A 98,710-nucleotide genomic window follows, 5' to 3' on the forward strand; every position below is an offset into this window, starting at 1 on the left:
TGAAATCAGCCTTCTCAACCTGTATTTTCAGTGTTGATGTTGTAGCACCCTTTGCCCATGTGTCGGTCGGCTCGATTTTTTTCCAACCGTTTGTGTTGTCATTTTTTATGTACCACTGATAGGTTGCGGTTGCGCATCTTGTATGAACTTTAAATACAGCCTCTTCACCGTAATCCGCATAAACATCTTTCGGCTGACGCGAAAGATAAGGTGTTGCTTCCGGCTCTACACCATACCACGTTTCATATTGTGTATTTCCTGCTGCATCGGTCACATCGCAACGATACCACATGTTTTGTTCAAACTCGTCAGCATCAACAATGATCCTTACTTCGCTTCCCATCACGTTGTATTTATGATCATTTACTATCTTTGTGTATTCATTGCCATTTTCGAACTTATACCATTCATATGTATAGGGAGGTGTACCTCCTTTTACATGCATACGCATTGTGACAGTTTCACCTAAATTTTTTATGCCACCATACTGGAAGGTAAGCTTCATCGGAACCTTGAAGCCATAATTGCCCAAACTTTGTACTCTTGCCGTTAAACTTACCCCAAGAGTATCAACCACCCACTTATCATATGGGATTTCCTTCGGCTCTTCTATTAAAATTCCGCAGTAATTGCCCTGCTTTGCTTCGTCAAGGTTTTTATTGAACATTATAATTCCCGTAACAACGCCATAAACCTCAACGCTCTGTGATGGCATATGCATTGATACCGTTTCACCGATTCTTACAGCACCCTTTTCAACTCTGCCGGCAAAAGTATATCCATTACCTTCCTTAGTAAAGCTTTCAGGCTTGAAGATGAATACCTTTTCGGGGATTGTCAAAGATTCTGATTTCACTTCCTGACCAAGAGCATCTGTAATCTTGCAGTAGAACTGACTTGTTGTTGCATTGTCAATATCAAAAACAAGAGAAAGTGTATTGGTTTTAGCACCCTTTACATAATCGGATTCGGTAAATTCAGTAAATCCGTTATATCTGCCTCTTGTACCCCAAGAATATGTATATGGTGTTTTTCCACCTGATGCTTTGACTGTATATGTAAGCGTTTCTCCTTCATCGGCAGAATCAATCCTTTCAGGCTGAACCGTTATTTCAAAAGGCTCATACATATCAGGAGTTTCTTCCTTGGTTTCTGCCTTTGGTTCTTCGGGAACTTCAGGAAGAATTTCGGCACCCTTTGGAATTTCAAATAGGGGTTCTTCTGTTTTTGGTTCCTCGTTCTTAGGTTCTTCTGTCTTTGGCTCTTCGGAGGTTGTTCCCATACTGAACTTAACACGCTTTGTTTCGTCCATCATTCTTGTAATGATTGCCGCAACCTCACATCTTTTGATGTTATCCTCCGGATTGCAGTTGTGCTTTGCATCCACACCTGTCAGAATTCCCGCACGATAGAGCTTGTATATACTGATTGAACTCTCGTGAACCATAGGAACATCGGGAATAGAGCCGTCAGGAACATTGTTTATACCAATAAGAGCCTCATCGGGAATGGCATTTGCGAATATTTCCATATATCCTGCTCTTGTAGCCTTTTCATCAATGTTACTAACCTTATAGAAAAAGTTTTCTGTTATTATTCCGTGGTCTTTGGCATAATCAACATAAATTTGATACCAAGGATTTCCGCCGGGCACAAGATATACGCTTCCGTCTTTGTAAAGCTGATACATACAAGCCGCAATCTTGATTGCTTCAGCATATGTAAGATTATCATCGGGAGCGAAGGTTGTTTCGTTTTTTCCGTTGATAATACCAAGTCTTACCGCATTATCCACATCTTCGTAATACCAACTGTCAGGTTTTACATCGGTAAATTTAGAATAGTGCTCCGCATTTACAACCGATGCAAAACTCATAACCATCGTTAAGAATAAAATAAATGATAAAATTCTTTTCATAATTACCCTCCAAATTAAAAACTTCCGCCTCGTCCGCCGTGCGTTCTGCCGGAAGATGATGTATGTGTGCCCGAACTTGATTTCGTTTTTTCGGTTTTCGTAATCCTTGAATACAGAAACAAATCTCTTGAAGTCGTCAGATTCATAATGCCGGGCTTTATATAATTTGCCGCATAATCGTTTTCTACCGCCGTTTTCATTTTCTTAAGCTTCTTTTTCATCATTATTTGCTTCCGCGCATTTTTTGCAGCAAATTCCGCCGCCAAGCTCATCTGAATATACGGAGCAGTCCTCGCAGACCATATCCCCGCAAACTTCACAACGGTTCAGGTTCAATCGCACTTCGTTGTTTGCACGTTCATACGCCAGCCTATGTTCATTAGCATAAATTATTGCGCGGGCTTCTTTTTCGTCATTTGACAAAAAAGTTTTCTGTGCAAAGGCGCTGTTAAAATCATAGGCTTGTGCAGGAATAGGTTTCCCGCAACAGTCGCAGTAGAATGTAAACCTAAACTGCTTCATTGATGATTCGTCTGTGTATTTTTTTGTTATTGGACTAAGCATCGCACTACCTCCTTTGCTTATCTTTTGGTAAATTGCTTTTTTAGCAATTTACTAAATTACAAAAAAGTCTACTTATGGAAGTGAGCTGCGCGAACGACAGTCACAATAGTGACTTTTTTATAATATAATTTTACTTAAAAAACATTATTATGTATATTAGCCTTAGGGCTACTTTTAGTGATACAGAGGGTGGACCTAGGGTCACCATGGTCAATTTTACGCAAAAAAACCGTCCATTTTTCAATGGACGGCAAATTTTGTTTAGTTTAGATATATTTTTTTAATTTGGCATAGAGTTCAAATCGGTTTGTCACATTCAACTTTGTAAAAATGGAACTTGTATGCTTTTTGATAGTGCTCTCGGTTACAAACAACTCTTCTGCAATTTCTTTTCGTTGTTTGTTTGCAAGCAGTTTTATCAATACCTCTTTTTCTCTTTCGCTAATCTTAGTCATAATTTTCTCACAGGCCAATATGTGGTCAATATCTTTTTCACTAAAGAGTGCTGAGCTATCATCATCAGACTGAATTGTTCCTGACAAATATTCTTCTGCTTTCTTTGAAGTGTTTGCAATTATGATGCTTCCGTTTTCACCCCGGATGCCGTACTCTTGCAGGATACCATACAAAAGCAAAACGAAAAGCTCAGAAATCAAATAGGACACCGTTAAAAATTCAAATCCACGAGTAAAGAACTGTTCTGCAAACCATATTATAATACTGCACAGCACCGCACACAATAAGAAGGTTGTGTGGAGTGTAGATGTAATTTTCTTTTTAACCGCAGAGTGTATAATTACAATCAGCATTAAAGCAAAGTACGAAAGCAGATATATGTAGTAGAGTAAGTGCAAAGGGCCGTAATCACGAATAAGCCTTGTTACTCCATCTACAATCTCAATTGATACATTTTTATAATACCAAGGCAAAAGTCCCGGTGTAAGTGTTACAAAAAGCACTGCCAAGCTGACAACAGAAAGTGTAGGCAAAATCCACTTTTTGTAATTTAGATTACACAAATCAAATATCATTTTAAGCATTAACAACGGCAGAAAAACCTGCCCTAAATACGCTACCCTGTTACCATTAAGGGCAAAGGAAAGGCTTGGTGCAACCGAAATCAGAAACTGTCCCAGGTTACACACGAACACCGATATAAATAAAAGCAATAAACATATATCTTTTTTTCTATCAACTGCGAGGCACACACCAATCAAAAACAGCGATATGACGCAGAGGATTCCATAAGCTATACTCATTTCAAATTCCTCCATCATATATTTGTATTGTCAGATAAGTCTATTTCTATTCCGTTTCTTTGACAGAAGGAGTAGAACTTGCCGAGCAGAGCAAGCTGTGGCTTTCTGTTTTCACGTTCCCATCTGCTTACTGTTGCAAAGGAAATACCCATTTGACGTGCGAGCTCCTCCTGGCTGAGCTGCAGATGCATACGAACAAACTTTATCTGATCCTGAAAGTCCATTGTCTTAACTTTTAATACACCTATATTTTCCACAACAGCACCCACCTGAATAATTTTCATAATATATCACATTATAGCATAATTTATCATATTTTTCAATAATTTTAAAAAATTTCATCACTTGAGCGCGGTGAGATAAGAAAACAATGCCGACAAAAAGCCTGTTTCGGACATATTCTTTGTTGAAATCCTCGCGAATCCGGTAAAGGATTCGACTGCGGTTTCGCCTTGAATCTGTCTCAAAACAGGCATTTTTCGGTTCGTAGAAGTTTTTACTATATATTTTTTGATAATTTTGTTGTCGGGGTGAGTGCGAATACTTTACGTATTTAAACGAGACACGGCGGCAAAAGTGCAAAAAATATGACGTAAAAACCTTTGTTTTCTTTTCTCACCGCGCTCTTTGCACTATGATTTTTTGCAAAACATAGATAATTGATAAATATGAAGTTCAGATATGTTAAAATTTTTCAAGCGGAGTTCATCATCGACTTGGTTGTAAAATGACGGTACTTTTTCCTTTATTAAATCTTCTATTACAGAAGCAATAATAATTCTGACTTTTTCAATACTACTTGCATAAAAATCAGAATATCAGAACATCTCCTGATATTACAAAAAGAGAGCTAACTGACATCTAAATCAGTTAGCTCTTAATTTTTAGTAGTTAATGTTACCAAATCGTTGCCATTTTCATTTGAAAATGCCCGAAAACGGCGTGGTTATGCGGTTTTCGCTCCGCAATTCGTCATTCCCACTCGTTGCAGGTACTTGCATCTTAAACAATTTTGTTTAGAAGATATTGCGCCTGCTATTCTGATTATTTTGATTACCCATATTGTCTTAGCTGTACGATGGATGCTTATCAAAATCTTATCAGCGGTGATAAATCACCATGGGACGGTCATAACAGTTGTTTCGGGTGGTTGTCACCCCAACAATGATATTATACGCAAAATCGGCCGAAAAATCAAGATGCTGCGGTGATCTTGCATAACAAAACACGGCGATACCTTTTCAGTACCACCGTGTTCGCTTATAGCCGTCGATTGATCGGCGGCTCTATTTTAGTTTGATAGCAAACTCTTGCTTATCTTCCGTTAATCTGATAGCGATTGTATGTCTGCTTTCCAATCAAAGCAAAAACGGCGGCCAAAACAGCGTACACAACTGGAGCATACTGATATGCCGCCAAAGTGCTGCCACCAACAGAAATCGCAGAATAGCGAAATGCACCATTGAGCGAAACCAGATTGCTCGGCAACAGATACCATATTTCTGAAAGCAATTTCAGATTGGCAGGCATTTCCATAATAAACATCGTCACAAGCATAACACCCGTTATCGTTCCGATTGTAGCAACGCTGTTCTTTGTTAATTCGGACAACATCATAGTAAACAGGCTCACCAATGCAGCTCCGGCAAATGACAACGCAACCAAAATCAAAGCAGCCTGTCCAACCGTAAGGTTGAACGGACGTAGCAAGATAAATTGTAAAATGGTATTATACCCATCAAATCCATATAGGAAAGCGACTACCCCAAACATCAGCAGAGAGAGAAGCAGCGTAAAGCCGATACCAACAGTCAAACCCGCAAGGATTTTTGCGGCATATAATTTTTTCTTGCCCAAACGGGTACATAGAATTATCTGATCTGTTTTGCGGGTATGTTCCACGGTGAATACTGTGGAAAGACAGATTGCGATAAACATGATTTCCATACAGGCAATAAACTTCATCATATCCGCAATTTGCCTCCAGCCATCATAATATCCATGATAGACAATCGATTTGTCAAATGCAATACTTTCGGTTAGCCCTGACGTGGTACTTGCTTCTAACTGTGCATTTAGACGTTCATAAAACGCTTCACTGTCACATTCTAATATTTCTACACTTGCCTGTGTCCTCAATGTTGTGCCAATGAAATTATACACGTCCAAGTATGGCAATGCCCCTTTATAATTTCCATTAAAAATGAAATCCTCATACGCAAGGCGCATTTCATCAATCAGTGCTTGGTCTATTACTCTGCCGGAAATTTGCTCGGCAGATTCCCTTTCTGCCCGGTTTGCTTCATATCCATTTAGGGAACTGACAGAGTATTCTCTGTTTACTGGCAGAACGGCGCTTACAATGCCCCAAATGAGAAGCCCTATAAGCAGAACGCCTCCTGTGATCCAGACGATTTTCCTGCTGATAATTTTCCTTAATTCAAACTTATACAGCGCAAACATACTCACTCCTCCTCAAATTCGGCAAGGTAAAATTCCTCTAAATTTCCAATTTCATCAGCGGAGCCATTGTAAATGATTTGCCCTGCTTTCATCATAAGCACAGTATCTGCGATATGCTCAACATCCGAAACGATATGAGTGGATAAGAGAACAATGCTGTCCTTTCCCAAATCCTTTATCAAATTGCGGAAACGCACACGCTCTTTGGGATCTAAGCCTGCAGTCGGCTCATCTAAAATGATGATCTTCGGGTCATTTAGAAGTGCCTGTGCAATACCAAGTCTTTGTTTCATACCGCCAGAATAGGTTGCAATTTTCTTTTTTCTCACATCGGAAAGGCTCACTAATTCCAGAAGCTCTTTTGATTTCCTTTTGGCTTCATGTTTTGTCAATCCTTTTAGCGATGCCATATACATCAAAAAATCCCAACCGCTGAAATCGGGATAATAACCGAAGTCCTGCGGAAGATAGCCAAGCTCTGCTCTGTATTCCTCGGAAGATACATCTAACCCATCAAAAGTTACTGTACCTCCTGTTGGTTTCAAAATCCCGCAAAGCATACGCATAAAAGTTGTTTTTCCTGCGCCGTTTGCTCCAAGCAATCCATAGACACCATTTGTCAGTTGCAGGGTTATTCTGTCAACGGCAATTTTGTTTTCATACTGTTTTGTCAGCCTGTCAATGCAAAGTTCCATAGGAATCCCTCCGTTTTCTTGAATGTCTGATAAAGTTCTTTCGCCGTGAACATCATCAAGAGCAAGGCGATTACAGCCCACCAGACAAAATAATTTGTTTGGAATATGAAGTTAGCTACATATCGAAGTGTCACATTTGCCATACTTACGCAAACGGCTACTGCCATACAGCTGTAAATGGCTTCCTTATTCCGAAAACGGCGAACAATATACAAGCTGATACTTGTTGTCAGTAAATAAGGCACAAACAAATATACTCCTGTTTGCACAAAGGAGATACTATTTGCGATATGGCAGATTGGGGTTATGATACAGAAAATCCCAAAATTAAAAACACCCAAGATAATCAACCTTGCCAGCACAATACTTTTTAGCGAAAAGCGGGAAGCCATTTCCAATTCATTCATTCCATACAGCGTAGATTTTGCACTCTCTGTAATAAGAAGCAAGGCAAGGAATGGGGTAAAAGCAGATACGATCCATACCGTGTTCTCGCTTGCGGAAGAAGCTCCCCACATCGCAGGTAAAACGATCAGTAAGGACAACAGCCATACGCTTTTCTTAATGAAAGGGATTTGACTGATTATAAATGCTTTGGTGCTGATGTGCGGTCTGGGCAGAGCACGAACAAACTGTGCCTTGTCCCTCGGCGCAGGTGCATCAAAAGCCTTTGCAATTTGCTTTTTCAATCCTCTATTCATACGAAAATCCTCCTCTCTGCAACTCTGTTTTGAGATATTTCAATATCCTTGAGGTTTTGCGATATATAGCAAAACGAGAAAGCCCGGTGATCTTACATATGGAAGCGATTGGAAGCTCATTTGCATACCTCAACAGTAATATTTCCTGTTCGTCCTGCGGAAGTTTAGAAATCAGTTCTTTCAATGCAATGCTGTTCATCCATTCTTCCGTCGGGTCATAACTCGGATCATCAGTTGTTTCGCTTATGTTTTCTTTGCTGTTTTTGCGATATTCCTCGATACATAAGTTGCGGGCAATCGTATAAAGGTAAGGAAGTTCTTTACTGCTATCAAGACTTAAATTTTTGCTGAAATAACGCAAAAATGTTTCTTGTGTAATATCTTCTGCTGTTTGACAATGGCGGACTCTGAAATAGCAGTAACGGTATATTTTGTCATACTGTTCACTTAAGTCCATAGCGTTCAAAACCTCCTTTCACTATGTATAACGGTTTCTGCACATCAAATGTGCGGCTATTTCAAAAAATTTATTTGAAAGAGTTGAAGAAATTTTGTAGTAATATTATACCATGCCATTTTAATATTTTCGTGAACAAAATTACCGCCCGCAGGATTTCTCCCACGGGCGGCGTGTGGTCAGCTATCCAAAGGCTTGTATTCGGTTATGGTTTTCAAATAGGTTTCAGGATCGCCGTCCAGTATCAGCTCGGCATACGCTACCGGGTCATTGTAGATCAGATAGTCCAGCTCTGACCGCTGATACATATTGTCGGCTACTTCGTTCTCCACAGCGATTGTGTCAATGGCGATCATGCTACCATCATCGAATTTCAGTTCCACGCAGGCGGTATCCATATTGAACGCACAGGATAAGATTCTCATTTTTCTTGTCTCCTCAATCTTTCGGTGTTCTTCTTTGCCAGTTCGCTTGCAGCTTTGCGGCGGGTTTCGTCATAGGGTGCAGTCAGCTTGAAACCGAAACGCCCCTTGCTGACTTCAAAGGTCAGACAGCCGTTTCCATCATCGTCGATTAATCGGCACTCGGAGGGATATCGCCCGGCGTACTCGGTGAGCCTGTTTTTGAGTGCGGTATTGTAGGTGCAGACCTCGATCATGCTGTCTGCTTCGTTAAAATAGATGTTGGTTGCTTTCTGTTTCTTGGAAAGACCTGTTTTCATAAAACCTCCTGTTTTTCACGAATTTTTCTCAGCTCATCACCTGTAAAAGTGGTCTGATTTTTGAATGGGGAGCGCCCAAACGATGTGCGGGTACGATTTGAACGCTCCCATTTGAAAATTTGCGTTTTTTCCAGTTCTACACGGGAATCAGCGGGCATCGTCTCTGTTGCGGTTTTTGCCACGGCTTCCGCTAAAGAAATGCCACAGATTATTGCGAGAAATCACATCCTCATAGGTGCGAAGTCTGCTGCGGAGACGGTCATTTTCCTTCTCCAGATCCGCTGTGTGGAGCTTGCCACGGACGGATTTGTATTGAGCAAGTTCTGACTTGACTGCCGATAGTTCCGTTACCAGCGATTCAATTTTCGCTTTCAGATCGGCAATGGTTTTCTTGGCATCCTTCAAGAGCTTTTTCAGCTTGCTTTCCTGCTTCTCCTGCACCACAAATTTCTGCGCCGCTGTGACGAGGTTTTGGAAGTCCTCTTTGTCAACTGCCACCTTGGAAGTCAGCGGCAAAGGCTTTGCTTCGATCTGCTCCACGGCTTGAACGGAAACCTGTTGCTGCTGAACTCGCTCGATGCTCTGCTCCAGTTCGGCAAGTTCTTCTTTGCGTTTCTCTCGCTTAAATTCCAGAACACTCAGATGCTCCTTGTGTTCGCCTTTCTGCTCCCACTCAATGCCGTGTTCCAACATGATTTCTGCAAGGGCTTCTTTTTCTTTCTGCACCCACAAGTCACGCTCGGTCAGAGATCGTCCCTCGCCGGTGATTCCTTGATCGGCAAGAGCTTGTTTCAGCGATACACGGGTGGAGAGTCCTCGCTTGCTCCCGGTGGTAAAGGGAATGAAGTCGATGTGTAGATGGGGCGTGGCTTCATCCATGTGGAGGTGGGCAGAGTACACATGGAGCTGCGGATTGCGTTCAAGAAAGCTGCGGTAGAACTTGTCCAAGATGGTCTTTGCAAGCTCTGTATTCTCTCCGGCGGCTCCCATATCGTCTTTGTTTCCCACTTGAAAAATCACTTCATAGAAAGTTTTTTCCTGTTTGCCGTCACGGATTTTTTCGTAGTAGTTTTCGATGCAGCGGTCTTTGCGTTTTTGCTTTGCGTTAAATTCTGCGAGAGCTGCATCGAATAGTTGATGGTACGCTTCTTCGATGGGAGTGTAGCAGTATTCGATATTCAGATGGGTACGAGTCGGGTCAACATTTTCTGCAAGGTAGGTGCGGCGGTTGTGAGCAACAACACCGTCACCGGACATTGCGCTGATTGTTCGTTTTATAGGCGTCACCTCCTAAATAGCGGTTGTTTGATTGAAATTCCTTTCGCCGCCGCAGCGGCGGGTTTTGTTACTTTTGCCAAAAGTAACGCAAAAGCACTTTTGACAGCGGAGCCATCAAAAGAGCATTGCGCTCTCCGAGGGGGTATGCGGCTTCTGCGGAAGCCTCTGCCGTCTTTTTCGGCTTGTAGGTAGCACCCACATCCTCAAATACGGCGTGATCGTCAGCCTTTCCGCAACCGAATTTGCTTCAATGCCGCCGCCCACAGGCAGAGAAGATTTTGAAAATCCTCTCTGCCATCCATCTCAAAATCTGCGGATTTTTCGATGGGGACGGGAGATGCGGTGGGGTCTGTGTCAGCCAATGCTTTGCCTTGTCTGCCATTCACAGGAGCGTGGCACGCTCCTGTCATAGCTCCCAAGGAGAAGTAGTCCAGCGGTAGCTTTGCGGCACTCCACGGCGGTCAAGATATTCTTGCCTTGCCTGTTCCCGCTGTTCCTCGGTTGGGGCTGTCTTGTATTGAGAGTAGAGCTGTCTGTTGAGCAGGGCATCCAGTTTTTGCTCCAAGCCCTGCCGGATTACTTCGTCGAAATCGTCCTCGCCGTTCAGATGGTAAAGCACCAGATTGACGAACAGCTCATAGGGTATCTGTACGTTTTTCATTCGATTCTTTCCCTTCCTTTCCGTGACGGTTGTGACGATTGTGACGGTATTTTTGATACCGCCCCTGCTGTCATTTTAATCGTCACAACCGTCACCAATCGTCACACGGTCTTTCTTGCCAAGCTGATGAAGCTGCCGTTACGTGTACGTTTTACGGCGTATTCAATGCCGTGTTCATTCAGCAAATCTCCCGCTTTGACGTTGAGCCTGCGGGTCAGAATGTTGGGCTGTATATCCTCTTGTAAGAGAGATACAAGCTCCGTAGCGCTGCCGTTCCATACCGGGTTATCCTCGGTAATTACAGCGGCGATCTTGTCAAGCAGAGGGTCGGGAGGTTTCTTCCAAAGCTCCGTTTCCGCATGATCGAGCTGCCATATCAGTTTCTCGGTATCCCTTGTCAGGTGGAGCTTCTGGTCGGGTTGATCTCTGCCGACAATTTCAAGGGTGGCGCTCAGATCGGTGCGTTTTTCCTTTTGCAGAAGGAACGCTCCGTCTGCGCAGCCGAGCAATCCTGTTGTGCCGGAAATCATTTCAAATTTATCGCCGGCCTGTTGCTTTCGTGTGTGATGCACCAGGAGCAAACACACGCCGTTCTTGTCGGCAAACTGTTTCATTCTGCCTACGATGTCATAATCGTTGGCGTAGCTGTAAGCATCGGTGCTGACCTCTCGGACTTTCTGCAGGGTATCAATGATAATGAGCCGGGTGTCGGGATGGTCACGGATAAATTTTTCAAGCTGTTCATCAAGCCCTGCGCCGAGCTGCTTTGCATATACGGCGAAGTGTAAGCTGTCCGTACCCTCCACATCGAACATACGGGACATACGCTCCTGTAATCTCTGGTAATCGTCCTCCAGGGCAAGGTATAAAACCGTGCCTTGGTGGACATCATAATCCCAGAGCTTTTGTCCGGTGCTGATGTGGTAGGCAAGCTGTGCCATAAAGAACGACTTGCCAACCTTGGGCGCTCCTGCGAACAGGTAGGTGCCGGAGTAGAGCAGACCGTCTATGACGGGCGGTCTGCTTTGGAAAACTGTTTCGTACAGGTCATTCATGGAAACCGTATGCAGATATGCCGGGTCGTTCATTCTCTGCATCTGACGGTAAATTTCTTCAAGATTTTCCGAAGAATTTTCGTCGGGGTAATTGATTTCCGTGTCTTCGGTTGTTATAATATTGGTGTTACATAGTTGAATTGACTGCCTTTCATCTGCGCCAACAGATGAGCTGAGGGCAGTCTTTTCTTTTGCATCAATCATTCGCATCCTCTCCTTTCAGTCCCTGCATGGTGATGGCAATGAGGTCGATGGTACTGAGCAGTTCGTCGGGTACGCTGTCCCCGGCGGCAATGCGTTCAAGCTCTGCGAGGATCGCCGCCATTTGGGTTTTGAGTGCCTTGTGTACTCTCGGATTCGGCTGTACCACCACTTCACGCCCCATGCACTTGCGGTAGCAGTATTCCTGTTTGGGAAGTCCCGACAGGGCTACGGCTCTGTTCAGTTCTTCCTGTTCTTCCGGTGATACTCGGAAGCCTACCGTAATGCTGCGAAAACGGTTGTGTCTGTCTACGTTCTTTGCTGACATCAATATCACGCTCCTTTGTTAAGTTCGTCAAGTTTGCTTGCCATTTCTTTCTGCTTGGAGGGAAAAAGGTGAGCATATCGGTAGGTGATCTCAATGCTTTCGTGTCCCACTCTGTCGGCAATGGCTACTGCCGAGAAACCCATGTCGATCAGCAAACTGATGTGGCTGTGCCTCAAATCGTGGATTCTGATACGCTTGACCCCTGCGGCTTCTGCCCCTCTGTCCATTTCTCTGTGCAGATAGCTCTTGTTGATGGTAAAGATACGGTCTTTCTTTTTCAGCCCGTATTGCATCCCGAAGAACTCCTGCATTTCCTCACAGAGAAAATCCGGCATTTGGATGGTGCGGTTGCTTTTCTTGGTCTTGGGGGAGGTTATCACATCCTTTCCTTTCAATCTCTGATAGGTCTTGCTGATTTTTACTGTCCCACGCTCAAAATCGAAATCTGCCGGGGTCAGAGCCAACAGCTCGCCCTCACGGATGCCCGTCCAGTAGAGCATCTGAAATGCGTAGTAGGAAATGGGTTTGTCCATCATTTCTTCCGCAAACTTCTGATATTCTTCTTTTGTCCAGAACAGCATCTCTTTTCGTTCTTCGCTGCCCATGTTTCCGGCTTTTGCTGCCGGGTTGGAGCGCAGATCGTAAAATCGTACTGCGTGGTTGAAAATGGCGGAGAGCTGATTGTGCAGCGTTTTGAGGTAGCTTTGGGAATAGGGCTTGTGCTTTTCGTCACGGTAGGCAAGCAGCTCGTTCTGCCACGCAATCACATCCTTGGTGGTGATCTCGTTGATCTTGCGCTTGCCGAAGTACGGGACGATCTTGGTCTGGATGATATGCTCTTTGGTCTGCCATGTGCTTTCTTTCAGCCTTGCTTTGAGATCGGTGGTGTAAATCTCTACAAAGGCTTCAAAGCTCATATCCAGGTCTCCTGCGCTCTGCTGCTGGAACTTCTGCTCCCATTCCAGAGCTTCACGGCGGGTATCAAACCCTCGCTTGCATTTCTGCTTTCGTGCGCCCGTCCAGTCTGTGTACTGTGTGACCACATACCATGTTCCGCTTTCTTTGTTCTTATAAGCCGGCATTTTCTTCGCTCCTTTCTGCTCCATAGAGCCTTTCATTGAAATACTGACGGTTTACTCGTCCTGCAACGGTGATATAGCCTTTCGCTTCCAACTCTCGGTTGAGCTTACGCATGAGCTTGTATGCGTGGGATTCCGAAATCTCCAGCACCCTTGCAACTTCGTCCACTCTGATGAATTTCTTTTCCATTCAATTCCTCCTTTTTTGATTTTTGGGTATAATATTCCTTGTTTAGTGTCGGAATACTTTCTGGCCGCCATCCGATTTGCCCGGGCGGATAAACCTTCAACGACATGTTGTTAGGGGTTTGTCTCTCTAACTTAAACATATCTGTTTAGGTTTACAGCATCATTATACTAAACAAATTCCGTTATGTCAAGAGGTTTTCGAGAAAATATTAAATAATTTTGTTTAAGCTATCTTGACAGGCACTAAACATTTATGTTATAATGATGACAACAATCCGAAAGGGAGAGAAAACTATGGCAATCGGTGAAAGAATCCGTTTTATACGCAATCTGCGTGGCATGACGCAGAAGTGGCTCGGTCAAGCCGTGGGATTTCCCCAAAAGACCGCTGATATTCGTATGGCTCAGTATGAGTCCGGCTCCAGAACACCCAAGGAAGATTTGGTAAAAGCTCTTGCGAATGTTCTGGAGGTTTCTCCTTTGGCTCTGAACATCCCCGACATCGACAGCAATCTCGGCTTTATCCATACTCTTTTCGCTATCGAGGATATTCATGGTGTGAGAGCTGAAAAGCAGGGAGACGAGGTACATATCGTCTTTGATGGCAGCAAGCGCACAATGGACGAGTCCATTTTCAAAATGCTTACCGCATGGGCTGACCAAGCCGAAAAGCTGAAAAACGGAGAAATCAGCAAAGATCAGTATGACCGTTGGCGTTATACATTCCCGGCAGAGGACACCACTCAGATTTGGGCGAAAGTGCCTTCACAGGAACTCAGCGATATGTTGATCGCTGCGCTGAAAGAGGAAGAAAAATAAACCCTCTACTTACCATCTTTTTCAGCCCCTTTTTTCAACCCTTTTTCGGCATTTTCTTGATTATTTACAAAAAGTTCACAAGTGTAGCCGAAAATGAACGACAAAAAGCCCGTACTGACATCCGATCAGTACGGGCTTAAATGTTAATATGGGTATTTTGTGAGGTGATTGAAATTATTCTTTACTCACAAGCCACTCGCAACGCAGAATAATCGCATTGGAGGGCATTCTTATCAAAACCTTATCAGAAGAAGTGGTCGAAGTCCGAAAAGCCTTGATATTACTGGGTTTTTCGGCTTTTTCAAATTATTCCCACTCGATAGTGCCGGTGGGCTTGGGGGTGAGGTCGAGGAGGACGCGGTTGATGCCCTCTACTTCGGAGGTGATGCGTGCGGTTATCTTGTGGAGAACGGGGTAGGGGATTTCTTCGATGGTGGCGGTCATGGCATCCTTGGTGTTTACGGCGCGGATGATGGCGGGCCAGCCTTCGTAACGGCTTTCGTTACGTACGCCTACGCTCTTGATGTCGGGAATGGCAACGAAGTACTGCCATACCTTTTCGGCAAGTCCGCAGTTGTCGAATTCCTCACGCAGAATTGCGTCTGCTTCGCGGAGCGCTTCGAGACGGTCGCGGGTGATTGCTCCCAGACATCTTACGCCCAGACCGGGGCCGGGGAACGGCTGGCGGTAAACCATTGCGTGGGGGAGGCCCAGAGCTTCGCCCACAACTCTTACCTCGTCCTTGAACAGGAGCTTAATCGGCTCAACAAGCTGGAATTTCAGGTCTTCAGGCAGACCGCCTACGTTGTGGTGGGATTTTACTGCCTTTTTGCCCTCAGCCTGCTTGATGCTTTCCAGAATGTCGGGATAAATGGTGCCTTGCGCCAAGAAAGTGACATCCTCCAGTTTTCTCGCCTCGTCGGCAAATACGTTTATAAATTCGCCGCCGATGATTTTTCTTTTCTTTTCGGGGTCGGCAACACCAGCCAGCAGGTTCAGGAAGCGGTCGGTGGCATCAACATAGATGAGGTTGGCATCCAGTTCGTCCTTGAACAGCTTTATAACATTCTCGGACTCATTTTTTCTCATGAGACCGTGGTTAACGTGTACGCAGACAAGCTGTTTGCCGATAGCCTTTATAAGCAGTGCGGCAACAACCGAGCTGTCAACACCTCCGGAAAGCGCCAAAAGAACCTTTTTGTCGCCCACCTGCTCTCTGACAAGTGCAATCTGCTCAGCAATAAATGCATCGGCAAGCTCTTTGGTGGTTATGCGAGCCATAGAATCGGGTCTTACATTAGTATTCATAAATTTCTCCGTTTCTCCGGCGATATGCCGGATTTTATCATCAGAATAGTATTTCGGTTTTAAAGCAGTGTTTTTCGCTGCTCTTCGGGGGTGAGAGGATGAATGTCGGATGGTGCAATGTCAAATACCGTCTTGCAGCCCTTTTGTCCCCGGTTGTTGAGACGTACCGCCGCTCTTGCGTATGCGGTAAGCACACCGGAGGTGAATTCCGGGTTGGAATCAAGTTTCAGACTGAATTCGATAAGATGTGAATTCTCGTTATCAAATCCTGTTTTACCGCTTCGGATGACCTTTCCGCCGTGGGGGATTCCGCTGTGGCTGCGCTTTAATTCCTCTTCGGTTATAAAGGTTACGGTGGTGTCGTAATCGGCAAAATAGTTGGGCATTGTTTTTATTGTGTTTTCGATATATTCAAGGTCGGCACCCTCCTCGGCAACCACAAAGCACTCGCGTGTGTGCTTCTGACGTGTGGTGAGCTGAGGATTCTTTCCGCTTCTTACCGCTTCCAGCGCTTCGGGAACGGGCACGGTGTACTGTCTGGCATCCTTAACACCGTCAATACGGCGAATGGCATCCGAATGTCCCTGGCTGACGCCCTTGCCCCAGAAGGTGTAATCCTGTCCGTCGGGAAGTACCGCCTGGGAAATCAGGCGGTTGAGAGAGAAGAGACCGGGATCCCAACCTACCGATATTATTGCTATTTTTCCGCTTTCCTGCGCTGTTTTATCAACATTCGCAAAGTGCTCGGGGATTTTGGCATGTGTGTCAAAGCTGTCGATGACGTTGAAATATTTCGCAAGCTCGGGAGTTTGCTCGGGGAGGTCTGTGGCACTTCCGCCGCAGATGATAGCAACGTCAATATCATCTTTCATTTTGTATGCATCGCTCATGGAAAAGACGGGAACACCGCTTTTGGTCTTGACAGAGGAGGGGTCGCGGCGTGTGAAAACGCCCACCAGCTTCATGTCACTGCACTTAGAAACGGCACATTCCGCACCTTTGCCCAGATTACCGTAGCCTGCTATGGCAACTCTGATGATGCTGTTGTTCATAAAATCACCTTCAATGATAAAATAGATAATAAATTATAACACAATTTCGCGAAATATACAATAGAATTTTTGAAAAAATATTGTGCAGAATAAAACTTTGTTTTTTATTGTTGCATTACACACTTAAACTTTTTTGAGATATATTTAAAACAGGTATTGATTTATTCTCATTTTTGGAATATAATATAAAGGATATGACTAAATCTTGATTGAAGGATACATACATGGTTTATAACAACATTCTGGAAGCTATGGGTAATACACCCATAATAAAGCTTCAGCGTCTGTGCCCAAAGAACGGTGCGGATATACTTGTAAAATTCGAGGGACTTAATGTGGGCGGTTCAATAAAGACCCGTACCGCGTATAATATGATATGCGATGCCGAGGCAAAGGGACTTATCGGACCCGATACTGTAATTGTGGAGCCTACCAGCGGAAATCAGGGTATAGGTCTTGCTCTTGTGGGCGCGGTACGCGGATATAAGACAAAAATAATTATGCCGGACTCGGTCAGCGAGGAAAGACGTAAGCTGGTTCAGCATTACGGCGCAGAGGTAATTCTGGTGCACGATGCGGGAAATATCGGATTGTGCATTGAAGAATGTCTTAACCTTGCACTTAAAATGAAAGCGGAGGACAAGAATGTTTTTGTTCCCCAGCAGTTTGAAAATCCCGCCAACCCCGCGGTACAGCGGGAACGCACTGCTCAGGAGATACTTGAGCAGGTGAAAATGCCCATTCATGGCTTTTGCTCGGGCATCGGCACAGGCGGAACAATTACGGGAATAGGGGAGATGCTTAAGGCTCATAATCCCGATATGACGATATGGGCGGTAGAGCCCGAGAATGCGGCAATATTGTCGGGTGGTTCTATCGGCACACACATTCAGATGGGAATAGGCGACGGACTTATCCCCGAAATACTCAATTGCGGTATTTACGATGACATTTGCATCGTCAAGGACGATGAGGCGATAGAGACCGCAAAAAAGCTTGCAAGTCTGGAGGGCATTATGTGCGGTATCAGCAGCGGAAGCAATGTTGCCGCCGCAATAAAGCTTGCCGAAAAGCTGGGCAAGGGTAAAACCGTTGTAACCGTTCTGCCCGACACCGCTGAACGTTACTTCTCAACTCCCTTGTTTGCAGATTAAAATTTGTAATTAATTAAAAAGCCTGAAACGGATTTTCCGTTTCAGGCTTTTATTGTCAATTGTATTGTGATTAATCGAAATCGTAGGAAATTTTAACTTTTTCACCTGTTTCGGCAGCTTTCACGATGGCACTGCATACGGCAACCGTCGACGCACCCGAAATACCGTCTGTTTTGATACTGCCTTTTCCGAGGACTGCGGCGCACATTTCCTTTACTTCCGCCGCCATATTATGGCTGGAAATGGAAACGGGAACCTTTATTTCAACTGTCTGCTGAGCGCGTCCCATATATTTGTCTTCGCCGCGGAATTCGTTTTTGTATATCGAAATGGTGGGGGAGGTGTTGTCGGTGATTATTGTGCCTTTTGTACCGTAGAGCACTGTTCTCATTGTATATAAGCGCTTGCATCCGATAGAGGTGAACACCTTGCCGTTTACATCATTGGGAAATTTGAGAAGTGCAACGGTGCAATCATCCACCGGCCAGTCGGTAAGTACCTTGCGGTTTGAGTATGCAACAGCCTCGGTGGGATTGCCTGCAATCCATCTCAAAAGGTCAACCGCATGGCAACCGCCGCCAATCATGGGATGACGGAGCTTTGCGGGGTCTGCACGCCAGCCGTCCTGACCGGGATTGTTGGCATAGTCGTGTGCATATTCGGACTCAACGAAGAACAGGTCTCCGATTTCGCCGGCGTCAACAGCAGATTTTGCCTGTACAAAGCCGGGGGCATATCTGCAAACCTGTGCAACCATAAGGATTTTCCCTGTTTCCTTTTGCACCTTAATCATTTCTTTGCAATCCTCAAGGTCAAGTGCCATGGGCTTTTCGCACATAACATGCTTGCCTGCACGCAGTGCCTTTACAACGCCGTCCTTGTGTACACCGTCGGGTGTGCAAACAATTATGACATCAATATCATCTCGCTTGAGCATCTCGTCATAGTCGGTATACCAGTCGGGAATATTGAAATCCTCGGCTGTTTTCTTTGCAATTTCTTCGTGTATATCGCAAACCGCCACTGCTTGTGCTTCATTAGTCTGATTGATTCCCATAAGATGACTTCTTGCAATGTTTCTTACGCCTAAAAGTCCGAATTTGACAATATTCATATCTATATCCTCTTTTGCTTTCGTATGTTTCGGTACGCATAGTATACCATTTGTGAATATAAATCACAATGCAAAAACTACACAAAGCATTGCAAAATCTCGGGTTCTTTTCACATGTAAAGCGCTGTAATCGGATTTTTTGCAAGAATTATATAACAATATTCACAAGTGCGCACTGTTATAGACTGTAAGTTTCAATGCTTGTTTTTTTGCCCATTGTTACGCATACAAGGGTTCTTTCGGTAACGGCGAGGGTGGTTTTCTGTCTGCCGTTGACAATATTGACTGTCTTTTTGTTGCCACGGGTGCTCCAGTCGGTGTTGAGCAAGAATAATTTTGTGTTTTCGCCGTCCTGCCACTGTGTCCAGAAAACTTCTCCGCTTGCATCCTCGACATATATTCCGGGAAGTGCTTCGGAGCAGAGCTTTGCAATCCAGCTTGAGGTGAAGCCCCGGAACTTTTCATGACCGGGGTATGCCCACAGAGTAAAGGTGTATACATAGCCTTTGCCTACCCTGTTGCGTACCAGCATGGGCTTGCCGGTAAAGGTGTCCCATGCCATAATTTCGGCACCGCACAGCTCGATTTCAGCCATAAGCGCCTTGCCGTCTTCCTCGGCAGAGTCGCTGGGCATTGCGGAAAGCTGAGGCTCGGGCATATTTTCACGGTTTTTGCAATTGAACTGACCGCAGTATTCCTCGCCTTTGCCGAGCACCTTTATACCGCATAATTCGGAAAGGTCACCACCGTTTATAAGTGAAAGGTCGTCCATGTTTTCGAGGAATTCACGCTTTACGTGGGTGCTGAATTGAGGGATACCCGTAAGCAGTACGCCGCCGTTTTGTACAAAAGCGGTCAGCTTGTCCATATCTTCATTGATGGCTGTATTCCAGCCCAGATTCATGATAAGCTTGTAGTTATTCATGTAGCCGGCAGAAGCTTCGGCGGGTATGCAATCGAAGTCGCCATAGGGGCTTCCCGAGAAGAAGAAACGGCGCTTGTCAAATTTCTGTCGGAAGGGATGTGTGCTTGCACCCGGCATAAGCACGTCAAGAAGCTGACGGCATTTTTCGGGCTGAGCGTGACCCCAGGTGGGATGATTGTTTCCGAACAGACCCCATACACTGTAATGAGGGTCTTGCTCCACATCGCATATAAAGCCGTTGAAGGGTGCGGCATAGCGTCCCTCAAGAAAGGCGATGTTTCGTACACATTTTCCGCTTCTGGGATGGGTTTTTGCAAATTTGAAGAAGCTTCGGGTCATGTCTCGTTTGCCTTTTGTCAGTGCATCGTCCCAGCTCTGGCGTTCCTCCTTGAACAGCTCGAAAAGGGAGTCTTCTTCATAAATGGTGTTGGCACCCATTATCCAGGGCTGCATAAGAGAGAGAAAGTACATTCCCAGGTGGTTTTCATGGTAAAGCTGATGGTTGTGCTGAATTGCGATATGAACTCCCCATCTGCCGTCGCCCAGCGCCTCGCAGGCAGGACGTGCCTGGCTGAGAAGTGTGGTGGTGTGTCCCACCATGGTTTCGGCACGTACAAAGGTTACACCCGCAAGATAGGAATATCTGATACCGCCCGAGGCATCGCCGAAGGCTATACGGTGGAATACCTTGTGGTTTTCGTCTATTCTGTCCTTGAGATACTTGGTATATTTTTCACTTGCCTCTTTCATATCTGCCGAAGCGTGAGGCTCCTTGGGGTCAAAGGCGTATACCGCGCCGGGAAATTCATGTCTTCCGCAGTCGTGGAACATTTCACCGGCACCTGCAATAAGCTTTCCGTCCATGAAATCCTCGTCGAAGCAGGAGGAAACATAAATTTTATGCTTTTTGCAGAACCCGCCCCATTTATACAGCAATTCTCTGTCGGAAATTTCGTTGAAGGCACGGAATACAACATAGTTGCCAAGGCGGGTGCTGTGGGTGTAGTCCAGAAGCATGTCCATGTAGCCGTTGGCATCATGGGGAACAACGGTCATATCGTAGCCCACCTTGACCGGGTCGGCTTCTTCCTCAATATCATATATCTCGATTTTTGCAGTATTGTTATTGCACTTGTACTGTGCATTTCCCGGCGTCGGAACGCATATTTCGAATTCGTTCCAGCCTTTTTCACATTCAAGAACAATATCTCTCGCCGCACCCGAAACGGTAAGCGTATCTTTTCTTACGGCAAACACCTTGCCGATAACGGTTTCGTTTTTAAGTGCCCACTCGGGAATAACAAGCTGACCGTGGTTGTATCTGCAGGGTCTCATGAGAAGTCTTGAGATACCAAGACCGCAGTCGGTATTGAGATTTTTGAGAGCAAAGGTATGGTGTCCGGGTTTTACTTCAAATCGTTTCCAGTCGTCCTCCAGCAGCTGCATGTAATCGTCGTGCTCGCGGTAGTAGCGGGTGAACTGCATTATTTTTTCACCGTCACAGCTCAGCTCCAGTGTGATGTGTGAGTGTATGGGCTCTTCGGTGATACCCGTACCCGGAGACAGCTCTTTGCCGCCGAGATGGTATTTTGCCGGAACGCCCATTGCAACAATGTGGAGAAGCTGTTCGCAGTAATCACTGTCCCACTCGGCAATATCTGCCTGCCATACGGCACTTTCGCCGGGGGCAAGCCAGGCAAGCTTCATGCGCGACCAGGGATGAACCTCAAGTCCCAGCGAGTTTATATCGATTTCAGTTTCACCCTTTCGGGGAGCGGGTCGGAACCACAGATAATCGGTTTTTGTTACCACAACCGAGCAATTCAGATACTTGGGACCCACCATAAAATCAAGACTGCCTTTGTTGATTATGTCTCTTGCGGTAAATGTGGTTTCAAAGGAAACGGTTTTAAGATGAAAAACGGTGTTTTCGTTTACCTCTGCCACAAATCTCACACCGGATACACCGCGCTTGGTACGGCTGATCCACGAGGGGGAGGACAGCTTTGTTTCCTTGGCGCAGTGGCCCGGACCGAACCATATTACGGGATAGTCCAGCTTGTAGCTTTCCAGTATCTTTCCGTTTTCACATTCCAGTGTTCCGTCCCATATGTACTGCGGATGGTAGTGTCTGCGTGAATAAAGAAATTGGTAACCCCAGTCGATTCTGAAATCAAGAGTCATTATTATATTCTCCTTTTGATGTTATTAGTTACATTTATATTGTATTATAACATGATATGTAACTTTTGTAAATATAAAATAGGAAATTTGTAATTTGTTAAATATTTACCCAAGGTATTGCAATTTTGCTAAAATGGTGATAAAATATAAAATGTTGAATAATATTTTATAAAGAGAGGTATACTACTATGGATTTTCTTTCTACAATCGAAGGTTCTCTTCTGGACGGATTCTTCCCCGCAGGTTGGGATTGGAAAAAGATCGACGATATCTGTGCTCTTTCCGCTAACCCCGACAGCATAATGGAGCGTCAGTCCTTCTGGAACAAGGATTTCGATATCGTTCCCTGCGATAACGTTTATGACTTCGACATGGTTCTGGGTCACGAAATCGCTCTGGAAATCAAAAACACCCGTGAAGAGGGCAGAAAGCTTGCCATGATTCTTCCCGTAGGTCCTATGGGTATGTACAAGTGGTGCGTATTCTTCCTCAAGGCTTGGAACGTAAAGTGTGACCACGTTTACGGCTTCAATATGGACGAGTGGAGCGACGCAGAGGGTAACACTCTCGAAAGCACCAATCCCGGCGCATTCCAGTATGCTATGGAAAATGCTTTCTACGGTCCCCTCGGCGAACTGACCGTTCCCAAGAACCAGAGAAACTTTGCTACCAAGGAAAACCTTCCCACATACCCCGAAAAGATTGCCGCTCTCAAGGCTGAGGGTGCAAAGCTTGTTACCGTATTCGGTATCGGCCGTATGATGCACATCGCTTTCTGGGAACCCCACTTTGCAGCTGAGTTCAATTCCGTTGAAGAATGGAAGAAGCAGACTCACCGCATCGGCGCTAAGATTCACCCCATGACCGTTGAGCAGAACGCTCTTACCAGCTTTAAGTCCCGTACAACTCTTGTTCCTTGCCGTGCCAACACCATCGGCCCCGGTCTGTTCCTTCAGTCTGACCGTGTAATCGGCGGATGCGACGGTACTCTCGGCAGAGGCATGCAGTGGCAGGGTCTGTCCCTGTGGACAACTCTCCGCTACGGTCCCGACATGTGGATTCCTTCCACCTTTATGCCTACTCTGCCCGGCAGAATAGTGTTCATTAAGGAACTGGCAGGACCCCTGGTTGCTGAATGCAACTGATTTGACGCATTATCGGTCAGATACATACGTTTCTTAATAAGACCGTATAACGGGCGGACGAACGTCCGCCCGAATTTATTGAATTTATATTTCAGGAGAATATCCAAATGCTTAAAAAACTCAGTAATGTAAAAGAGCGCCCCGTAGCGGTAATCGTTATGGACGGCGTGGGTATAGCTGCAAAGAACAAGGCAAACGCCATTCACTGCGCGAATACTCCCACTCTTGATATGCTCATGGGAAAATACCCCATGACCTCTCTTAAGGCACATGGTACAGCCGTAGGTCTGCCCAGCGATGACGATATGGGTAACTCCGAGGTTGGCCACAACGCACTGGGCGCAGGTCAGGTATTTGCTCAGGGTGCAAAGCTTGTTTCCAACTCCATTGAAAGCGGAGCTATGTATGAGTCCGACAGCTGGAAAGAGGTTGTTGATAACGTTAAAAATAACGGTACAACACTTCATTTCCTGGGCCTTTTCTCGGACGGTAACGTTCACTCCAATATCTCTCACTTAAAGCCCATGATCGTTCAGGCTAAAAAAGAGGGCGTTAAAAAGGTAAGAATACACATTCTCTTTGACGGACGTGATGTAGGAGAACGCAGTGCACTGGAATACCTTGATCCGTTTGAAGAATTTATTGCAGACCTGAGAAGCGCTGATTTTGACATAAAGGTTGCTTCCGGCGGCGGAAGAATGAATATCACCATGGACCGCTACGGCGCCAACTGGGAAATGGTTCACCGCGGCTGGCAGATACACGTTCTGGGCGAGGGCAGACAGTTTGCCACTGCCAAGGAAGCGGTTGAAACCTACCGTGCCGAAACAAACTGCATCGACCAGGATCTGCCCGGCTTCGTAATTGCCGAAAACGGCAAGCCCGTTGGTACTGTTGAAGACGGCGACAGCGTTGTTTTCTACAACTTCCGCGGCGACCGTTCCATTGAGATTTCCACCGCGTTTGAAGCGGTTGACTTTGATAAATTCGACCGTGTACGCTTCCCCAAGATTGTGTACGCAGGTATGCTGGAATACGACGGCGACCTGCACATTCCCTCCAGATACCTTGTTTCTCCCCCCGTTATTACAGGTACACTTGGCGAATATCTTGCTGCTGAAAAGATAACTCAGCTTGCAATTTCCGAAACCCAGAAGTATGGTCACGTAACCTATTTCTGGAACGGTAACAAGTCCGGTAAGTACGATGAAGAAACCGAAACTTACATTGAGATAACCTCGGATGTTGTTCCCTTTGAACAGCGCCCCTGGATGAAGTGCGCCGAGATAACCGACCGCTTTATTGAGGAACTGAAAACAGGCAAATACAGATTTTTGCGTGTGAACTTCCCCAACGGTGACATGGTTGGACACACGGGCAACTTTGATGCTACCGTGATTTCCATGGAAGCTCTCGACCTGTGCCTCAAGCGTCTTATTGAAGCACTTGACGAGGCAGGCGCGGCTGTAATTATTACCGCCGACCACGGAAATGCCGATGAAATGTTTGAAATAGATAAAAAGACCGGCGAGCCTAAGGTGAAAAACGGTGTTGCTGTTGCGAAAACCAGCCATACCCTCAATCCTGTTCCCTGTATTTTCTACGATAACAGCGCGGACTATAAGGTTGTTGAAGGAAATTACGGTCTTGCAAACGTTGCGGCGACCGTTGTAAATCTTCTGGGTTACGAAGCACCCGACATCTGGGAAAAGTCCATGATAAAATTCAACTGAATGTGATTTAGTGAGAATCGGTGAACCTTTCGGTTCACCGATTCTGTTTGTTCTTGTTTCGGTTAATGAAAACGATAGGGAGGACATTTTCTTTTATGCTGTAAAAAAATAATGCAAAATTAGCAAAAAACGCACTTGTTTTTATTGACTTTTTCACAAATATGTGCTATATTAAAGGCGAACGGATAAAGTAAATATCCGAAAAATGAAAACGAGAGGTATTTTTATGAATACAAGAATGGACAGAAGCCGTCTTAATATCGGCGCGTACATACTTCAGCCTTATGCAAGAACCGAGGAGCATATCCGTGGTATAAAAGAAGCAGGTCTTGATTTCATCGTCAGCATGGAACCCGTGCCCGAAACTCTGGATCTGTTTTCCAAATACGGTATAGGCCTTGCCTCCGCATTCGGAGTTATTCCCGGCTGGTGGGGCGGAAACGGTGACAAGGCAGGTCAGATGGCAGAGTCTCTTCCACTTGAAAAATATGTGGAAGCGGCTAAGAAGTTTGAAGACCATCCTGCTGTATGGGGCATTGACATGGGCGATGAGCCCTCTGCATTGGACTTTGACCACTTTGGCAAGGTTACCAACTGCGTGCAGACTATATTCCCCAGACAGTTCGGATATCTCAACCTGTACCCCAACTATGCTTCCGTGGCGCAGAACACCGCGCAGCAAACCGTAAATCAGCTGGGCACCGCGACATACGCAGAGCATATTGAGGAATACTGCAAAAAGGTTCCGCTTGACTACATCAGCTTTGACTTCTACCCTTATGCCCTCAGAGACACCGTAAGAGGAATCTCAGGTTGCCTGGAAAACTTCCGTGTGGTTGCCGATGCCGCAAGACGTTACGGCAAGAGCCTGTGGTATGTTCCCCAGGTCAACTCCTCAAAGCCCGAAGAATGGATTAGCGAAAACAGACTTCGTTTTCAGGCATTCACCGCCATGGCATTCGGTGCAGAATCCATCATCTGGGCTTGCTACACCGCAGGATGGTGGCATAATCAGGTGCTTGATGCCAACGGTGAAAAGACCGAGCAGTATGAAAAGCTCAAGACCGTAAACAAGGAAATTGCAACACTGGGTGTTCCTTACATGAAGTACCGCAACACCTACACTCACTTTGTAGGTATGTCCGCCGACAGCGAGATCGTGTCTATGGTTAATCAGGCTCCTGTCGAACAGCTTGACAACGGCTATTTCAGAGGTCTCAAGAGCGATGCGGGTCAGGCGCTTGTTGTGGGTGACATGACATCGCGTATCAGCAATGACAAGAAGGCTGTATTTGTGGTTGCCGTTGATGATTACAGGGATTTGGATGCCAAGAGCTCCAACATCGTATTCAAGTGCGACTGCAGAGCTGTTGTTGCATACGGCAAGGACGGCAAGGTCCCCGTAAACTACGATGCGGAGACAGGTGTATATTCCATCGCTATCAGGTCCAATGAAGGCATTCTTATTGAAGCTATATAAATAATGTTAAATTGCGAATCCGCCGGGAAATTTACCTCGGCGGATTTTTTGTGATGAACGATATTTAATAAAAAAGAGCACGAATTTTATATTGACTTTTCTGTAAATATGTGTTATATTAAAGGCACACAGATAACGTTAATATCCAAAAATGAAAAATGAGAGGTATTTGTTATGAATACGAGAATGGACAGAAGCCGTCTTAATCTCGGCGCGTACATCCTTAAGCCTTATGCAAGAACCGAGGAGCATATCCGCGGTATAAAAGAAGCCGGTCTTGATTTCATAGTTTGTATGGAAAATGACCGTGCAACTTTGGATCTTTTTGCAAAATACGGTCTTGGTCTTGCTGCTGCAAGCGGCGTTCTCCCCGGCTGGTGGGGCGGCGACGGTAATAATGCAGGCAAAATGGCTGAAACCAACCCTATCGAAAAGTATGTTGAAGCAGGCAAGAAGTTTGAAGACCATCCCGCTGTGTGGGGTGTAGACATGGGCGACGAGCCCAGTGCGCTGGACTTTGACCATTACGGCAAGGTTACCAACTGTGTTCAGACAGTGTTCCCCAAGCAGTTCGGTTATCTTAACCTGTACCCCAACTACGCTTCCATAGCAAAGAATAACTCTCAGGAAACCATAAATCAGCTGGGTACCGCAACATACGCAGAGCACGTTGAGGAATACTGCAAGAAGGTTCCGCTGGACTACATTTGCTATGACTACTATGTTTACTCTACCAGAAATATTTCCGGTTGTATGGAAAACTTCCGTATAGTTGCGGATGCCGCAAGACGCTACGGCAAGAGCTTCTGGTTCGTTCCCCAGGTAAACTCCTCCAGACCCGAAGAATGGCTGAGTGAAAACCGTCTGCGTTTCCAGGCATTCACCTCCATGGCATTCGGTGCGGAGACTATCATCTGGGCTTGCTACACCGCAGGCTGGTGGCATAATCAGGTGCTGGACGACAAGGGCGAAAAGACCGAGCAGTACGCAAAGCTTCAGACAGTAAACAAGGAAATTGCAACTCTGGGCGTTCCTTACATGAAGTATCGCAACACCTACACCCACTTTGTAGGTATGTCTGCCGACAGCGAAATTATGGCTAAGGTCAACCAGGCTCCCGTAGAACAGCTTGACAACGGCTATTTCAGAGGCCTCAAGAGTGATGCGGGTCAGGCACTTGTTGTAGGTGACATGACCTCCCGCACCAACAATGACCAGAAGGCTGTATTTGTAGTTGCTGTTGACGACTATATGGATGCAGATACCAAGAGCTCCAACATCGTATTCAAGTGCGACTCCAGAGCGGTTGTTGCATACGGCAAGGACGGAAAGGTCCCCGTAAACTACGACGCGGAAACAGGCATGTACTCCATCGCCATCAAATCAAATGAGGGCATTCTTATCGAAGCTATTTAAGTAACGCTTAAAGGCAAATCCGCCGAGAAATTTACATCGGCGGATTTTTTATCCCATCGATATATCATAAAAAAATGGCACGATTTTAATAGAAAACACGATGTGTTCACTATTGACAATTTATTTGTTTGTTTGTATAATATAAATGTGTAATATTCACGCAAAATAAGTTGTATGCAATTTTGATGTAAATAATTCAAAGGAAAGGGAAAAATTATGAAGAAAACCATGACATTGCGCATTTGTCTGATGGCTTCATTATTGGCACTGTGCCTTGCAACCGTGTGCTTTGCGGCGGTAAGTGTCAATAACGCTTCGTCCGAAGTGGGACCCCAGGTAATACTTACGGCAACCACCGATGCGGCGTCTCCCACATATCAGTGGTATGAATGTGAGGAAGACGGAACAATCATCAAAAGTATTGATGGTGCAACCGATAAGGAGTACAAGCCTTATGTAGATGTGGCAGGCGAAACCTACTACAAGGTAGTGGTAAACGGCACAGAAGAAGCTGTTGCTACCGTTACGGGTACCATGCCCACCGAGCCTATTGTGTTCATGTTCAACAACGAGGCTGACCTTGAAAGATGGAACAAGCGCTCCAACACAGATAAGGAATTTGCCAATATCGATGGCAAGGCCTCCTTCGGTTATACTCCTGTAAATGACGGTTCTACCGATTTCAAAAATGAGGATGTAAATGACTTTTACATTCAAGGTTATCCTTATGTTGTAATCAGCGTAAACTATCCCGACTACACCTCAAACACTCTGGATGTTTACATGGCAACCGACCGCAAATTCCCCGACGGTCCTCCGTATGATTATTCGTTCTCTTCCGCATATACCGGAATTCAGACTGTTTGCAATCAGGGCTTCAACAAGCTTATTCTCAATACCACTACCGCAAAATATGAAAACTATATAAATGGTGTTAAATCCACAAGCGGAACTGCAAACGGTGATGGTATCGGCGGCGGTAACTGGAAGGGAAAAATAAACCATTTCAGACTTGACTTTTCCAACAAAAATGAAGGCAAGAAGTGCTATATCGAGTACGTAGGCTTCTTCCCCACAGAGAAAATGGCGCTGGATTATGCAGGTGCTATGCCTCTTGACAGCGAAGCAAAGCCTTTCACCGATGCACTTGATAAGGCTGTTGCAGACGGTAAATTCAAGATGAATTTCTGCGAAGCGGAAACAAATGATGCTGTTGTGGCAAACGCAAAGGCATTGGTTGAAACACTTACCGCAGATGCTGCTGCGGCTCTCAAGCAGAAATATAATACTGTTGAAGTAAGCGTTGCAAACGGTGCTTTCAGCCGTCCCAATGCTTATGCCGCAGGTACATATACCTTTGACGCACGTATTCTCATAGGCGACGACCCGTTCCACCGTTCTCTTGTTTCTAAGAAAATAGTTATGGAGCTGGAGGAAAAGCCACAGCCTTTGGTTGTGACCTTCGACTCAAAGGATAAGATAAGTGATAAGTATATGTGGGGTGTAAAGGGTACCAAAACCTCATTTACATTTGTTGAAAAGGGTACGACTCTTGATGGTCAGAGCACTGCTGAGGATCGCTCCTTTATGCGTATGACCTCATCTATGGACACTTCGTCAGATGCCCCCGATGTTGTTCAGGTTTACTATAACGGCTTTGATGACCATACCGGAAATCGTTTCAACTATCAGGACTATCCCTACATGAAGATTTCCTACCGACGCAATGTGCCCGCGCTTACTAAAAAGGATGGCAGCGGCGCAGATACCGAGACGATGATGATATACACCGCGACAAATAACCCGTCGTACTTCATACGCCGCGGTACTGCCACCACTCCCGTATGGGAACAGCTTGTTGTGGATATGCGTAAGGCTAAGGTTACCAATGCTATATCATTCTACGCAGATAAGGCTGTAACTCCTTCCTCCTACGGTACTATGACAATGGGCGTAGAGCCGCAGGGCAAATGGGATGAGTGCACTCTTTCCGAAACCGAGCCTCCCATCAAAATCCGTCTTAGCCGTTACGGCAGAGAGGAAAGAACCATAGACTTTGAGTACATCGCTTTCTTCGCTTCCGAGGAAGAAGCAAGAATGTACCCCAAGGCACTTCCCACCAACGCGGAATACGATACCGATAACCTTAAGCAGAGCAACAAATTTACTGCCGATACAGGCGTTGTTACCAAGGCACAGGCTGAAGCGGCGGCTGAAAAATACCTCAGCGGATTTGTATTTGCTACCAAATATAATATAGATAAGGAAAATGCTGTATTTACCGACCCCTCTTCATCCGCACCCGGTTCTTACGTGTTTGATGTATGGTTCGGCGGTGAAAAGGTAGAGGAATATACAGTTCAGGTTACTATGACCATTCCTCAGCTTGCAAAGCCGGTTATTATGTATGCCGACACCACCACCACCATGCAGTCCATTACTTCCTCCAACGGAAAAATGAAGCTGGAGGATGGTGTTATCAAGCTTTCTGTAAATAATCCTGCAAAAGAGGACGGCTTCTGGCTGGTTCCTACCTTCCCGGGCTCCATTCCTCAGTTCAGCGTACCCTCGCTTCCTTTCCTTAAAGTAAGATATAAAATGAGCGGTATCACCAAGAAGACCGACGGCAGCGCCGGCGACACATCTGCTATCAGATGTCAGTTCTACTTCTGGATGAGTGACCCCGCGTATTCGGCTCTTGGCAATACCCCCTCTTATCGCGAATTCCGTCCCTACGGCGGCAATTTTGAAGACGGCGACGAGCTGGAAATCATTGTAGACACTTCTTATATCACCTCTGCCAATGCCAACAGCGTTGTATGGGTAAGAAACCTTACAAAGGGCGAAACCACGTACAGAAATGTCAATGTGTACTCTTACCGCAACGAGGACGGCGGAACTGACAAGAATTACAGAGTAAATGCAAATACCAAGTATAAGGAAATGCGCCTTAACTTCTCCCGTAACGCAGACTATGACCGTTATGTGGAATTTGCATACGCAGGCTTCTTTGCTTCTCTTGACGAAGCAATGAAATTCAACTCCGACACCGAAACCGAGGCAAGACTTCAGCAGGCGGGTGCACAGCTTAAAGCCGCCGCGCAGACCGCAGTGCTGGAGTGGGGCGACGTGGCTATGGAAAAGACCGAAATCCCCGACAGCCAGGCATCTTTTAACCAAGACGGCACCTTTGACGTTGCGGGAGTCAAGACCAAGTCCGTAACCGCAATAAAGGGTATCAGAAGATGGGTTGTTGACCAGATAGGTCTGGACGGAAACGTTACCATCACCGATTACACCCCTGCAACCGCTACCACCAAGGGAAATGTGACATTTGATATTACTCTTGAAAGCGGATATAAGTCCGTCAAGGTTGAGGATATAACACTGACATTTGGGGAAAAGCCGGAAGATTACATCATGTGGCGCTTCAATGACCCCGAAATACTTTCCAAAATAAATATTCTTAATCCCACCGTGGGCAAGATTGAAGACAATCTTCTCAAGCTGGAGCACATGGATCAGTACAATGGTGCAAACTTCACCATTTCACTGGATACTGCCGACTTCAATTCTCCTGCATTCAAGCTCCAGAACTACTCTTACATGCTGTTGAAATACAGACGTCTCTATGAGACCTCTACTCTCAGCTTCGTGTTCAACACTCAGGAGGGCACCTCCGGAAGCACCAGCCGGATGGGTCTCGGTTGGTATGCAGACCAGTGGTACTACTCTTTGCTTGATGCAAACGTGCGTGATAAGGTTACTCCCTGGGTATATAACTACAATATGGAGACCAACACGCTTGAAAAGAACTATGTTGACCCCAAGCTGGGCGCTCCCGAAGCACCCGATTACCGCGGAAGTGCCAGAACCTTCACTATGCAGATAGGCTCCTTCAAGCACTCCAAGCGCGGTGCGGAAATCGAGTATATCGCATTCTTCCCCTCCATGGCGGATGCAAGAAACTATGTAGAAAATCTTGAAGTCTTTGAGGATGCGGTTGCAGATACCTCTATGGAGCTTAAAGGCTATACCGCCGACACGGTTTCCTACTATGACGGTAACACCAAGGCAATTGCCGAAGCCAAGGCTAAAGCAGTAATTGAAGATAAGCTCAGCGCTCCCGGCGTTGACGTAGCTATTTCCACCGTAAACTACACCGCTCCCGTTCTCGACACCACCGACGGAAGCTATGTATTTACCGCTACCGTAACAAAGGGCGGTAAGACGGTTTACACCGCTGAAAATATCACCTTTACAATTTCCAAGGAAATTGACAACAGCGCAGTTGTATACAGATTCACCAACCCCGATTACATCAAGACCATCGCAGGTGCAAAGGCTGAATACGACTATAAGGCAATGAAGCTTATCAACAAGACCTTCACCTTTGAAACACTTGCGGCTAATCCCAATGTTTCCGAGGCTTACAATGTAATGGCACTTGACGCAACCTACACCGGAAGCGTTACCGCACTTATCAACGGTACAACTACCGTTAACGCAGATGATAATGGTTACTTCGACATCAGCGCAGTTACCGATGCGATTGACACTGTTGAGTTCACCTTCGAGGATGCAGACGCACAGATCGTTGCACTTGGCTTCTTCGCAGATGATACCGCGGCTGATGCTTATGACTTTGACGCAGTTCCCGCGGCACTCACAACTGCGGCGTCTAAGTTCACCGATACAAGCTATGCACTTGAAAACAGCAAAACCCTTGCCGATGTCAAGGTTTACACCAGACAGAAGCTTACTCACGAAAAACTTAAAGACACCGATGCTTATGTTGTCGATATAACCTATTCCGATTATATCGCTTCAACAGAAACAAAAACAGGTTCAGTAAAAATCACCGTTAAGCTCGCTTACGGCGAAAAGTCAGCAACCTGTTACACCGATAAAGTATTTAACGTAACTATTCCCGTTGACACCGACAGAGTTGTTGCCACCGCTCCCAGCAAGGGACACGAATTCCTGGGCTATGATACTATCACAGCCTCCAAGAGCTTCGCTTCTGCACCTATGACGCTTGAATTCAACATCAGGGTTGCTAAAGCTCAGCTCAGCGGCGACATGAATATTCTTAAAAACGGTACTGTGGCTGTGAAGCTGTCCAACGGTAAGATAGTTTGCGGCGGAGTTTCCTCTTCTACCACACTTAAGGCTGATACCTGGACACATGTTGCTATCACCTCCGACGGTGAGATATATATCAATGGAACACTTGATAACAGCGGCAACACGATTTCCTTCAAGACAGACGCTCCCGTAATAGGCGAGGGCTTTGTGGGACACCTGCTTGACGTGCGTTTCTGGAGCGATATCCGCACCGAGGCTGAAATCAAGGCTAACATGACAAACCGCACCGACAGCGATGCACTTCTTGCAAACTGGATGCTCAATGCAGCAAACTACAAGTGGCTGGAATACTTTGACTCCTCCGCTAATGAAAACACTGCAACCTTCAAGAGCACCGGCTGGTACAAGCTTGAAGCAGGAATGCAGGGCGATTACTCCATGATTCACTTCGGTGATACCCAGAGCTATTTTGCCAATGCTCCGTTCAGCTATAACAGACTTCCCGAAATGTTCAAGTGGATGGCAGACAACAAGGATAAGTACAACATAGGACAGCTTACACTTCTTGGTGACGCAACCCAGACCAACACCTTCTTTGAATGGGAAGTTATCCGCGAATCCTTTGACTTTATCGAAGGCAAGATCCCTTACACAATTCCCCTCGGAAACCACGACTATCCGTCTCCTTCTTCCGGCGTAGGTGCGGAAATCCGCGATACCGCAAAATTCCGCAACGCTTTCCCGTATGATGATTACCTCAAATCCTACGGTCCCGAGGGCGACAATACCTTCGGCGGCACCTTCCGTGGCGAAAAGGATCTTACCAATATGTACAGCCTTGTAACCATCGGCGGAGTTGACTACATCTTCTTCTCCCTTGAATACGGTCCTCGCGATGAAGTGCTTGACTGGGTAGGCGAGACTCTTATCAAGTACCCCGAAAGACAGGCGGTAATTTCTACCCACTGCTACTTTGAAATGAACGGTACTCTCAGCTTCTACAACTCTACCACCAACGCTCAGTTCAGCGACGGTAACGAGGGTATTGACATCTACAACAAGATAGTTACCAAGTACCCCAACGTGATTCTTGTAACCTGCGGACACTCTCAGGGCGATGACTCCAAGCAGCAGCCTCATAACAGAGGCAGCGGATATAAGGATTCTCCCACCTCCAATGACTTCGGTGGAGATGCCGTTCAGATACTCTCCGACTGCTCCGCATACGCACTTAACTATCCCGATGGCGTTAACTACGGCTACGGCTCCAAGGAAGCAAACAGCGTTGCTTTCGGCGCAGATGAAGGGCTTATCTTCATGATGATGTTCGAGGACGGAGGTAAGACAATGCATACCTATGTATACTCTCCTCTCCACGACTCATTCTTCCGTAGCGTAAACGAGCAAACTCACACCATTAAGGATATCAAGGCTCAGCCCACCCTCAACGTAGTAGGCACCGAGCTCAGAGAAGCCGACACCGAGCTTCCCATGGGTATGCGCTTCAAGATGACACTTTCCAAGAGCTACAAGAACTTCGCTGAGCCCAACAAGATTGAAGTCAAGGGCTACGGCATGGTGCTTGTACCTGAAGATGTTGTTGAAGAGGGCGTCGAAGTAACTGCCGATATGTTCAAAGGCACAAACCTTGAAAACATGGTTGCAGTAGAAGAGTGCAGTGATGCCATGTACTACAACGACAAAAACAGAACAGACTTTACCGTTGTTGTTCACAGCATTCCCACTCCCGAAACCGATAACGGTGTGGCATACTCCACAGAAATTCTTGCAAGAGCATACGTTGACTATACCGTCAACGGCGGCGAGGTACAGAGACTGTACAGCTACAAGACTCTGACCTGCTCCATGAATGACCTTGTAAACGCAGACTGATAAATAATTCGCAATTTTTAATTGATGCTGAAAACCGTGGGATTTTCCCACGGTTTTCTTCGTCTTGCCATTCACGGCGAACATAATCTTGCACACTGCCATGATGAGTGAACGCAGTCAGCCGAAGTGTTTTTTATTCAGACCGCAAAATCGCGCAAATAATAAAAATATATCAAAAAATAAAAAAATATTGATTATTTTTCAAAAACTATTGACAAATCGTTAAATTGGTAATATAATTGTTTATGTATCATTATGCGAAGTAAAAGGGTACCCTTTTACTTGTGCACAGTTTACTGTGCACAATATACATTATTATATATACTTACAGCGCTTTTCGCTTCGCAAAAAAATATTTATTAATTTATAAGGAGTACATATTATGAAAAGAATTATTGCTTTGCTTGCAATCTCTTTAGTGATGTGTCTTGTCTTCGCGGCAAACGTATTTGCCGACGACCTTGTTACTTATGTACGCTTCAACAGCCAGGCTGCTGTTGATAAGTATATAAACAGCAGTGGTGACGGTGATATCTGGTTCGCTTATGATGAGACCGAAGGCGCGTTGTTCTTCACTTACAAAACGAATGACACCGCCAATTATACCGACGCACACATCAGATTTTTATTTGATCAGGCAATTCCCACAGGTGCAGAGGGATACGATTATATGCGTATTACCTACAAAATGCCCGATACCGCTAATTCCCATAAGCCTAACGGAATGGAAATCGGCGGATTTGACACTCAGCAGACCGTCGTTTACCCTAACTATTACACAGGTACAGATGGTGGAAAATATAGTAACATATATATATCCCAGACGGCTGACAACACGGTCAGACAGTTGTACAAAGGCGGTCTCAGCAGCGTTAAAAATGGTGCCGGAACTGTTTTTTGTACGGCAGTTAACGACCTCCGCGTTGACTTACCCAATTTGGTTAACAAAGGTGGTTATGCCGAGGTTTACATTTACGACATAGGCTTCTTCAAGTCCGAGAAAGAGGCAAAAGCTTCTCTGGATACCACTGTTACACCGGGCGAGGGCGCAAACTGGACCTTTGCTCTCACCGACTTTTTGGGCTCCGACGGCAAGTCTATGGGCGCAAAGATAACCAAGGTTGATGACAATAACTGGACTGTAAAATTCCCCTACGGAACCACCGATACTCAACTCGCGGCTGTTAAGCCCGTATTTACCAAGTCTTCCGATGCTTCTGCAAAATTTGACAGAAACGGCGAGGCTGACAGCAGTAATGTTCATCCCACCCCCACAGAAATAACAAGAGAAGCAGTTAATTTGTATCAGTACGGTGAACGCCGCGGCTCATTGGCTAAGGTTGTTACCTCCGGCAGCACTGCTATTGACCTTGCTTCTTACGCCGGCGAGGACAAAGCTGCTACCTTCACTCTTTATCAGAAGGGTGCAGTGCTTGAGTACATCAACGTTACTTACAGCGTACAGACCAAGGATGAAGCAGGTGTAAATTATATCAGCTTCAACAGCCAGGCTGCAGTTGATAAGTATGTTTCGGGTACTGAGGGCGCATGGTATGACACTGCCAATGAGAAGTGGATTTCGACGGCTAACGTTCCTCATACTGTTCCTTATGCGTATGATGATGACGAGGGTGCACTGCTGTACGCTCCTCTTACCCATTCGTCTATAGGAAATGACTGTAAAGTAAATTTTGTTTTTGACAAAACCATCGATGTAAGCACCGAAGGAAATAACTACAGATTTTTCCGTATGACCTATCGCCTTGCCACAGCTCCGCTTCTTGTTGTTCCGAACGGTGCAGCCGGCGGCGCTACAACAGGCGGTAACCTCTATTTCAACCATGCCGGAAAAGCAAGCAATGCCAGCATATCGACACGTTTTGATAACATATTTGGTGAAGCTGCCGGAAATAAAACTACTATTGTTGTTGATTTGAATTCTACGGCTAAACTGGCAAAAGACAATTCGTTACCCGGGTTTATCGATTCACTTCGTCTTGACCTTCCCGGTGCGACAACTGCAAACAAATACCATAATATATACGTTTATGACATAGGCTTCTTTGATTCGGAGCAGGCGGCTTGGAACTATCCGGCTCCCACCACTAAGGAAGACAGCATTCCCTGGACCCTTACGTTTACAGGCTTTAAGGATGCTAACGGCAATGATATAGCATATAAAAACCTTAAAAAGGTAGAAGGCAGCGACACCGAGTGGACCGTACAGTTCCCTGCCGGAACCGATACTTCTGCTATAAAGCCTGTATATACAGCAGAGACTGTTTACGGCGAGACAGGATATGCAAAAGCCTTTAGTACCAAAAACGCTGTCAATACAACCAAGGGACACTACACAACCTCCGGCGACAGAGGAACCATTGCGCTTTACAAAAATCCCGAGAAATTTGATCGTGCGAAGATTAACTCCGGTTCCACATCTGTTGATTTCGGTAATACCGGTAAAGTGGATTTTGAACTGTATCTGAAAGGCTCCACATATGAGATAATTACTCTCAATTACGAAATCCTTACCACCAGCGACAAGGATGTTGTAGATGACCTTGTTTCCAGAATTGATGCTTTGGATTTCGAAACCGCTTTGAGAGGCGCTTCCTCGTCCGAGGCGGTAAAGGCTGAAGTGGAAGCTCTTGTTGGTGGAGTTCTTACGCTCTACGAAGGCTCTGAAGCGGCTGTCAGCGTAACCGCTTTTGAGGCTCCGAGCAGCGAAATGGAAGGAAATGACTACTATGCCGGTACTGACGGCTCTGCTTCTTTCTCGATCGCAGTATCATACGGCACGGAAATTTCCGTAGTTCAGAATTTCACTGTTACAGTTGCACAAGTCGGAAAACCCATTATTATGAATTTTGCAAGCCCTGCTCTTATTGCAGCATTTGACGCAACTGCTGCAAACGTAGAGGCAAGAATAATCAAGGATGAAAATTGTCTGGGCGGTGCATACGCGAAGTTCACCAAGTTTGATGATCCCAATGCCGATTATAACTTGATTCTGACACCCGGCGTTGTATTCCCCAAGAACATTCACCTTAACGATTATCCCATCATTCTTATGCGTGCAAGACTTTCCCAGAAAAACGACTCTATTCAGGTGTTTGCAAAGGGATATAGTGCAGGCGGAACCCAGACTTACCTGAATGCAAACAATAACCTTGATAAATCCAACGAGGACGGCTGGTACACCGTTATTCAGGACTATACAAACAATGCAGGCTGGAAGGGACTTTGGAATACCAGCTACCTCAGAATCAGCCTGCTGAGATATGCAAACACCAAGAGAGAAATTGCAGATATAGACTATATCGGCTTCTTCAACAACCGCAAACAGGCACTTGATTTCATGGCAAATCCCACTTTGAACTATGACACCGTTTCCGAAAAGGACGGCGCCACCGCAACAATTGCTGAAGCTATTGAAGCAGTTGAAGCACTGGACGGTACCTACACAACCAATCCCGGTTCGCTTACCGCAAATCAGTGGGCACAGGCACAGGTAAAGAGTGTTCTCAACGGATACGGCTACACACTCGACAAGGATTACTACATTGCATTCAGAAAGACCGAAACCGCTCTGGACGATCCCGCTTCCAAGAGTAATGCGTACACCTACTTCACCGTAGTATTCACCGACAACTTCCTGAACGCTGCTTTTAAAGAGACAAAAGAGATAACCATGAGAGTTGTGGATAAAGCATTTGACGCTGAAATGCTGGGCGCACAGCTCAGAGCTGACGGCGAACGTGCTATCCGCTTCGGTATTAAGGTGAATGTTGCTACAAGCTCTGCTATTGCAGGAAGCATTCTCAATACCAATGTAAACAAGTTTGCTAACCTTGGCATTACTGCCGAGGAAGGAACAACCGTAACCTTCGGTACACTGGTTGTTCCCAAGGAAGCGCTTATCGCTGAACAGAAGGACGCTTCCCGTCTGACTCACGAGCTTATCGGTGGCGACAACAAGCTGTCCGGCACTGCGTTCTCAAGTAATAACACATTCAAGTATGATTATGACTATGATGTAATCGACGATGAAGCCGAGTTTATCTATGAAGTAGCAGAGGACGGCAGCTCCTTCGTATACACCACCGTTGTTACCAGCATCCCTCCGAATGACGGTGAGGTTGCTCTGGTTGCACGTGCATACGCTAAGATTACCGATAAGAACGGAAACGTTACTTACGTTTATGCTAACCCCATTGAGCGTTCCTTCAATGCATTGAGCAATCAGTGGTCTGACAAGACTATCTTTGACGATAGCTGCACCAAGTAAAAGCTGAACGTAAAAAAGAATAACATACAAAAAGGAATGTCCTTTCGGGCATTCCTTTTTTGTTTTTGCAGGGGAGAGTATAATTTGCAATGTGCTTTGGTGAACGCTGAAAATTTGCAATGTGTGCCCGACAGTGTGTGTACAAAACAGCATGCGTCCCACCTATTATCGGTCAAAAATCTACAAATTGACATATTATACAAAAAATCATTCAACTTTCACCGAAAATAGCATAAAATTTATATAAAAAAGCTATTTTTGTACTTGACAAAAAGTATAAATAATGGTAGAATAAACTGTAATTTTATTTTTACAATGGCAAGAAATCCGCAATCAATAATTTTATGAGGAAAGGAAAAGAAAAATGAAAGCAACCAAAACACTTCGCGTATTTCTGATTGTTTCATTGCTGGCGCTGTGCCTTGCGACCGTATGCTTCGCGGCAGTAAGCGTTAACAATCCTACATCTCTGGTTGGACCTCAGGTTACACTGACTGCAACCACAGATGCGGCAAATCCCACATATCAGTGGTATGAATGTGAGGAAGACGGAACAATCATCAAAAGTATTGATGGTGCAACCGATAAGGAGTACAAGCCTTATGTAGATGTGGCAGGCGAAACCTACTACAAGGTAGTGGTAAACGGCACAGAAGAAGCTGTTGCCACCGTTACGGGTACCATGCCTACCGAGCCTGTTGTTCTGCGTTTCAACAACGCGGCTGACCTGCAGTACTGGACAAGTGCAGATAACAAAGCACTTACCAAGTACGACGGCAAGGATGTATTTGTACATACCTTGAGAAGCAGCGGCGACGGTTACTCCAATTTTGCTGCATCCACTGTTGATGACATCTATCTCCAGGCGTATCCCTACATTGTAGTAAGCCTGCATGTTGACGGCGCAACCGCCAACTCCACCGACCTGTACTTTAACGCTGACCGTCCCGAGTCTAAAAAGGGCGGAATCACTTTCCGTGCTGCCGGTATGGATAACACGTACTTCGGTGATGGCTTCGGCAAGTTGCTTGTAGATACCAAGGAACTGAAATATTATTCATATAAGCCCGACGGCACTGTTGTTTCTGCAACCGGAAAGTCTTTTGCCCCCCCTGCAGGAGAGGCATATTTAGGAAGACTTGTCAACGGTATGCGTGTTGACTTCATCAATCAGGCAGCCAATGCCGGTAAGAAGTGCTACATCTACTACATGGGCTTCTTCCCCACAAAGCAAATGGCACTTGATTACGCAGGCGAAATGCCTTACGATGATGATGCAAAGGATATTTTTGATGCTATCGAGGGTATCTCCATGCCCTATGGCGCAGCCTCCGGCAAGGACGCTGTTGAAGCTTATGCCGAAGCACAGGTTAATGCTCTTACAGCGGATGTAATCGAAGGTATTGATGCTGAAACCGTGCTCACCTTCAAAGGCGGAGAATATAAGCCCGCGGCTGACTGCCGTCAGACAGGTACATACACCTTCACCGTTGCTCTTACCATCGGTGACAAGCCCTTCCGCCGTACTATCGTTGAAAAGGAATTCACCATGACTCTGGCGGCTAAGCCCCAGACCGATGTATTCCTGCCCGACGTTTCAGTAACGATAGGCGAGCCCACCACCCTTACCGTAGAGGTTAAGAGCGGTATTACCGCAACCTCTTACCAGTGGTATTCCTGCGATGATGCAGAAGGAACAAATCCCCAAATCATGACAGGCGAAACAAACGCTTCCTATACTGTTGCGGCATCTGAAGAGACAGGCGTACGCTACTATAAGGTAGTTGTAAATGGTGACGAAAGCCTCAGTTGTGTTGCGGCTGTTGCTACCGAATATCCCACCGAGCCTGTTATTTTAAAGTTTAACAACGCTCAGGCACTTAAATGTTTAGGCGGTTCAACCTTTACCTTGGAAAACATTTCCGGCACCGTTGCTATGAAATTCACTCATAAAGAAGGTGCAAAGGAAGACAATATAACCATCGGTGCTTCCTACATTAATGATTTTTACATTCAGGCATATCCCTATGTCGTAATAAGCGCAAGCTATCCCGAGCATGCTACCAATAACCTTGATATGTATATGGGTACCGATGCTTACTCCGACAGCGAAAAGTCGTATGGCTTCAACACCGCGTATACAGGTGTTACTACCACCTGCGGAGAAGGCTTCCACAAAACTATTATAGATACCACAGACCGTGATCCCTCCGACGGATTTAACAAAGCTTATAAAGGTAAGTTTACTTCGCTCAGATTCGATTTCTCCAACGGTGTGGAAAATGGCGGAAAGCCTGTTTACGTTGAGTATGTCGGCTTCTTCTCTTCACTGGAGGATGCAAAGGCTTACGCAGGTGAAATGCCTGATGACAGTGCGGCTCAGCCTATCATCGACGCTATTGAAGCGGCTGAAGCTGAGGGCGACCTTTCCATCGCATTCTGTGATGCGGAAAATGAAACTGCCGCTGCCGCTGCTGCGCTTGAAATGATCAATGCTATGACCACAGAGGCTGTTGAAGAGCTTAAGGCTGATTACAGCATTGTTGATTTCAGAATAGCAAATGCGAAATACACCCGTGCTTCTCCCACCGGCAAGGGTACTTATACTCTTGACGCACAGGTTCTTGTTGGTAACGAGCCCTTCAAGTGCTCTCTTGTTTCCACAAGTGTTACAATGGACCTTCTGGAAAAGCCTGCACCTGTTGTTATGAAGTTTGATTCTCAGGCACAGGTTGACGCGGCGGCTCCCGCTGCTGTTGAAGGTACTTTAACAAAGAGCTTTGTTACCGAAGGCGACCGTGGCTTCATGCGTATTGTAGCATCAGGTAAGGACAAAGGAGAGGCTCAGGTTAACTATACAAATTTCTACAGCAACACAGACAAAAAGTTCAACTTCCAGGATTATCCTTACATGAAGATATCCTACAGAAGAAATGTACCTACTTCTCTGAAGACCAACACCGGTGCAACTACAACGGAAACTATGATGATTTATGCTCAGAAAGATAACAGTCCGTCTTACAAGATTGGACGTGCCGGAACTGAAACTGCTGTTTGGGAACAGCTCATTGTTGATATGCGTGAAGTAGGTGTTGAAAACTCCATTGCATATTACGCAGATGGTGCGGCTACTCCCACTTCCTACGGCAAATTGGTAGCAGGCGGAACAGCTAGCACTTGGGATAAGTGCGTTATAGGCACCGATACCACTCCTATCGAAATCCGCCTTACCCGTTACGGTATGGAAGAAAGAACTATTGATTTCGAATACATCGGCTTCTTCGCTTCCGAGGATGAGGCTAAGATGTATCCTCAGGCACTTCCCGAAAACGCAACCTACGATGTTGAAACACTCACCGCAGCAAACAAGGTGACCGCACCTGCCGGTGTTGTAACCAAGGCGCAGGCTGAAGCGTACATTGAGGACTACCTCACCAACTTCGTATTTGCAACCAACCCCAACATGGACAAAGAAAATGCAGTATTTACCGCTCCTTCTTCTTCAGGTGCAGGCAGCTACGTGGTTAATGTATGGTTTGGCGGCAGCAAGGATGAGGGATATATCGTTCCCGTTACTCTGACAATGGAACAGCTCCCCGAGCCTGTTATCATGTACACCGACTCTACCACCGTTATGAACACCTTCGGTGCAGATAACGCAAATCTCAAGCTGGAAGACGGTGTTGTTAAGATGACAACAAAGAAAGCCTCCAACGATGACGGCTTCTTCCTGCTTGCTAAGCTTCCCACCTCCATGCCTAACTTTAACGCAACCTCGCTTCCTTACCTCAAGATGAAATACACCATGAGCGGTGTCAGTGTGGATGCTAACGGAAATCCCGTTAATTCTGCAAATGTTGCCGGACAGTTCTTCTTCTGGATGACTGACCCCAACAATTCCTCTATTGCCAACGCTCAGGTACCCTGCCTCGGCTTCAAGCCCTACGGCGGAAGCTTTGAGGACGGCGACACAATCGAGCTTATTATGAATGTAGGCTTTGTTGCAGCGGGCGACAAGGGCAAGGAAAACGGCTACTGGGTAAGAAATATCACCAAGGGCGAAACCGAATACACCGGTTACAAGTTCTCCAGTGCACGTTACGAGTATGAAAAGACCGGATACGAGAATGTAAAGAGAACAGATACCACCAGATATACTCAGATTCGTTTCAACCTTGCACGTCAGGCAAACCTCAACAGAAGTGCAGAGGTTTACTACGCAGGCTTCTTCCCCTCGCTTGATGAAGCTATGGCATTTGATTCAGATGCAGATACCACTGCAAGACTTAATGCCGCAGCAGATCAGATATCAGGTCTTTCCGCAGTAGCTCCCTGGGGTGATGTTGCTAAGGAAAGAACCGAAATCTCCGATGAAAAGGCAACTCTCAATAAGGACGGCACTGTTAACTTCGCAGGTCTTAAGACCCAGACCGTATTCGCAACCAACGGTCTTAAGAAGTGGATCAACAGCATGACAGGTGCCGAGGGTCCTGTTACCATCAACGGCTACACTCCCGCAACAACCACCGAAAAGGGTAACATAACCTTTGATATCATTCTTTCCAGCGGATATCAGACAAAAGAAGTTAATAACGTTACAATCAACTTTGCCGAGAAGCCCGATGATTACATCATGTGGCGCTTCAACGACCCCGCAATACTTTCCAAGGTTTCTATCAACTCTCCCATCAAGAAGATTGAGAACAACGTACTTAAGATGGAAGAACCCAGCCCCAAGAATGCAGGCAATATGATTCTTGAAATTGAGGTCAGCGACTTCGGCACCGAGCCTTTCCACCTCATGGATTACTCCTACGTACTGATGAAGTATAAGCGTGACGGCGATATTTCTCCCGCGGCTTATAAGTTCACCAACGCGGAAGGCGTAACCGGCAACATCAGCAACATGGGCTGGGGCTGGCAATCCGGCGACTGGTATTACACTCTGCTTGATACCACCGTACGTGACCTGTACACCCCCTGGTCCTACAACATGAACCTTACTACCGGCAAGCTCGTTGACATTCTGGCTACCAAGGGCTACGGCATTCCCACTGCGGCGGCTATTTCCGGTACCGCAAATAAATTCAGCTTTGACTTCGGTACACGTAACTTCGCAAAGCGCAGTGCTGAAATCGAGTTTATCGCATTCTTCCCCTCAATGGCAGATGCAAGAAACTATGTTCAGAACATCGAAAAGCTTGAGGATGCAGTAAGCGATACCACCGCCGAGCTTAAGGGTTATACCGCAGATACCGTTTCCTACTATGACGGTAACACTGAGGCAGTGGCTGAAGCTAAGGCAAAGGCTATCATTGAAGATAAGGTTTCCGCAAAGGGCGTAAATGTAGCAATAACCAAAGTAAGCTACACCGCACCTGTTCAGGATACCACCGACGGAAGCTATGTATTCACCGCAAAGGTAACTCTTGACGGCGAGGATGTTTACACCACCGACGAAATCACCCTTACCATAGGCAATGCGGTTGATAACGATACAATCGTATACAGATTTACCAACCCCGAATACATCAAGACCATCGCAGGTGCAAAGGCTGAATATGACTACAAGTCTATGAAGCTTGCAGGCAACAGCTTCACCTTTGAAATGGGTGCAGATAAGCCCAACGTTTCCGAGGCATATGCTGTTATGGCGCTTGACGCAACCTACACAGGAAGCGTTACCGCACTTATCAACGGTACGGCAACCGTTACTGCAGATGAGAACGGTTACTTTGACATCAGCGCAGTTACCGACGCAATCGATACTGTTGAGTTCACCTTCGAGGATGCAGATGCGCAGGTTGTTGCACTCGGCTTCTTCGCAGATGATACCGCGGCTGATGCTTACAGCTTTGATGCAGCTCCCGCAGTATTTGCCACAGCAATGGCTAAGTTCAGCGGCACTCACAACTATGCACTTGCAGACAGTAAGACCATCTCCGATGCAAAGACATACAGCTACAAGACTTATGTTCCCGACAAGCTTTCCGGCACCGGTGTTGGATTTGCACAGCTTACCTATGACAACTATGTTGCTTCCACCACCACCAAGGGCGGTTCTATCGATGTAACCGTTACTTTGGCTTACGGAGACATCACAGCTACCTACTACACAGATGTTACCTATACTGCAAATCTGGCAATTGACCCCTATGATTCAGATCCCGTAACCACCAGCAAGGGACATCATTTCATGGGCTATGATACCATCACTGCTCAGAAAGCGTTCGCAAGCGTACCCCAGACCCTTGAGTTCAGCATCAAGGTCGCACAGGGTCAGCTCTCCGGCACAATGGAAATCGTAAAGAACGGTTCCACCATTGTTAAGCTGGTTGACGGCAAAATAACCATTGGTTCCTTGGTTGCTTCCGCGGCTCTTACCGCAGATACCTGGACACATGTTGCAATTACCGCAGACGGTAAGCTGTATATCAACGGCGAGCTTGATAAGACCGGCACTGCAGTAAGCTTCTACACCGATGCACCTGTTATCGGTCAGAAGTTTGCAGGCGAGCTGTATGACGTACGCTTCTGGAGCGATATCCGCACCCCGGCTGAAATCAATACCAACAAGGCTACCCGCAACGATAGCGACGGTCTGCTTGCAAACTGGATGCTGAATGCGGCAAGCTATGAATATCTGACTCTGGAATACAAGGATGCATCTGCAAACAACAACACCGCAACCTTCAAGAGTACCGGTTGGTACAAGATGGAAGCCGGCATTCAGGGCGACTACACCATGTTCCACTTCGGTGATACTCAGAGCTACTTCGCAATTGATCCCCGTGACTATAACAGACTGCCCGAAGTATTCGAGTGGATTGCAGACAATAAGGATAAGTACAACATCGCACACGTTTCACTTATCGGTGACGCAACTCAGAACAGCACCGTATTTGAGTGGGATGTAATCCGCGAATCCTTCAAGCTTATTGAGGGCAAGATTCCTTACTTCATACCTCTGGGCAACCACGACTATCCGTCACCCTCCTCCGGTGTAGGTGCGGAAATCCGTGATACTACCAACTACCGCAACGCATTCCCGTTTGATGAATATCTGGCGGCATACGGACCTGAGGGCGACAACACCTTTGGTGGTACCTTCAGAGGCGAAAAAGACCTTACCAACATGTACAGCCTTGTTAGCGCAGGCGGAGTTGATTACGTCTTATTCTCTCTGGAATACGGTCCTCGTGATGCAGTTCTTGACTGGGTAGGCGAAATTCTTACCAAGTACCCTGAAAGACAGGCAGTTATCTCTACTCACTGCTACTTCTCTACTGACGGTACACTCACCACATCTAACTCTACCACCAACAGAGAATTCAGCGACGGTAACGAGGGTATCGACATCTACGAAAAGATTGTTGCAAGATATCCCAATGTTCTGTTCGTAACCTGCGGACACTCTCAGGGTGATGACTCCAAGCAGCATCCTCACAACAGAGGAGATAACTACAAGGATTCTCCCACCGGAAACGATTTCGGAAGCTATGCTATCCAGATACTTTCCGACATTTCCGCATACGCAATGAACTACCCCGATGCAAGCCTGCCTTATGGCGCTGACGGCGGTTACGGCTCTAGCAAGGCTAACCTTGTTCAGTTTGGTGCAGATGAAGGTCTTGTATTCATCATGGCGTTCTCCAACGGCGGAAAAACTATGCACTCCTATGTATACTCTCCTCTCCACGACGCGTTCTTCCGCTCCGTAAACGAGCAGACTCACGAGGTTCCCGAAATCGAAGTTCAGCCTTCTCTCAATGTTGTAGGCACCGAGCTCAGAGAAGCCGAAACCGAGCTTCCCATGGGTATGCGCTTCAAGATGACTCTTTCCAAGAGCTATGAGAACTTTGGTGAAAACAACAAGATTGAAGTTCAGGGCTACGGCATGGTGCTTGTACCCGCAGATGCTGTTGAAGAGGGCATGGAAGTGACTGAAGATATGTTCGACGGCACAGCCCTTGAAGAACTGGTACTGGTTGAAGAGTGCAGTGATGCCATGTACTACAACGACAAAAACAGAACAGACTTTACCGTTGTTGTTCACAGCATTCCCACTCCCGAAACCGATAACGGTGTGGCATACTCCACAGAAATTCTTGCAAGAGCATACGTTGACTATACCGTCAACGGCGGCGAGGTACAGAGACTGTACAGCTACAAGACTTTGACTTGCTCCATGAATGACCTTGTAAACGCAGACTGATAAATAATGCACAATTGATGCGAAAACAGCGGACTATGTCCGCTGTTTTCTTTTGTATGCAATAAAAAAGAGGTGCACCATGTGCACCTCTTTTGAACTCTATGATTTTTAGTCCAGTGTTACGAATACGCCTTCGCCGCAGGTCAGGTCGATGGTGTAAACACCGCGGTTGGGAGTAAGAACGGTGGGCTCTGCTTTGCGGTAGAGAGTCACTTTCTTTGCCTTGGTCTTGAACTTGACGGTTGCAGGCAGGTCGTCCCGGAATTCGGTCATGTTAACAATGGTGAACGCCTTGCCCTTGCCCTGTTTCTTTTCGAAGCAACCGAACAGCAAAGGCTCGTCGGATTTGATTTCGGTAAGAACGTCAAAATCCTTGTACTCGTTACTCATGCGCAGATAAGGCACTTTTTCGCTGTAATTGTGGGTGAAAGCGCCCAGATTCTTGTACTGAACAAATACGTCGGAAAGGTTCTGCATTTCCCACAGAACGGGCTGTATTGCGTAATATGCATCGGTAGGCTCGTTGGTGTAGATGTGAACAAGAGAGGGGAATTCGGGCGAGCCGTTGTAGTTCCACAGAAGAATACCGTTGCATCCGAAGGACAGCACGCTGTAACACTGCCAGCGGTATTCAGCCTCGTTGGGAGTACGCTTACTGTAATTCCAACCATAGGTCTGAATGCAACACCAGAAATCACGTTCTCTGCGGCGTGCAACCTCAGCCGCCTTGTTAATGGACTCGATGTAGTCCTTGTATGTGTTTTTTTCGCCGTACTGACCCCAGCTGAAGGGATAAATGTCGGTGGAAAGAACTCGGGATGTGAAGTGGTCACAGTAGCTGTCACAGTATTTGGTGAAAAGGTTGGGGTCAGAGTCGTAATACTCGATCTTGGCGGCATTTGCACCAAATTTGAACTGCGCGGCGTTGGCATACATGGGAAGCATGTTTATAAGTGAGGTATAGCCTGTTTTTTCCTCGAATTTGTTCATTATAGCACTCATCCAGGGGAAAGCATCGGTACCGGGCTCATCGTTGAAGAAACAGCCTGTAAATGAGGGGTGATGCTTGTAGGTTGCTATCATTGCCTCGGGATCGAATGCGTCTATCTGCTCCTGTGTCCAGGGCTTTTCGTAGTTGAGGTGCTTGTCTATGATGAAAGTTTCAACACCGTACTTGTCAGCCAGACTGAGTGTGGTTTCGCGTGTGGCACGGTTTTTAGTAGCATCGCCTGTGATAATGGTATCTATACCGCAATCAACCATATTTTTGAAATCGCGGTCATTACACATGGAAGTGGAGAAACGCCACATACCGATTCTTATACGGTCGCGTGTGATGTACTCATGAGTGTACTTTTTCATGATATTTTCACCTTTCAATACATAAAATTTAATCCAGAGTTACAAATACACCTTCGCCCTGAGCCAGGTCGATGGAGTAAACACCGCGGTTTGCAGTGAGAACGGTAGGCTCTGCATTGCGGTAAACGGTAACCTTTTTAGCCTTGGATTTGAATTTAACAACAGTGTCCTTGGGGGTCTGCCAGTCCACCATATTTACAACGGTAAATGCCTTACCGCGACCCTTTTCCTTTTCAAAGCAGCCTACCAGCAAAGGCTCATCACACTTAATATCGCTTATAACATCAAAATCGGTGTATTCCTTGGTCATTTTGAGGTAGGGGGTGTCATCGGTACAGTTAACGGTGAAAGCACCAAGATTCTTGTACTGAATGTACAAATCGGAAATATTGTGCATTTCCCACATAACGGGCTGAGCTGCATAATATGCATCTGTGGGACGGGTGGTGATGGGGTGTACCAAAGAGGGGAATTCATTCGAGCCGCGGTAGTTCCACAGGGTTATGCAGGTGCATCCGAAGGACAGCATGCAGTAGCACTGCCAGCGGTATTCCGCTTCGGTAGGAGTACGTTTTCCGGGTGTCCAGCCGTAGGTCTGGATACAGCACCAGAATTCCTTGCCGTAGTTGCGTGCGGAGCGTGCAACCTGATTTATCGCTTCGATATAGTCTCTGTAAGTCGTTTTTTCGCCGTACTGACCCCAATTGAGAGGGTAAATGTCGGAGGAAATGTAGAAGGTATCATACTGCTTGCAGTATTCGTCGTTGTAATTCTGGAATATTTCGGGGTCGGAATCATAGTACTCGATAGCCGCCTGACTTGCACCGTATTTGAGCTGAGCGGCGTTGGCGTACTTGGGGAGAAGATTGATATAACCCGTTCTTCCGGTCTGCTCCTGATACTTCTTGGTTATTTGAGCAACCCAGGGGAAGTCCTCGGTGCCGTGCTCATCAATGATGTAGTTACCTGCAAAGGAGGGATGATGAGCATAGGTGGAAACCATTTTTGCAAAATCAAATTTTGCAATTTTTTCTTCGCTCCATTTTTCGCCCTTGCCGCCGTCGCCGATACTGAAATCGTTTACATAAACCTCAACACCCAATTCGTCCGCAATTCTCAGTGTAGTCTCGCGTGTGGCACGATTCATGGTAGCATTGCCGTGGAAAATGGTGTCAACGCCCAGATCAACCATTTCCTTCATGCACTTTTCATTTGCAAAAACTGTATCAAAGTCCCATATACCCACTCTGATACGTTTTCTTGTGATGTACTCATGAGTGTACTTTTTCATGATATTTTCACCTTTCAATATATAAAATTAATCCAGAGTTACAAATACGCCTTCGCCCTGAGCCAGATCGATGGAGTAAACACCGCGGTTTGCAGTGAGAACGGTAGGCTCTGCATTGCGGTAAACGGTAACCTTTTTAGCCTTGGATTTGAATTTAACAACAGTGTCCTTGGGGTTCTGCCAGTCCACCATATTTACGACGGTGAATGCCTTACCGCGACCCTTTTCCTTTTCAAAACAGCCTACCAGCAAAGGCTCATCGCACTTAATATCGCTTATAACATCAAAATCAGTGTATTCCTTGGTCATTTTGAGGTAGGGGGTGTCATCGGTACAGTTAACGGTGAAAGCACCCAGATTCTTGTACTGAATGTACAGGTCGGAAAGATTGCGCATTTCCCACATAACGGGCTGAGCCGCATAATATGCATCTGTGGGACGGGTGGTGATGGGGTGTACCAGACCGGGGCAGCTTTCATTACCGCGGTAGTTGTATAAGCCCAGAGAAGTACATCCGAAGGACAGCATACAGTAGCACTGCCAACGATATTCCGCTTCGGTGGGGGTACGCTTGCCTTCGCAGTATCCGTGTGCCTGAATACAGCACCAGAATTCCTTGCCGTAGTTGCGTGCGGAGCGTGCAACCTGATTTATAGCTTCGATGTAATCTCTGTATGTAACCTTTTCACCGTATTCGCCCCAGTTGAGAGGGTAAATGTCGGAGGAAATGTAGAAGGTGTCATACTGCTTGCAGTATTCGTCGTTGTAATTCTGGAATATTTCGGGGTCGGAATCATAGTACTCGATAGCCGCCTGGTTTGCGCCGTATTTGAGCTGAGCGGCGTTGGCGTACTTGGGGAGAAGATTGATATAACCTGTTCTTCCGGTCTGCTCCTGATATTTCTTTGTGATTTGGGCAACCCAGGGGAAGTCCTCGGTGCCGTGCTCGTCGATGATGTAGTTACCTGCGAAGGAGGGGTGGTGTTCGTAGGTGGAAATCATTTTTTTGAAATCAAAATTTGCTATTTTTTCTTCACTCCACTTTTCACCCTTGCCGCCGTCGCCGATGCTGAAGTCATTGACAAAAACCTCAACACCCAATTCGTCCGCCAGTGAAAGAGTAGTCTCGCGAGTGGCACGGTTCATGGTAGCCTTGCCGTAGAATATGGCGTCTACACCCAAGTCAACCAGCTCCTGCATGCACTTTCTGTTGGCAAAGGCAGTGTCAAAACACCATATGCCGATTCTGATGCGCTTTCTTGTGATGTATTCGTGCGTGAGTTTTTTCATGTTTTTCTCCTTATATAATAAATAATAATGTAAAAATGAAAGAGTTTATTTAATTATACCAAAGTTTATGATAAAGTCAAGTGTTTTTAGGAAAAAAGTCGTATTTTTGAAAGTAAAATCCGATTTCTATTGACATATTGCGAAAATATTGATATAATTAATCATAATACAAAAAAGGAGTTACATTTATGAAAAAAAATTACGTTGCAATAGCATTGACAGTGTTGATGATATTGGGTATATTTGTGTCCTGCACCTCTCCCGAACAAAAAATTGTGGGAACCTGGAAAAGCGATTCCTCAGCGGTTTTGGGTGTAAAGGTGGAATCGGTGTATGTTTTCAATGAGGACGGAACCGGAACTATGTCTGCGCTGCTGGGTGTAGAAGTGCCCATCAAGTATTCCTTTTCGGACGATAAGCTTGTTGTTACCACCGTTATTCTCGGAAATGACGCCGCAACCACTGAATACGATTACAAATTCAGCGGAAACAACCTTGTTCTGAGCATAGGCGGGGAGAGTGTAACCTACACAAGAGCCGCATAACAATTATTTAACAGAAAGTACATAGTTTACCGTTGCAATTGGCGGTTGGGTTGTGATAAAATACCATTGTACCGAGAGGTATACCGAAATTTAATATTTTTGGGGTGCTACGGCTGAGATGACGTTTCGTCAAACCCTTGACTGCATGAAAATGCGGTCATACCTGATCCGGATAATGCCGGCGTAGGAAAATAGTTAGACTGTGAGCACCGTGTATTTTCACGGTGCTTTTTTGCACCCGTAAGGAGTTTTTATGAAAAAAAGCACTGTTCACATTATCACCGAAAGCGGTATATGTATCGCTCTTGCCACAATACTGTCCATGATTATGATATACCACCTGCCGTACGGCGGTTCTATCACGGCAGTAAGTATGTTACCCATATGTCTGTTCAGCTACCGTAACGGTATTCGCGCCGGTTTGGCGTGCGGTTTTGTACATGGACTTTTGCAGATGTTTCTTGGTATTACTCAGGGCGTTTTTAAAGGTGCTGACCTGTTTACCACCTTTGGAATGGTTGTACTGGATTATCTGTTGGCATTCGGAGTACTGGGATTTGCCTGTTTGTTCAGAGGTAAAATCAAAAGCCATTGTGTTGCATTTTCGCTGGGATGCATGATAGTGGGATTCGCCAGATATGTATGCCACATTCTTTCGGGCTACATATTCTTTAAATCCTATGCCGAATGGTTTTTCTCTCAGGAGGGCTTTACACTGGGTGAAAAAATATTGGCGGGCTTCGGGGGAGAGCCGCTGTACTGGATATATACATTGATATACAACGGAAGCTTTATGATACCCGAAATTATATTAACCACTCTTGCGGGACTGGTAGTAGCAAGATATCCAAAAATAATTTGCAGTACAAAATAATTTATTAATTTTAGAAAAAACTATTGACAAAAAGCAAAAATAGTAGTATAATAAAGAGCGTTGTAAGTGTTTATGCTTCCGACGCTCAATTTTTTCGACGTATACGGAGAGATGTCCGAGCGGTTTAAGGAGCTGGTCTTGAAAACCAGTGACTCTTTCGGGAGCCGTGAGTTCGAATCTCACTCTCTCCGTTTTCCCCCGCATTTCAAATTAATATTAAGCTTAATAAGCTTCACCTGGAGAAGTACTCAAGTGGTGAAGAGGCGCCCCTGCTAAGGGTGTAGGTCGGGTAACCGGCGCGAGAGTTCAAATCTCTCCTTCTCCGTGTAAAACAACAAGCACACCGAAAGGTGTGCTTGTTGTTTTAAATATAGAAAGATTTGAACCGAGCGCCGGTTCCGGCAAGAGAGGGAGCGTTGAGAGCGCCGCCGGTGGCGGAGGAAGCGAACAAAAGCGAGTGACGATTCAGGGAGAACTGCGAGCGAGTACCGCCGAGAGAGCAGAGCGACCATGAATCGGATGTGGTCGGAGACCAAATCTCTCCTTCTCCGTGTAAAACAACAAGCACACCGAATGTATTGTGTTCTAAAGGATAGTTAAATAAGAAAAAACCTCTGAAAACGGCATGAAAAGCCGAATTCAGAGGTTTTATTTATCCGGTGATATGTTGTCTTGCGACAACGCGATATATTTGCTTACGCAAATGCGATATATTCGGTTTAAAAAACCGAATGCGATATAATATAAATTCTCGTCACGAAGTGACATATCGCGCCGCTTGCGGCATATCGAGTGCGAAGCACATATATCAAATTCCGCAGGAATTTATATCGCTGCGCAGTGTCCCCCCCGGACACTGCGCTAAAGGTGTGCTTGTTGTTTTATATATAGAAAGATTTGAACCGAGCGCCGGTTGTTTTTGGTGATAAACTTTAAAAACACTTCCCGTTTTTGCAGTCCTCTGTGTTTCCGCATATGAAGCACAACTCGTTTGGGCACTGTTCATTTTTGAACCAGTCCGTGATGTTGTTGACGGTAGTCATGGCAATATTGGACAGAGCCTCCTGCGTAAGAAACGCCTGGTGTGAGGTGACAATTACGTTTGGCATGGAAATAAGCCGTGCCAAAGTGTCATCCTGCAATATATGTCCGGAGAAATCTTCAAAGAAGAAATCGGATTCTTCCTCGTATACATCAAGGCATGCCGCGCCTACCTTGCGTGCTTTAATAGCGTCGACCAGCGCCTCCGCATTCACCAGCGCACCGCGCGAGGTATTGAGTATAACAACACCGTTTTTGCATCGGTTAAGGGTGTCTTGATTTATTATGTGATATGTTTCCTCCGTGAGAGGACAATGGAGCGAAATAATATCGCTTTGATTAAATAACTCGTCGGTGGTTACGTATTTTACACCATCTCTGTTTTCAAGCTCTTTTGCGGGAAATTTGTCGTATGCCAGAACGTTCATGCCAAATCCGCGGCAGATGTCTATAAAAACGCGTCCTATACGCCCTGTGCCGATAACGCCTACCGTTTTTCCGTGCAGGTCAAAGCCTGTCATACCCGCAAGGCTGAAATTAAAATCCTTTGTGCGTATATACGCCTTGTGTATACGACGTACGCAGGTCAGAAGCAATGCCATGGTATGCTCCGCCACTGCGTAAGGCGAGTATCCCGGCACACGCAGCACATGTACACGTCCGTAGGCATGCTTCATGTCTACATTGTTGAAGCCCGCGCATCTCAGTGCCACAACCTTTATGCCCATTTCATAAAGTCTGTCTATAACCTTGTCATTTACAGTGTCGTTGACGAATACACAAACTCCGTCAAATCCGTTTGCCAGACCTACTGTATCAATATTAAGCTTTGTTTCAAAGTATTTGAATTCTATTCCGCTTTTGGTGCCGTATTCATCAAATGCCGGTTTGTCATACGGCTTTGCATCAAAAAAAGCTATTTTCATGTTAGCATCTCCTTTTTTGATATTATACGCAGAATTGAATATATTTTCCGTGATGTTGTCACAAAAAAACCTGCTATGCAGCTGCATAGCAGGTTATCGGTTTAATTAAAGAATTTTGAACTGAATCATCTCATTTGTGGTGAAATCATAAAGTGCGAGACGCGCCCCGTCTATATGAGTGGGATAGAGGTACTTGCCGCTCGCAGGATGGTAAATACGGAAGCGGTTCTGAACGATGCGCTCCATCTTCCACTCCTGACATTCGCAGTCACATTCGGGTGCCATTATTACCTCGCCGTTTTTGACTGTCAGGTATTTGCCGTTACAGGACAGCTTGTGCTTTCCGTTCTTCTCGGTGATTGTTACATAGTAAGCCGAAACGTCGTCTGTTTTGTTGCGGTATACGGTTATCGGCTCGTCTGTATCCATCTGCGCAACAACAAAAGGACCATGCTGAGAGTTGTAGAGTATGACAGGCTTTGTAATATCGGTATCCCAGTATTTCTTTGTGGGCATCCATACTGTCATGATAGAATCCTCATCCCAGGTCTTACCTGCGGAGGCAAAGTCGATTACAGTAATTTCACCATCGGAGGTGGGCACGGAATATTCAACCAAAGTATCGAATTTTGCGGTCTTTTTGGGAGTCAGCTCAACGTATCCGTCCTTGCCGTAAAGAATGTCAACCGGCTTTTCGAGGTCCTCGCCCAGACGCTTGTCACGCGCCATAACGATAGGTCCGCGGCGCAGTGCAACATGATACCTGGAGTTCTTATCAGCATCTATTTCAAAGGGCTTGATAACCTGAGCACGCATATCAAGAGTGAGCAGAATTTCGTATTTTCCGCTTACGCCTTCAATAATTGCATATTCACCGCTTTCGGTGCAAATCACTTTGCCGTTTGCAGTAAGAGAGGTTTTTTCGTCTGTGCTCCATTCGGGTATTCTGATGTACATTTTGAAGCTTTCGGTTGCAGGTGCATCGACGGTTATCTTAATTTCGCCCTCAACGGGGTATTTTGTATCTACTGTAATACCAACAGGTGCGCCCGAGGGTGCATAAGCCTTTATTGTGCCGGGAATGTACATATTCATTACAATACCGTCGCGAGCCAGCATACAGCTTACCATAGGTATAAGACCCATACCTGCCGCACCGATTGCGGCACAGCATCCGTAACGGTAGCCGTCATCGGTGATAGTCTGCTCACCGCCGATTTTGCGTCCGCGCGCTGCAAGAAGCAGGGGAGCATAACTGTCAAAGGGCAGACCGTTGTTTTCGGTGATTTTTTCGCTGTTTATCGCACCGATGAGCGCATTGTAGATGGCAGTTTCGATGGTGCCGGCCAGCCATGCCTCGCCTGTAAGACGCATTACCTGACTGCAGAATTTCATCCAGGTAACCGTTACGCAGGTCTCCTGCATAATGGTGGTCCACTCGGTTGTGGTCTGACGGGAACGTGAAAAGTCAAACAGCTCGTGAGTACATCCTGAGCAACCGATAATGGTAACGTCGCTTTCCATAACACGCTTTGCGAAGTTTACGGCGGCAATTTTGTATTTTTCGTTTTTGGTTATACGATAGTATTCCATGAGACCTTCAAAGCAAGACATCATCTCATAGCCCTTTACAACGGGGTACTGGTAGGGGAACAGCTTGCCCTCGTAAGCCAGCTCAAACAGATTGAAGCCGCTTGCACCGCCTGTACCTACAATGTAGGTGGCAAAGTCAAAATATCTCTGCTCGCCCGTCATGGTGTAAAGACGTACGATGGGCTCGAGGATAGAAACGGAATTAAGACCCTGCCAGTTGTTTGTTGCGACGGTGATGTCGGTTTTGCCCTCGGCGGGGTCGCCGATTTTGGTCATTATATAGTCTGTCTGACGGCACATGGAGTCTATAACGCGCTTTTCAAGGTCCTTGTCCTTGCAGACCTCAAGGAAGTACTGCAGACCGAGAAGTACATACTTTCTGCCCCACAGATCCCAGCCGTGGAATTCCTGCTCGAGGCTGTAAGTGGTGATACGTCCAAGCTCGTCCTGGGTTGTGAGAAGGTCTTCAACCGTTTCGGTCATCAGCTTGTAAAGCTCGGGGTTTTGGGTGTACTGATATACAAAGGATGCTCCGCGCATCATTTTACCCCAGTATTCGATACGCCATGCGTGATATACATCGTCCTTTGTTGTGCGGAAAAGCGCAACAAATGTTTTCCAGAGTTCGGGGTTCATTATCTGGTAGTCTTCAATAAATCTTATCCAGTGGTCAAGATGGCCCTTGTAGTCAAAAGAGCCCTGGGGAAGATAAAAGAACTGGTCCATATCCACCGAGTTTTTGTTTACGCCGCGGCAGATATTTTTAATTGCGGTGTTTTCCATGATAGCCTCTCCGTTTATATAATTTTGTTTATAATAATTCTACAACATGCATGACGGAATGTCAAGACTTGAAGCAGTGCTTAAAAAGCGATTTTGGTATCGGAAATTATTTTTCTGCACCATCGCCCTTTTCACGTATGATTATCTTTATGGGTGTGCCCTTGAAGCCGAAGGTCTCACGCAGGCAGTTTTCGATATATCTGCGGTATGAAAAATGGAAAAGCTCGATGCTGTTGCAGAAAATAACGAATGTGGGCGGTTTTACGCCAATTTGTGTCATATAGTATATTTTCAGACGCTTTCCCTTGTCTGACGGCGGTTGAACGCGTGTAGTGGCGTCGTCCAGTACGTCATTGAGCATACCTGTTGTAACACGCATGGAAGCCTGCATATTGACGTAATTTATGTGCTCAAACAGCTTTTCAACACGCTGACCTGTTTTTGCCGAAACAAACATGAGGGGGGCGTAGGTCATGTATGAAAGTTTATCGTAAGCATCCTTTGTATATTCGGCGGTGGTTTTGTTGTCTTTTTCAATGGTATCCCACTTGTTGACTACAAGTATTGATGCTTTTCCCGCTTCATGTGCAATGCCTGCAATGCGTTCATCCTGTGCGGTGACTTTTTCGTTGGCATCAATCATAATGAGGCATACATCTGCGCGCTCTACCGCCATATTGGCACGCAGAACACTGTATTTTTCAACCGCATCCTCAATTTTGCTGTTACGGCGTATTCCTGCGGTATCAATAAAGGTGTATTTTCCGTATTCGTTGTCCACCTTTGCATCTACTGCATCGCGGGTAGTGCCTGCCATGTCGGACACTATAAGACGCTCCTCGCCGAGAATGTGGTTAATTATGGAGCTTTTACCCGAATTTGGCTTTCCGATTACCGCAACCTTTATGCGGTCATCGTCCTCCTCGTTGTCTTGAGCGGGCGGAAGATAGGAAAGCACCTCGTCCAGTATGTCTCCGCTTCCCGTTCCGTGAACGGAGGAGAGAGCTATGGGGTCTTTGTCAAAACCAAGCTCGTAAAACTCGTAGTATTCGGGGGGGAGAGCACCAACCGTATCAATCTTGTTTACAGCCAGTACAACAGGCTTACGCGATTTCTTGAGCATGTGCGCAATATCGCGGTCATCAGCTGTAAGACCGGTTGTTACATCTACCATAAACACGATAACATCGGCGGTTTCAATGGCTATCTGAGCCTGGGTTACAATGTGCTTTAAGATAATATCATCGGTTTTCGGCTCGATACCGCCGGTATCGATAATGGTAAGCGATCTTCCGCACCATTCCGTTTCATAATATATTCTGTCGCGGGTAACACCGGGGGTATCCTCAACAATAGAGATACGTGTTCCGGCAAGCTTGTTGAAAAACGTGCTTTTTCCCACGTTGGGTCTGCCTACTATGGCAACTATGGGTTTAGACATACTTTAATCAGTCCTTTCGTATGTATTCAGACTGCCGTCAGTTTATTCTTCCAGCATGGCACGCAAAAATTCCGCACCGTCATTGGAAAGCGGGATTACCTTTACATTAAGCTCAGCTTCAAGCTCACCCAGGGTCATGCTGTCAAGGAACATGTCGCCCTCACTGCGCAGGGAGCTTTGGGGAATATAAAGAGCTTCACCGAGATTTTTACCTTTCAGCGTTCTTATGTAGTCGTAGCCCGTTATGAGCCCCGACACTGTAACATTGCTGCCGAAAAAGGTGTTTTCCACTTTGTATACATTTATGTTTGTATTATAACATTTCTGTTTTATTTTTTCAATAAGTCCGCAGATAAAATCGTAAGCCGCTTCGCCCGTTGCAACCGAAATATTGCGTTTTGTGTCAAAAAGTCCGCTTTCGTATTCGCATATATCCTCGAATTCCATGTCAAATTCCGTCTGCATGGAGCGTATAAGTCCCACGCCGTTTTCCAGCTGGGGATAGTCGTCATATTCCTCTTCCGGCGGTATGGGAAGCCCTGCTTTTATATAGAATTCGTCGCCTGCGTAGAACAGACGGCAACCCGTTTCGCTGCGGCACTTGTCGGCAAAGGCTTCTATCTGTTTTATGACCTCAAGCGCCTCTGTGCGTGTAAAAGGCTCCAGAGGACAAAGACCCTCGCGGTGGTCGGTAAGCCCTACGGGCACTACGGAAACCCCGCTCAAGGCAGGGTACAGGCCGTATAATTCCTTCATGGAGCGGCTGAGCTCCTCTTTGTCATTATATCCCTTGCACAGAACTATCTGACAGTTCAGGGAAATGTTATGATTGGCAAGAGTGGTAAGCTGGTCCATTATCTTCGCGGCGTTTTTGTTGCCCAGCATTTTTACGCGCAGTTCGGGATTTGTAGTGTGAACCGATACATTTACAGGGCTTATGTGCATTTCCAGAATTCTTGAAATATCCCTTTCGGAAACGTTTGTCAGCGTGACATAATTTCCCTGGAGAAATGACAACCGTGTGTCATCGTCCTTGAAGTAAAGTGTGTCGCGCATACCGCGGGGGAGCTGGTCAATAAAGCAGAAAATGCAACGATTGGCGCAGGAGCGCTTTTTGTCCATGAGAAATGTGGAAAATTCCATTCCGGTGTCTGCATCCTCGCTCTTTTTAAGCTTCACACTGAAGCCCTCGCCGTCTCTTTCCATAAGGGCGACAGGGTCCTTTTCACGGGTGTAAAAGCCGTAATCCAGAACGTCATTTATCGGGTGTCCGTTTATGCTTATCAGCTTATCTCCTGCTTGTATTCCGCATTTTTCGGCAGGCGAGCGGGGCTTTACAAAGGCTACTGTAACCACTTTAAACAATCCTTTTTAATGATAATAAAGAAAAAAGGATATATCAAACCCCGACGTTATGTCAGAGGGCTTCTGACCCAACGCCGAGAACTTGAAATATCCCAAAGCTGCAATTTGTCAAAATTACGCTTCTTTCTTGATGATCTCTTTGCCGTCGTAGTAACCGCATTCGCTGCAAACCTTGTGAGGAGCGGTCAATGCGCCGCACTTGGAGCATTTTGACAGAGCGGGAGCGTTGAGCTTCCATACGCTGGAGCGTCTTTTCATTTTACGGGAATGAGATACTTTTCTCTTTGGTACTGCCATCTTGTATGACCTCCTTGAAAAGGATAAAAATTTTAATCTTTGAAAAAGTCGGCGAGAGCCTGAAGACGTATGTCACCCTGCTTTTTGCAGGAACATTCGGCGACATTCAAATCGGCACCGCACATAGGACAAAGTCCCTTACAGTTTTCGGAGCATAATTCGCGCAAAGGCTGGTTCAAAATAAAGTTTTCTTCGCAGATTGCGTGAAGATCTATTCTTCCGTTCTGCGGTATGAGGTATTCGTCGGCATCGCTGTTTTCGTTTTCCAGAACAGTTGTTACAGGAAACATAAGCTCGAGATGCATTTTGCGGTCAAGAGGCTTCAAGCAGCGCGAGCATGCCGCGGTATAGGAATACTCAACAGTACAGGTGAACTCAATATAACTCGCCATATTCACAACTTTTCCGCTCATGGTTGCCGGGCGGACGAAGCTTGCAAGCTGTGGATCAAGCTCAATTTGCGTGTCAAAATTAATCTGACGTACCTCGGAATTGAGCAGGGGGTTAATATCAAGTATGTTATTGTTATCGACCATAATCATTTCCTTTGCACATAAAGTCGCAAGTTGTATTATACACCAAAACGGAATTTTTGTCAAGATGGTTTTACACTTTTTTAACATTTTCACAAAAATCGTTAAAGTGACTAAAAAAATACACTGCGACGGTCTTATTTTTACTGTTTTTACGTTTTGGACGGGCGGTTTTAAAAATTAATAAAAAGTGCTATATTTATTATTAAAATTATTATATAATAACATGTACCAAAATCTAAATCACGAAAGCGAGCATACAAATGTCAGAAAATAAAAACACATGTCCCATGGTGTCCGAGCGCCGCGGTAAAGTGGGCGGTCAGGCAGTAATCGAGGGACTCATGATGCGCGGCAAAACGGTTCATTCCACTGCGCTGCGTACTGCCGACGGAAATATTATACGCGATACACAGCCCAATAAATCCGTAAAGGATAAGGTAAAATTTCTCAAGCTCCCCATACTCAGAGGAATTGTGAGCTTTATAGAGTCCCTCATTCTCAGCATGGCAATCCTCACCTATTCCGCCGAAGCACTGGGCATCGAAGCAGAGGAGGAAAGCAAGTTTGATAAATGGCTGACCGAAAAGCTGGGCGATAAGCTTATGCCTGTTATAACTACCATCGGAATGGTTCTGGGCGTAGGTCTTGCACTGGTGCTGTTCATGTGGCTGCCTGCGGCAATTTCCAAGCTTATCGGCGGTATTCTTCCCGATATGGGTGTTGCGGTAATGAATGTTGTACGCAGTGTCATTGAGGGCTGTATAAAAATCGGTCTTTTTGTGCTGTATGTGTGGGCGGTGTCCTTCATGCCCGATATACGCCGTACCTTCCAGTACCACGGTGCAGAGCACAAAACCATTTTCTGCTATGAAAACGGACTTGACCTTACGGTTGAAAACATCAAGGTGCAAAAAAGACAGCATCCCAGATGCGGTACAAGCTTCATGATAGTGATGATGATTGTCAGCATAATAGTTTCGTCTTTCATAAGCTGGGATAATATCCTTATGCGTACTTTCACAAAAATACTCACATTGCCTCTTGTAATCGGAATAGGGTACGAGTTCCTTATGTATGCAGGCAAGCATGACAACGTAATCATCCGCATACTTTCCGCGCCCGGTCTGTGGCTTCAGAATATAACCACCATTGAGCCGGAGGACGATCAGATAGAAGTCGCCATTGTGGCACTTAAATCTGCACTTCCCGACGAGTTCCCCGAGGAAAGTGTTTTTGAAAATATCACTCTGCCTGCCGCGGCAGATACGGAAACTGACGGACAATGACGGCAAAACAGCTTTATGACAGCGTAAAAGAGCTGTATTCAAGCTGCCCTGAGGCAGAGGGATGGTTTGATTTAAAAAGTCTCATGGGCGAGATGTGGCTCAAGTACGGCAGGCAACCGCTCAGCCATGTTTTTGAGCCGGATCTGAAGGTTGATTTTGCAGATGAGTTTCTGTCGGATGTAAAAAAGGCACTGACAGGCTATCCGCTTCAGTATATCACAGGCAAGGCACCCTTCTGGGACAGTGAGTTTTATGTGGGCGAGGGTGTGCTTATTCCACGAAGCGACACCGAGAGAACGGTGGAGCTTGCGTTGGAGCGTATTCCTCACGGCGGTATCGTGTACGATTTGTGCTGTGGAAGCGGATGCATCGGCATTTCCGTTGTGAGAAGCCGTAAGGATATAAAAGCCTGCTATTGCTTTGATATTTCGGATACCGCGTTGGAATACACCCGCAAAAATGCCGGGCTGAACGGTGTTGCGGACAGGATACACGTTATAAAGTACGATGTAATGAGCGATGATTTCCCCCATGATATACCCCGTCCGGATGTTGTTGTTTCCAATCCGCCGTATATACGGGATGACGAAATGGACACATTACCGAAAAACGTAAAATATGAGCCGGAAATCGCACTTGCCGGAGGTAAGGACGGTTTTGATTTTTATCGCAGGATAATAAACAATTTTTCTCCCATGCTTAATGACGGCGGACATCTTTTGTTTGAAATTGCCCATGAGCAGTGGGAAATACTTTCTCCATTATTTATCTCGGCGGGATTTTCCCCCGAGGCTTTCCGCGATTATCACGGAAGCATACGCACAATATGCGGAAAAATTGAAAAAAAGTATTGATTTTTACTAAAATTCATGATATAATGAATGCATAATACAAAAATACTGCGTTGTTTTGCGCCGTCAGAAGGACGGTGCAGGGCAGATAAGGAGCAAAAAATGCGAGAAAAAACCACCAAAAAAATCGAAAAGACCGACGTAATAAGCTCACAAGACAAGAAAAAAGCAATTGCCGATGCCATGAGCATGATAGATAAAAAGTACGGCAAGGGCACTATAATGAAGCTGGGCGAGAATGTTGATATGAATGTGGAAGCAGTTTCCACCGGCTCGCTCACATTGGATATGGCACTGGGAATAGGCGGTGTGCCCCGCGGCAGAATAGTTGAAATATACGGTCCCGAATCTTCCGGTAAGACCACTGTTGCGCTTCATGTTGTGGCAGAGGTGCAGAAGCAGGGCGGCGAGGCGGCATTTATTGATGCAGAGCATGCTCTTGACCCTGTGTATGCAAGAGCGCTGGGTGTTGACGTTGACAATCTTCTGGTTTCTCAGCCGGATGACGGTGAGCAGGCGCTGGATATATTGGATGCGCTGGTACGCTCCAACGGTATGGATGTTATAGTTGTGGACTCTGTTGCGGCACTGACCCCCCGTTCCGAAATTGAGGGTGACATGGGTGCTTCCTCGGTGGGTGTACAGGCGAGACTTATGTCTCAGGCACTCCGTAAGCTGTCGGGTATAATTAACCAGTCCCGCTGTGTTGTTATCTTCATCAACCAGCTCCGCCAGAAGATAGGTGTTGTATACGGAAACCCCGAAACCACCACAGGCGGTCTGGCACTTAAATTCTATGCTTCCGTCCGTATTGATGTACGCAAGGGTCAGCAGATAAAGGAAAAGACCAACATCATCGGTAACCACATCAAGTGTAAGGTTGTAAAGAATAAGGTTGCGCCTCCCTTCAAGGTTGCGGAATTTGACATTATGTACGGTAAGGGAATTTCCCGTGAGGGCGAAATCGTTGATATCGGCGTAAATCTGGGCTTTATCGAAAAGAGCGGCTCATGGTTCTCCTATGAGGGTAACCGTATAGGTCAGGGAAAGGAAAACGTATGTAAGTTCCTTACCGAAAACCCCGAAATACGCGAGGAAATAGCTTCCAGAATAATGCAGAACGCCGAGCAGGTGTCCGAGAGCCTTTCCTTTAATACAAAGGATTCGGGCGACTCAGAGGATGCGGACCTTGACTCCTTTGACTTCGGCGAGGGCGAAGAGTGAAAATAACCGCGCTTTCCTACGATTCGCGTACCGATTGCATGAGGCTTTCCACCGACGGCGAAAGGGATATAATCCTGAGCATGAAGGATTATTCTGTGCGTAAAAGTCTGTACATTCAGGGCGCACAGCTTGAGGGCGAGCTTCTTGAAATGACACTGTGCCTTGAAGAAAAGGCGCTGGCGCGTATAAAGGCACTTAAAACCCTTTCCTATTCCGCCAAAACCTCCAAGGCGCTTATCCGCGTTTTGACTCAGGCGGGATTTACGCCCGAAACGGCAAAGGAAACGGTAATGACACTCAAAAAGGACGGCTATATCGACGAAAAGGATTTTTGCCGCCGATGTACCGAAATATACATAAAAAAGGGCTACGGCCCCTCACGCATACGCGCCGAGCTTTACAAAAAGGGCTTTACACAGCGTATGGTTGATTACACACTGGAAAATGACGACACGGATTTTACCGCTCTTTTGCGCAGCCAGATGCTTAAAAAAAGCGGAAAAACCGATTACGGCAGTGTTTGCCGATACTTTTATTCCCGCGGCTACGACAGCGCCATGATAAGCGATGTTTACCACGAGATATTTGACTAGCAGTTGAGAGGATTATATTTTATGGCTATCAAAGTAGCGTTTGTATCATTGGGATGTCCCAAAAATCAGATTGACACCGAAATAATGCTTGCCAAGCTTCTTGACGAGGGATTTGAATTTGTGGAGGAGGATATTGAGGCGGATGTGGTGGTTATAAACACCTGCGCCTTTATTCAGGAAGCAAAAGAGGAAGCCATCGAGAATATTCTTGATGTGGCATGGCTTAAAAAGAACCGTCAGCTTAAGGGAATTGTAGTTACCGGATGTTTCGCTCAGAGGTATCCTGAGGATATCGTTAAAGATCTGCCCGAGGTGGATGCCGTTGTGGGTGTAGGTGACCTTGACAGGATATGCGATGCAGTGCGTGCGGCATATGAAAAAGGAAGCGAAAAATTTGTTTCCGTTTCCGCTCCCGAGAGTCAGAAGCTTGGGGGAGACAGAGTAATAACCACTCCCGAATATACCGCATATCTGAAAATAGCCGAGGGCTGTGACAACCGCTGCTCTTATTGTGCCATACCCGATATACGCGGCGCTTTCAGAAGCCGTCCCATGGAAGATATAATTGATGAAGCAAAAACGCTTTATTCACTGGGCGTAAAAGAGCTTTGCATTGTGGCGCAGGACACAACGCGTTACGGACTTGACCTGTATGGAAAATATGCGCTTGCCGAGCTTGTCGAAAAGCTTTGCACCTCGGAGGAATTCAGCTTTAAGTGGATACGTCTTATGTATTGTTACCCCGATAAAATAACCGACGAGCTGGTTGAGGTTATGGCAAAGTACGATTGTGTCGTAAAATACATAGACCTGCCCATACAGCACATAGACGACAAAATCCTTTCGGGCATGAACCGCCACGGCACGAGCGATGACATAAAGGCGGCAATAAAGAAGCTGCGTGATAAAATGCCCGATATAACCATACGTACCACTGTTATTGTAGGTTTCCCCGGCGAAAACGGCACACAGTTTGAAAACCTTGCGGACTTTGTAAAAGAGGCAAGATTTGAACGCCTGGGTGTTTTCCCTTACTCGCGTGAGGAGGGCACTGTCGCATACAGCATGAAAAATCAGGTTTCAAAAGCCAAAAAGCAGGAGCGTCAGGAAATAATCAGCGAAATACAGTACCAGATTAATTATGAGCACCAGCAAAACAAGGTTGGCAGTGTTATCGAAGTACTGTGTGAGCAGTTTGATGCCGTTGCGGAGTGCTATTGCGGACGCAGTGCGGCAGATGCACCCGAGGTAGACACAAAGGTATTTTTCAGTGCTTCGCGTAAGGTGGAGCCGGGTGAATTTGTAAAAGTGAAAATCGAAGAGGTTATGGAATATGACCTTCTGGGAAGCATGGAGGATTAATTTATGAAGCTTAATTTACCGAATAAACTTACTGTTCTGCGCATAATAATGATACCGCTGTTTATGATATTCGTGCTTTATCCCGTAGGCGGCGAAGCGGTTGCACGTATAGTTGCGGCAGTGCTTTTTGCACTTACGGCACTTACCGATTTACTGGACGGAAAAATTGCCCGTAAGTACGGACTTGTTACCAACTTCGGAAAATTCATGGATCCGCTGGCAGACAAAATGATGGTTTTCGCAGCGCTTCTTTCTATCTGTACTTCGGGTATGTATTTGCACATTAAAGCCGTTTTTGTGTGGGTGAGTGCAGTTATCATTTTCCGCGAACTGGCAGTTACCTCCATACGCCTTGTTGCGGCAGGCTCGTCGGATAAGGCGGTTATCTCCGCAAGCTGGCTGGGCAAGGTGAAAACCACCGTTCAGTGCATTGCGATAGTGGTAATAATACTTGAGCCTTTGGTAAATATCTTTTTGCCCTCCTACAATCTGTACATACTGAGCTGGCTTGGTGTAGCTCTTATGACATTATTTACTGTATGGTCGGGTGTTGATTATATTAAAACTTATTGGAAGTATATTAATCCGAACGTTTAGTTTGGGCAGGAGTTTTATGTTTGATAACTTACGCTATGATATAAAGGTAATCAAGGAGCGTGACCCTGCGGCAAAAAGCTCTCTTGAAATATTTTTCCTGTATTCGGGACTTAAGGCTGTGCGGCAGTACCGCATTGCACACTGGTTCTACAAGCACAATATGATGTTTATTGCACGCTGGATTTCTCAGCGCGCAAGGCATAAAACGGGTGTGGAGATACACCCCGGTGCGACCATAGGAAAAGGTCTTTTCATTGACCACGGCATGGGCGTCGTTATAGGCGAAACTGCCGAAATTGGCGACAACTGCACCATTTATCAGGGTGTAACACTTGGCGGTACGGGTAAGGATACCGGTAAACGACATCCTACACTGGGTAATAATGTAATGGTAGGCTCGGGTGCAAAGGTGCTGGGTCCCTTTAAGGTAGGGGACAATGCCAAAATCGCCGCGGGCGCCGTGGTGCTCAGCGAGGTACCGCCGGATTGTACCGCAGTGGGCGTTCCGGCACGTATCATAAAACGCGGAGGAGTCAAGGTGGATCTTGACCAGGTACACATTCCCGACCCCGTTTCCCAGGAGCTGTGTAAGCTTACGCACAGACTGGAAATACTGGAGGAAAAGCTCCGTAAATACGAACAAAACGAAAATAATTAATGCGAGGTAAAGCTATGCAGTTATATAATTCCCTTACTAACAAAATGGAAGACCTTAACCCAAAGGACAGCACTGTGCGTATGTACGCCTGCGGTCCTACGGTTTATAACTATTTCCATATAGGAAACGCAAGATGCTTTGTGCTTTTCGATCTTCTCAGACGTTATCTGGAATACCGCGGAAATAAGGTTACTTTTGTTCAGAATTTCACCGATATTGATGATAAAATGATAAAAAGAGCCGCCGAGGAAAATACCACAGTTCCCGAGATAGCCGAAAAATATATTGCCGAATACTTTAAGGATGCGCAGGCGCTGGGCATTAATCCCGCCACCTTCCATCCCCGTGCAACCGAGAATATAGAGGAGATAATCGAAATAATCTCTGCTCTTATCGATAAAGGCTTTGCATATGTACGCGACGGCGACGTTTATTTTGCCGCACGTAAGTTCAAGGAGTACGGCAAGCTTTCGGGTATTGACGTTGATGATCTTGAGTCGGGCGCACGTATCAGTGTGGGCGACATCAAGGACGACCCGCTGGACTTTGCTCTGTGGAAAGCATATAAGGAAGGCGAGCCTTACTGGGAAACTCCCTGGGGAAAGGGCAGACCGGGCTGGCATATCGAATGCTCTGCTATGGTAAATAAATATCTCGGTAAGACCATTGACATCCACTGCGGCGGTCAGGACCTCACCTTTCCTCATCACGAAAACGAAATTGCTCAGTCCGAGGCGGCGTTCGGCGTGCCCTTCTCACGCTTCTGGATTCACAATGGTTATATAAATGTATGTGATGAAAAGAACGAAGTAAAGAAAATGTCCAAATCTGCGGGCAACTTCTTCACAGTGCGCGATGCGGGCGAAAAGTTCGGCTATGATGCAATACGCTTCTTCATTCTTTCGGCTCATTACAGAAGCCCCGTTACTTTCTCTGTGGACGTTCTGGAAAATGCAAAGAACGCACTGGAGCGTTTGTACAACTGCCAGGCTAACATAAGATACATGCTGTCCGTTGCAAAAGACGGCGGTATGACCGATGACGAAAAGGCATTTGAAAAGCGTCTGGGTGAGCTCGAAGCCAAGTTCTGTGAAGAAATGGACGACGATTTTAACACTGCAAACGGTATTGCAGTCATATTCGATGCGGTAAAGGAAATAAACATCTTCCTCTCCGAGCCCAAATCCAAGGAAATCACTCAGCTTATCAGCAATTTCTATGAAAGACTTGTTGGTCTTATGGGCTTTATGAAGAAAGAGGATGCCGACGGTATCAGCGAGGCGGATATCGAGGCTCTTATTGCCGAGCGCGCCGATGCTAAGAAACAGAAGAACTATGCCCGTGCGGATGAAATCAGAAATCAGCTTGCGGATCAGGGCGTAATTCTTGAAGATACTCCGCAGGGAGTAAAATGGAAAAGGAAATAATTGATGTCACGATTTATAGAAAAACTGGAAAAGGTCATTCTGCCCACCGTTGCGCTTAAGGGCTTTGTGTTGTTCCCCATGTTTTCCTCCAGCTTCGAGGTGTCCAACACCGTTGCATCAAAGGCGCTTGAAGCGGCGGCAAATTATAACAACCGCCTGTTCATCGTGTCCCACATGGATGCTTCAAAAGAGGAAAACGACATAAACAACCTTTACAGTGTAGGCGTTGTGGTAAAGCTTAAGCAGACCCTCAAAATGCCGGGTACGGGAACCGTCCGTGTGCTGGTAGAGGGAATAAGCCGAGGCGAGGCCATTGAATATACCGATTATAACGGCTATATTATGGCTGAGCTATATCAGAAAAACATTACTCTTGAGGATAAGGGCGGTATAAAAGGTGAGGCGCTGGTCTCCCGTGCCGTGACTGTTTTCTCGGATTACATAAAATTCATTCCCAAGCTTGCCAATGAGATAGTTGCAGGTGTTCAGACCATAACCGACCCGGGTATGCTTGCGGATTTCATTGCCGCAAATGTTTTAATCAAGTATCCTCTGAAACAGCAGATACTTGCCGAATTCAATCCCCTGCGCCGTCTTGAACTGTTGTGCGATCTTATGGAGCGCGAGCTGGAGGTAATGGCGATGGAAAGCCGTATCTCCAAAAAGACAAAAAAGAATATTGACAAGCATCAGCGCGAGTATTTCCTGCGCGAGCAGCTTAAGGTTATACATGACGAGCTGGCAAATCTCCACGGCAACCATCCGGAAGCCGACGGCGAGGATTCTGAGGGCGATGACGAAATTACCGAAATGGAACACCTTATCAGCAAGGCAAATCCTCCCATGGAGGTAAGGGTAAAGCTGGGTAAGGAGCTTAACAGACTTTCCAAAATGTCATTCGGCTCACCCGAAGCCAACGTTATACGTAATTATATTGAGGTTTGCTGTGAAATTCCCTGGGATAAAAAGACCAAGGACAGACTTGACATAAAAAAGGCACGCGAGATACTGGATGCCGATCATGACGGACTGGAAAAGGTCAAGGACAGAATAATTGAGTTTCTTGCGGTAAAACAGCTTTCTCCCGACCTTAAGGGTCAGATTATCTGTCTTGTAGGCCCGCCGGGTGTTGGTAAAACCTCTATCGGTGCATCCATTGCCCGTGCGCTTAAACGCAATTATACCCGAGTTTCTCTGGGCGGTGTGCGCGATGAGGCGGATATCCGCGGCCACAGAAAGACGTATATCGGTTCTATGCCGGGCAGAATTATCAATGCTATCACTAACGCCAAAAGCCTTAATCCGCTGATAATGCTGGATGAAATAGATAAGCTTACCCGCGATGCCCACGGTGACCCCGCTTCCGCATTGCTTGAGGTGCTGGACGGCGAGCAGAACCATTCCTTCCGCGACCACTTTGTGGAATTGCCCGTTGACCTTTCGGATTGTATGTTCATTGCTACCGCCAACGACCTTGACACCATACCGCGTCCGCTTCTGGACCGTATGGAAGTGATACACATTCCGTCGTATACTTTGGAAGAAAAGGTATCTATCGCAAAGCACCATCTTATCCCCAAGCAGCTTAAACGCCATGGGCTTACAAAACGCAGTCTGAAAATAAATGATGATGCTGTTCGTGAGATAATTGAGCACTACACCAAAGAGGCAGGCGTGCGTAATCTTGAAAGAGAAATTGCCCGTTTGTGCCGCCGTGTTGCCAAAAAGCTTATCGAAACCGGTGAAAAGAGCTGTAACATCCGTGCAGGCTGGGTAACCGAAGTACTGGAACGCCATAAATATAAAAAGGAAAATATGTCTGCTATACCTCTTGTAGGTGTGGTAAACGGACTTGCCTGGACCCAGCTGGGCGGTGAGCTTCTCAAGGCAGAGGTCATGACAATGCCCGGCAACGGTAAAATTGAGCTTACCGGCTCATTGGGCGACGTAATGAAGGAATCCGCAAAGCTTGCGGTTAGTTATATACGTTCCCGAAGTGACGAGCTGGGTATAAAGAACGCTGAGTTCTACAAAAACCGCGATATTCATATCCATTTTCCCGAGGGAGCAGTACCCAAGGACGGACCGTCGGCAGGTGTTACCATGATTTGTGCACTGGTGTCCGAATTGACAGGACGCGCCGTACGCAGTGAGGTTGCCATGACGGGTGAGATTTCTCTGCGCGGAAATGTGCTTCCCATCGGTGGTCTTCGCGAAAAGACCATGGCGGCATACACTAACGGTATCAAAACGGTTATAATACCTTACGACAATCTTGATGACCTCGACGAGGTTGACCCCGCTGTAAAGGAAAACATAACCTTTATTCCCGCACGCCATATTGATACCGTAATCGAAAATGCCCTGCTTCCCGCTGAAAATGATGCTGAAAGCGATACTGCAAATACCGTTTCCGATTCGGTGAGCGAAGCGGCAGAGGGAGTGCGCGTATGCTGAATCTTAACAATATAAATCTGGATATGACGGCAGGTCTGCCGTCCCAGCTTATAAAGAACGAAAAACCTCAGCTTGCGTTGTCCGGGCGTTCAAATGTGGGTAAATCCTCACTTATAAACAAGCTTCTCAACCGCAAATCCCTTGCGCGTGTCAGCGGTGAGCCGGGTAAGACCATAACGGTAAATTATTATAATGTAGATAATACCATGTATCTGGTAGACCTGCCGGGATACGGTTACGCCAAACGCTCGGCGGAGGACATAAAGAAATGGTCCGCACTGGTTGAGGGATATTTTGCTGAGAACCCGTCTCTTAAGTGCGTTATTCAGCTTATCGACCTTAAGGTCGGAATTACTAAGGATGATGCACAGATGCTGGATTGGCTGTACGAAACAAAAACCCCGTTTTTTATAGTTGCCACCAAGTATGACAAGCTTTCCAAAACCGCCGCTGCTCAGAATCTTGAAAAGATCAAGGATAACGAGCTGGTGCCGGATGATGTGGAAGTGATTCCCTTTTCTGCGCTGTCGGGCTACGGCAGACAGGAAATATGGGACTACATCAACGGCATACTGGGCTGAAATGAGGTAAAATATGAGCTTCACATTTGCACACACAAATTTCAATGTTGCAAATCTTGAAAAGTCCATAGCCTTTTACACTCAGGCACTGGGCTTTAAAAAAGTAAGGGAAATACAACCGCAGGACAAGTCTTTCACAATAGTTTTCATGAGCGATGAAAAAGGCACATATCAGCTTGAACTGACCTGTCTTGCCGACCATCCTCAGCCATATGATCTGGGTGAGGGTGAATTCCACCTTGCAGTGCATACCGATGATTACGATGCCGCCCACGAAATGCATAAAAAAATGGGCTGTATCTGCTTTGAAAATCCTGCCATGGGTATTTACTTCATAAGCGACCCCGACGGGTACTGGATTGAGATACTCAGAGCATAATTACACAAAAAAGGACACAGATTTGAAAATCTGTGTCCTTTCTGTCTTTTGTATCTTAATTCGCGGTAAAGCGTAGCTGAATAAACCAATTATCCCGCCTTTTTCACATGTCCTGACAGCAGGACAATGGCGGTGAGGTTGATAAATGCCATTATGCCGTTGGCAATGTCCGAAATATTCCATACCGCGTCGGCAGTGATGACGGCACCCAGAAAAACCGAACACGAAAATACAAAACGGTAAAGCATCGACAATCCGCGGCTTTTGCAGATAAAATCCAGCGCCGCCTGACCGTAGATATACCAGCAGAAAATGCTTGCCAACGCGAAGAAAACTATTGAAACACTCAAGAATATACCGCCCCACATGCCGTAGGCGCAGGTGAATGTATCGTAAACCATATCGGCGGGGTTTGTACTCCGAATACCGCTTGTAACAAGAGCCAAAGCAGTTATACCGCATACTGCCACTGTGTCTGCAAACACTTCAAAGACACCCCACACCGCTTGCTTTTGGGGAATATTTTCGTTAGAGGCGGCGTGAGCGGTAGGCGAAGAACCCATACCCGCTTCGTTGGAGAAAAGTCCCCGTGAAAAGCCGTAGCGCACGGCGTTTGACACAAAAAATCCCGTTACACCGCCACCTGCGGCAGTAAAATCAAAAGCCGAACAAAAAATTTCGCTGACCGCCGCAGGTATATTGCGGCGGTTTATTATTACTATACCCACCCCCAGAATTATATACATAACGGCCATCAGCGGTACGGTGACTGAGGATAGTTTACCAATGAAAGTTATACCACCGCTAATTACTGCCAGTGTAATCACGGCGCAAAATATACCGCTTATGCAGGGCGAAATTCCGAAGCTTCTGAAGGTATACTGAGATACGGCATTTGATTGAGCCATATTTCCCATACCAAACGAAGCAATTATACATACTGTGCAGAATATATAAGCCAAAAATGGTGATTTTAACCCGTTTTTTATGTAATACATGGCACCGCCGCCATTATCGGTTTTGAATTTGACTGCGAGAAATATTTCGGCGTATTTAATTGCCATTCCGAAAAAAGAGGCTATTATCATCCATAATACCGCCCCTGCGCCGCCACTAATGACGGCGGATGCCACACCAACTGTGTTTCCCACTCCGATTGTACCACCCAGAGCGGTTGCCATGGCGGAAAAGGGCTTTAGTCCGTTCGCATTGTTATTGCTTTTGAAAAAGCCCAGAGTGTTTGCGGTAATGTATTTTAAACTTGTTACGCTGAAAAAGCGAAGCTTGATTATAAAAAACAGCCCTATGACGGCAAATATCGCAGGGGTCGCAGGGCCCCATATCATGTCGGAAATACTTCTGATCAAGTGTTTTTCACCCCGTAAATAAAATCTGCTAAAATATATTGAAAAATCCCGATTAATATGCTATAATAGTATAAACAACTGTAAAACGAGGTAAAAAAATGGATAACAAGGTTCTTTTCCGCACAACAATGGGCGGTTTCAAAAAAGAAGACGTTATATCGTACATAGAAAAACTCAGCAGTGATACCAACCGTATGCTTGCCGAAAAAGACGATGAAATAAGGCAGTTGAAATCCCGTCTGGAAATTATCGAGAAGCATGTGGAAGTGGTGGAAAAAAAGTGCTCCGAGGCGGAACAAGCCGAGCAAATGGCAAAAGGCGAGGCACAGGAGGCAAAGAGGCAGGCAGATGATTATGCCGAAAAAATACAGCTTCTTGAGCTTGAAGTGCAGGATGCACTGACTAGGGCAGCTCAGCCTGCGGACGTTTTCGATACCGAGGAATATAAACAGCTTGAAGAAAAATACAATGCCGTTGTTGCCCGCAGTGCACAGCTTGAAAAACAGCTTGAAGGTTACAGGGACTTTGACGGTGTTCAGCGGGACCTGGGCACAATACTCATAAAAGCCGAAAAGAGTGCATCCGAAATTACTGCAAAAGCAAAAAATGACGCTCAGGCAATGATAGACGAGGCGGCGCGTGTGTCGGATGAAATTACCGAAAAACGCATAAAGGCATGCACTGCCATAGCTGATACCTTTGATAAGGGCAAAATCGCCATGGACGAGGCGCACTGCAATATCTGCCGACAGCTCGAAAACATAAAAGAGGCACTGGATGCATTTTACGGCTCGGTTGAAACGGGACGAAAGGCGGTTCATGAGTGCGTAAACTCTGTGAAAAGCGTGAACTGCAAGCCTTCGGGCGGATTTGTTAATGACAATAATAACTGAACGGAGAATAAATATGGATTGCTTATTTTGTAAGATAATAAAAGGCGAAATACCCTCTTCAAAGGTGTACGAGGACGATGTGATGTATGCTTTCAAGGATATAAATCCCCAGGCACCTGTGCATGTGCTGGTAATACCCAAGTCTCACATTCCTTCGCTTGACGGAATCAATGGCGAAAACAGTGCCGTTGTTGCAAAAATTTTTGAAAAGATACCGCAGATAGCAAAGAGTCTCGGACTTGAAAACGGATACAGACTTATTTCCAACTGCGGAGACGATGCTTGTCAGAGCGTTAAGCATCTGCATTTTCATATAGTCGGCGGCGCTAAGCTTTCCGAACAGATGGCATGACAAGATAACAGATAAATGCTGACTCATTTCAGACAAAGACCGCCGGCTTTCATTACGGCGGCTTTTGCTTTTTCGGTGGCGGTGTGCTATTTTGCCGGCACGATGAATATTGGTTTTGTCGGCAGAATACTCATTCTTGTCTGCATTGCCGCAGGAATTGTGTCTGTTGTTCTTTTACACCGTAAGCCGGTATATCTTGCACTTGTAACAGTGATGCTTGTATGTGTGGTCGCGTCGGTACATATTATGAAAGCAAATGCCGCACGAGAGGTGTATCTGCAAAGATATATCGGTAAAAATTTGAATATCGAGGGTATGGTTTACCGTTGCGATAACAGCGATGCAAGCCATATTGCCTATATCAGAGCAGACAGAGTTATGGGAGTAAGCGTGAAGCCGTTTAACATGGTAATCATAACCGATGCCGAGAAAAATGCTCCCACGCTTTACGACAGGGCAGTGTATAACGTGGATGTGCAAAGACCCGACAGCGGGCTTTACACACATTCTCAGGCGGATATATACCGTAGCCGAAGTGTATTTATTATGGGAAACGGAAGCTTTATAGCCGTGAAAAACACTGCCCGCGGGATATATTCTCTCTTGAAAACCGCACAGGATTTTCTCAAAAGCTGTATCGACCGTCTGTTCTACTCGGAGCTGTTCAAGGCTCTTATTACGGGAGACCGTAATGATTTGAGTGATTATGACCGGAATTTGTTTGCGCAGGCGGGGATATCTCATGTCCTGGCATTGTCCGGGCTTCATATTTCGATGATTCTTGCCTTTTTTCATAAGGGCTTCAATATACTCTCCGCCCCCAGAGCGGTGTACCACACAGGCGCGGTGCTTGTTGTGCTGTTCTATATGGCAATGACGGGTTTTTCATACTCGGTCACGAGGGCGGGAATAATGATGTTTTTCTTGGTGCTTTCGGTGGAGCTTTATAACAGATATGATGCTCTCAACGGACTTTGTACGGCACTTTTTGTCATACTTGCTTTTGACCCTTATGCCGTGGGGGATATGTCCTTTCAGCTTTCTTTTCTCGCCACGTTGGGAATAATAGTCATGGCATTGCCTTTTATAAAAAAGCTTGAAAAGAAAATGAATCCGGCAAAGCTCAGGCAGACTCCGTTTTTCAAAAGGATGGCTATGAATGCGGTGGGTATGATAGCTGTTTCGCTGACGGTTACATTTTCGGTTACGCTGTTCACTTTGCCTGTTATGATAATCGGATACGGGGATGCGGGTCTGGTGGCATTTTTATCCAATATTGTCGCTGTTCCGATGGCAGGCATTATTGTTACATCACTGCTTTTTTATATTATTCTTTCGCTTATTCACAGCGGTGCCGCATTACTTCTCGGCAAAGCTATTGACGGATTTACGGAGATTTTCTATAAGATTGTGCGTTTGTTCGCCGAAATAAGAATACCCGAGTATACGGTTGTTCCCGAGCTTGCAGATATTTTCGGTATAGTTCTTCTTTTGGCGCTGGTCATAATGGTGCTTTTCAATTCAAGATCCGTTTACTTTTTCATACCGTCGTTGCTTGCGATTGCATTGTGGACGGTGACACTTGGCATAGGTATGCGGGACGGTGTAAATGAGGTGCATTACCTCAACTATGCCGACACTCAGACTGTCATATTCAGAAAAGGCAACAGCGTGACCGTGTGTAACATGCGCGGCAATGATGCCTCTGCTGTCAAGGATTTCTGTGAGGAGTACAACATCGGGGTTATAGACAGGATTGTTGTTTCGGTACCGCAGGAGGATTATCGCAGGTATTTCGGTGCTATAATAGCCGACGGGATAGAAATAAAGAGTGTTCTTCACTGTCCGCTGTATAAAGATGAGCTTATTGTAAACAGATATAAAAAATATTTTAATTCTCATGCAATCGAATTTGAGTGCTTTGAGTATGGTACTGCGGTGAATACCCAAGACATAAGCTTTAAATTGACAGCTCAAAGCTTTTCCGATTATGTGCTTGAAGCGGATTTTTGCGGTAAAAGGCTTTATTTTTCAGTCAATATTTTTTCAAATAAGCTGTGCCCGATATATCCCGAGGGAGATATATGTGTGCTTTACGGCAGAGGATGGTACATACCGGATACTCACAGGATTGATTCTCGTATTATAATGGCACAGGAAATGATGCATCAACGCATTTCGGGTGCACGAAATTTATATAAAATACCCTACGCCGCCGGCTGCATTTTCAATTGGAGCGGCGAAAAAATATCAATGAGGAGCATCGGCTGATGGCTTTTAAAAAGGAAGTTAAGAACACTGCCTCGGACCTGAAAGAAAAATTGAAGCTCAACCCGTCCGGAACATACTTTTTCTTTGGCGGGGAGGAGTACTTGAAGGAATTTTACGCGGGCGAAATAAAAAAACTGCTTGATCCGTCCATGGCGGATATGAACTACAACAGAATATATGCCGAGGACGTGAGTGAGGCGACCTTTGAACGTATTATGGACGATATTTGCACTCCGCCCATGATGTCGGAATACAGAGTAACCCTTGTGCGTGGGCTTGAGGTATTGAAGCTGAAGGAAGAAAAGCTTTCGCTTCTTTCAAATCTTGTCAACGCGGCAACAGGTGGGAATATTCTCATAATCCTGTGTTCTGCCGACGAGTATATTCTTGATTCCAAAACAAAATACGGCAAGATTTGCACCTTCCTTAAGGAAAACACATTTTATATGGAGTGTGAAAAGCAGAGCGAGACAAAGCTTCTTCCCTGGATAGACCGCCATTTTGCCGTGGATAAATTACGCATTGCCGACATAGATTCCCGCCATCTGATTTCGCTGTGTAACGGAAGTATGACGGTGCTGGACAGCGAGATAAAAAAGCTGTCGGCGTTTTGTCTGCGCGAGGGTGTTGAGCAGGTCACCAGAGAAATAATTGACGATATGGTGTTTGACCGCGCGGAGTACGATATGTACGACATAGGAAACCGCATCATGGCATGCGACCGTCAGGGAACGATGAGAATATATTACAGCCTCAAGCGTCAGCAGACTCCTCCCATGGTGCTTATAGCGGGAATTTCACGTGCCATTGCGGGCAGTATGATAGTTGAAAGCGGCTCGGCGTCGGGTGCGACGGCAGAGGATATAGAAAAAGCAAGCGGTATGAAGTCATGGCAGCAGTCAAAGGTATACCGCGGCAAGTTCCCGCGCAGTGTTTATCTGGAAGCTATGGAAATGTGTCTTGAAGCAGATTTAAAACTGAAATCCACCAAAAACGATGAGGACGTAATGTGTGAAACGCTTATAATCAGACTTCTGGAGCTTTTCGCACCCAAAAAGGCATAATGATGTATCTTGATAAGCCTGTTATAGTAGAGGGCAAGTATGATAAAATAAAGCTTTCCTCGGTTATTTCCTCGCCCATAATAACCACCGACGGATTTAATCTTTTCAATAATGCCGAAAAATCCGCTCTTATCAGAAAGCTGGCGCAAAACGGCGGTGTGATAGTAATAACCGACAGCGACGGTGCGGGAAAGGTTATACGCGGTAAGATTAAGAATATTGCCGCGGGCTGTCCCGTTGAAAACATATATATTCCGCAGATCAAGGGTAAGGAAAAGCGCAAGACTCATGCCTCCAGGGAGGGCTATCTGGGTGTCGAGGGCATGGATACCGTACTGCTGGAAAGCCTTTTGCAAAAGTATATTTCAAAGAGCGGGAAAGACGGCAGAATGCTTACCAAAACCGACCTGTATGAGTTGGGGCTGAGCGGGGGAGAAAACTCCAAAAATCTGCGCTGTATGGTATGCCGTGAGCTGGATTTGCCACATGATATGAGCGCCAACGCGCTTATGGAGGCGGCAAACCTTTTGTACTCTTACGAATTGTTTATACAAACGGTAAAAAAAGTGTTAACATCGATTGACAACCGCTGAAATTTGTGGTACAATAACATGATAGAATACTATCCGTTTTGAAAGGTAATAATATATATGCTTAAAAGTATGACGGGCTACGGACGCGCCCGTAAGGAAATTTCGGGATATGACGTGTGCGTGGAGATACGCTCGGTCAATAACCGTTATCTTGATGTGAATGTACGGTGCCCGAGAGCTTACGGCTTTCTTGAAGATAAGCTGAAAAAGCTTCTGGGTGAATATACTACACGCGGCAAGGCGGATATTTTTGTTACGGTGGACAAAATATCGGGAAGCGGTGCGGCGGTTACTTATGATAGGGATTTGCTGGAAAGCTATCTGGGTGTGCTGCGTGAAATTCAGAATAACTACTCTCTGCGTGATGATATAAGCGTCTCAAGCGTTGCACAGTACCGCGACATCTTCAACCAGACCAAGGAGGAAGAGGACGACGAGGCGGTGCGCGAGGCGGTGCTTGCTACCGCAAAGGAAGCCTTTGAGGACTACAACGCAATGCGTGCGGCAGAGGGTGAGCGTCTGTGCCAAAACATGCTCGAAAAGCTTGATTTTATAGAGCAAAAGCGTGTTGAGGTTGAAAAGCTTGCTCCCAACGCGGTCAATGCGTACCGTGAAAAGCTGACCGAAAAGATAACCGAGCTTGTGGGTGCGGCAAATATAGACCCTGCCAGAATACTTACCGAGGCGGCAATTTTTGCCGACAGAGTTGCTACCGACGAAGAAACAACACGCCTTTCCAGCCATATAAAGCAGTTTAAGGCAATACTTTCGGGTAAGGAGCCCTCGGGACGAAAGCTGGATTTTCTTACACAGGAGCTTAACCGTGAGATAAATACCATCGGCTCAAAGGCGAATGACATTGAAATTTCACAGATAGTTGTGGATGTAAAGAGCGAAATCGAAAAAATACGCGAGCAGATTCAGAATGTGGAATAAGGTAAAGATATGAGAATGATAAGCATAGGCTTCGGAAATCTTGTCTCGGCAGAGCGAATTGTGTCGGTCATAACTCCTGACTCAGCGCCTCTGAAAAGACTTGTTCAGGATGCCAAGGACAGCGGACGTGCGGTGGATGCCACCTGCGGACGCAAAACACGCGCAGTTATTATCACTGACAGCGAGCACGTTATACTTTCCGCACTCAGCGCAGAAACGGTAGTTGAGCGTATTGAGGGCACTTCCTCAAAGCCCACCTCGGAGGTGCAGGCATGAGTAAGATAATCGTAGTGTCGGGCGCCGCGGGAAGCGGAAAGGGCACGGTGCTTAAAGAGGTTTTTGCCATGTCGGAAAAAATCCGCCTGTCGGTTTCCTGCACTACCCGTAAAATGCGACCCGGCGAACAGCACGGAGTTAATTATTACTATATCAGCGAAGAAGAATTCAGGGACCGCCTTGAAAAAGGGGATTTTATTGAGCATATAGAGTACTGCGGAAATATGTACGGCACATCCCGTTCTTATGTTGAAAAAATGCGTGACGAGGGATGCGATGTGGTGCTTGAAATAGAAACCGTGGGTGCCCACAATGTTATGAAGTATTTTCCCGACTGCATATCAATATTTCTTGCTCCCCCTACATACACTGTACTGGAGCAGCGTCTGCGTGACCGCGGAACGGAAACGGAGCAGAAAATAACCGAAAGGCTGGAGCGCTCAAAAGAGGAATTACCCACTGCGGTGGATTACGATTACCTTGTTATTAACCGCGACGGCGGTATAATGCAGGCGGCGCAGGCAGTTTTCGATGCTGTGAACGGCTGTGCCCGTGAGAGCGATATAATGTTCAGCGACAAAACAAAAATAAAAGAATTTATAAACACGTTTCTTAATAACTAGGAGGAAATAATACATGATTTATCCGTCTATTGATGAACTTTCCAAAAATCGTTACAATCGCTATATGCTTTGCATTGCTACCGCAAAGTGTGCAAGAAGTGTTACCGAAAGATACTGCGAGCAGAAAGAGGAAGCGATACGCACCAAGGATGATAAGCAGCTTACCAAGCTGGTATCTAACACCGAAAAGCCCGTAAAGACTGCTATAAATCTGCTTCATGCCGATAAATATAAGGTAATTCTCTCCGGCGAAAAGAAAACCGAAGAAACAGCCCATGAAGAATAATACCTTTTATAAGGTGGGTGTGTATATACTGGATCAGGTATATACCGCCGATATTGCATATACTTATAAAGCCTCCTCCGAAAAAGCCACGGGTATCTTTGCGGGTACTCTTGTAGGGTTGCCCTTCGGTGGAGGCAATCGTCTTGTTTACGGCATCGCAATAAACCGTCCCGTTGATGAAATTCCGCCGGAAGAACAGTCAAAATACAAGGAAATAGAGGCTGTTGTGGACAGCCGTTATGCACTTACCGAGGAAATGATGGGGCTTTGTGCTTACATCAAACAGCAGGTGCTTTGCACCTTTGGTGAGGCGGCAGCTCTGTGTCTTCCCAAGGGGCTTGAAATCAAAACCGAGGAGTTTTATACCAAGGGCGAAAGGTATCATAAATTCAGCGAATATCTGTGTACCGTTGCCGACCCGTCGGAGTTCAAGGAGCTTTCGGCGCTTTTTGAGGAGCTGGAAAACAAGGGCGATGCGATATGCGAAAGCTCTGCCGTTTCGTCGGCGGTAAGCAAAAAGATTGTTAAAAAGAACACTCGTCTTGTTTACAATGTCAACGAACGAACCGAAAAGCACGTAAAGCTCATTTCACCCGAAATTGCCGATAAAATACTCGGAAAAACCACCCGAAAAAATCACGATAAGTACGAAAAGGTGGTAAATTATCTGAAAAACGCAGAAAATAACAGTGCACGTATCGGGCTTCTTTCGGCAATTTACAGCGTACCGCCCAGTGTTTTTTCCACACTGGAAAAGAACTGTGCAGTCAGTATTTACCGTCAGCCTCTTTACCGTGATGCATCGGTTAACTATTCCTGTGAGCCGTCGGGCAAAAGCTTCAATCTTTCACCTGCACAAAAAACGGCGTACGATGCACTGGAAGCGCTTTATGACAGCGGTGAGGCGAAGGCGGCATTGCTTTATGGTGTTACGGGAAGCGGAAAAACGGGCGTTATACTGAATCTGTGCGATAAAGCTCTGTCAGAAGGCAAAAGTGTTATATATCTTGTGCCCGAGATTTCCCTTACAGGTCAGACCGCACGGCTTATGTTCGAGCGTTACGGCGACAAAGTTGCTATAATGCATTCCGCACTTTCTCAGGGCGAAAGACATGACGCGTGGTGTGCTGTCAAAAACGGAGAAAAAAGGATAATACTGGGTACACGCTCAGCAATATTTATGCCCTGCCGTGACCTTGGACTGATTGTTATAGATGAGGAGCAGGATGACAGCTATAAGTCGGATACTGCCCCTAAATACCATACCCGTGATATTGCCCGTTTTCGCTGTGCATCAAATAAGGCACTTATGCTTCTTGCCTCGGCAACGCCCTCGGTGGAAAGCTTTTACAAGGCGCAGGAGGGGATATATTCTCTTGTCCGCCTTGATGAAAGATATGGCGATGCGGTACTGCCCGATGTTATAATCCAGGATATACGTGAGGATTTGGAGGAAAAACCCGACAGGCTTATCGGAAAACGTCTGCGTGAGGAGCTTGAAAAAAATCTCAATGACTCAAAGCAGTCGGTGCTTTTTATCAACCGACGGGGCTTTAACAGCTTTATTTCCTGCTCTTCCTGCGGAGAGGCGGTGAAATGCCCCAACTGCAGTGTTACACTGACGGTGCACGGCAACTCAAAGCAGAAGCTTATGTGCCATTACTGCGGATATACATTGCCCTATCCCAAGGAATGCCCTTCCTGCGGCTCACCTCATCTCAGCCGTCACGGAAGCGGCACGGAAAAGCTGGAGGCGGAGCTTCATGAGCTGTTTCCCGCGGCGCGTGTGGTACGAATGGATGCGGACAGTACCTCGGAGAAGAATTCGCATCAGCGTATTCTGGGCGAATTCGGAGAGGGCGGTGCGGATATACTCATTGGAACGCAGATGGTGGCTAAGGGACATGATTTTCCTGCTGTTACGCTGGTGGGTGTAATACTTGCGGAAAATTCTCTTTACATTTCCGACTTCCGTGCCAACGAACGCACCTTCAGCCTGCTCACCCAGGTAATAGGACGTGCAGGCAGAGGAAGCGACAAAGGCAGAGCGGTGATACAGACGCTTGTTCCGCTTCATGAGATTTTTCCGCTTGCGGCACAGCAGGATTACGATGAGTTTTATAAAGGGGAAATTGCCGTACGCCGTGCGGTGGGCTTTCCGCCGGTGTGCGATCTTTGCGTCGTCACACTGCACTCATCAAACGAATCTCAGCTTTTGAAGGACTGCGCAAAGCTGGAAAAATATTTATCCTCGGAGCTTGAAAAATCGGATTGCAAAATGATGGTTTTCGGTCCCATGGATGCCCCGATATACAAAATGCGAAACATTTACCGACGCCGTTTTATAATAAAATTCAAGAACAACAAGAACTCAAGAGAATTGTTCAACAAAATTTTAATGACGTTCACAAAGACTTTAAATAAAGATGTTAAACTGACATTGGATATAAATCCCACGGTAATATAATGAATTTAATAACTGAAAGGTATACATTATGGCAATACTTACAATAGTAAAAGAGGGCGACGATATACTCCGTAAAAAATCCCGCCCCGTAGAGGAAATAACTCCCAGAATAATAACCCTGCTCAACGATATGTACGAAACTCTTACCGATGTGGGAGGTGCTGGTCTTGCGGCAGTACAGGTGGGTGTATTAAGACGTCTTTTTATCGTCATTGACGAGGACGGAAAGCTTTATGAGCTTATAAACCCTGAAATAGTTTCTGCGGAAGGTAAGCAGGAGGAGATGGAAGGCTGTCTTTCTCTGCCGGGCAAATGGGGATATACCGAGCGCCCCGCAAAGGTTACCATACGCGGACTGGACAGAAACGGTGTTATGCAGACCTACACCGGTGAGGGACTTCTTGCCCGCGCATTCTGCCATGAAAACGACCATCTTGACGGCATAATTTACACCGACAAGGCAACCCATATGCTCACTCAGGAGGAGCTGGAGGAATTGGAAGCCGAGCAAAACCGCGAAGAACGCCGTGCAAGACGTCTGAGAAAGCATGGAAGGAATGATTGATTTGAATATACTTTTTATGGGTACGCCCGATTTTGCTTCCGCTTCTCTGGAAGCCATAGCACAGCGTTATTCGGCGCAAAATACCGTAACGGTTGTCACCTCTCCCGACAAGCCCAGAGGACGCTCCATGAAAATGTCCTTTTCGGCGGTAAAGGAGTCTGCGCTGAAACTGGGAATTGAGGTGTTTCAGCCCGAAAACCTTAAAAAAGAGAATTTTGAAGAAACGCTCAACACCCTTAATCCCGATATTATCGTTGTAGCGGCTTACGGAAAGATACTGCCCGAATATGTTTTGAATTACCCCAAATACGGTTGTATCAATGTTCACGCATCTCTTTTGCCCGAGTACCGCGGTGCCGCTCCCATAAACCGCTGTATCATAGACGGAAAAACACAAACGGGAATTACCATCATGAAGATGGAAAAGGGACTTGATACGGGTGATATATTAATGGCTGAAAGCACTCCCATAGGCGAGGACGAAAATGTGGGACAGCTTTTTGACCGCCTTACAGAGATGGGTGCAAGAATGGCGGTTCAAGCCATCGAAAAGCTTGTTAACGGTGAGCTTACCCCGGTAAAGCAGGACGATGCTCTTGCAACCTACGCCGCAAAGCTTGATACCGAAACCCAAACAATAGATTTTTCCCGCGATACCGTAAGTATACGCAATCTTATAAGGGGGCTCAGCCCCTATCCTGCCGCTCTCACAAAGCATGAACAGAGCGGTAAAATAGTAAAAATATTCTCCGCACGTATAAGTGATGAAAAATACCCCGATGCGGTTTTTGGAGAGATTGTGTCTCTTAACAAATCGGTGGGGGTCAAGTGCGGTGACGGAGTTCTTCTTGTGGATGAGCTTGCCATGGAGGGCTCCAAACGCATGAGCGCCGTGGATTTCATCAACGGAAGAAAGGTTTTGAAAGGGGACAGATTTATCTAAATGCCGTTCTTTTATATGGACTACTGGTATGTTATACTTGTTATTCCCGCAGTGATATTTTCTCTTATTGCTCAGGGAATGGTAACATCTACTTTCAACAAATATTCGAAAATTATGGGCAGACGCGGTATTACGGGTGCGGATGCCGCACGCAGAATACTGGATGCCAACGGTTTAAGACACATCCGCATAGAGCCGGTCAGCGGAAATCTCACTGACCACTTTGACCCAAAGGCAGGAGTAATCCGCCTTTCCGAAAGCGTGTACGGCTCCACCTCGGTGGCGGCGATAGGAGTTGCATCCCACGAGGCGGGTCATGCTGTTCAGCACGGTGTGGGATATTTTCCCATAAAGGTGCGTACCGCTATTGTTCCTATTTGCAATATCGGTTCAAATCTTGCAATGCCTCTTGTGATACTGGGGCTTTTACTCAGCTTCGAGGGGCTTGCAATGCTGGGCGTTATGCTTTTCGGACTTGCGGTAGTGTTTCAGCTTGTTACACTCCCCGTTGAGTTCAATGCCAGCCGGAGGGCGCTGAAAATAATAGATGACACCGGTATGCTGGACGACAGTGAGCTTAAAGGCTCCAAAAAGGTGCTTACCGCCGCGGCTATGACATATGTTGCGGCAATGGCGGTTGCGCTGGCTAACTTTTTAAGACTTTTATTCATTGTTACGGGACGGAGCAGAAGAGACTGATGGCTGAACAGATAACTGCACGCAGATTGGCATTTCACTCACTTCTGAAATGCCACAGAGATAAAAAATATTCAAATATCGAGCTTGACAGCGTAATCAGCAAAAATAAGCTTGATCCGCGTGAGCGTGCGCTTCTTACCGCATTGGTTTACGGCGTTATCGAAAAGCGCATAACGCTGGATTTTATAATTTCCCGTCTTTCTTCAAGACCTCTTGATGACATTGTTCCTGCGGTAATGACGGCACTTGAAATGGGTATTTATCAGATACTTTATTTTGACCGCGTGCCGGACAGTGCCGCTTGCAACGAAAGTGTGGAAATAGCAAAAAAGACGGCAGGAAACGGCGCGGCTAATTTTGTAAACGCACTGCTTCGCGAAACGGTGCGCCGTAAGGACAGTATTTTTTCTCTTTTCGACGGACTTGAAGAAAACGAGCGCATGAGTGTGGAGTATTCGGTTCCCGTGTGGATGGTGAAGCTTTTCACAAATTGCTACGGCAGAGAAAAAGCGGTGGAAATACTTCAGGCGTTCGGCGGTAAGTCGTACATGACACTTCATGCAAACACGCTTAAAATCACCCCCCAACAGCTTACCCAAAGGCTTGAAGCCGACGGGATAAAGGCGGTTTGCCGTGAGGATGTAAAAAGCGCCGTTGAGCTTATGCAGAATGTTCCCATTACCGCACTTTCGGGCTATGAGGGACTTTACTTTATTCAGGATGCAGCAAGTCAGCTTGCGGTGCAAAAGCTGGGTGCAAAGCCGGGGGACACAATAATAGACTGTTGTGCCTGCCCGGGCGGAAAGAGCATTGCCTGCGCACTGGATATGAATAACAGCGGAAAAATATTATCCATGGACTTGCACAAAAACAAGCTTTCACTTATCGAAAAAAGCGCAGGTCTTATGGGAGTAGACATCATAACAACTCTTGAACACGACGGCACACAGCCACTTGACGAATATATCGGCAAGGCTGATAAGGTAGTGTGCGACGTGCCCTGCTCGGGACTTGGTGTCGTACATAAAAAGCCCGATATACGCCATAAATCTCCCGAGGATATAGCACGCCTTCCTCAGACGCAAAAGAAAATTCTTGCCGCTTCGGCGCAGTATCTTAAAGTCGGCGGACGTCTCCTTTATTCTACCTGCACGCTGAATAAGGCGGAGAATGAGGATATAACGGATGAGTTTTTAAGCGAAAGCCCCTCATTTAAAAGAATTTTCAGCACCACTTTGTTCCCTGTGCTTAAGGATGAGATGGTGCAAAACGATGGATTTTATATAGATGTACTTGAAAGGGTTATGTGACTTTATGGATTGCCGTAAGGACATAAAAAGCCTTCTGCTCAGTGAATTGCAGGAGGATTTTATCAGTCAAAAAATTGAGAAGTACCGTGCGGCACAGGTTTATTCCTGGCTGTATAAGGGCGTGGATGATTTTGACGATATGAAAAATCTTCCGGTGACGCTTCGCCAAAAGCTGGATGAAAACTATTATATAGAAAAGCTTACCGTCAAAAAAAAGCTGGTGTCAAAAATAGACGGCACCACAAAGTTCCTTTTTGAAACACGCGACGGAGAGCATGTTGAAAGTGTCCTGATGCATTATGAGCACGGGGATTCGGCTTGCATATCCACACAGATAGGCTGTAAAATGGGTTGTACCTTCTGTGCCTCCAGCCATCTGGGCTTTGCCCGAAATCTGACACCGTCGGAAATGCTCAGCCAGATAGATATGATAAGCCGTGAGTGTAACTGCCGTGTGTCAAATGTTGTGCTGATGGGAATAGGCGAGCCGCTGGACAATTACGATAATGTGATAAAGTTTCTCAGATTGCTTAATGCTCCCGAGGGTTTTAATATAGGTTACCGTCACATTTCGCTTTCAACCTGCGGACTTTGTGAAAAAATAGGACAACTGGCAGAGGAAAAGATGCCGCTTACCCTTTCAATTTCACTTCATGCCCCCTTTGACGAAATGCGTACAAAAATGATGCCTGTCAACAAGAAATATAACATAAACAAGCTTATGGATGCCTGTCGCAGCTACCTTGAGGTAACAGGACGGCGGATTTCCTTTGAATACGCACTGATAGGCGGAGTTAACGACAGTGCCGAGTGCGCCGAAAAGCTGGCATCATTACTTAAGGGCATGCTTTGCCATGTAAACCTCATACCCGTCAACACCGTCAAGGAAAGCGGATATGTAAGCAGTACAAATCAGAAAGAATTTATTTCCGTTTTGGAAAAACGCGGTATAAACGTTACCGTGAGGCGCAGAATGGGCGCCGATATAGAGGCCGCGTGCGGTCAGCTGAGAAGGAAAACGGAGGGTTAATATAAAAATGGAATTTTACGGAATGACCGATGTGGGCAGAATGAGAAGCAACAATGAGGACAGCTTCAGAATGTGCCGTTTGCAGTGCGGAGCGGTGCTTGCCGTTGTTTGCGACGGTATGGGCGGCGCTGCGGGCGGAAGCCAGGCCAGCAGTACTGCCTGCGAAACCTTCACAAATGTTATTTTGAATAACGAAAATGTATTTATAGATCCCGAGGGAGGTCTCAAGCCCAAAACCGCCAGAAGTGCAATGCTCACTGCGGTCAATAAGGCGAATACCGCCGTTTACAATATGTCCGTCATGAATTCCGAGCTTACGGGCATGGGAACAACGCTTGCGGCATGCCTTATATACAAGGACACCGTTATGGCAGTAAATGTCGGAGACAGCCGTATTTACGCTGTAAAGGATGAAAAGGCTACACGCATTTCAAAAGACCATTCCTATGTTCAGGCTCTGGTGGATGAGGGCGTCATAACCGAAGAAGAAGCTGAAAATCATCCCAAAAAGAACATTATCATGCGTGCAGTGGGTATAGATGACCACGTAGAAACCGACTTTTTCGTAACGGCGGCGGACATGGACTATATTCTTCTTTGCAGTGACGGTCTCACAAGCTATATCGGCGACAGTGCACTGGGTGACTTTTTCGGCCAAGGAACCCTTGAAAACAAGGTGACTGATATGGTTGATTTTGCCAATAATTCGGGCGGAAGTGACAATATTACCGCCGTGGTAATAGACCTTAAAGGGGGTAATGCGTAATGGAAAACACCGAAAAGTACAATTCTTTTGTAGGCAAGACCCTCGACAACCGTTATAAGGTACTGGAGGTAGTGGGCGTAGGCGGTATGGCGGTGGTGCTTAAGGCACAGGATACCGTTATGAACCGTACGGTTGCCATAAAGGTGCTTAATGACGAATACAACAGAGATGAGTCGGCGGTACAGCGTTTTGTAAATGAATCCAAGGCTGTTGCCATGCTGTCCCACCCCAATATAGTAAATATTTTCGATGTGGCGTTCGGCAGTAACATGAAGTATATTGTCATGGAATACATTGACGGCAAATCGCTGGACGAGTATATGCGTGCCAAGGGTAAAATGACCTGGAAGGATGCGGTGTATATAACCGACCAGATACTTCTTGCGCTGGAGCATGCCCATGAAAAAGGCATTGTTCACAGGGATGTGAAGCCTCAGAATATAATGATTCTTCGCAACGGCTCGGTTAAGGTTGCGGATTTCGGAATTGCTACTCTCCCGAATATTGAAAACATTCCTTCCCAGAACAAGGCGATAGGAACGGTGTATTACATGAGCCCTGAGCAGGCGTGCGGTCAGACAACGGATTTTGCCACCGACCTTTACTCTCTGGGCGTTATGATGTATGAAATGACCACGGGCGTTCTCCCGTTTGACGGCGAAAATACCAATGAAATCGCTTCAAAGCAGGTAAATGAGATGCCACGCGACCCCCGCAGTATTGAAATTACCATTCCCCGCGGACTGGAACAGATAATTCTGCGTGCCATGGAAAAGGACCCCAAGGCGCGTTACGGCTCAGCACACAATATGCGCCGTATGATACAGATTTTGCGTAATAACCCTTCTATCGTTTTTGCGGACGGCTCTAACCGTCCCGGCAATACGGATAGTGTGCATACCACTGAACAGGGTGATAAGAAAAGTGCTACCCAGACTTTTTCAAAGGTGATTCCCGCTACTATTCCCATCAGCAATATCCCTGTCAACCGCAATGAAAAGCCGTCGGGAGATACTCAGCATGTGGATGCGGTGGATGCAGGAAAGAAGAACAGCAGGAAAACCGACCCCGTAAAGCAGGGGACAGGCGAAAACAAAAAGGTCATTAAAAATAATACCGATAATAAAAACAGCAACAAGCGCCCTGTCGGAAAAAACACCATGTTTCCGATTATTCTTGGTGTTGCACTGGCATTTCTTGTGGTAGTGGTTGTGGGCGGAGCAGTGCTTGCCGCATCTATTTTCGAGAACAGTACCGGCGTTGGCACCATATACGAAATCCCCGAATATATCGGCATGGAATATGGCGAGGAGCTTAAAAATAAAATAATCGCCGACAATCTGGTGCTTAAGGACGTAAAATACGAATACGATCTTGAAAGCAGCAAGGACTATGTAGTTGCCCAGAATCCCGCTCCAAACTCAAAACGCAAGACCCGCGACCTTATTCTGACCGTCAGCCTTGGAAGTCGGACAGTTATTATGCAGGACCTTACCATGTGTATTTACACCAAGGCTGAGGTGTACCTCAACAACATGGGTCTCAAGCCGGTTATAAAAAAGGTGAACGACCCCTCGGTTATGGAGAATTATATTATAAAAACCGAACCCGCGCCGGGTGATACCGTTACTGTGGGTGATGAGATAATACTGTATGTAAGCATGGGCGATGACACCGAATTTTACCTTATGCCTGATTTTGTGGGCAGTACAGATGAGGAAACACAGCGCATACTTACCGAAAATAATATTGTAAATGTTGAAAAAGTCATCCGCAAGTCAGACAGACCGACCGGCGAGATACTGGAACAGAATATCGCTCCCGATACCAATATTCCGAAGAAGACCGCAAAACTGATACTGGTGGTGAGCGAATATGATGAATCGCTTGACCCAAATGTTCCCCCGGCGGATTTGCCGGTTTCGGTAATTCCTTCGGAAGAACCTGTTGAAGGTGATACTCAGCCCGAAGAACCTGTTGAAGGTGATAATCGGCCGGAAGAACCTGTTGAAGGTGATACTCAGCCCGAAGAAGCTGTCAGTGACACACCTGCGGGTATTCAGAATCCTGAAGCTTCGGAATTACAGCCTGTTGAACCACAGTTACCCGAACACGTCCCCGAAAATACCCAAATCGCAGGAGAACAGACTGAAATATGAGCGAACAGAAATATTACGGACGTGTTCTGGGCTGTAACGGCGGACTTTACTACGTGGACAGCAAAGACAGAATATACGAATGCTTTGCCAAAGGAACCTTCAGATACGAAAAGCTCACACCTCTTGCGGGGGACAGGGCGGAATTTGTGCTGGAGGGCGATACGGGGTATATAACCGACATTCTGGAGCGTAAGAATGAGCTTATACGTCCCCCGATGGCAAATCTTGACAAGCTTTTTGTTATTTGTGCGGCGAAAAGTCCCATGCCGTCCACCCTCAATATAGACAAGCTGTGCGCCATAGCGCATAATCGCGGTATTGAGGTGGTTATTGTTATAAATAAATGCGAGCTTGATCCCGATACGGCGCGGGAACTGGGCGATGTGTACTCAAAATGCGGGTACAAGACCGTGCTTTTGCAGGACAGCCCTCATGACCCCGAGACGGTAAAGAATAAGCTTCTTGAAGAAACTGTCGGCGGAGTTGTTGCCTTTGCGGGCGCTTCGGGTGTAGGGAAAACCACGGTTATAAATGCACTTTATCCCGATTTTCTGCTTCAGACCGGCGATATCAGCCAAAAAACAGGCAGAGGCAAACACACCACCCGACAGACCAGACTTTTTAAAATTCAAGGACACGATGATGCTTATATAGCGGATACTCCGGGTTTTTCTCTTTTGGATTTTGAACGCTTTTTCTTTTTCCGCAAGGAAGAATTGCCGTATTCGTTTTGCGAATTTGAAAAATATCTGGGAAGCTGTAAATATGTAAAATGTACTCATACAAAAGAAGAGGGCTGTGCTGTGCTGGAGGCGGTCAAAAAAGGAGAAATACCGCTTTCCCGCCACCAAAGCTACCTGGATTTGTATGAAAGTCTGAAAAAACAAAAGGAATGGGAGTTGAAGAAGTCTTGACAGCATATGTTTTTTGCGGCGGAGAATTTTTTGCCGACGGCTTTTCTTCTCTTGAGCCGTGTGACTTTGCCATAGCTGCCGACAGCGGAATGTATGCCGCGCTGAATATGGATATTGTACCTCAGCTTTTTATCGGAGACTTTGACTCCTTTGATGTGAATCGGCTGTCAACAAAAAACCGCAGGCTTGTTCAAAGCATCAAAACCATGACCTATCCCGTCAAAAAGGACCTTACCGACAGTATGATAGCCATTGAGGCGGCTGTTGAAAGGGGTGCAGACAATATAGTTATTCTGGGCGCACTGGGCGGACGGCTGGACCATACGCTTTCCAATGTTTTCATGCTGAAGAATTTGCGTGACAGAGACGTCACGGCTGTTATAGACAACGGAAGAAATGCCGTGCGTTACATTCATAATGAGGCGATAAAGATTAAAAAACGTTATAAATACATATCTCTTCTTGCTCTCGACGGTGACGCCTCGGGAGTAAGCATAAGTGGTGTTGAATATCCGCTTGACAACGCAGTGCTTAAGTCTGATTTCCCGTATGCGGTCAGCAACCGCATTTCAGGAGATGAGTGCAGTATAACGGTAAAAGACGGCGGTCTTTTGGTGGTGGAAAGCCATGAGTAAAAAAACCGTTGTTCTGTTTGCCCTCAACAGCTCATACAGTCATACAAATTCGGCTGTAAGGCTTCTGAAAAAGTATTATGAAAGCCTTTTTTCCACCGACACGCTTGAAATAAAGCTGATGGAACGGAATATGGGCGACCGTGACCTTGATATTATAAATGAGTTGTGCAGTATCAATGCGGACGCATACGGATTTTCGGTGTACATCTGGAACAGAATCAGGATGCTTGATTTTGCACGCACCGTAAAGTCGCTTTTGCCACACAGCTTTGTGTTTTTCGGCGGACCTGAAATTTCCTTTGAGGATGAAAGCTTTTTTGATGAAAATCCTTATGCCGACAGCATCATTCGCGGCGAGGGCGAAAAAGCATTTGTACGGCTTTGCGAGGACTTGCTTTTGGATATGCCGCTTGAAAAGCTTTATGACGGCGAGCATCTTACCTCAGAGGAATTTGAGCTTTTGGGTAATCCGTACAGTGACGAAACACAAAGTATAGCGGGCAAGCTGGTTTATCTGGAAAGCGTTCGCGGATGTCCGTACAGCTGTTCCTACTGTCTGTCCTGCAATGACAAAGATATACGAGCGAAATCTGCGGATGCAACACTAAGGGAATTGGAAGAACTGAGAAACAGCGGAATAAACGTTGTTAAATTTGTGGACAGAACCTTCAATTACGATGTAAAACGCTGTGTGCAGCTTTTAAGATGCATAATAGATGCGAATTTTCCCTTTTGTTGCCATTTTGAAATGTGCGCTTCGCTTATTGATGAGGATACCCTTGAAGTACTAAAGACCGCACCGCCCGACAAAATACGGCTTGAATGCGGTGTTCAGAGTATTAATCCCAAAACTCTCAAAGCCATCAACCGCCCCGATACTACCGAAAAAACGCTTGCGGTGATTGAAAAACTCAGCAGAATACCTGCCGTTACACTGCACCTGGACCTTATTGCAGGGCTGCCTCATGAGACCATGGAAACCTTTGCTGCAGCATACAACAGGCTTTTCGGTAAATGCGAAATGCTTCAGGTGGGATTTTTGAAGCTTCTGCACGGCACACCAATGCGTAAAGAAAGCGAAGGGTATGTGTATCTGCACTATCCGCCATACACTGTGCTTCAGACTCCCGGTATGACACGGGAACAGCTTAACATTCTGCAGGATATTGCCTATCTCACCGATAAATACCCCAATTCGGGTGCTTTTGAAAATACATTTGAGTTTTTCAGAATAACCGACCCGTTTGCGTTTATGACAGAGCTGAGAAGCTTTATTCTTAAATGCGATAACACGCAGGTTCTGAATAAGAGACTTTCGAGGCGGGACAGCTTTGAGTATCTTTTTAAGTTCCTTTCCCGCACCAATGATACAAAAATCGTGGCTTCCTGTCTGAGGCTTGATTTTCTTATGAATGAAAACATTATGCCGCCGCTGTTTTTGTCGCCTTGTGAAAGCGAAAAAGCGGACAAAGCTGCTCAGGATGTCGCCGAGTCATTTATCAAAGTGCGCCTGGGAGTGAAGCCCTCTGAGCGCGGTCTTGTGTATGTGGGACGTTTTTCGCACCTGGATAACAAGCTCGTTATCTGCAATCGCAACAATAAAGAGCTTTATGTTTTGGATAAATAGCACAAAAGAAAAAAATAATTTTGTGCAAAAGTAAGAAAGTCAAATTTGTTGTTGATTTAATAACATTTTAGTGGTATAATTTAGAGTGAACTATAAGGCTTGTCATTATATTTTGATTTGATATAAATATAATTGCTTGGCTGAATTTTTTATGCATAATTTTAGGAGGATATTTTTAAATGAAGAGAGTATTGGCACTTGCTTTGGCACTTGTTATGGCGTGCGGTGTTCTGGTGGGCTGTGGAAGCAAAGACACCGGAAAAGGCGCCATAATTCCTGTAAGCCTCACCTTTGAAAGATTCAATCTTGACCCCGGTAAGGTGTTTTACGATGTAGAGGCTATGAAACTCAGCAGCCTTCTGTACGAGGGCCTTACAAGAATTGATGAAAACGGCAAGGTTCAGAATGCACTTGCAAAAAGCTGGACTACCAAGATTGATGAGGAAAAAGGCGAATATATACTCAATATAGAGCTTAACAACACTTGGTGGAGCGACGGACGTCAGGTTCTTGCCGAGCATGTTGTTTACGGCTGGAAGAGAATTCTTGATCCTACCAGCAACAATCCCGCTGCGGCTCTCCTGTATGATATAAAGAACGCACGCAAAGTAAAATCCGGTGAAATGACTGTCGATGACCTTGGTCTTGCGGCTCCCGAAAACCTTGTTGTCGAGATCGAATTTGAAGGTCCTTTTGATGTCGAGGAGTTTATGCGCACTGTCGCAAGCCCTGCGCTTGTTCCCGCACGTGAAGACGTGGTCTCCAAAAACCCTGATACCTGGGCAACCAAGATTGAAACCGTTGTAACCAACGGACCCTTCACCGTTAAAAAGATGGGCGGTGCAGAAGCTGTCGAGGGTGAAGAAGGCGAAGATATAGAGGCTGAGGTTACCAGCCGTTATGACCTGTTCACTATCGAACGTTCTCCTTATTACTACCTGTCCGGTTCCGATAATGAGGACATCAAGAAATATGTAACTCCCTACAAGTTTGAAATGAACTATACCACTTCCGCCGATGAACTTTACACCCAGTTCCAGAACGGCGAAATCCACTATCTCAGCTACCTTTCCAAGGATAATTATGATGCCAACATAAAGAATGTTGAAACCATGGATATTCCTTCCGCTTACACTTACTATTTTAACACAAATAAAGCTCCCCTCAACGATGCTTCTGTGAGAAAGGCTCTCGCAAATGCTGTCAGCCGTGATGAAATTGCCGCTATCGTAGGCAGAGGCGTTTCTCCTGCAACAGGTTTCGTTCCTCACGTAACCCGTGAGTACGGCGAGTCCAAGGAGTTCAGAAAGGTCGGCGGAAGCCTCATCAATACCGCCGGTGAAAGCGCAACCATTTCCAAGAAGGGCTCCATCACAATTACATACCGCAAGGATAAGGCAGGTATCGAGGAAGAAGTTGCAAAATACGTTCAGGGCGTATGGAAGGACATGGGTCTGACCGTAAAGATTAAGGGCCTCGAAAACAATGACTATGAAAAGGCGCTTTACTCGGGCGACTTTGATGTAATTGCTCTTGACTATGTAGGTCTTACCGACGATGCACTCAGCTTCCTGGCTCCTTTCGCAAAGAGATACAGCGGTTCCGTAGTATCTCTCGAAAATGATGCCGAACTGTTCACTCCTCACATCACAGGCTTTGAAAACGACGATTACGACGCTATTATCGATAAGGCTTATGCCGCAACCACAAACAAAGAAAAGAATGCGGCTCTGCACGAAGCAGAAGCACTTCTGCTTGAACAGTGCCCCGCAACCGCTCTGTACTTTGATGCGGATTACTACCTGGCAGACAAGAACCTTAAGAACATCGGTTCTACCTTCTTCGGTGCGAGATATCTCCACAAGACCGATCTTAAGGGCTATGTAGATCCCGCAACTCAGAGAGCTAACGCTGATGCAGAAAAATAATCAGTAACGAAAAACCGTGTATCCGATTTGGATACACGGTTTTGTTTTGCCTTACTTTTTGTATGGAGTCTCAATATCAACAAATACGCCGTTTATCATAACCCTTTGCACATCGTGATAAGCAATTTCTTTGCCGAAAATAACAAGATCGGCATCCTTGCCTGCTTCCAGTGAACCGATTCTGTCATCAAGCCCCAGCATTTGAGCAGGATTTATAGTAATCGCTCTTAGCGATTCCATAAAGTCCATACCGCAATGACAGGCAATGTCGGCGCTCAACAAGAGGTATTGGGAAACCACCTCGGGATGGTCGGTTATAATGGCAACTTTAACACCGTTTTTGCTGAGTATAGCCGCATTTTGCGGTGTGGAATTCACAAGCTCGGGCTTGGAGCGATCACCTATAACAGGTCCCGCAAACACCTCACAGCCCTCTTTTGCAAGAATGTCGGCAACCATATGTCCCTCGGTGCAGTGGACCAGCTTGTACTTAAATCCAAAGGTCTTACTGAGACGTATGGCAGTGAAAATATCGTCTGCACGGTGTGCATGAATGTGGGCAGGCACCTGCCCGCGCAAAAGCGGTAAAAGAGCTTCGCACTTTGCATCAAATTCCGGCTTTTCCAACTCATCCTTGTCCTCGGCGGATTCGTATTTGTCAAGAGCTTCAAGATATCTCTGCGCCTTTGAAAGCTGTTCACGGATAAGTGCCGAGGTGGACATGCGGGTTTCAGGCGCAGATTCCTTGGGATGATAGCAGCACTTGGGGTTTTCTCCCAGCGCCATTTTTATAGCGGCTGGATTTGCCATAACCATATCATCCGCACGGCGCCCGTAGGTTTTCATGGCAATAAAGCTTCCGCCGATTGCATTGGCACTGCCGGGACCGGTGGCAACCGTGGTAACTCCTGCCGAGTATGCTTCTTTAAAGCATCTGTCCAAAGGATTGACCGCATCAATCGCCATAAGATGCGGGAGAATCGGGTCGGTTATCTCGTTGAGGTCATCCGCTTCAAAGCCAAGGCCGTCGCCGATAAGACCGATGTGGGAATGAGCATCAACAAAGCCCGGCAGTACGGGTGCGCCATCAAGGTCGATGACACTGTCGAATACGCCCTCGGGCATACCTTTTCCCACTTCAGAAATTTTGTCACCATCAATTATAATAAAACCGTCGTGTATGATATCACTGTCGGCATTCATGGTATAAATTACAGCATTTTTTAAAAGTATTTTCATTGCATTTCCTTAAAAACGTCGGGCGGATGTGACTCCGCCCGTTTTTTGTGAAATTAAACCGTCAACTCTACTTCGTTTCCGCTTTCGTAAAGCTCCAGCAGAGGATTTACAAATTCGGAAAGGAACTCATCCACCTGTTCGGGACAGCGTCCGATGTAAAGCTCGGGCTTCAACAGCTCGTCAATATCCTCATGAGTTATGCGGAATGTTTCGTCATTGCAGATACGGTCAATGAGGTCGTTGTCGAGACCCTCTTCTTTAACCATTTTGCCTGCCGCAAGGGAATGCTCGCGGATTTTTTCATGCATCTCCTGACGGTTAGCACCGTTCTTAACGGCACGCATCATTATGTTCTCACTCGCCATGAAAGGAAGCTCCTTCATAACACGTGCGGTGATAACCTTGGGATATACAACAAGACCGTTGGTGATGTTCATGTATATATTGAGTATCGCATCCACAGCCAGGAACGCTTCCGCAACGGAAACGCGCTTGTTTGCCGAGTCGTCCAGTGTTCTTTCAAACCACTGGGTAGAGGCGGTGATTGCGGGATTGAGAGAATCGCATATTACGTAACGCGCAAGAGCGCATATACGCTCGCTTCTCATGGGGTTGCGTTTGTAGGGCATAGCGGACGAGCCTATCTGATGCTTTTCAAAAGGCTCTTCCATTTCCTTAAAGGATTGCAGAATACGCATATCGTTGGCAAACTTATATGCACTCTGTGCAACGCCCGAAAGAGTTGCAAGTATCGCACTGTCTACCTTTCTGGAATAGGTCTGACCCGAAACGGGTACACACTTTTCAAAGCCCATCTGCTGTGCAATAAGCTTTTCAAGCTGCTTAACCTTTTCCATATCGCCCTCAAACAGCTCAACGAAGCTTGCCTGAGTGCCTGTTGTGCCCTTTGAACCCAAAAGTGCAAGATTGCTCAGACGGTAGTTTATTTCATAAAAATCGTAAATAAGCTCATTTATCCACAGTGTCGCACGCTTGCCGACCGTGGTAAGCTGTGCGGGCTGAAGGTGGGTGTAGCCCAGACAGGGCAGAGCCTTGTTTGCACTTGCAAAAGCAGAAAGATTCTTGATAACGCTTACCAGCTTTTTGCGGACAAGTATAAGCGCTTCCTTCATTATTATAACGTCGGTGTTGTCGCCTACGTAGCAGGAGGTCGCACCCAGATGGATTATTGGCTCTGCATCGGGACACTGACGTCCGTATGCGTAAATGTGAGCCATAACGTCATGGCGTACCTGCTTTTCACGCTCTACCGCAACATCGTAGTTTATATCATCCTTGAATTTCTCCATGGACTCAATCTGAGCATCTGTAATGCCCAGACCCAGCTCCTTTTCCGCCTTTGCGAGAGCTATCCACAGCTTGCGCCAGGTACGGAACTTGAAGTCCTGGGAGAAAAGATACTGCATTTCCTTACTGGAATACCGTGTTGAAAACGGACTCTGATAATTGTCTGTCATTATATGTTACTCCTTTTGTCATAGCCGAAAAGAGCCGAACTCATGTCGGTTTCGAGGACGATTTTCGCCCCTTTCGGCGTTATTTTTTCTTGTAATATGTACATATAACTGCGCAAAAATGCCTTGAAAGAAACAAAAATCGTTCCT

78 protein-coding genes, 2 tRNA genes and 1 riboswitch are annotated in these 98,710 nt (G+C 46.1%); of the genes, 45 read left to right on the forward strand and 35 right to left on the reverse strand.

The features are described from left to right. The 19 genes from E7588_07815 to E7588_07905 form a co-directional block, all read right to left on the reverse strand. Positions 1-1,918 (reverse strand): hypothetical protein (locus E7588_07815; protein MBE6689161.1); only part of this gene is annotated, 1,918 nt, incomplete at its 3' end. Between the two features lie 14 nt (positions 1,919-1,932). Further along, on the reverse strand, positions 1,933-2,142 hold the full coding sequence (locus E7588_07820; protein ID MBE6689162.1) for a hypothetical protein: 210 nt from the start codon (positions 2,140-2,142) through the stop codon (positions 1,933-1,935). Then, positions 2,123-2,482 carry a hypothetical protein gene (locus tag E7588_07825; GenBank protein MBE6689163.1) on the reverse strand — a complete coding sequence of 120 codons (360 nt, stop codon included), beginning with the start codon at positions 2,480-2,482 and terminating at the stop codon, positions 2,123-2,125. Before E7588_07825 ends, E7588_07820 begins: the two co-directional genes overlap by 20 nt. Positions 2,483-2,748: 266 nt before the next feature. Next, complete coding sequence (locus E7588_07830) at positions 2,749-3,759, reverse strand: hypothetical protein (GenBank protein MBE6689164.1); 1,011 nt, start codon at positions 3,757-3,759, stop codon at positions 2,749-2,751. Beyond that, positions 3,756-4,025, reverse strand: a complete 270-nt coding sequence (locus E7588_07835) for a helix-turn-helix domain-containing protein (protein ID MBE6689165.1) — start codon at positions 4,023-4,025, stop codon at positions 3,756-3,758. Before E7588_07835 ends, E7588_07830 begins: the two co-directional genes overlap by 4 nt. A 1,030-nt stretch (positions 4,026-5,055) precedes the next feature. Continuing rightward, entirely contained in the window at positions 5,056-6,204 is a 1,149-nt protein-coding gene (locus tag E7588_07840) for an ABC transporter permease (protein ID MBE6689166.1), read from the reverse strand. A 2-nt stretch (positions 6,205-6,206) separates the two neighbouring features. After that, positions 6,207-6,899: an ABC transporter ATP-binding protein gene (locus tag E7588_07845; protein ID MBE6689167.1), complete on the reverse strand. Its 693-nt coding sequence runs from the start codon at positions 6,897-6,899 to the stop codon at positions 6,207-6,209. Next, positions 6,875-7,600, reverse strand: coding sequence for a hypothetical protein (locus E7588_07850; GenBank protein MBE6689168.1), 726 nt, complete (start codon positions 7,598-7,600; stop codon positions 6,875-6,877). Before E7588_07850 ends, E7588_07845 begins: the two co-directional genes overlap by 25 nt. Then, the gene (locus E7588_07855; protein MBE6689169.1) at positions 7,593-8,057 is read right to left on the reverse strand and encodes an RNA polymerase sigma factor; all 465 of its coding nucleotides are present in this window, start codon (positions 8,055-8,057) and stop codon (positions 7,593-7,595) included. Before E7588_07855 ends, E7588_07850 begins: the two co-directional genes overlap by 8 nt. Positions 8,058-8,236: 179 nt before the next feature. Further along, a complete protein-coding gene (locus E7588_07860) occupies positions 8,237-8,482 on the reverse strand; it encodes a hypothetical protein (GenBank protein ID MBE6689170.1) in 246 nt (81 codons plus the stop codon). Beyond that, a complete protein-coding gene (locus E7588_07865) occupies positions 8,479-8,778 on the reverse strand; it encodes a hypothetical protein (protein ID MBE6689171.1) in 300 nt (99 codons plus the stop codon). Before E7588_07865 ends, E7588_07860 begins: the two co-directional genes overlap by 4 nt. Then, positions 8,775-8,960, reverse strand: coding sequence for a hypothetical protein (locus E7588_07870; GenBank protein MBE6689172.1), 186 nt, complete (start codon positions 8,958-8,960; stop codon positions 8,775-8,777). Before E7588_07870 ends, E7588_07865 begins: the two co-directional genes overlap by 4 nt. After that, the gene (locus E7588_07875; protein MBE6689173.1) at positions 8,926-10,056 is read right to left on the reverse strand and encodes a recombinase; all 1,131 of its coding nucleotides are present in this window, start codon (positions 10,054-10,056) and stop codon (positions 8,926-8,928) included. Before E7588_07875 ends, E7588_07870 begins: the two co-directional genes overlap by 35 nt. 221 nt (positions 10,057-10,277) lie before the next feature. Next, positions 10,278-10,466: a hypothetical protein gene (locus tag E7588_07880; GenBank protein ID MBE6689174.1), complete on the reverse strand. Its 189-nt coding sequence runs from the start codon at positions 10,464-10,466 to the stop codon at positions 10,278-10,280. Further along, a complete protein-coding gene (locus E7588_07885; protein ID MBE6689175.1) occupies positions 10,463-10,717 on the reverse strand; it encodes a complexin-2 in 255 nt (84 codons plus the stop codon). The genes E7588_07880 and E7588_07885 overlap by 4 nt, the downstream gene beginning before the upstream one ends. A 101-nt stretch (positions 10,718-10,818) precedes the next feature. Then, positions 10,819-11,976: an AAA family ATPase gene (locus tag E7588_07890; protein MBE6689176.1), complete on the reverse strand. Its 1,158-nt coding sequence runs from the start codon at positions 11,974-11,976 to the stop codon at positions 10,819-10,821. Further along, positions 11,969-12,301 carry a hypothetical protein gene (locus E7588_07895; protein ID MBE6689177.1) on the reverse strand — a complete coding sequence of 111 codons (333 nt, stop codon included), beginning with the start codon at positions 12,299-12,301 and terminating at the stop codon, positions 11,969-11,971. Before E7588_07895 ends, E7588_07890 begins: the two co-directional genes overlap by 8 nt. 5 nt (positions 12,302-12,306) lie before the next feature. Next, the gene (locus tag E7588_07900) at positions 12,307-13,383 is read right to left on the reverse strand and encodes a site-specific integrase (GenBank protein MBE6689178.1); all 1,077 of its coding nucleotides are present in this window, start codon (positions 13,381-13,383) and stop codon (positions 12,307-12,309) included. Next, the gene (locus E7588_07905) at positions 13,370-13,570 is read right to left on the reverse strand and encodes a LysR family transcriptional regulator (GenBank protein ID MBE6689179.1); all 201 of its coding nucleotides are present in this window, start codon (positions 13,568-13,570) and stop codon (positions 13,370-13,372) included. Before E7588_07905 ends, E7588_07900 begins: the two co-directional genes overlap by 14 nt. A gap of 293 nt (positions 13,571-13,863) precedes the next feature. Between E7588_07905 and E7588_07910 the strand changes: the two genes are divergently transcribed. Beyond that, positions 13,864-14,388, forward strand: coding sequence for a helix-turn-helix transcriptional regulator (locus E7588_07910; GenBank protein MBE6689180.1), 525 nt, complete (start codon positions 13,864-13,866; stop codon positions 14,386-14,388). A gap of 306 nt (positions 14,389-14,694) precedes the next feature. Here the strand turns inward: E7588_07910 and guaA are convergent, their stop codons facing one another. Further along, complete coding sequence (gene guaA / locus E7588_07915) at positions 14,695-15,696, reverse strand: glutamine-hydrolyzing GMP synthase (GenBank protein ID MBE6689181.1); 1,002 nt, start codon at positions 15,694-15,696, stop codon at positions 14,695-14,697. 59 nt (positions 15,697-15,755) lie between these two features. Beyond that, entirely contained in the window at positions 15,756-16,748 is a 993-nt protein-coding gene (locus E7588_07920) for a diaminopimelate dehydrogenase (protein MBE6689182.1), read from the reverse strand. Between the two features lie 224 nt (positions 16,749-16,972). On the opposite strand from E7588_07920, the gene cysK reads away from it, so the two are divergent. Further along, the gene (gene cysK, locus E7588_07925; GenBank protein ID MBE6689183.1) at positions 16,973-17,902 is read left to right on the forward strand and encodes a cysteine synthase A; all 930 of its coding nucleotides are present in this window, start codon (positions 16,973-16,975) and stop codon (positions 17,900-17,902) included. 70 nt (positions 17,903-17,972) lie between these two features. Here cysK and E7588_07930 read toward each other — a convergent pair whose 3' ends face one another. Together E7588_07930 and E7588_07935 are read right to left on the reverse strand one after the other, a co-directional pair. After that, on the reverse strand, positions 17,973-19,016 hold the full coding sequence (locus E7588_07930; protein MBE6689184.1) for a Gfo/Idh/MocA family oxidoreductase: 1,044 nt from the start codon (positions 19,014-19,016) through the stop codon (positions 17,973-17,975). Positions 19,017-19,194: 178 nt separating this feature from the next. After that, positions 19,195-22,125 carry a hypothetical protein gene (locus tag E7588_07935; protein MBE6689185.1) on the reverse strand — a complete coding sequence of 977 codons (2,931 nt, stop codon included), beginning with the start codon at positions 22,123-22,125 and terminating at the stop codon, positions 19,195-19,197. Between the two features lie 188 nt (positions 22,126-22,313). Here E7588_07935 and E7588_07940 point away from each other — a divergent pair, with 188 nt between their 5' ends. The 7 genes from E7588_07940 to E7588_07970 all read left to right on the forward strand — a co-directional run bounded on the left by E7588_07940 (position 22,314) and on the right by E7588_07970 (position 47,383). After that, positions 22,314-23,270 (forward strand): glucosamine-6-phosphate isomerase, encoded by a 957-nt coding sequence (locus tag E7588_07940; GenBank protein ID MBE6689186.1) that lies wholly within the window; start codon positions 22,314-22,316, stop codon positions 23,268-23,270. Positions 23,271-23,377: 107 nt separating this feature from the next. Beyond that, positions 23,378-25,003: a 2,3-bisphosphoglycerate-independent phosphoglycerate mutase gene (locus E7588_07945; GenBank protein ID MBE6689187.1), complete on the forward strand. Its 1,626-nt coding sequence runs from the start codon at positions 23,378-23,380 to the stop codon at positions 25,001-25,003. Between the two features lie 226 nt (positions 25,004-25,229). Next, positions 25,230-26,483 carry a hypothetical protein gene (locus E7588_07950; GenBank protein MBE6689188.1) on the forward strand — a complete coding sequence of 418 codons (1,254 nt, stop codon included), beginning with the start codon at positions 25,230-25,232 and terminating at the stop codon, positions 26,481-26,483. 174 nt (positions 26,484-26,657) lie between these two features. Next, entirely contained in the window at positions 26,658-27,899 is a 1,242-nt protein-coding gene (locus E7588_07955) for a hypothetical protein (GenBank protein MBE6689189.1), read from the forward strand. Positions 27,900-28,115: 216 nt separating this feature from the next. After that, entirely contained in the window at positions 28,116-34,880 is a 6,765-nt protein-coding gene (locus tag E7588_07960; GenBank protein ID MBE6689190.1) for a hypothetical protein, read from the forward strand. Between the two features lie 382 nt (positions 34,881-35,262). Beyond that, on the forward strand, positions 35,263-39,168 hold the full coding sequence (locus E7588_07965) for a hypothetical protein (protein MBE6689191.1): 3,906 nt from the start codon (positions 35,263-35,265) through the stop codon (positions 39,166-39,168). A 364-nt stretch (positions 39,169-39,532) separates the two neighbouring features. After that, on the forward strand, positions 39,533-47,383 hold the full coding sequence (locus E7588_07970) for a hypothetical protein (protein MBE6689192.1): 7,851 nt from the start codon (positions 39,533-39,535) through the stop codon (positions 47,381-47,383). 108 nt (positions 47,384-47,491) lie between these two features. Here the strand turns inward: E7588_07970 and E7588_07975 are convergent, their stop codons facing one another. From E7588_07975 to E7588_07985, 3 genes are read right to left on the reverse strand one after another with little or no spacing between them, the layout of a single operon-like run. Beyond that, complete coding sequence (locus E7588_07975) at positions 47,492-48,745, reverse strand: hypothetical protein (protein ID MBE6689193.1); 1,254 nt, start codon at positions 48,743-48,745, stop codon at positions 47,492-47,494. A gap of 28 nt (positions 48,746-48,773) precedes the next feature. Then, positions 48,774-50,036, reverse strand: a complete 1,263-nt coding sequence (locus E7588_07980; GenBank protein MBE6689194.1) for a hypothetical protein — start codon at positions 50,034-50,036, stop codon at positions 48,774-48,776. Positions 50,037-50,063: 27 nt separating this feature from the next. Then, the gene (locus E7588_07985) at positions 50,064-51,326 is read right to left on the reverse strand and encodes a hypothetical protein (GenBank protein MBE6689195.1); all 1,263 of its coding nucleotides are present in this window, start codon (positions 51,324-51,326) and stop codon (positions 50,064-50,066) included. Positions 51,327-51,514: 188 nt separating this feature from the next. Here E7588_07985 and E7588_07990 point away from each other — a divergent pair, with 188 nt between their 5' ends. The 4 genes from E7588_07990 to E7588_08005 all read left to right on the forward strand — a co-directional run bounded on the left by E7588_07990 (position 51,515) and on the right by E7588_08005 (position 53,070). Beyond that, the gene (locus tag E7588_07990) at positions 51,515-51,871 is read left to right on the forward strand and encodes a hypothetical protein (protein ID MBE6689196.1); all 357 of its coding nucleotides are present in this window, start codon (positions 51,515-51,517) and stop codon (positions 51,869-51,871) included. A 90-nt stretch (positions 51,872-51,961) separates the two neighbouring features. Then, positions 51,962-52,078, forward strand: a riboswitch (TPP riboswitch). A 46-nt stretch (positions 52,079-52,124) separates the two neighbouring features. After that, positions 52,125-52,745 carry a hypothetical protein gene (locus tag E7588_07995; GenBank protein MBE6689197.1) on the forward strand — a complete coding sequence of 207 codons (621 nt, stop codon included), beginning with the start codon at positions 52,125-52,127 and terminating at the stop codon, positions 52,743-52,745. 105 nt (positions 52,746-52,850) lie between these two features. Beyond that, a tRNA-Ser gene (locus E7588_08000) sits at positions 52,851-52,936 on the forward strand. Positions 52,937-52,983: 47 nt separating this feature from the next. Next, positions 52,984-53,070, forward strand: a tRNA-Ser gene (locus E7588_08005). 607 nt (positions 53,071-53,677) lie between these two features. Here the strand turns inward: E7588_08005 and E7588_08010 are convergent. The 6 genes from E7588_08010 to E7588_08035 all read right to left on the reverse strand — a co-directional run bounded on the left by E7588_08010 (position 53,678) and on the right by E7588_08035 (position 60,814). Next, entirely contained in the window at positions 53,678-54,712 is a 1,035-nt protein-coding gene (locus E7588_08010) for a 2-hydroxyacid dehydrogenase (GenBank protein MBE6689198.1), read from the reverse strand. 105 nt (positions 54,713-54,817) lie between these two features. After that, positions 54,818-57,088, reverse strand: coding sequence for a hypothetical protein (locus tag E7588_08015; protein ID MBE6689199.1), 2,271 nt, complete (start codon positions 57,086-57,088; stop codon positions 54,818-54,820). 106 nt (positions 57,089-57,194) lie between these two features. Continuing rightward, a complete protein-coding gene (locus E7588_08020; GenBank protein ID MBE6689200.1) occupies positions 57,195-58,529 on the reverse strand; it encodes a ribosome biogenesis GTPase Der in 1,335 nt (444 codons plus the stop codon). A gap of 42 nt (positions 58,530-58,571) precedes the next feature. Beyond that, positions 58,572-59,894, reverse strand: coding sequence for a DUF512 domain-containing protein (locus tag E7588_08025; GenBank protein ID MBE6689201.1), 1,323 nt, complete (start codon positions 59,892-59,894; stop codon positions 58,572-58,574). A 114-nt stretch (positions 59,895-60,008) separates the two neighbouring features. Beyond that, positions 60,009-60,191: a 50S ribosomal protein L32 gene (locus tag E7588_08030; GenBank protein ID MBE6689202.1), complete on the reverse strand. Its 183-nt coding sequence runs from the start codon at positions 60,189-60,191 to the stop codon at positions 60,009-60,011. A gap of 32 nt (positions 60,192-60,223) precedes the next feature. Continuing rightward, entirely contained in the window at positions 60,224-60,814 is a 591-nt protein-coding gene (locus E7588_08035; protein ID MBE6689203.1) for a DUF177 domain-containing protein, read from the reverse strand. A gap of 200 nt (positions 60,815-61,014) precedes the next feature. On the opposite strand from E7588_08035, the gene E7588_08040 reads away from it, so the two are divergent. From E7588_08040 to E7588_08090, 11 genes are all read left to right on the forward strand, one after another. After that, positions 61,015-62,013 (forward strand): DUF1385 domain-containing protein, encoded by a 999-nt coding sequence (locus E7588_08040; protein MBE6689204.1) that lies wholly within the window; start codon positions 61,015-61,017, stop codon positions 62,011-62,013. After that, on the forward strand, positions 62,010-62,867 hold the full coding sequence (prmC, locus tag E7588_08045) for a peptide chain release factor N(5)-glutamine methyltransferase (protein MBE6689205.1): 858 nt from the start codon (positions 62,010-62,012) through the stop codon (positions 62,865-62,867). The genes E7588_08040 and prmC overlap by 4 nt, the downstream gene beginning before the upstream one ends. A gap of 99 nt (positions 62,868-62,966) precedes the next feature. Then, positions 62,967-64,088 carry a recombinase RecA gene (recA, locus tag E7588_08050; GenBank protein MBE6689206.1) on the forward strand — a complete coding sequence of 374 codons (1,122 nt, stop codon included), beginning with the start codon at positions 62,967-62,969 and terminating at the stop codon, positions 64,086-64,088. After that, positions 64,085-64,681: a regulatory protein RecX gene (locus tag E7588_08055; GenBank protein MBE6689207.1), complete on the forward strand. Its 597-nt coding sequence runs from the start codon at positions 64,085-64,087 to the stop codon at positions 64,679-64,681. The genes recA and E7588_08055 overlap by 4 nt, the downstream gene beginning before the upstream one ends. A 21-nt stretch (positions 64,682-64,702) precedes the next feature. Continuing rightward, positions 64,703-66,043 (forward strand): 30S ribosomal protein S12 methylthiotransferase RimO, encoded by a 1,341-nt coding sequence (gene rimO / locus E7588_08060; GenBank protein ID MBE6689208.1) that lies wholly within the window; start codon positions 64,703-64,705, stop codon positions 66,041-66,043. Positions 66,044-66,046: 3 nt separating this feature from the next. Further along, complete coding sequence (gene pgsA, locus E7588_08065; protein ID MBE6689209.1) at positions 66,047-66,640, forward strand: CDP-diacylglycerol--glycerol-3-phosphate 3-phosphatidyltransferase; 594 nt, start codon at positions 66,047-66,049, stop codon at positions 66,638-66,640. A 16-nt stretch (positions 66,641-66,656) separates the two neighbouring features. Continuing rightward, positions 66,657-67,298, forward strand: coding sequence for a serine O-acetyltransferase (cysE, locus tag E7588_08070; GenBank protein ID MBE6689210.1), 642 nt, complete (start codon positions 66,657-66,659; stop codon positions 67,296-67,298). A 14-nt stretch (positions 67,299-67,312) separates the two neighbouring features. After that, positions 67,313-68,725 (forward strand): cysteine--tRNA ligase, encoded by a 1,413-nt coding sequence (locus E7588_08075; GenBank protein ID MBE6689211.1) that lies wholly within the window; start codon positions 67,313-67,315, stop codon positions 68,723-68,725. Between the two features lie 3 nt (positions 68,726-68,728). Then, a complete protein-coding gene (gene lon, locus E7588_08080) occupies positions 68,729-71,182 on the forward strand; it encodes an endopeptidase La (protein ID MBE6689212.1) in 2,454 nt (817 codons plus the stop codon). Further along, positions 71,176-71,763: a YihA family ribosome biogenesis GTP-binding protein gene (locus E7588_08085; GenBank protein MBE6689213.1), complete on the forward strand. Its 588-nt coding sequence runs from the start codon at positions 71,176-71,178 to the stop codon at positions 71,761-71,763. The genes lon and E7588_08085 overlap by 7 nt, the downstream gene beginning before the upstream one ends. Before the next feature lie 13 nt (positions 71,764-71,776). Next, positions 71,777-72,142 carry a lactoylglutathione lyase gene (locus E7588_08090; protein MBE6689214.1) on the forward strand — a complete coding sequence of 122 codons (366 nt, stop codon included), beginning with the start codon at positions 71,777-71,779 and terminating at the stop codon, positions 72,140-72,142. 89 nt (positions 72,143-72,231) lie between these two features. On the opposite strand, the gene E7588_08095 is transcribed toward E7588_08090, so the two are convergent. Further along, positions 72,232-73,509 (reverse strand): sodium:alanine symporter family protein, encoded by a 1,278-nt coding sequence (locus E7588_08095; GenBank protein MBE6689215.1) that lies wholly within the window; start codon positions 73,507-73,509, stop codon positions 72,232-72,234. A 98-nt stretch (positions 73,510-73,607) separates the two neighbouring features. Between E7588_08095 and E7588_08100 the strand changes: the two genes are divergently transcribed. From E7588_08100 to E7588_08200, 21 genes are all read left to right on the forward strand, one after another. Continuing rightward, positions 73,608-74,402, forward strand: coding sequence for a hypothetical protein (locus E7588_08100; protein MBE6689216.1), 795 nt, complete (start codon positions 73,608-73,610; stop codon positions 74,400-74,402). Between the two features lie 13 nt (positions 74,403-74,415). Continuing rightward, positions 74,416-74,754 (forward strand): histidine triad nucleotide-binding protein, encoded by a 339-nt coding sequence (locus E7588_08105; protein ID MBE6689217.1) that lies wholly within the window; start codon positions 74,416-74,418, stop codon positions 74,752-74,754. Between the two features lie 15 nt (positions 74,755-74,769). Further along, the gene (locus E7588_08110; protein ID MBE6689218.1) at positions 74,770-77,025 is read left to right on the forward strand and encodes a ComEC/Rec2 family competence protein; all 2,256 of its coding nucleotides are present in this window, start codon (positions 74,770-74,772) and stop codon (positions 77,023-77,025) included. Further along, on the forward strand, positions 77,025-78,089 hold the full coding sequence (locus tag E7588_08115) for a hypothetical protein (GenBank protein ID MBE6689219.1): 1,065 nt from the start codon (positions 77,025-77,027) through the stop codon (positions 78,087-78,089). Before E7588_08110 ends, E7588_08115 begins: the two co-directional genes overlap by 1 nt. Continuing rightward, complete coding sequence (locus tag E7588_08120; GenBank protein MBE6689220.1) at positions 78,089-78,682, forward strand: DUF4093 domain-containing protein; 594 nt, start codon at positions 78,089-78,091, stop codon at positions 78,680-78,682. The genes E7588_08115 and E7588_08120 overlap by 1 nt, the downstream gene beginning before the upstream one ends. 57 nt (positions 78,683-78,739) lie before the next feature. Next, positions 78,740-79,618: a YicC family protein gene (locus E7588_08125; GenBank protein ID MBE6689221.1), complete on the forward strand. Its 879-nt coding sequence runs from the start codon at positions 78,740-78,742 to the stop codon at positions 79,616-79,618. Positions 79,619-79,627: 9 nt separating this feature from the next. Then, positions 79,628-79,894 (forward strand): DUF370 domain-containing protein, encoded by a 267-nt coding sequence (locus tag E7588_08130; GenBank protein MBE6689222.1) that lies wholly within the window; start codon positions 79,628-79,630, stop codon positions 79,892-79,894. Beyond that, positions 79,891-80,517 (forward strand): guanylate kinase, encoded by a 627-nt coding sequence (locus E7588_08135; GenBank protein MBE6689223.1) that lies wholly within the window; start codon positions 79,891-79,893, stop codon positions 80,515-80,517. Before E7588_08130 ends, E7588_08135 begins: the two co-directional genes overlap by 4 nt. 13 nt (positions 80,518-80,530) lie before the next feature. After that, entirely contained in the window at positions 80,531-80,803 is a 273-nt protein-coding gene (locus E7588_08140; protein MBE6689224.1) for a hypothetical protein, read from the forward strand. Continuing rightward, complete coding sequence (priA, locus tag E7588_08145; GenBank protein ID MBE6689225.1) at positions 80,793-83,270, forward strand: primosomal protein N'; 2,478 nt, start codon at positions 80,793-80,795, stop codon at positions 83,268-83,270. Before E7588_08140 ends, priA begins: the two co-directional genes overlap by 11 nt. A 28-nt stretch (positions 83,271-83,298) precedes the next feature. Further along, positions 83,299-83,835 (forward strand): peptide deformylase, encoded by a 537-nt coding sequence (gene def / locus E7588_08150; GenBank protein ID MBE6689226.1) that lies wholly within the window; start codon positions 83,299-83,301, stop codon positions 83,833-83,835. A gap of 1 nt (position 83,836) precedes the next feature. Then, positions 83,837-84,778, forward strand: coding sequence for a methionyl-tRNA formyltransferase (locus tag E7588_08155; GenBank protein ID MBE6689227.1), 942 nt, complete (start codon positions 83,837-83,839; stop codon positions 84,776-84,778). Beyond that, entirely contained in the window at positions 84,779-85,477 is a 699-nt protein-coding gene (locus tag E7588_08160; protein ID MBE6689228.1) for a zinc metallopeptidase, read from the forward strand. Beyond that, complete coding sequence (gene rsmB, locus E7588_08165; GenBank protein MBE6689229.1) at positions 85,477-86,787, forward strand: 16S rRNA (cytosine(967)-C(5))-methyltransferase RsmB; 1,311 nt, start codon at positions 85,477-85,479, stop codon at positions 86,785-86,787. Before E7588_08160 ends, rsmB begins: the two co-directional genes overlap by 1 nt. Positions 86,788-86,791: 4 nt before the next feature. Beyond that, the gene (gene rlmN, locus E7588_08170; GenBank protein ID MBE6689230.1) at positions 86,792-87,817 is read left to right on the forward strand and encodes a 23S rRNA (adenine(2503)-C(2))-methyltransferase RlmN; all 1,026 of its coding nucleotides are present in this window, start codon (positions 86,792-86,794) and stop codon (positions 87,815-87,817) included. Positions 87,818-87,824: 7 nt separating this feature from the next. Next, the gene (locus E7588_08175; protein ID MBE6689231.1) at positions 87,825-88,583 is read left to right on the forward strand and encodes a Stp1/IreP family PP2C-type Ser/Thr phosphatase; all 759 of its coding nucleotides are present in this window, start codon (positions 87,825-87,827) and stop codon (positions 88,581-88,583) included. After that, positions 88,583-90,742, forward strand: a complete 2,160-nt coding sequence (pknB, locus tag E7588_08180; protein ID MBE6689232.1) for a Stk1 family PASTA domain-containing Ser/Thr kinase — start codon at positions 88,583-88,585, stop codon at positions 90,740-90,742. Before E7588_08175 ends, pknB begins: the two co-directional genes overlap by 1 nt. Then, positions 90,739-91,656: a ribosome small subunit-dependent GTPase A gene (gene rsgA / locus E7588_08185; GenBank protein ID MBE6689233.1), complete on the forward strand. Its 918-nt coding sequence runs from the start codon at positions 90,739-90,741 to the stop codon at positions 91,654-91,656. The genes pknB and rsgA overlap by 4 nt, the downstream gene beginning before the upstream one ends. Then, positions 91,635-92,291: a thiamine diphosphokinase gene (locus tag E7588_08190; protein MBE6689234.1), complete on the forward strand. Its 657-nt coding sequence runs from the start codon at positions 91,635-91,637 to the stop codon at positions 92,289-92,291. The genes rsgA and E7588_08190 overlap by 22 nt, the downstream gene beginning before the upstream one ends. Next, complete coding sequence (locus E7588_08195) at positions 92,284-93,918, forward strand: DUF4080 domain-containing protein (GenBank protein ID MBE6689235.1); 1,635 nt, start codon at positions 92,284-92,286, stop codon at positions 93,916-93,918. Before E7588_08190 ends, E7588_08195 begins: the two co-directional genes overlap by 8 nt. A 179-nt stretch (positions 93,919-94,097) precedes the next feature. Then, positions 94,098-95,846 carry a peptide ABC transporter substrate-binding protein gene (locus tag E7588_08200; GenBank protein MBE6689236.1) on the forward strand — a complete coding sequence of 583 codons (1,749 nt, stop codon included), beginning with the start codon at positions 94,098-94,100 and terminating at the stop codon, positions 95,844-95,846. A 51-nt stretch (positions 95,847-95,897) separates the two neighbouring features. Here the strand turns inward: E7588_08200 and E7588_08205 are convergent, their stop codons facing one another. Together E7588_08205 and E7588_08210 are read right to left on the reverse strand one after the other, a co-directional pair. Next, on the reverse strand, positions 95,898-97,085 hold the full coding sequence (locus E7588_08205) for an amidohydrolase (GenBank protein MBE6689237.1): 1,188 nt from the start codon (positions 97,083-97,085) through the stop codon (positions 95,898-95,900). Between the two features lie 53 nt (positions 97,086-97,138). Further along, positions 97,139-98,563, reverse strand: coding sequence for an adenylosuccinate lyase (locus E7588_08210; GenBank protein ID MBE6689238.1), 1,425 nt, complete (start codon positions 98,561-98,563; stop codon positions 97,139-97,141). Between the last annotated feature and the right edge of the window lie 147 nt (positions 98,564-98,710).

The organism is Oscillospiraceae bacterium (genome assembly GCA_015065085.1).
GTDB lineage: Bacteria > Bacillota > Clostridia > Oscillospirales > SIG627 > SIG627.

Excerpts from the sequence above, each read along its gene's own strand:
- E7588_07820 (MBE6689162.1), bottom strand. The coding sequence starts at position 2,142 with ATGATGAAAAAGAAGCTTAAGAAAATGAAAACGGCGGTAGAAAACGAT.
- E7588_07825 (MBE6689163.1), bottom strand. The coding sequence starts at position 2,482 with ATGCTTAGTCCAATAACAAAAAAATACACAGACGAATCATCAATGAAG.
- E7588_07830 (MBE6689164.1), bottom strand. The coding sequence starts at position 3,759 with ATGATGGAGGAATTTGAAATGAGTATAGCTTATGGAATCCTCTGCGTC.
- E7588_07835 (MBE6689165.1), bottom strand. The coding sequence starts at position 4,025 with ATGAAAATTATTCAGGTGGGTGCTGTTGTGGAAAATATAGGTGTATTA.
- E7588_07840 (MBE6689166.1), bottom strand. The coding sequence starts at position 6,204 with ATGTTTGCGCTGTATAAGTTTGAATTAAGGAAAATTATCAGCAGGAAA.
- E7588_07845 (MBE6689167.1), bottom strand. The coding sequence starts at position 6,899 with ATGGAACTTTGCATTGACAGGCTGACAAAACAGTATGAAAACAAAATT.
- E7588_07850 (MBE6689168.1), bottom strand. The coding sequence starts at position 7,600 with ATGAATAGAGGATTGAAAAAGCAAATTGCAAAGGCTTTTGATGCACCT.
- E7588_07855 (MBE6689169.1), bottom strand. The coding sequence starts at position 8,057 with ATGGACTTAAGTGAACAGTATGACAAAATATACCGTTACTGCTATTTC.
- E7588_07860 (MBE6689170.1), bottom strand. The coding sequence starts at position 8,482 with ATGAGAATCTTATCCTGTGCGTTCAATATGGATACCGCCTGCGTGGAA.
- E7588_07865 (MBE6689171.1), bottom strand. The coding sequence starts at position 8,778 with ATGAAAACAGGTCTTTCCAAGAAACAGAAAGCAACCAACATCTATTTT.
- E7588_07880 (MBE6689174.1), bottom strand. The coding sequence starts at position 10,466 with ATGACAGGAGCGTGCCACGCTCCTGTGAATGGCAGACAAGGCAAAGCA.
- E7588_07885 (MBE6689175.1), bottom strand. The coding sequence starts at position 10,717 with ATGAAAAACGTACAGATACCCTATGAGCTGTTCGTCAATCTGGTGCTT.
- E7588_07890 (MBE6689176.1), bottom strand. The coding sequence starts at position 11,976 with ATGATTGATGCAAAAGAAAAGACTGCCCTCAGCTCATCTGTTGGCGCA.
- E7588_07895 (MBE6689177.1), bottom strand. The coding sequence starts at position 12,301 with ATGTCAGCAAAGAACGTAGACAGACACAACCGTTTTCGCAGCATTACG.
- E7588_07900 (MBE6689178.1), bottom strand. The coding sequence starts at position 13,383 with ATGCCGGCTTATAAGAACAAAGAAAGCGGAACATGGTATGTGGTCACA.
- E7588_07905 (MBE6689179.1), bottom strand. The coding sequence starts at position 13,570 with ATGGAAAAGAAATTCATCAGAGTGGACGAAGTTGCAAGGGTGCTGGAG.
- E7588_07910 (MBE6689180.1), top strand. The coding sequence starts at position 13,864 with ATGGCAATCGGTGAAAGAATCCGTTTTATACGCAATCTGCGTGGCATG.
- guaA (MBE6689181.1), bottom strand. The coding sequence starts at position 15,696 with ATGAATACTAATGTAAGACCCGATTCTATGGCTCGCATAACCACCAAA.
- E7588_07920 (MBE6689182.1), bottom strand. The coding sequence starts at position 16,748 with ATGAACAACAGCATCATCAGAGTTGCCATAGCAGGCTACGGTAATCTG.
- cysK (MBE6689183.1), top strand. The coding sequence starts at position 16,973 with ATGGTTTATAACAACATTCTGGAAGCTATGGGTAATACACCCATAATA.
- E7588_07930 (MBE6689184.1), bottom strand. The coding sequence starts at position 19,016 with ATGAATATTGTCAAATTCGGACTTTTAGGCGTAAGAAACATTGCAAGA.
- E7588_07935 (MBE6689185.1), bottom strand. The coding sequence starts at position 22,125 with ATGACTCTTGATTTCAGAATCGACTGGGGTTACCAATTTCTTTATTCA.
- E7588_07940 (MBE6689186.1), top strand. The coding sequence starts at position 22,314 with ATGGATTTTCTTTCTACAATCGAAGGTTCTCTTCTGGACGGATTCTTC.
- E7588_07945 (MBE6689187.1), top strand. The coding sequence starts at position 23,378 with ATGCTTAAAAAACTCAGTAATGTAAAAGAGCGCCCCGTAGCGGTAATC.
- E7588_07950 (MBE6689188.1), top strand. The coding sequence starts at position 25,230 with ATGAATACAAGAATGGACAGAAGCCGTCTTAATATCGGCGCGTACATA.
- E7588_07955 (MBE6689189.1), top strand. The coding sequence starts at position 26,658 with ATGAATACGAGAATGGACAGAAGCCGTCTTAATCTCGGCGCGTACATC.
- E7588_07960 (MBE6689190.1), top strand. The coding sequence starts at position 28,116 with ATGAAGAAAACCATGACATTGCGCATTTGTCTGATGGCTTCATTATTG.
- E7588_07965 (MBE6689191.1), top strand. The coding sequence starts at position 35,263 with ATGAAAAGAATTATTGCTTTGCTTGCAATCTCTTTAGTGATGTGTCTT.
- E7588_07970 (MBE6689192.1), top strand. The coding sequence starts at position 39,533 with ATGAAAGCAACCAAAACACTTCGCGTATTTCTGATTGTTTCATTGCTG.
- E7588_07975 (MBE6689193.1), bottom strand. The coding sequence starts at position 48,745 with ATGAAAAAGTACACTCATGAGTACATCACACGCGACCGTATAAGAATC.
- E7588_07980 (MBE6689194.1), bottom strand. The coding sequence starts at position 50,036 with ATGAAAAAGTACACTCATGAGTACATCACAAGAAAACGTATCAGAGTG.
- E7588_07985 (MBE6689195.1), bottom strand. The coding sequence starts at position 51,326 with ATGAAAAAACTCACGCACGAATACATCACAAGAAAGCGCATCAGAATC.
- E7588_07990 (MBE6689196.1), top strand. The coding sequence starts at position 51,515 with ATGAAAAAAAATTACGTTGCAATAGCATTGACAGTGTTGATGATATTG.
- E7588_07995 (MBE6689197.1), top strand. The coding sequence starts at position 52,125 with ATGAAAAAAAGCACTGTTCACATTATCACCGAAAGCGGTATATGTATC.
- E7588_08010 (MBE6689198.1), bottom strand. The coding sequence starts at position 54,712 with ATGAAAATAGCTTTTTTTGATGCAAAGCCGTATGACAAACCGGCATTT.
- E7588_08015 (MBE6689199.1), bottom strand. The coding sequence starts at position 57,088 with ATGGAAAACACCGCAATTAAAAATATCTGCCGCGGCGTAAACAAAAAC.
- E7588_08020 (MBE6689200.1), bottom strand. The coding sequence starts at position 58,529 with ATGTCTAAACCCATAGTTGCCATAGTAGGCAGACCCAACGTGGGAAAA.
- E7588_08030 (MBE6689202.1), bottom strand. The coding sequence starts at position 60,191 with ATGGCAGTACCAAAGAGAAAAGTATCTCATTCCCGTAAAATGAAAAGA.
- E7588_08035 (MBE6689203.1), bottom strand. The coding sequence starts at position 60,814 with ATGTTAAAAAAGTGTAAAACCATCTTGACAAAAATTCCGTTTTGGTGT.
- E7588_08040 (MBE6689204.1), top strand. The coding sequence starts at position 61,015 with ATGGTGTCCGAGCGCCGCGGTAAAGTGGGCGGTCAGGCAGTAATCGAG.
- prmC (MBE6689205.1), top strand. The coding sequence starts at position 62,010 with ATGACGGCAAAACAGCTTTATGACAGCGTAAAAGAGCTGTATTCAAGC.
- recA (MBE6689206.1), top strand. The coding sequence starts at position 62,967 with ATGCGAGAAAAAACCACCAAAAAAATCGAAAAGACCGACGTAATAAGC.
- rimO (MBE6689208.1), top strand. The coding sequence starts at position 64,703 with ATGGCTATCAAAGTAGCGTTTGTATCATTGGGATGTCCCAAAAATCAG.
- pgsA (MBE6689209.1), top strand. The coding sequence starts at position 66,047 with ATGAAGCTTAATTTACCGAATAAACTTACTGTTCTGCGCATAATAATG.
- cysE (MBE6689210.1), top strand. The coding sequence starts at position 66,657 with ATGTTTGATAACTTACGCTATGATATAAAGGTAATCAAGGAGCGTGAC.
- E7588_08075 (MBE6689211.1), top strand. The coding sequence starts at position 67,313 with ATGCAGTTATATAATTCCCTTACTAACAAAATGGAAGACCTTAACCCA.
- lon (MBE6689212.1), top strand. The coding sequence starts at position 68,729 with ATGTCACGATTTATAGAAAAACTGGAAAAGGTCATTCTGCCCACCGTT.
- E7588_08085 (MBE6689213.1), top strand. The coding sequence starts at position 71,176 with ATGCTGAATCTTAACAATATAAATCTGGATATGACGGCAGGTCTGCCG.
- E7588_08090 (MBE6689214.1), top strand. The coding sequence starts at position 71,777 with ATGAGCTTCACATTTGCACACACAAATTTCAATGTTGCAAATCTTGAA.
- E7588_08100 (MBE6689216.1), top strand. The coding sequence starts at position 73,608 with ATGGATAACAAGGTTCTTTTCCGCACAACAATGGGCGGTTTCAAAAAA.
- E7588_08105 (MBE6689217.1), top strand. The coding sequence starts at position 74,416 with ATGGATTGCTTATTTTGTAAGATAATAAAAGGCGAAATACCCTCTTCA.
- E7588_08110 (MBE6689218.1), top strand. The coding sequence starts at position 74,770 with ATGCTGACTCATTTCAGACAAAGACCGCCGGCTTTCATTACGGCGGCT.
- E7588_08115 (MBE6689219.1), top strand. The coding sequence starts at position 77,025 with ATGGCTTTTAAAAAGGAAGTTAAGAACACTGCCTCGGACCTGAAAGAA.
- E7588_08120 (MBE6689220.1), top strand. The coding sequence starts at position 78,089 with ATGATGTATCTTGATAAGCCTGTTATAGTAGAGGGCAAGTATGATAAA.
- E7588_08125 (MBE6689221.1), top strand. The coding sequence starts at position 78,740 with ATGCTTAAAAGTATGACGGGCTACGGACGCGCCCGTAAGGAAATTTCG.
- E7588_08130 (MBE6689222.1), top strand. The coding sequence starts at position 79,628 with ATGAGAATGATAAGCATAGGCTTCGGAAATCTTGTCTCGGCAGAGCGA.
- E7588_08135 (MBE6689223.1), top strand. The coding sequence starts at position 79,891 with ATGAGTAAGATAATCGTAGTGTCGGGCGCCGCGGGAAGCGGAAAGGGC.
- E7588_08140 (MBE6689224.1), top strand. The coding sequence starts at position 80,531 with ATGATTTATCCGTCTATTGATGAACTTTCCAAAAATCGTTACAATCGC.
- priA (MBE6689225.1), top strand. The coding sequence starts at position 80,793 with ATGAAGAATAATACCTTTTATAAGGTGGGTGTGTATATACTGGATCAG.
- def (MBE6689226.1), top strand. The coding sequence starts at position 83,299 with ATGGCAATACTTACAATAGTAAAAGAGGGCGACGATATACTCCGTAAA.
- E7588_08160 (MBE6689228.1), top strand. The coding sequence starts at position 84,779 with ATGCCGTTCTTTTATATGGACTACTGGTATGTTATACTTGTTATTCCC.
- rsmB (MBE6689229.1), top strand. The coding sequence starts at position 85,477 with ATGGCTGAACAGATAACTGCACGCAGATTGGCATTTCACTCACTTCTG.
- rlmN (MBE6689230.1), top strand. The coding sequence starts at position 86,792 with ATGGATTGCCGTAAGGACATAAAAAGCCTTCTGCTCAGTGAATTGCAG.
- E7588_08175 (MBE6689231.1), top strand. The coding sequence starts at position 87,825 with ATGGAATTTTACGGAATGACCGATGTGGGCAGAATGAGAAGCAACAAT.
- pknB (MBE6689232.1), top strand. The coding sequence starts at position 88,583 with ATGGAAAACACCGAAAAGTACAATTCTTTTGTAGGCAAGACCCTCGAC.
- rsgA (MBE6689233.1), top strand. The coding sequence starts at position 90,739 with ATGAGCGAACAGAAATATTACGGACGTGTTCTGGGCTGTAACGGCGGA.
- E7588_08190 (MBE6689234.1), top strand. The coding sequence starts at position 91,635 with ATGGGAGTTGAAGAAGTCTTGACAGCATATGTTTTTTGCGGCGGAGAA.
- E7588_08195 (MBE6689235.1), top strand. The coding sequence starts at position 92,284 with ATGAGTAAAAAAACCGTTGTTCTGTTTGCCCTCAACAGCTCATACAGT.
- E7588_08200 (MBE6689236.1), top strand. The coding sequence starts at position 94,098 with ATGAAGAGAGTATTGGCACTTGCTTTGGCACTTGTTATGGCGTGCGGT.
- E7588_08205 (MBE6689237.1), bottom strand. The coding sequence starts at position 97,085 with ATGAAAATACTTTTAAAAAATGCTGTAATTTATACCATGAATGCCGAC.
- E7588_08210 (MBE6689238.1), bottom strand. The coding sequence starts at position 98,563 with ATGACAGACAATTATCAGAGTCCGTTTTCAACACGGTATTCCAGTAAG.